The organism is Lelliottia sp. WB101 (assembly GCF_003051885.1).
Lineage (GTDB): Bacteria > Pseudomonadota > Gammaproteobacteria > Enterobacterales > Enterobacteriaceae > Enterobacter > Enterobacter nimipressuralis.
In genome coordinates this window covers 574,924-690,266 of the sequence record NZ_CP028520.1, presented here as the reverse complement: position 1 = coordinate 690,266, position 115,343 = coordinate 574,924, and the positions used below count along the sequence as shown (strand labels likewise).

Below are 115,343 nucleotides of genomic sequence, written 5' to 3'. Positions count from 1 at the left end.
CTGGGTTACGCATTTTCCCGCTTTCGCCCGTTTCGGCGTCAACAGACCGGTGAAACGCAGCCCGTCCAGACCATCGTCCGCCAGCCGTTCTTTGGTGTACGCGGAGCTGCGGTCGGTCAGTGATTCGCTGTCCTGGCGCGCCTCAATCCACGGCTGACGCAATTTTGCCAGCCCCTGCTGGACGTTGATGGCCACCTCCGCATCGCCATAAGGGCCAGAGGTGTCGTAGACCGGCACTGCTTCGTTATCTTCAAACTGGGGATTTTCTTTGCTGCCACCGATCAGTGTCGGGCTGAGCTGGATTTCACGCATCGGGACGCGGATATCGTCCTGCGAACCGGTGATGTAAATACGTCTGGAGTTCGGGAAAGCAGTGCCTTCCAGGGTATCGATGAAGTGTTGTGCTTGTGCGCGCTGTTCGCGGCGGGTCAGTTTAGTTGCAGACATAGCTCATTCCAAAAAAGTAAGGAGTGGCTTGTCAGACGACGGATGAAGCAAGAGGTGTGATCACCCAGAGAGGGTGATACGACAGCATTTTGACTCTTGTTCCCTTCGCAGGTATTAGCCTGATCAGGTTCCGCGGATCCCGAATTAACGGTCTCAGCCCGGCTTTCGCACTGGGCACTCCGACAAGAAAACGCGCCTGCAGTGCAGGTGCGGTATTTGTAAATTACTCGTTAACGCTTAAGAACTCAAGCAGGCCGCGCGATGTTGTCTTCGTTGCTGGCTTTTGGATTGCTGTCCAGCACCAGGGCGATGAGCTTGTCTTCCAGTGTGAACCGCGCTTCCATCGCTTCGCCGAGATCGGAAAGGGCCTGCTGGAAATCCAGATAATTGTCCTGGTCGATGGCGTTTTCGAGCGTGGAGTCGTAATAGTCCATGATCTGCTGAGTATTGGCTTCCAGCAGTGGATAGAGCTTCGTGGCCGCTAAATACGGGCTGGTCCCTTCCATTTCGCGAATAATACGTTCATATAGATTAAAATGACCGTCGGAAAGGTAGTCGACCAGGCTTTGACAAAAATCATCCAGCGCTTTTTCATTCAACCGCATATACGATTCTTTGCCAGGCTTAATGCCAACCAGATTGTAGTAAGCAACAAGCAAATGTTTACGCACGTGCAGCCAGCGATCGACCAGGTCATGACTTCCTCCAACGCGCTCTGTCAGGCTTTGTAGCTGGTTTAGCATGTTTGACTCCACAAGGTTAAGATGAAAAAGCTGGCCACCCGGAAATGTAAGAATATTGTTATCAACATGCCTGTGAAGCAAAGGTAGTGCAATAGATATGGATCGTATAATTGAAAAATTAGATCGCGGCTGGTGGATCGTCAGCTCCGAACAAAAATTATGGTTGCCCGGCGGAGAATTACCTTACGGCGAGGCAGGACGTTTCGATCTTGCGGGGCAGAGGGCACTCTGGCTCGGCGAATGGCAGGGCGATCCCGTGTGGTTGATTCAGCAACATCGCCATCACGAAATGGGATCGGTTCGCCAGGTGATCGATCTGGATGTCGGTCTGTTCCAGCTTGCCGGGCGTGGCGTGCAACTGGCAGAATTTTTCCGATCCCACAAGTTCTGCGGCTACTGCGGGCACACCATGCACCAGAGCAAATCCGAGTGGGCCATGCTGTGCAGCCACTGCCGGGAGCGCTACTATCCGCAAATTGCACCGTGCATCATCGTCGCCATTCGTCGGGATGACACTATTCTGCTGGCGCAACACACTCGCCATCGCAATGGCGTGCATACGGTGCTGGCCGGCTTTGTCGAAGTGGGTGAGACGCTCGAACAGGCTGTTGCTCGCGAAGTGATGGAAGAGAGCAGCATCAAGGTTAAAAACCTGCGTTACGTCACCTCCCAGCCGTGGCCCTTCCCCATGTCGCTAATGACCGCTTTTATGGCGGATTATGACAGCGGCGATATCGTGATCGACCAAAAAGAGCTGCTGGAAGCCAACTGGTATCGCTACGACGACTTACCCCTTCTTCCGCCACCGGGCACCGTGGCGCGTCGTCTGATAGAAGATACCGTCGCGATGTGTCGGGCCGACTATGAATGAATCACATGTTACACTGGCGGCATGACGCTTAAGGAACTGCAAAAATGACCGAACTGAAGAACGATCGTTATCTGCGTGCGCTGCTGCGCCAACCCGTTGATATCACCCCAGTGTGGATGATGCGCCAGGCGGGCCGTTATTTGCCGGAGTACAAAGCCACGCGCGCCGAGGCGGGCGATTTTATGTCCCTGTGCAAAAACGCTGAGCTGGCCTGCGAAGTCACGCTGCAGCCGCTGCGCCGTTTCCCGCTCGATGCGGCGATCCTTTTTTCAGATATCCTGACCATTCCGGACGCGATGGGGCTAGGTCTCTATTTCGAAACCGGCGAAGGTCCGCGTTTTACCTCACCGATTAAGAGCAAAGCTGACGTCGATAAACTGCCGATTCCAGACCCTGAACAGGAGCTGGGCTACGTCATGAACGCGGTGCGCACTATTCGCCGTGAGCTGAAAGGCGAAGTGCCGCTGATTGGTTTCTCCGGAAGCCCGTGGACCCTGGCGACGTATATGGTTGAAGGTGGCAGCAGCAAAGCCTTCACGATGATCAAAAAGATGATGTACGCCGAGCCGCTGACGCTGCATGCACTGCTCGACAAACTGGCGAAAAGCGTCACTCTGTATCTCAATGCGCAGATTAAAGCGGGTGCGCAGTCGGTCATGATTTTCGATACCTGGGGCGGAGTGCTGACCGGGCGCGATTATCAGCAGTTCTCCCTGTACTACATGCATAAAATTGTCGATGGTCTGCTGCGTGAAAACGAAGGCCGTCGCGTGCCGGTGACGCTGTTCACCAAAGGCGGCGGGCAGTGGCTGGAAGCGCTGGCCGCGACCGGCTGTGATGCGCTGGGTCTCGACTGGACGACCGATATTGCCGATGCGCGCCGTCGCGTGGGTGACAAAGTGGCGCTGCAGGGCAATATGGATCCCTCCATGCTCTACGCGCAACCGGCACGTATCGAAGAAGAAGTGGCGACTATTCTGGCCGGATTCGGTCAGGGTGAAGGGCACGTCTTTAACCTCGGCCACGGTATTCATCAGGATGTACCGCCAGAGCACGCAGGCGTATTTGTCGAGGCGGTGCACCGCCTTTCTGCCCAGTACCACCAGTAGGGAGTAATTATGGATCTCGCGTCATTACGCGCTCAGCAAATCGAACTGGCCTCCTCGGTGATCCGCGAGGATCGTCTGGATGTGAATCCCCCGGCTTTGATCGCCGGTGCCGATGTCGGGTTTGAGCAGGGCGGGGAAGTGACGCGAGCCGCGATGGTGCTGTTAACCTATCCCGCGCTGGAGCTGGTGGAGTACAAAGTGGCGCGCATCGCCACTACCATGCCCTACATTCCTGGTTTTCTCTCCTTTCGTGAATACCCCGCGCTACTGGCAGCGTGGGAGCAACTCTCGCAAAAACCCGATCTTTTGTTCGTCGATGGTCATGGGATTTCCCACCCGCGACGCCTCGGCGTGGCCAGCCATTTTGGTCTGCTGGTGGATGTTCCGACGATTGGCGTGGCGAAAAAGCGGCTGTGCGGCAAGTTCGAACCGCTTTCCGCCGAACCGGGCGCTCTCGCACCGCTGATGGACAAGGGCGAGCAGCTGGCGTGGGTCTGGCGCAGTAAAGCGCGCTGTAATCCGCTGTTTGTGGCGACGGGTCATCGCGTGAGTACCGACAGCGCACTGGCGTGGGTGCAACGCTGCATGAAAGGCTACCGTTTACCGGAGCCGACGCGCTGGGCTGACGCAGTGGCGTCCGCGCGTCCGGCATTTGTTCGTTGGCAGGAAATTCAGCGTTGATTCAGGTAAACTGCGGCTAATTTCCGATTCGAGACATCATCATGTTACAAAACCCGATTCATCTGCGCCTTGAGAAGCTGGAAAGCTGGCAGCACGTCACCTTTATGGCCTGTCTGTGCGAGCGCATGTATCCCAACTATGCCACGTTCTGCAAGCAGACTGGATTTGGTGAAGGCCAGATTTATCGTCGTATTCTCGACCTGATTTGGGAAACGCTGACGGTCAAAGACGCTAAGGTGAATTTCGATTCTCAGCTCGAAAAACTGGAAGAGGCGATCCCGTCGGCGGATGACTACGATATGTATGGCGTCTACCCGGCTATCGACGCCTGCGTAGCACTGAGTGAATTGCTTCACTCCCGTCTGAGCGGTGAAACCCTGGACCATGCCATCGAAGTCAGTAAGGCGTCAATTACCACCGTGGCGATGCTGGAAATGACCCAGGAAGGTCGCGAAATGACCGACGAAGAGCTGCGAGCGAACCCTGCGGTTGAGCAGGAGTGGGATATTCAGTGGGAAATATTCCGACTTTTGGCCGACTGCGAAGAACGCGATATTGAGCTGATAAAAGGGCTGCGCGCGGACTTACGCGAGGCGGGTGAGAGTAATATTGGTATAATTTTTAACCAATGAGACAATAAAACGTGATTTAACGCCTGTTTTGTCTCACCTCGACTCTTCCCTTCTGCCCCCCGTCTGGTCTACATTTGGGGGGCGAAAAAAAGTGGCTATCGGTGCGTGTATGCAGGAGAGTGCTTTTTTGGCATTTTCGTCGCACTCGATGCTTAGCAAGCGATAAACACATTGAAAGGATAACTTATGAACAAGACTCAACTGATTGATGTAATTGCGGACAAGGCTGATCTGTCTAAAGTGCAGGCTAAAGCTGCTCTGGAATCCACCCTGGCTGCTATTACTGAGTCTCTGAAAGAAGGCGATGCTGTACAACTGGTTGGTTTCGGTACCTTCAAAGTGAACCACCGCGCTGAGCGTACTGGCCGCAACCCGCAGACCGGTAAAGAAATCAAAATCGCCGCTGCAAACGTACCGGCATTTGTTTCTGGTAAAGCACTGAAAGACGCTGTTAAGTAAGACGGCGTGGCCGTGAACAGTTTTAACAAGGGGGCGGTTTCGCCCCTTTTGTTTTCATGGCGCCGTCCGCTCGCGCTGGCGGGCATGCTGTTGCTCACTGCCTGCAGCCATGACTCCTCTCTGCCGCCGTTTACCGCCAGCGGATACGCTGACGATCAGGGCGCGGTACGAGTCTGGCGCAAGGACTCTGGTGACGACGTTCACCTGCTCTCCGCATTTAGCCCATGGCACAACGGCAACACCTCTACGGCGGAATACCGCTGGCAAGGCGATGCGCTGTCGCTGATTGAACTCAATATCTACAGTAAAACGCCTGAACACGTCCGCGTGCGCTTTGATGACCACGGCGAGCTGAGCTTTATGCAGCGCGAGGTCAACGGCCAAAAACAACAGCTTTCCAGCGATCAAATCGCCCTGTACCGCTACCGGGCAACCCAGGTGCGCCAGACCAGCGATGCGCTGCGTCAGGGACGCGTGGTGCTACGTCAGGGGCGCTGGCATCCTGATGGCACAGTCACCACCTGTGAAGGGCAGACCGTTAAGCCCGATCTCGAAGCCTGGGCGAAAGAACATATCGAACGGCGTCAGCGACACTCTTCGATGGAAGTGAGCATTGCCTGGCTTGAAGCGCCAGAAGGGTCACAGCTGCTGCTGGTGGCAAACGAAGATTTCTGCACGTGGCAGCCGACGGAAAAGAATTTCTGATATCAGTGCCCCCTCCGGACGGAGAGGGCAAATAGTTGTTACTGTTCTTGCTCGCGGGCAATCGCACGATAACCAATATCACCGCGGCTAAAGCTGCCGTTCCAGTGAATATCCTTCATCAGCGCGTAAGCGCGTTTCTGCGCGTCGGCAACGGTGTTACCCAGCGCGGTGGCGCACAATACGCGGCCCCCGTTAGTTAACACGCGATCGTCTTCTGCCAGTTTGGTGCCAGCATGGAACACTTTACCGCCGTCGACCTCTTCCAGCGGTAAACCGTGGATCTCATCGCCATTGTTGTAGTTGCCCGGATACCCCCGGCAGCGATCACAACGCCCAAAGAGGCACGTGTATCCCACTCGGACGTTTTCTCATCCAGCTTACCTTCGCAGGCGGCCAGGCACAGTTCCACCAGATCGGATTTCATGCGCAGCATGATCGGCTGCGTTTCCGGATCGCCAAAGCGGCAGTTGAACTCAATAACTTTTGGGTTGCCCTGCTTGTCGATCATCAGCCCGGCATACAGGAAACCGGTGTACGTGTTGCCTTCTGCGGCCATGCCTTTCACGGTAGGCCAGATGATGCGATCCATCGTGCGCTGGTGGACTTCGTCAGTCACCACCGGCGCCGGAGAGTAAGCGCCCATGCCGCCGGTGTTCGGACCAGTATCGCCATCACCCACACGTTTGTGGTCCTGGCTGGTGGCCATCGGCAGGACATGCTCGCCATCGACCATCACGATAAAGCTCGCCTCTTCGCCGTCGAGGAACTCTTCGATCACGATGCGGTGCCCAGCGTCGCCGAAAGCGTTACCTGCCAGCATATCCTGAACGGCCGCTTCGGCTTCTTCGAGGGTCATCGCCACGATCACGCCTTTACCGGCAGCCAGACCGTCGGCCTTGATGACAATCGGAGCGCCTTTTTCGCGCAGATACGCCAGCGCAGGCTCCACTTCGGTGAAATTCTGATACTCACCGGTCGGGATTTTGTGACGCGCAAGGAAATCTTTGGTGAAGGCTTTAGAGCCTTCGAGCTGCGCTGCGCCTTCCGTTGGGCCGAAGATTTTCAGGCCCGCTGCGCGGAACGCATCTACCACGCCAATCACCAGCGGCGCTTCCGGGCCGACGATGGTCAGATCGATTTTCTCATTCAGGGCGAAGTTCAGCAGTGCCGGAATATCGGTCACGCCGATCGCGACGTTCTGCAGGGCCGGTTCCAGCGCGGTACCGGCATTCCCAGGTGCCACGAAGACGGTTTCAACCAGAGGCGACTGTGCCGCTTTCCACGCCAGGGCGTGTTCGCGCCCGCCGTTACCAATCACTAATACTTTCATTGTCTGCTCCGGAGATTAATGGCGGAAGTGACGCATGTCGGTGAAGATCATTGCGATACCGTGTTCGTCGGCAGCAGCAATCACTTCGTCATCGCGGATTGAGCCGCCCGGCTGAATGACACAGGTAACGCCAGCCGCCGCTGCGGCATCAATACCGTCGCGGAACGGGAAGAAGGCGTCAGAGGCCATGGCGGAGCCTTTCACTTCCAGCCCTTCATCGCTGGCTTTGATACCGGCGATTTTCGCGGAGTAAACGCGGCTCATCTGGCCTGCGCCAATTCCGATGGTCATATTCTCTTTGGAATAGACTATGGCGTTGGATTTAACGAATTTCGCCACTTTCCAGCAGAACAGCGCATCACGCAGTTCCTGCTCGGTCGGCTGGCGTTTGCTGACCACGCGCAGATCGCCAGCGGTGACCATGCCCAGATCGCGATCCTGAACCAGCAGGCCGCCGTTAACACGTTTGAAATCCAGAGCCGGTACGCGCTCAGCCCACTGGCCGCAGACCAGCACGCGGACGTTCTGCTTAGCGGCGGTGATCTTCAGGGCTTCTTCAGTCGCGGAAGGGGCAATGATCACTTCAACGAACTGGCGGGAGATGATCGCCTGCGCCGTTTCGGCATCCAGTTCGCGGTTAAAAGCAATGATGCCGCCGAAAGCGGAGGTTGGGTCGGTTTTGTATGCGCGATTGTAAGCTTCCAGAATGGAAGTACTTACGGCAACACCGCATGGGTTCGCGTGTTTGACGATCACACAGGCCGGTTCGTTAAACTCTTTCACGCACTCCAGCGCCGCGTCGGTATCGGCGATGTTGTTATAGGAAAGCGCTTTGCCCTGGACCTGCTGAGCGGTGGCAACGGAAGCTTCTTTGATCTCTTCTTCTATATAGAAGGCTGCGTTCTGATGGCTGTTCTCGCCGTAACGCATATCTTGCTTCTTAATGAAGTTCAGATTCAGGGTGCGCGGGAAGCGGCCAGCAGGCTCTTTGCTCTCACCGTGATAGGCCGGAACAAGACTACCGAAGTAGTTGGCGATCATGCTGTCGTAAGCAGCGGTGTGTTCGAACGCTTTGATGGCGAGGTCGAAACGGGTTTCCAGCGTCAGGGAGCCTTCGTTGGCATCCATCTCGTTAATGATGGTGTTGTAGTCGCTGCTCTTTACCACAATAGCTACATCTTTATGGTTCTTTGCTGCGGAGCGCACCATGGTTGGCCCGCCGATGTCGATATTCTCGACCGCATCTTCCAGAGAGCAGTTTTCGCGGGTAACGGTCTGGGCGAAAGGATAGAGGTTAACAACCACCATATCGATCGGCGCAATCCCGTGTTGATCCATGATGCCGTCATCCTGACCGCGACGACCAAGAATGCCGCCATGCACTTTTGGATGCAGGGTCTTTACACGTCCATCCATCATTTCCGGGAAACCGGTGTAATCGGACACTTCGGTTACCGGCAGACCTTTATCTGCTAACAGGCGAGCGGTTCCGCCAGTGGACAGCAGCTCTACACCGCGTGCAGAAAGTGCCTGAGCGAATTCGACGATACCGGCTTTATCAGAAACACTGAGCAGAGCGCGGCGGACTGGACGACGTTGTTGCATGGTAAATCCCCTGGATTTCACGATTACAGAGAGCGTTAGATGAATTTTCCTTTAAAAAACTCATCTAACACACCTGACAGGGCATCCTTGCATGGCGCGTGCATTTTAACGAAAACGTTTGCGCAACGCTCGCGAATTTTCAAATTTTCGTTGGGTTGTGGATAAGTCTGTGTGCAAAAGGGTATAAGGCGGGGTTTTGCTGTGGAATGCAGCAGTCAGTCATTTTTCTGTCATTTAGCGGTTGCGGGCTGACGATAACTCCCTATAATGCGCCTCCATCGACACGGCAGATGTGAATCACTTCACACAAACAGCCGGTTCGGTTGAAGAGAAAAAATCCTGAAATTCAGGGTTGACTCTGAAAGAGGAAAGCGTAATATACGCCACCTCGCAACGGTGAGCGAAAGCCGCGTTGCACTGCTCTTTAACAATTTATCAGACAATCTGTGTGGGCACTCAAAGTGACATGGATTCTAAACGTCGCAAGACGCTAAATGAATACCAAAGTCTCTGAGTGAACATACGTAATTCATTACGAAGTTTAATTCACGAGCATCAAACTTAAATTGAAGAGTTTGATCATGGCTCAGATTGAACGCTGGCGGCAGGCCTAACACATGCAAGTCGAGCGGTAGCACAGAGAGCTTGCTCTCGGGTGACGAGCGGCGGACGGGTGAGTAATGTCTGGGAAACTGCCTGATGGAGGGGGATAACTACTGGAAACGGTAGCTAATACCGCATAACGTCGCAAGACCAAAGAGGGGGACCTTCGGGCCTCTTGCCATCAGATGTGCCCAGATGGGATTAGCTAGTAGGTGGGGTAATGGCTCACCTAGGCGACGATCCCTAGCTGGTCTGAGAGGATGACCAGCCACACTGGAACTGAGACACGGTCCAGACTCCTACGGGAGGCAGCAGTGGGGAATATTGCACAATGGGCGCAAGCCTGATGCAGCCATGCCGCGTGTATGAAGAAGGCCTTCGGGTTGTAAAGTACTTTCAGCGAGGAGGAAGGCATTGTGGTTAATAACCGCAGTGATTGACGTTACTCGCAGAAGAAGCACCGGCTAACTCCGTGCCAGCAGCCGCGGTAATACGGAGGGTGCAAGCGTTAATCGGAATTACTGGGCGTAAAGCGCACGCAGGCGGTCTGTCAAGTCGGATGTGAAATCCCCGGGCTCAACCTGGGAACTGCATTCGAAACTGGCAGGCTAGAGTCTTGTAGAGGGGGGTAGAATTCCAGGTGTAGCGGTGAAATGCGTAGAGATCTGGAGGAATACCGGTGGCGAAGGCGGCCCCCTGGACAAAGACTGACGCTCAGGTGCGAAAGCGTGGGGAGCAAACAGGATTAGATACCCTGGTAGTCCACGCCGTAAACGATGTCGACTTGGAGGTTGTTCCCTTGAGGAGTGGCTTCCGGAGCTAACGCGTTAAGTCGACCGCCTGGGGAGTACGGCCGCAAGGTTAAAACTCAAATGAATTGACGGGGGCCCGCACAAGCGGTGGAGCATGTGGTTTAATTCGATGCAACGCGAAGAACCTTACCTACTCTTGACATCCACGGAATTTAGCAGAGATGCTTTAGTGCCTTCGGGAACCGTGAGACAGGTGCTGCATGGCTGTCGTCAGCTCGTGTTGTGAAATGTTGGGTTAAGTCCCGCAACGAGCGCAACCCTTATCCTTTGTTGCCAGCGGTCCGGCCGGGAACTCAAAGGAGACTGCCAGTGATAAACTGGAGGAAGGTGGGGATGACGTCAAGTCATCATGGCCCTTACGAGTAGGGCTACACACGTGCTACAATGGCGTATACAAAGAGAAGCGACCTCGCGAGAGCAAGCGGACCTCATAAAGTACGTCGTAGTCCGGATTGGAGTCTGCAACTCGACTCCATGAAGTCGGAATCGCTAGTAATCGTAGATCAGAATGCTACGGTGAATACGTTCCCGGGCCTTGTACACACCGCCCGTCACACCATGGGAGTGGGTTGCAAAAGAAGTAGGTAGCTTAACCTTCGGGAGGGCGCTTACCACTTTGTGATTCATGACTGGGGTGAAGTCGTAACAAGGTAACCGTAGGGGAACCTGCGGTTGGATCACCTCCTTACCTGAAAGAACCTGCCTTTGTAGTGTCCACACAGATTGTCTGATGAAAAGTAAATAGCAAGGCGTCTTGCGATTGAGACTTCAGTGTCCCCTTCGTCTAGAGGCCCAGGACACCGCCCTTTCACGGCGGTAACAGGGGTTCGAATCCCCTAGGGGACGCCACTTGCTGGTTTGTGAGTGAAAGTCACCTGCCTTAATATCTCAAAACTGATTCTCAGGAATCATGTTTGAGATATTTGCTCTTTAAAAATCTGGATCAAGCTGAAAATTGAAACGACACGCTGCGTCTGTTCTCCGTAATAAGAACAGGATGACGGTGTGTTCGAGTCTCTCAAATTTTCGCGACACGACGATGTTTTACGAAACATCTTCGGGTTGTGAGGTTAAGCGACTAAGCGTACACGGTGGATGCCCTGGCAGTCAGAGGCGATGAAGGGCGTGCTAATCTGCGATAAGCGTCGGCGAGGTGATATGAACCTTTGACCCGGCGATACCCGAATGGGGAAACCCAGTGTGTTCCGACACACTATCATGTCATGAATACATAGTGGCATGAGGCGAACCGGGGGAACTGAAACATCTAAGTACCCCGAGGAAAAGAAATCAACCGAGATTCCCCCAGTAGCGGCGAGCGAACGGGGAGGAGCCCAGAGTCTGAATCAGCGCGTGTGTTAGTGGAAGCGTCTGGAAAGTCGCACGATACAGGGTGAAAGTCCCGTACACAAAAATGCACACGTTGTGAACTCGAAGAGTAGGGCGGGACACGTGGTATCCTGTCTGAATATGGGGGGACCATCCTCCAAGGCTAAATACTCCTGACTGACCGATAGTGAACCAGTACCGTGAGGGAAAGGCGAAAAGAACCCCGGCGAGGGGAGTGAAAAAGAACCTGAAACCGTGTACGTACAAGCAGTGGGAGCCTCTTTATGGGGTGACTGCGTACCTTTTGTATAATGGGTCAGCGACTTATATTCTGTAGCAAGGTTAACCGTATAGGGGAGCCGAAGGGAAACCGAGTCTTAACTGGGCGTTAAGTTGCAGGGTATAGACCCGAAACCCGGTGATCTAGCCATGGGCAGGTTGAAGGTTGGGTAACACTAACTGGAGGACCGAACCGACTAATGTTGAAAAATTAGCGGATGACTTGTGGCTGGGGGTGAAAGGCCAATCAAACCGGGAGATAGCTGGTTCTCCCCGAAAGCTATTTAGGTAGCGCCTCGTGAACTCATCTTCGGGGTAGAGCACTGTTTCGGCTAGGGGGCCATCCCGGCTTACCAACCCGATGCAAACTACGAATACCGAAGAATGTTATCACGGGAGACACACGGCGGGTGCTAACGTCCGTCGTGAAGAGGGAAACAACCCAGACCGCCAGCTAAGGTCCCAAAGTCATGGTTAAGTGGGAAACGATGTGGGAAGGCACAGACAGCCAGGATGTTGGCTTAGAAGCAGCCATCATTTAAAGAAAGCGTAATAGCTCACTGGTCGAGTCGGCCTGCGCGGAAGATGTAACGGGGCTAAACCATGCACCGAAGCTGCGGCAGCAACGCTTATGCGTTGTTGGGTAGGGGAGCGTTCTGTAAGCCGTTGAAGGTGTGCTGTGAGGCATGCTGGAGGTATCAGAAGTGCGAATGCTGACATAAGTAACGATAAAGCGGGTGAAAAGCCCGCTCGCCGGAAGACCAAGGGTTCCTGTCCAACGTTAATCGGGGCAGGGTGAGTCGACCCCTAAGGCGAGGCCGAAAGGCGTAGTCGATGGGAAACAGGTTAATATTCCTGTACTTGGTGTTACTGCGAAGGGGGGACGGAGAAGGCTATGTTAGCCGGGCGACGGTTGTCCCGGTTTAAGCATGTAGGCGGAGGTTCCAGGTAAATCCGGTACCTTTTTAACGCTGAGGTGTGATGACGAGGCACTACGGTGCTGAAGTAACAAATGCCCTGCTTCCAGGAAAAGCCTCTAAGCATCAGGTAACATCAAATCGTACCCCAAACCGACACAGGTGGTCAGGTAGAGAATACCAAGGCGCTTGAGAGAACTCGGGTGAAGGAACTAGGCAAAATGGTGCCGTAACTTCGGGAGAAGGCACGCTGGTGTGTAGGTGAAGTCCCTGCGGATGGAGCTGAAACCAGTCGAAGATACCAGCTGGCTGCAACTGTTTATTAAAAACACAGCACTGTGCAAACACGAAAGTGGACGTATACGGTGTGACGCCTGCCCGGTGCCGGAAGGTTAATTGATGGGGTTAGCGGCAACGCGAAGCTCTTGATCGAAGCCCCGGTAAACGGCGGCCGTAACTATAACGGTCCTAAGGTAGCGAAATTCCTTGTCGGGTAAGTTCCGACCTGCACGAATGGCGTAATGATGGCCAGGCTGTCTCCACCCGAGACTCAGTGAAATTGAACTCGCTGTGAAGATGCAGTGTACCCGCGGCAAGACGGAAAGACCCCGTGAACCTTTACTATAGCTTGACACTGAACACTGGTCCTTGATGTGTAGGATAGGTGGGAGGCTTTGAAGCGTGGACGCCAGTCTGCGTGGAGCCAACCTTGAAATACCACCCTTTAATGGCTGGTGTTCTAACGTAGACCCGTAATCCGGGTTGCGGACAGTGTCTGGTGGGTAGTTTGACTGGGGCGGTCTCCTCCTAAAGAGTAACGGAGGAGCACGAAGGTTAGCTAATCCTGGTCGGACATCAGGAGGTTAGTGCAATGGCATAAGCTAGCTTGACTGCGAGAGTGACGGCTCGAGCAGGTGCGAAAGCAGGTCATAGTGATCCGGTGGTTCTGAATGGAAGGGCCATCGCTCAACGGATAAAAGGTACTCCGGGGATAACAGGCTGATACCGCCCAAGAGTTCATATCGACGGCGGTGTTTGGCACCTCGATGTCGGCTCATCACATCCTGGGGCTGAAGTAGGTCCCAAGGGTACGGCTGTTCGCCGTTTAAAGTGGTACGCGAGCTGGGTTTAGAACGTCGTGAGACAGTTCGGTCCCTATCTGCCGTGGGCGCTGGAGAATTGAGGGGGGCTGCTCCTAGTACGAGAGGACCGGAGTGGACGCATCACTGGTGTTCGGGTTGTCATGCCAATGGCATTGCCCGGTAGCTAAATGCGGAAAAGATAAGTGCTGAAAGCATCTAAGCACGAAACTTGCCCCGAGATGAGTTCTCCCTGACTCCTTGAGAGTCCTGAAGGAACGTTGAAGACTACGACGTTGATAGGCTGGGTGTGTAAGTGCAGCGATGTATTGAGCTAACCAGTACTAATGAACCGTGAGGCTTAACCTTACAACGCCGAAGATGTTTTGGCGAAGCAGAGACAGACGATTTTCAGCTGATACAGATTAATTAATGCGCAGAGATGCGTGTTGATACAGAATTTGCCTGGCGGCTTTAGCGCGGTGGTCCCACCTGACCCCATGCCGAACTCAGAAGTGAAACGCCGTAGCGCCGATGGTAGTGTGGGGTCTCCCCATGTGAGAGTAGGGAACTGCCAGGCATCAATTAAGTGAAGAGGCCATCCGCAAGGATGGCCTTTTTGCGTTTTTGTCCTTTCTTGTTTATTCCTCTGTTTCCCTCCGTGAAACTTTCTCACCTTCCTCTTACAGACTCGACATTCGCACGATTCCTGGGTATTGTCAGCTATCTGGATGTCTAAACGTTTATACGTATGCTGTGAGGATATAAGGTTATGCCGATTAGGGTGCAGGACGAGCTGCCAGCCGTTAATTTCTTGCGTGAAGAGAATGTCTTCGTGATGAAGGCCTCGCGCGCGACAGGTCAGGAAATTCGTCCACTTAAGGTTCTCATCCTCAACCTGATGCCCAAAAAGATTGAGACTGAGAATCAGTTCCTGCGCTTGCTCTCCAACTCCCCGCTGCAGGTAGACATCCAGCTGCTGCGCGTCGATGCCCGTGAATCGCGCAACACACCGTCCGAGCATTTGAATAACTTCTACTGCAACTTCGAAGATATCCGCAACGATAACTTCGATGGTCTGATCGTCACGGGTGCACCGCTGGGCCTGGTTGAGTTCAACGATGTGGCCTACTGGCCGCAGATCAAGCAGGTACTTGAGTGGGCCAAAGATCACGTCACCTCAACGCTCTTTGTCTGTTGGGCGGTACAAGCGGCACTGAATATTCTCTACGGCATCCCGAAGCAAACCCGCACGGAAAAGCTGTCTGGCGTCTACGAACACCACATTCTCCATCCTCATGCGTTGCTGACGCGCGGTTTTGACGACTCTTTCCTCGCACCTCACTCGCGCTACGCAGATTTCCCGGCCGCGCTGATTCGTGATTACACGGATCTCGAGATCCTGGCCGAAACGGAAGATGGCGACGCCTATCTGTTCGCCAGTAAAGACAAACGTATCGCCTTTGTGACGGGACATCCGGAATACGATGCGCACACCCTGGCGAGCGAATTTTTCCGCGATGTGGAAGCGGGGTTAACCCCGGAAGTGCCGTACAACTATTTCCCGAAAAACGATCCGCAAAACACGCCAAGAGCAACCTGGCGCAGCCATGGCAATTTGCTGTTTACTAACTGGCTCAACTATTACGTCTATCAGATCACGCCATACGATCTGCGCCACATGAATCCGACGTTAGATTAATCCTCTGCGCAGAACGATCCTAAAGCGTTTCAGCATTCCAGATCAGGCACCTTCGGGTGCCTTTTTTATTTCCGAAACACCACTCATCCGTTAAATGATATTTAATCTCTTCCTAATCAATAAGATAAGAATAATATTTAATTAAAATGGAAATTGTTTTTGATTTTAGAAAAATAATGGATAGTCTTAAATCTGCTGAGCGAAAACCACACAACGATCTTTCGCTCGCAGTGGGGGACGTTTTTTTGGATCTTTGATGAGGAGCAGAGAAATGAATCAACAGGCAACGACCACCGATGAACTGACGTTTAACCAACCCTATGGTGAGCTGGAACAGCAGGTTCTGACACCAGATGCCGTCGAGTTTCTGGCTGAGCTGGTGACACGCTTTGCACCGAAGCGCAATAAACTGCTGGCGGCTCGTATTCAGCAACAGCAGGACATCGATAACGGTAAGCTTCCAGACTTCATTTCGGAAACTGCTTCCATTCGTAACTCAGGCTGGAAAATCCGTGGTATTCCGCAGGATTTACAGGATCGTCGGGTCGAAATCACCGGCCCGGTTGAGCGTAAAATGGTGATTAACGCTATGAATGCCAATGTAAAAGTGTTCATGGCAGACTTCGAAGATTCACTGGCGCCAGACTGGCGTAAAGTGATCGAGGGGCAAATTAACCTGCGCGATGCGGTCAATGGCACTATCAGCTACACCAATGAAGCCGGAAAAATCTATCAGCTGAAACCCAATCCTGCCGTCCTGATTTGCCGTGTGCGCGGCCTGCATCTGCCTGAAAAACACGTCACATGGCGCAACGAAGCCATTCCCGGAAGCCTGTTTGATTTTGCGCTCTACTTCTTCCACAACCATAAAAGCCTGCTGGCAAAAGGGAGTGGCCCTTATTTCTACCTGCCAAAAACGCAGTCATGGCAGGAAGCGGCCTGGTGGAGCGAGGTATTCAGCTACGCGGAAGATCGCTTCAATCTGCCGCGCGGCACCATCAAAGCCACCCTGCTGATCGAAACGCTGCCGGCAGTGTTCCAGATGGATGAAATCCTGCACGCCCTGCGCGACCACATCGTCGGCCTGAATTGTGGACGCTGGGATTACATCTTCAGCTACATCAAAACTCTGAAAAACCATCCAGACCGCGTGCTGCCCGATCGCCAGGCGGTCACTATGGACAAGCCTTTCCTGAGTGCCTACTCACGCCTGCTGATTAAGACCTGCCATAAACGCGGTGCGTTCGCGATGGGGGGGATGGCGGCCTTTATTCCGAGCAAAGACGCCGAGCGCAATAATCAGGTGCTGACCAAAGTGAAGGCGGATAAAGAGCTTGAAGCCCGCAACGGCCACGATGGCACCTGGGTTGCCCATCCGGGCCTGGCGGACACGGCGATGGAGGTTTTCAACAGCGTACTGGGTGAGAACAAAAATCAGCTTTTCGTCACCCGCGAAGACGACGCACCTGTCTCAGCTGAAGAACTGCTGATGCCGTGCGAGGGCGAGCGAACTGAAGCAGGCATGCGCGCCAATATTCGCGTTGCGGCCCAGTACATCGAAGCATGGATCTCAGGCAATGGCTGCGTCCCGATTTACGGCCTGATGGAAGATGCCGCCACGGCGGAGATCTCCCGAACCTCCATCTGGCAGTGGATCCACCACCAGAAAACGCTCAATAACGGCAAACCGGTCACTAAATCCCTGTTCCGCCAGATGCTTGCCGAAGAGATGCGGGTGATTCAGGACGAGCTGGGCGAACACCGCTTCAGCAGTGGCCGTTTTGACGATGCCGCGCGTTTGATGGAGCAAATCACGACGTCTGAAGAATTAATCGACTTCCTTACTTTGCCCGGCTATCGCCTGCTGGCCTAACTACCCAGGCTATTTTGTTCGCCATTTTGGCCCAGGCAGTGCTCTGAATCCCTTTGGTTCTAGCGCTGGCCGTGACCAAACTGCCTTCACCAATAACGCCTGGGAAGCCAGGACGATAATATGGAGCATCTGCACATGAAAACCCGTACCCAACAAATCGAAGAATTACAAAAAGAGTGGACTCAACCGCGCTGGGAAGGCATCAACCGCCCGTACAGCGCAGAGGAAGTGGTGAAACTGCGCGGTTCGGTCAATCCGGAATGCACGTTGGCGCAGCTCGGTGCCGCAAAAATGTGGCGTCTGCTGCACGGCGAATCGAAAAAAGGGTATATCAACAGCCTCGGTGCGTTGACCGGTGGCCAGGCGTTGCAGCAGGCGAAAGCGGGGATTGAAGCGGTCTATCTCTCCGGCTGGCAGGTGGCGGCCGACGCTAACCTGGCCTCCAGCATGTATCCGGATCAGTCGCTCTATCCGGCCAACTCCGTACCCTCGGTGGTCGATCGGATCAACAACACCTTCCGTCGTGCGGATCAGATCCAGTGGGCGTCCGGCATTGAGCCAAACGATCCGCGCTTCGTGGATTACTTCCTGCCTATCGTGGCAGATGCCGAAGCAGGTTTTGGCGGCGTACTGAATGCGTTTGAGCTGATGAAATCAATGATTGAAGCCGGTGCAGCGGCGGTTCACTTTGAAGATCAGCTGGCGTCCGTGAAGAAGTGCGGCCATATGGGCGGCAAAGTGCTGGTGCCGACGCAAGAAGCGATCCAGAAACTGGTCGCCGCGCGTCTGGCGGCAGATGTACTGGGTGTGCCGACCCTGGTTATCGCCCGTACCGATGCGGATGCGGCGGATCTGATTACCTCTGACTGCGACCCTTACGACAGCGAATTCATTACCGGTGAGCGCACCAGCGAAGGGTTCTACCGTACGCATGCGGGTATCGAGCAGGCTATCAGCCGCGGTCTGGCCTACGCCCCGTATGCCGACCTGGTGTGGTGCGAAACCTCCACGCCGGATCTGGCGCTGGCAAAACGCTTTGCCGATGCGATCCATGCTAAATATCCAGGCAAACTGCTGGCGTACAACTGCTCGCCGTCGTTCAACTGGCAGAAGAATCTGGATGATAAAACCATCGCCAGCTTCCAGCAGCAGCTCTCTGAGATGGGCTACAAATACCAGTTCATCACCCTCGCGGGTATCCACAGCATGTGGTTCAACATGTTCGATCTGGCCCACGCCTACGCGCAGGGTGAGGGCATGAAGCACTACGTGGAAAAAGTGCAGCAGCCAGAGTTTGCGGCCAGCAAAGAGGGCTACACCTTTGCTTCTCACCAGCAGGAAGTGGGCACAGGCTATTTCGACAACGTCACGACGATCATTCAGGGCGGCGCCTCATCGGTTACGGCGTTGACCGGTTCGACTGAAGAATCACAGTTCTGATGTTTTCTCCCTCTCCCCTCGGGGAGAGGGCCGGGATGAGGGGAGCCTATGTCGCGTGGCCTGGAGTTACTGATTGCACAAACCATCCTGCAGGGCTTCGACGCGCAGTATGGCCGTTTTCTGGAAGTGACTTCAGGCGCGCAGCAGCGCTTCGAACACGCCGACTGGCACGCCGTACAGCAGGCGATGAAACAGCGTATCCATCTTTACGATCATCACGTGGGCCTGGTGGTCGAGCAGTTGCGCTGCATCACCGATGGTAAAAGCCCCGACGCCGATTTTCTGCTCCGCGTAAAAGAGCACTACACCCATCTGTTGCCGGATTACCCGCGCTTCGAGATTGCGGAGAGCTTTTTCAACTCCGTCTATTGCCGGTTATTTGACCACCGCTCGTTATCTCCTGAGCGGTTATTTATTTTCAGCTCTCAGCCTGAGCGTCGCTTTCGCACTATCCCGCGCCCGCTGGCGAAGGATTTCTTCCCCGAACACGGCTGGGAAAGTCTGTTGAGCAAAGTGCTCTCGGATTTACCGCTGCGTTTGCCATGGCAAAACAAAACGCGCGACGTGGGCTATATCGTCGCGCATCTGACGGACGCCTTCGGCACCGACGTTTTACAACGCAGCCATTTACAGGTGGCTAACGAACTGTTTTTCCGCAATAAAGCCGCCTGGCTGGTCGGGAAGTTGCTCACCCCCACGGCCACTATTCCCTTTCTGCTGCCGATCCATCGTACGGATGATGGCGAGCTTTTTGTCGACGCCTGCCTGACAACCAGCGCCGAGGCGAGCATTGTCTTCGGCTTCGCCCGCTCCTATTTCATGGTTTATGCGCCACACCCCGCCGCGTTGGTGGAGTGGCTGCGCGAGCTGCTCCCCGTCAAAACCACCGCTGAGCTGTATATGGCGATTGGCTGTCAAAAACACGCGAAAACTGAGAGCTATCGCGAATACCTGCACTACATCAGCAGTAGCGACGAGCAGTTCATCGAAGCGCCCGGAATCCGCGGGATGGTGATGCTGGTCTTCACGCTGCCGGGTTTTGATCGTGTGTTTAAGGTCATCAAAGATAAATTCGCGCCGCAGAAAGAGATGACGGCGGCGCACGTCCGCGCCTGCTATCAGCTGGTCAAAGAGCACGACCGCGTGGGGCGCATGGCCGACACCCAGGAGTTCGAAAACTTTGTGCTGGATAAACGGCAGATCGCGCCAGCGCTAATGACCCTGCTGATGCAGGAAGCGCCGGGCAAAATCACCGATCTGGGCGATAAGATTGCCATCAGCCATCTTTACATCGAACGCCGAATGGTTCCGCTCAATATCTGGCTGGAGCAGGTGGACGGCCAGGCGCTGCGTGATGCGATTGAAGAGTACGGTAATGCAATCCGCCAGCTGGCAGCGGCCAATATTTTTCCCGGCGATATGCTGTTTAAAAACTTTGGCGTGACGCGCCACGGGCGGGTGGTGTTCTACGATTACGATGAAATCTGCTACATGACCGAGGTGAATTTCCGCGATATCCCGGCTGCGCGCTATCCGGAAGATGAGCTGGCCAGCGAGCCGTGGTACAGCGTCTCGCCGGGCGACGTCTTCCCGGAGGAGTTTCGCCACTGGCTCTGCGCCGACCCGCGCATCGGGCCGTTGTTTGCAGAGATGCACGAGGATCTGTTCCACGCCGACTACTGGCGAGGTCTGCAAACGCGCATCAAAAATGGTTACGTTGAAGATGTGTACGCCTACCGCAGGCGGCAGCGTTTTAGCGTGCGGTGGTCAATGTAGTGTTTCCCCTCTCTTTAAGGGAGAGGGGATCAGGCCGCATACAAGGTTAGCGAATCCCACCATACGCCAGCGTCACTTCCTTCGCCGCTTTGATGACCAGCGCGCCCAGCTCGGTGACGCGGTCATCGGTCACGCGCGAGATCGGCCCAGAAATGGAGATCGCGGCGAAGGGTTCGCGGTGCTCATCAAAAATACACGCCGCGATACAGCGCAGACCCAGCGCATGTTCTTCATCATCGAACGAATAGCCGCGCTTGCGCGTCTGGGCCAAATCATCTTTCAGATGCAGCGGGGAAACCAGCGTGGCATGCGTATAGGCATGCAGCCCTTTGCGGTGCAGCAGGCCAGTGACTTGCTCCTCGCTGAGCTGCGACAGAAAGGCTTTCCCCGCCCCCGACGCATGCATCGGCAGCTTACCGCCAATGGGTGCGGACATCCGCATCAGCTGCGTACACTGCACCTGGTCAATAATAATCGCCTGATGGTCGCTCTGATCGAGCACCGCCAGGTTGACCGTCTCGCCAGAATCTTCCATCAGTTTGCGCAGGATCGGATGCACAATCGCCAGCAGATTACGGCTCTGCAAAAAGCTGCTGCCAACGATAAACGCATGAGCACCGACGGACCAGTGGCCCAGTTCACCCACCTGACGGACAAAGCCCAACTGCTGCATGGTGCTTAACAGACGGTGCGTGGTGGAGTTCGGCAGGCCTGCCTGTTGCGCCAGCTCGGTCAGGGCCACGCTGCTGTGGGATTCCGCGATCCATTCCAGCAGCTTTAATCCGCGTGTGAGCGACTGAACTTGTCCGCCTGGCGGCGCGGTGGTGGCAGCAGGTTTTCTGCCGCGTTTTGCGGGAACGGTAGCGACCATGACGGAATCCTTTTTCTGTATCGTGGAAATCATTTTCGTTTTATTTGGTGAATTTGCAACCGTTATCCTGACTGATCGGAGGAGTGATAGTGAACATGTCTCATGTTAACGCTGCGTGACTTCTCCACCCTGCGAGATTATGCCAGTATGGACTGCTGGCCTTTTGGCCTTGTTGAGCGTTGTCGGGAGCGAGTGTGAGCAGCAAAGTAGATCAACTGCGTGCGCAGTTAAATGAACGAATTCTGGTGCTGGACGGCGGCATGGGCACCATGATCCAGAGCTATCGTCTGAGTGAAGACGATTTTCGCGGCGAGCGTTTCGCCGACTGGCCTTGCGACCTGAAAGGCAATAATGACCTGCTGGTGCTGAGTAAACCGGATGTCATCGCGGCCATCCATAACGCCTATTTTGAGGCGGGCGCGGACATCGTCGAAACCAATACCTTCAACTCGACAACCATCGCCATGGCGGATTACCAGATGGAATCCCTGTCGGCAGAAATCAATTTTGAGGCCGCCAGGCTGGCGCGCGCCTGCGCTGATGCATGGACGGCCCGCACGCCCGACAAACCGCGCTACGTCGCCGGGGTGCTTGGCCCCACCAACCGTACCGCCTCTATTTCACCGGACGTGAACGATCCGGCCTTCCGTAACGTGACCTTTGATCAGCTGGTCGAGGCCTATCGTGAATCCACCAAAGCGCTGGTGGAAGGGGGCTGCGATCTGATCATGATCGAAACGGTGTTCGACACTCTCAACGCGAAAGCTGCGATCTTTGCGGTGAAGGAAGAGATGGAAGCGCTGGGCGTCGATCTGCCGATTATGGTCTCGGGCACCATTACGGATGCCTCCGGGCGCACCCTTTCCGGTCAGACGACGGAAGCGTTTTACAACTCCCTGCGCCACGCGGATGCCCTCACATTTGGCCTCAACTGCGCCCTCGGCCCGGATGAACTGCGCCAGTACGTGCAGGAACTCTCCCGCATCGCCGAGTGCTACGTCACGGCGCACCCGAACGCCGGCCTGCCAAATGCCTTTGGCGAATACGATCTCGATGCAACGACGATGGCCGCGCAAATTCGGGAGTGGGCAGAGTCAGGTTTCCTGAACATCGTCGGCGGCTGCTGCGGCACCACGCCGGAACATATCGCTGCCATGAGCAATGCCGTCGCAGGCTTGCCGCCGCGCCCGTTACCGACGCTGCCGGTGGCTTGTCGTCTGGCAGGCCTTGAGCCACTGACCATCGCCGATGACAGCCTGTTTGTGAATGTCGGTGAACGTACTAACGTCACCGGTTCCGCTAAGTTCAAGCGGTTAATCAAAGAAGAAAAATACAGCGAAGCGCTGGACGTTGCCCGCCAGCAGGTGGAAAGCGGCGCGCAGATCATCGATATCAACATGGATGAAGGGATGCTCGACGCCGAAGCGGCGATGGTGCGTTTCCTGAATCTGATTGCCGGTGAGCCGGACATTGCCCGCGTGCCGATCATGATTGACTCCTCAAAGTGGGACGTCATCGAAAAAGGGCTGAAGTGCATTCAGGGCAAAGGCATCGTCAACTCTATCTCGATGAAAGAGGGGGTGGAGCCGTTTATTCATCACGCAAAACGGGTGCGCCGCTATGGCGCGGCCGTGGTGGTGATGGCGTTTGACGAAGTCGGCCAGGCCGATACCCGCGAACGCAAGATTGAGATTTGCCGCCGCGCGTACAAGATCCTGACGGAAGAGGTCGGTTTCCCGCCAGAAGACATCATTTTCGACCCCAATATCTTTGCCGTCGCGACGGGTATCGAAGAGCATAACAACTACGCCCAGGACTTTATCGGCGCCTGCGAGGATATCAAACGCGAGCTGCCGCATGCGCTGATCTCCGGCGGTGTCTCCAACGTTTCATTCTCGTTCCGCGGTAACGATCCGGTTCGTGAAGCCATTCACGCCGTGTTCCTCTACTACGCCATCCGTAACGGCATGGACATGGGGATCGTCAACGCCGGACAGCTGGCAATTTATGACGACCTGCCCGCCGAGCTGCGCGACGCCGTGGAAGACGTGATCCTCAACCGCCGCGACGACTCCACTGAACGGATGCTGGAGCTGGCGGAGAAATATCGCGGCAGTAAAAGCGACGAAAGCGCCCAGGTTCAGCAGGCCGAGTGGCGCTCGTGGGACGTGAAAAAGCGTCTGGAATACTCGCTGGTCAAAGGCATTACTGAATTTATCGAGCTGGATACCGAAGAGGCCCGCCAGCTCTCCGCTCGCCCGATTGAGGTGATCGAAGGGCCGCTGATGGACGGGATGAACGTGGTCGGCGACCTGTTTGGCGAGGGCAAAATGTTCCTGCCGCAGGTGGTCAAATCCGCGCGCGTTATGAAACAGGCGGTGGCCTATCTCGAACCCTACATTGAGGCCAGCAAAGAAAAAGGGCAGACCAACGGCAAGATGGTGATCGCCACCGTCAAAGGCGATGTCCACGATATCGGCAAAAATATCGTCGGCGTGGTGCTGCAGTGCAATAACTACGAAATCATCGACCTCGGTGTGATGGTTCCGGCAGACAAAATTCTCAAAACCGCGCGCGAAGTGAATGCGGATTTGATCGGACTTTCCGGGCTTATCACGCCGTCGCTGGACGAAATGGTCAACGTGGCGAAGGAGATGGAGCGCCAGGGCTTTACCATTCCGCTGCTGATTGGCGGTGCGACGACCTCAAAAGCGCACACTGCGGTGAAAATCGAGCAGAACTACAGCGGGCCGACGGTCTACGTACAGAACGCCTCACGCACCGTGGGGGTGGTGTCGGCCTTGCTCTCTGCGACCCAGCGTGATGATTTTGTCGCGAAAACCCGCAAAGAGTACGACACCGTTCGTATTCAGCATGGCCGCAAAAAACCGCGCACTCCGCCAGTGACGCTGGCCGCCGCGCGGGAAAACGATCTGGCCTTCGACTGGGCAAGTTACACGCCGCCGGTGGCGCATCGCCTGGGCGTGCAGGCGGTCACGGCGAACATCGAAACCCTGCGTAATTACATCGACTGGACGCCGTTCTTCATGACCTGGTCGCTGGCGGGAAAATACCCGCGCATTCTTGAAGATGAGGTCGTCGGTGAAGAGGCGCAGCGCCTGTTTAAAGACGCCAACGATCTTCTCGACCAGCTCAGCGCTGAAAAGAGCCTCAATCCGCGCGGCGTCGTGGGGCTGTTCCCGGCGAACCGCGTCGGGGATGACATCGAAATTTATCGCGATGAAACCCGCACTAACGTGCTGGCGGTGAGCCGTCATCTGCGCCAGCAAACCGAGAAAGTCGGGTTTGCCAACTACTGCCTGGCCGATTTCGTTGCACCAAAACTCAGCGGCAAAGCGGACTACATCGGCGCGTTCGCCGTTACCGGCGGGCTGGAAGAGGATGCTCTCGCCGAGGCCTACGAAGCGCAGCACGATGACTACAACAAAATCATGGTGAAAGCGATTGCTGACCGCCTGGCAGAAGCCTTCGCTGAATACCTGCATGAGCGGGTGCGTAAAGTCCACTGGGGTTACGCGGCAAATGAAAACCTCAGCAACGAGGAGCTGATTCGCGAGAACTACCAGGGGATTCGTCCGGCACCGGGCTATCCGGCCTGTCCGGAGCACACGGAAAAGGGCACCATCTGGCAGTTGCTGGATGTGGAAACCCATACGGGCATGAAGCTCACCGAATCCTACGCCATGTGGCCGGGCGCGTCCGTCTCGGGCTGGTATTTCAGCCACCCTGACAGCAAATACTACGCGGTGGCGCAAATCCAGCGCGACCAGGTGGAAGACTATGCCCTGCGCAAAGGGATGAGTGTCTCAGAAGTAGAGCGCTGGCTGGCCCCGAATCTGGGCTACGACGCTGATTAACGTCACTTTTCCTTACAACTAACAGGGCGCTCATCGGGCGCCCTGTCTCTTTATTGCGTTTAAACCCTTATACTTAAGCAAGCTCAGGCTCATCGTAGGCTGGATAAGCTACGCGCTATCCGGCGTTTCAGGCATGGGCTTCAGGAATCGATAACAATAAGGAGAACCCACTTCCGTGCTGACGTTGTTACACCTGCTATCGGCCGTCGCCCTGCTGGTCTGGGGCACGCACATTGTTCGTACCGGCGTGATGCGCGTCTTTGGCGCGCGCTTACGCACCGTCCTCAGCCGCAGCGTTGAGAAGAAGCCGCTCGCCTTCTGCGCGGGGATCGGCGTCACCGCCCTCGTGCAAAGCAGTAACGCCACCACCATGCTCGTCACATCGTTTGTGGCGCAAGATTTGGTGGCGCTGACGCCGGCGCTGGTGATTGTACTGGGTGCCGACGTCGGGACCGCGCTGATGGCGCGTATCCTGACCTTCGATCTCTCCTGGCTTTCACCGCTGCTGATTTTCATCGGCGTCATCTTCTTCCTTGGCCGCAAACAGACCCGCGAAGGACAGCTGGGGCGCGTAGGGATTGGTCTCGGGCTGATTCTGCTGGCGCTGGAGCTGATCGTGCAGGCGGTTACGCCGATCACCCAGGCTAACGGAGTGCAGGTGATTTTCGCCTCGCTGACGGGCGACATCATGCTCGACGCGCTGATTGGCGCGGTGTTTGCCATCATCAGTTACTCCAGTCTGGCGGCCGTGCTGTTGACCGCCACCCTGACCACCGCAGGAGCAATCTCCTTCCCGGTGGCGCTGTGCCTGGTGATCGGCGCGAACCTTGGCTCGGGTCTGCTGGCGATGCTCAACAACAGCGGCGCAAATGCTGCGGCCCGTCGCGTGGCGCTGGGGAGTTTGCTCTTTAAGCTGGTGGGCAGCCTGATAATCCTGCCGTTTGTTCACCCGCTGGCGAATCTGATGGATAACCTGCCGCTGCCGAAAGCTGAGCTGGTGATCTACTTCCACGTCTTCTACAACCTGGTGCGCTGTCTGGCGATGGTGCCGTTCGCCGGGCCAATGGCGCGGTTCTGCAAGCGCATGATCCGCGATGAGCCCGAGCTGGACGCCCGCCTGAAGCCGAAGCATCTCGACACTTCAGCGCTGGATACCCCGGCGCTGGCGCTGGCCAATGCCGCCCGCGAAACCCTGCGTATGGGCGACGCGATGGAAACCATGCTGGATGGACTGAAGAAAGTGATGCACGGCGAGCCTCGCGAGGAGAAAGAGCTGCGCAAACTGGCCGATGATATCAACGTGCTCTACACCGCGATCAAACTCTATCTCGCGCGTATGCCGCAAGACGAGCTGGCGGAAGAGGAATCCCGCCGCTGGGCCGAGATCATTGAGATGTCCCTCAACCTTGAGCAGGCATCCGATATTGTCGAGCGTATGGGCAGTGAAATCGCCGACAAATCGCTGGCCGCGCGTCGGGCGTTTTCGCTGGAAGGGGTTGCTGAACTGGATGCGCTGCACGATCAATTACTCAGTAACCTGCAGCTAGCCATGTCGGTCTTCTTTTCTGGCGACGTGCCCAGCGCCCGCCGTTTGCGCCGCAACAAGCATCGCTTCCGCATCCTCAACCGCCGATACTCCCACGCACACGTTGACCGTCTGCATCAGCAAAACGTGCAAAGTATCGAAACCAGTTCCCTGCACCTGGGGCTGCTTGGCGACATGAAACGTCTCAACTCCCTGTTCTGCTCGGTGGCCTACAGCGTGATGGAACAGCCGGATGAAGATGATGAAAGGGATGAGTATTAATCGTGCGCACTTTTAATCGTTAAAGAGAGACCCAGCGCTTGCATGACCGTTAACGTGGTTTTGAGCGTTGGGTTGCCTTTCTCGTTAAAAGAGCGGTATTGCAGCATCATCTGTCTTTACTGCATTTTGGGGCGTATCTTGTCGATTCATTCATGTTTTTAAAACACATCTTGCGTTGAACCTTTGAATAAAAATGAGAAGAAAATCGTCATCCGATAAATGGGCGAAACGCAGATCCTGAAGCCGCCTCGCAAGGCGGAAAAGGGAAAGTCAGTTTTTACCGGCTAATCTTTTTACCAGCCCAAACCTAAGGTATATTTCGCCCATTAAGGAGAAATTATGCTGCCCACCCAATCAACCCGATTAAACAAATACATTAGCGAGAGCGGAATCTGCTCGCGTCGCGAGGCTGATCGTTACATCGAGCAAGGTAACGTTTTCCTTAACGGTAAACGCGCCACCATTGGCGATCAGGTGGTGCCTGGCGACGTGGTAAAAGTGAATGGTCAGCTGATCGAACCAAGAGACGAAGAAGATCTGGTCTTTATCGCGTTGAACAAACCGGTGGGTATTGTTAGCACTACGGAAGATGGCGAGCGGGATAACATCGTTGATTTCGTCAACCACAGCAGCCGCATCTTCCCGATTGGGCGTCTGGACAAAGACTCGCAGGGGCTGATTTTTCTCACCAACCATGGCGATCTGGTGAACAAAATCCTGCGCGCCGGTAACGATCATGAGAAAGAGTATCTGGTCACGGTCAACAAGCCGGTTACGGATGATTTTATTCGCGGTATGGGCGCGGGCGTGCCGATTCTCGGTACCGTCACGAAGAAGTGCAAAGTCAAAAAAGAGGCACCGTTCACCTTCCGCATTACCCTGGTGCAGGGGCTAAACCGTCAAATCCGTCGTATGTGTGAGCACTTTGGTTTTGAGGTCACGAAACTGGAGCGAACGCGCATCATGAACGTTAGCCTCTCCGGAATTCCGCAGGGCGAATGGCGCGATCTGACAGGCGATGAGCTGATTGAGCTGTTTAAGCTGATAGAAGGTTCGTCTTCCGAGGCGAAGCCGAAAGCCAAAGCAAAACCGAAAACGCAGGGGATTAAACGGCCTGTCGTCAGTGCGCCAAAATCCGCAGAAAAAGAGCGCAACAAGCCTGCCGGGAAGCGTTTCGTGCAGCCGGGCCGTAAAAAGAAAGGGCGCTAAATTAGCGCCTTCCACGGGGTGAGGTGTTTGCAGACCACGAGAACGTGGATTCCGTATCCGGTTTATAAGCCTGCGCTTTTTTAAGTTTGCGGGCTTTTTTTGCTTCGACTTCACGCTGGGCCATCAGTTTGTCGATGTACTCTTTTTTCACCTGATTGGTTTCAGCGTTTGTCAGAGTACGACCATGTGCAATCCGTGCGCGATCGAGCAGGGTTTTCAGCTCGCGCTGCTCGCTTTCCGTCATGTCTTTCTGGGTCAATCTCGGTGTGGACATACCTGAAGCCTCTTGAGAGTAGAGGCTTCAGTGTAAAGCAAGCCGGGGTTTGCGCGAAGTGAATTAGTTTTCTTTCACCACTTCTTTTTTCGCTGGCTCTGCAATCGGTTTTCCTGACCAGTAGCCCGCCAGCAGCGAGCCGGACAGGTTATGCCATACGGAGAACAGTGCGCCAGGCAGGGCCGCGAGCGGAGAGAAGTAGATCTTACCGAGCGCTGCCGCGAGGCCTGAGTTCTGCATCCCCACTTCAATCGCCAGCGTGCGGCAGGTCGATTCATCAAAGCCAAACAGTTTCCCGCCCCAGTATCCGCCCAGCAGACCAATGGTGTTGTGCAGGATCACCGCGATAATCACCACAAAACCGACCGAGGCAATATGCGAGGCAGAACCGGCGACCACAGCGCTGATGATCGCCAGGATGCAGACCATCGAAAAAGCAGGCAGGTAAGGTTCCACGGCTTTGACGACGCGAGGGAAGAGGTGGTGAATGACAAGACCGAGCGCAATCGGAATCACCACGATTTGCAGGATGGAGAGCAGCATCCCCATCACATCCACCTGAATATGCGCATCCACATACAAACGCGTCAGCAGCGGTGTGGCGATAACGCCCACCAGCGTCGAGACGGATGAGATGGTCACCGACAGCGCCACGTCGCCTTTGGCCAGATAGATCATCACATTCGAAGCCGTACCGCTGGCGACGCTTCCCACCAGCACCATACCGGCGGACAAATCCGGTGGCATCTTGAAAGCCAGCGCCAGCAGCCAGGCGGCCAGCGGCATCACCAGATAGTGCAGGAAAATCCCCGCTGCGACCGGTGCCGGGCGCGACAACACGCGCTTAAAGTCGTCGATTTTCAGATGCACACCCATGCCGAGCATGATCAGCATCAGCAGCGTCGTAACCCACGGGCCGACAGGGGTAAAAGTCGATGGCGTGTAATAGGCGAGAACAGAGAGCAGCAGTGCCCATAACGGGAACAGCCGCGTGATAGCGGATAACATAGTGAATTCCTTGCGATGACGTTGTGTTATTTAGTTATAAAAAAGCCGGGTTCGAGCCCGGCTATAGGTAATGTTTATCGTGCTAAGGAATATTATTCAAACAAATTATGATGAAGTTTCTGCACGACCTGCTCGGCTTCATGACCTGGTACCAGGAAGCAGAGGTTATAGCTCGATGCGCCGTAGCAAATCATGCGGATATTGAACGGATCCAGCACGCCAAAGACCTCTTTGCCCACGCCGCAGGCGCGTGACAGCTGGTTGCCGATAATCGCGACCAGCGCCAGATCTTCTTCGACTTCAACGCGGCACAGGGCGGAAAGCTCCATTAGCAGCGATTGCGTCAGCAGAGTATCGCCCGTCGACGTCGAGCCAGTGGTGTCCAGCGTCAGCGCAATGCTCACTTCGGAAGTGGTGATCAGATCCACCGAGATATTGTGGCGCGCCAGAATCCCAAACACTTCCGCCAGGAAACCGCGAGAGTGCAGCATATTGAGGCTATGCAGCGTTACCAGCGTTTGCTTGCGGCGCAGCGCCAGGGCGCGGAACAGCGGTGGATTCTCAGTGCTTTTACACACCAGCGTCCCGCCTGCTTTAGGATCTTTGCTCGACCCGACAAACACCGGAATATCGCTGCGTACGGCAGGCAGCAGGGTGGCCGGGTGCAGCACTTTCGCGCCGAAGGTCGCCATTTCGGCAGCCTCTTCAAAGGCGATAACATCAATACGTTTTGCGGCAGGCACCACGCGCGGGTCGGTGGTATAGATGCCTGGGACGTCGGTCCAGATATCCACGCGGGAAGCGTACAGCGCTTCGCCGAGCAGCGCAGCCGTGTAGTCGCTGCCGCCACGGCCCAGAGTGGTGGTGCGGCCTTTGGCTTCGCTCCCGATAAAGCCCTGGGTAATGACAATTCCTTCGGCCAGTCGCGGCGCCAGCTGTTGTTTAGACAGCTCGGAAAGGGTCGCGACGTCCGGTTCGGCACGGCCAAAGCGGTCACTGGTACGCATCACTTTGCGCACGTCAAACCACTGCGCCAGCACGTCGCGCTCACGCAGGATCTCAACGAACAGCAGGGTGGACATCAGCTCGCCGTGGCTCACCAGTTCGTCGGTCAGCGCGGTCGATGTTGCCAGAGAGGCGGCTTCCGCCAGAGTGGTGATATTTTCGAGCAGGCGTTCGACTTCCTCGCGAATCACCTGAGGGTTCTTCATACGTTCGAGAATATCGAACTGAATTTTGCGCAGCGCATCGAGCTTCACAAAGCGCTCGGTCGCTTCCAGTCCTTCTGACAGGGCCACCAGCAAATTCGTCACGCCAGCCGATGCAGAAAGCACCACCAGGCGGGTCGTCGGATCGGCCAGCACCACGTCGGCGCTGCGGTTCATGGCGTCGTAATCGGCCACACTGGTACCGCCAAATTTGGCGACAACAAAACTCGTCATAACATCCTCGTGTCAGGGAAAGAATAAAGCGACCATGGCACAAGAACGAAACGATGACAGGTGCAGGCGCAAATACCGCCCTATAAATAAAATGTGGGGAGAGTCCTGTCAACGCTGGGATTATGCGGATTTTTCATGGGGGGTACCCCTCAGTAACAGGACTAATAACAAGCCATTATTTTATCCCTCGTTTTACGGCGATCCGGAGGACATTCCACCGCGATAGGGCTGGCTATAGCGACTATACTTTTGGGACTTTTCACGCCCGTTTGATGCAGACCAGGGCAATGGCATAAAAACCATCACAATTTCCGCGCGCAGGCGCTACAATCGACCGCAGTCACAATTCTCAAATCACAAGAGTATTGCTAATGAAAAATATCAATCCAACGCAGACAACTGCCTGGCAGGCACTACAAAAACACTTCGACGAAATGAAAGACGTCACCATCGCGGACCTGTTCGCGAAAGACGGCGACCGTTTCAGCAAATTCTCCGCAACCTTCGACGATCTGATGCTGGTGGATTTCTCCAAAAACCGCATCACCGAAGAGACGCTGGCAAAACTGCAGGATCTGGCGAAAGAGACCGATCTGGCAGGGGCGATCAAGTCCATGTTCTCCGGCGAGAAGATTAACCGCACCGAAGACCGTGCTGTTCTGCATGTTGCCCTGCGCAACCGTAGCAATACCCCGATTATCGTTGACGGCAAAGATGTGATGCCGGAAGTGAACGCCGTGCTTGAGAAGATGAAAACCTTCTCTGAAGCCATTATCTCTGGCAGCTGGAAAGGCTACACCGGCAAAGCGATCACCGACGTGGTCAACATCGGTATCGGCGGCTCTGACCTCGGCCCCTTCATGGTGACCGAAGCGCTGCGTCCGTACAAAAACCATCTGAACATGCACTTCGTCTCCAACGTCGATGGTACCCACATCGCCGAAGTGCTGAAAAAAGTGAATCCAGAAACCACCTTGTTCCTGGTTGCGTCTAAAACCTTCACCACGCAAGAAACCATGACCAACGCCCACAGCGCGCGCGACTGGTTCCTGGCAACGGCTGGCGATAACAAACACGTGGCGAAACACTTCGCGGCGCTCTCCACCAACGGCAAAGCCGTGGGCGAGTTCGGCATCGATACCGCGAACATGTTTGAGTTCTGGGACTGGGTCGGCGGCCGTTACTCCCTGTGGTCAGCGATTGGTCTGTCGATCATCCTGTCCGTGGGCTACGACAACTTTGTTGAGCTGCTCTCCGGCGCCCACGCGATGGACAAGCACTTCTCCACCACCCCGGCTGAGAAAAACCTGCCGGTGTTGCTGGCGCTGATCGGCATCTGGTACAACAACTTCTTCGGCGCTGAAACCGAAGCGATCCTGCCGTACGATCAGTACATGCACCGCTTCGCGGCGTACTTCCAGCAGGGCAACATGGAATCCAACGGCAAATACGTTGACCGTAACGGCAACGCCGTGGATTACCAGACTGGCCCAATCATCTGGGGTGAGCCGGGCACTAACGGTCAGCATGCGTTTTACCAGCTGATTCACCAGGGCACCAAAATGGTCCCATGTGATTTCATCGCGCCAGCGGTGACCCACAACGCGCTCTCAGACCATCATCAGAAGCTGCTGTCTAACTTCTTCGCCCAGACCGAAGCGCTGGCGTTTGGTAAAGCGCGCAACGTGGTTGAGCAGGAATATCGCGATCAGGGTAAAGATCCGGCGACGCTGGACCACGTGGTGCCGTTCAAAGTCTTCGAAGGCAACCGCCCAACCAACTCCATTCTGCTGCGCGAAATCACTCCGTTCAGCCTGGGTGCGTTGATTGCGCTGTATGAGCACAAAATCTTCACGCAGGGCGCGATCCTGAATATCTTCACCTTCGATCAGTGGGGCGTTGAGCTGGGCAAACAGCTGGCTAACCGCATTCTGCCAGAGCTGGGTGATGACAAAGATATTAACAGCCATGACAGTTCAACGAATGGTCTGATTAATCGTTATAAATCCTGGCGCGGATAATTAATATTCCCATATCAATGCCGGCGAAATGCCGGCATTTTTTTATCGGATAATTCCGGTTGTCCGTTACCTGGCGCAAATTTCTATTCTGAGTTTAATCCGAAAAGGTCGATTACCCCGCTAATCACTGGGTGTTATTTTAGGAATATACGGAGCCTTTGTGTTTTCGTGTATATTATAACTTGTTGATTTAATATGTTTTTATAAATAGTAAATAGCCGATGCTATTTCCTTTCATCCATTTATCCTAAAACCATCCCCCTATTTCCCCGTTCGGCAATCCCTCTGCTTTAGTTGTGTATACTCGAATCCGCCTGAATTTCTTTTTGGGCAAATCTCCATTCATTCATTGAAGGGAAATTGTTATGAAGAAAGTACTGTATGGCATTTTTGCCATATCTGCGCTTGCGGCGACGTCTGCCTATGCGGCTCCGGTTCAGGTCGGGGAAGCAGCAGGTTCGGCGGCAACGTCTGCGTCTGCGGGGAGTTCTACCGCAACCGCGACCAGCACCGTAGGCTCGGCCGTGGGTGTCGCTCTGGCGGCAACCGGTGGCGGTGATGGCTCCAATACCGGAACCACGACCACCACGACAACAAGCACTCAGTAATAACGGGTGTATTACCATAACCACACTTCGGTGTGGTTATTTCACCCCTTCGGAGAAGAGTCGTGAAGCGACCTGCAATCATTCTGATTTGCCTGCTGTTGCAGGCGTGCTCAGCCACCACCAAAGGGCTGGGAAACTCACTGTGGGACAGCCTGTTCGGCACGCCGGGCGTGCATCTGACGGATGACGATATCCAGAATATGCCTTACGCCAGCCAGTACATGCAGTTAAACGACGGGCCACAGCTGTTTGTGGTGCTCGCTTTCGCCGAAAACGGGCAGCAGAAATGGGTGACGCAGGACCAGGCCACACTCGTAACACAGCATGGGCGACTGGTGAAAACCCTGCTCGGCGGCGACAACCTGCTTGAGGTGAACAACCTCGCAGAAGATCCGCTTATCAAACCGAATCAGATCGTCGATGGCGCAAGCTGGACGCGCACCATGGGCTGGACGGAGCACAAACAGGTGCGCTACGCCACGGCGCGATCCCAGTTCCGCTGGGATGGCACTGATACCGTGACCGTGGGCAGCGACCAAACTCAGGTGCGTATCCTTGATGAAGAGGTCACGACCGACCAGGCTCGCTGGCACAACCGCTTCTGGGTGGATGACGAAGGGCAGATTCGCCAGTCTCTGCAATACCTTGGCGCGAATTTCTTCCCGGTGAAAGCCACCCTGATCAAGGCGGCGAAACAATGAAAATCATCACATCTGCTGCGCTGCTCCTGACACTGACCGCACCGCTGGCGTGGTCGGCGGGCACCGTCAAGGTCTTTACCCCCGGCAGTAAAGAGCCGAAAACACTTTCGAACGCTGAACATCTGATTGATCTGGTCGGCCAGCCGCGTCTGGCGAATAGCTGGTGGCCGGGGGCGGTGATCAGCGAGCGTCAGGCCAGCACGGTTGCCGATCAACAACACAAGGCGCTGCTGGCCCGGCTGACGGGTCTGGCAGGGCAAGAAACGGGCGACACGGCTGCCGCGATTAACGCCGTGCGCCAGCAGCTGCAGGCGATAAGCGTAACGGGGCGCCAGCTGATTAATCTCGATCCCGACGAAGTGCGCGTGGCGGAGAAAGGCAATCCGACCCTGGAAGGGGAATACACCCTGTGGATCACACCGCAGCCGACCACCGTGACGGTGATGGGGCTGGTCAGCGCTCCTGGCAAAAAGCCGTTTACGCCGGGGCGCGATCTCGCGAGTTACCTGGATGACCAGAGCCTGCTGGAAGGTGCGGATCGCAGCTATGCGTGGGTGGTTTATCCCGATGGTCGCACGCAAAAAGCCCCGGTAGCGTACTGGAACAAACGCCATATCGAGCCGATGCCGGGCAGCGTGATTTTTGTCGGCTTTGCCGATCACTTCTGGACGAAGGCGTATGACGGACTGAACACCGACATCCTTCACTCCCTGACGCATCGGATACCGGATTAATGAAAAGAACTTATCTCTACAGCATGCTGGCGCTTTGCGTCAGCGCCGCCTGCCACGCTGAAACCTTTCCCGCGCCCGTCGGGCCGTCGCAGTCAGATTTCGGCGGCGTCGGCTTGCTGCAAACGCCAACGGCACGTATGGCGCGCGAGGGCGAAATCAGCCTTAACTACCGCGATAACGATCAGTACCGCTACTATTCCGCATCGGTACAGCTCTTCCCGTGGCTGGAAACCACCCTGCGTTACACCGATGTGCGTACCAAACAGTACAGCAGCGTCGAAGCGTTCTCGGGCAACCAGACTTACAAAGACAAAGCCTTCGACGTCAAACTGCGCCTGTGGGAAGAGAGCTACTGGATGCCGCAGGTCTCCGTCGGCGCGCGCGATATCGGCGGTACGGGTCTGTTTGATGCGGAGTACATCGTCGCCAACAAAGCCTGGGGACCGTTCGATTTCTCCCTCGGGATGGGCTGGGGATATCTTGGCACCAGCGGCAACGTGAAAAACCCGTTCTGCTCCTACAGCGACAAATATTGCTATCGCGACAACAGCTATCAGAAAGCCGGTTCGGTCAACGGCGATCAGATGTTCCACGGCCCGGCGTCGCTGTTTGGCGGCGTGGAGTATCAGACGCCATGGCAGCCGCTGCGCCTGAAGCTGGAGTACGAAGGCAACAACTACACGGAAGATTTTGCAGGCAAGATCGAGCAGAAGAGCAAGTTTAACGTCGGCGCCATTTACCGTGTTACCGATTGGGCCGACGTTAACCTCAGCTACGAGCGCGGCAACACCTTCATGTTTGGTGTCACGCTGCGAACCAACTTTAACGATATGCGTCCGTCCTACAACGACAACTCCCGCCCGGCCTACCGACCGCAGCCGCAGGATGCGATCATGCAGCACTCGGTGGTGGCGAATCAGCTGACTCTGCTGAAATACAACGCGGGTCTGGCCGATCCGAAAATCCAGACCAAAGGTGACACGCTGTATGTCACGGGCGAGCAGGTGAAGTATCGCGACTCCCACGAAGGGATCGAACGGGCGAACCGGATCGTGATGAACGATCTGCCGGATGGGATCCGCACGATCCGCGTGACGGAAAACCGACTCAACATGCCGCAGGTGACCACGGAAACGGATGTCGCCAGCCTGAAGCGTCATCTCGAAGGCGAACCGCTGGGCCACGAAACGGAGCTGGTGCAAAAACGTATCGAACCGGTCGTGCCAGAAACCACCGAGCAGGGCTGGTATATCGACAAATCGCGCTTCGATTTCCATATCGACCCGATCCTCAACCAGTCCGTCGGCGGCCCGGAAAACTTCTACATGTATCAGCTGGGCGTGATGGCCACGGCGGATCTGTGGATGACGGATCACCTGCTGACCACCGGCAGCGTGTTTGGCAACATCGCCAACAACTACGACAAATTTAACTACACCAATCCGCCGAGCGACTCGAAGCTGCCGCGCGTGCGTACCCGCGTGCGTGAATATGTGCAGAACGATGTGTATGTGAATAACCTGCAGGCCAACTATTTCCAGTATCTCGGAAATGGCTTCTACGGCCAGGTGTATGGCGGTTATCTGGAAACCATGTACGGCGGCGCGGGGGCAGAAGTGCTCTATCGTCCGGTAGACAGCAACTGGGCGTTCGGCCTGGATGCCAACTACGTGAAACAGCGTGACTGGCGCAGTGCGCAGGACATGATGAAATTCACCGACTACAGCGTCAAAACCGGTCATTTGACCGCCTACTGGACGCCGTCGTTTGCCCAGGACGTGCTGGTGAAAGCCAGCATCGGGCAATATCTGGCGGGGATAAGGGCGGTACGCTGGAGATTGCGAAGCGCTTCGACAGCGGCGTGGTCGTGGGCGGTTATGCGACGATCACTAACGTGTCGCCGGACGAGTACGGGGAAGGGGACTTCACCAAAGGGGTATATGTTTCCATCCCGCTGGATCTCTTCTCGTCAGGCCCGACCCGCAGCCGCGCAGCGATTGGCTGGACGCCGCTGACGCGTGACGGTGGACAGCAGCTTGGACGTAAGTTCCAGCTGTACGACATGACCAGCGACCGTTCCGTTAACTTCCGTTAATACTGTTTTGCCTGATGGCGCTGCGCGTTTCCGGCCAACGATTTTGTCGGCCCGGTAAGCGTCGCGCCACCGGGCGATTCCTCTGGTTTGCTCCAAACATAAACAAAAAATATAGATCTCTGTCACATTTTTGAGTTATACAGGATCTTCGCTCCAGAGAATGAGGTGCTGTATGACATCCCTGACTCGTCCGCGCGTTGAGTTTATCTCAATGGTCCTCCAGACCGTGCTGAGCCTCGGTCTGTTGAGCCTTGGCCTGATACTGGTCGTCTTTCTCGGCAAAGAGACGGTGCATCTGGCGGATGTGCTGTTCGCCCCTGAACAAACCAGCAAATATGAGCTGGTTGAAGGACTGGTGGTCTACTTTCTCTACTTCGAATTTATCGCCCTGATTGTGAAGTACTTTCAGTCTGGCTTTCACTTCCCGCTGCGTTACTTCGTCTATATCGGGATCACCGCGATTGTGCGGCTGATCATCGTCGATCATAAATCCCCCCTTGATGTGCTGATCTACTCGGCGGCGATCCTGCTGTTAGTGATTACCCTCTGGCTGTGCAACTCTAAGCGGCTGAAACGTGAATAAAAAAATGGCGGCCTGAAGGCCGCCAAACAACAGTCACAAGTTTACTCTTCATATTTTACGCTGCTGATGCGTTGGCTGCGTTCGCTCACCCCAGTCACTTACTTTAGTAAGCTCCTGGGATTCACTCACTTGCCGCCTTCCAGCACCGCAAAATATTTTGAGTATTGGGTCAATACAATACGTCTAAAGTTGAGGGTTGCAGTGGCATAACACAATGAAGCTTAACCTTTCACACCGCCCGCTGTGAGGCCGTTGACCAGCCAGCGCTGAGCCAGCAGGAACACCACGGTAATCGGGATGGCGGAGAGCACAGCGGCTGCGGCAAAGTCGCCCCACAGGTAGTTTTGCGGGTTGAGATATTGCTGCATACCTACGGCCAGCGTGTAGCTATTCACATCACGCAGCAGCAGTGACGCGACCGGGACTTCGGTAATGGCCGCGATGAACGACAGAATAAAGACCACCGCCAGAATCGGCACCGACAGCGGCAGCAGCACGAGGCGGAAAGCCTGCCACGGTGTTGCCCCATCCAGGGCCGCCGCTTCTTCAAGCGATCCGTCGATGGTTTCGAAATAGCCCTTAATCGTCCAGACGTGCAGCGCGATACCGCCCATGTAGGCGAAAATCACGCCGCCGTGAGTGTTCAGACCGATAAAAGGAACGTACTGACCGAGACGGTCAAACAACGCATACAACGCCACCAGTGAAAGCACTGCCGGGAACATCTGGAAAATCAGCATGCTTTTCAGCAGCGTCGCTTTGCCGGGGAAACGCATACGGGCAAAGGCGTAAGCGCAGGTGGTGGAGAGCGCCACAATCCCGATGGCGGTAATGCCGGCCACTTTGATGGAGTTCCACAGCCACAGCAGCACCGGGAACGGCGGCGGCGTCACGCGGCCATCGGCGTGTTCGACGCTGAAGCCCAGCGCCAGCTTCCAGTGCTCCCAGGAGATCTGATCCGGGATCAGGCTGCCGGTGGCGAAGTTCCCTTCACGCAGGGAGATGGCGATAACCATCAGCAGCGGGAACATGATTGCTGCGATAAAAATCAGTAGCCCTAAGTGCGTCGCCAGGAGGCGCAGTTTCTGAGATTTGGGTTGTACCATAGCCATAATGTGTGCCCTCCTTAGTCGAATTTCATGCGTGTGGCTTTCAGATTCACAATCGCCAGTGCGCCTACCAGCAGGAAGATCAGGGTGGTGATGGCGGCTGCCAGCCCGAAGTCCTGACCGCCGCCGCCTTCAAAGGCGATGCGGTAGGTGTAGCTCACTAACAGGTCCGTGTAGCCTGCTGGCGTGGTGGTTCCGAGCCTGTCCGGGCTGCCGTTGGTCAGAAGCTGAATCAGTACGAAGTTGTTAAAGTTAAAGGCGAAGCTGGCAATCATCAGCGGCGTCAGCGGCTTGATCAGCAGCGGGAACGTAATCTTAAAGAAGTTCTGGAACGGGCCTGCGCCGTCCATCGCCGAGGCTTCGTACAGATCGTCCGGAATCGCTTTCAGCAGCCCCATGCACAGGATCATCATGTACGGATAACCGAGCCAGGTATTGACGATGATAATCATGCTGCGGGCGGTGGTCGGGTCGCTGAACCAGGCCGGTTTGATGCCAAAGAGCGCGCCCAGCATCATGTTGATTTCACCGAAGCTCTGGTTGAACAGCCCTTTGAAAATCAGAATCGAGATAAACGACGGAACCGCATACGGCAGAATCAGCAGCACGCGATAGATGGCTTTGCCCTTGAGGGATTCCCACTGCACCACGCACGCCAGCACCATGCCGACCGCCACGGTCAGGATCACCGTCAGGACCGAGAAGACGACTGTCCAGACGAAGATGGCGAAGAACGGCTTCTGGATGCCTTCGTCGGTGAAGACGCGGGTAAAGTTGTCCCAGCCGATGGTGACGGTATAGCCCGGGCTGAGTTTTTCGTCGCCCCAGTTGCCGTCGGCATTCACCGACTGATAGAAGCCGATCTCGTTGTTCGGACGGTATTTCACGCCGCTCTGGTTGTTGGTCAGAGTGCCGTCATCGGCTTTGGTATAGAGCGGCTGCGTGCCGGAGAACTGGCGCAGCGAGCTCATGATGACTTTGCTTTCGTCTGGCAGGATGGCCGTCAGCTGGGTCAGCGCCTGGCGGTTCTGGGTGATGACACGCAGATTCGCGCGCTCGCCTTCCGGCAGGGCATCGGCTTCTTTCAGGGTGAGTTTCTGTTCGCCGCCAAATTTAAAGGCGTCGGAGACATAGTTTTTACCGGTCCCTTCGTCGGTCAGGGCCAGCTTCCATTCGTCACCCGCCGGGTATAAACCAAAGTTAAAGGTCTTTCCGGCCTGATAAGAACGGTCCATCAGCACCTGCTGGGCGCGTTCCTGCGCGAGCTGGTTGGTGCTGCTGTAGTTAGTAAATGCGATAGCGATGGTACAGATCAGCGGGAACAGGACGAACAGCCCCATCCCGGCCACGCCCGGATAGACATAACGCCAGGCATAGGCTTTACGATTGGCGAAAATATACAGGCCAACAGAGCTTAAAATCAGCGTCATGATGGCGAACAGGTACTCCCCCTGCACATACATTAAAACAACAAGGTAACCCACCAGTAAGCCCAGCAGACCTATCACTGACCATTTCAGCGTGTCGCTTTGCCACCAGTGTTTCTTTTTAATGATATCCATGGGGAATCTTCCTCTACAGCGATGAAAACTTATTGTCAGGCGGCGCATCGCTGACCTGACCTACGGTTTGAGCCGTAGTAGTAGGGCGGGATCGCTACGCTCACCCGCCATAGTGCTTACTTGGTGATACGACCTTGCGCGTCTTTCAGCGCGGCATCGACAGTCTGACGACCGCTAGCTGCGTTGATCACCGCCGTACGAGTGGCATACCAGAACGCCGCCATTTGCGGGATGTTCGGCATGATTTCACCTTTCTGGGCGTTATCCATCGTGGCCGCAATGCGTGGGTCTTTCGCGAGGGTATCCTGGAAGGACTTCAGCGCGACGGCACCCAGCGGTTTGTCCTTGTTCACTTCGTCCAGACCCTGATCGGTCAGCAGATAGTTTTCGAGGAACTCTTTCGCCAGCTCTTTGTTCGGGCTGGCGGCGTTGATGCCTGCGCTCAGCACGCCAACGAACGGTTTAGACGGTTTGCCTTTGAAGGTTGGCAGCAGCGTGACGCCGTAGTTGATTTTGCTCTTGTCGGTGTTAGACCAGGCCCAAGGACCGTTGATGGTCATCGCGGTTTCGCCCTTGTTGAACGCAGCTTCCGCGATGGAGTAATCGGTATCCGCGTTCATGTGTTTGTTCTTGATAAGATCAACCAGGAAAGTCAGACCGGCTTTCGCGCCAGCGCTGTCCACACCCACGTCTTTCACGTCGTATTTGCCGTTTTCAAACTTGAAGGCATACCCGCCGTCGGCTGCGATCAGCGGCCAGGTGAAGTACGGTTCTTGCAGGTTGAACATCAGCGCGCTCTTACCCTTCGCCTTCAGCTCTTTATCCAGAGCTGGGATCTCTTCCCAGGATTTCGGCGGGTTCGGTACGAGGTCTTTGTTGTAAATCAGGGAGAGGGCTTCAACCGCCACCGGATAGGCGATCAGCTTGCCGTTGTAACGCACGGCGTCCCAGGTGAACGGGAACAGTTTGTCCTGGAACGCTTTATCAGGAGAGACTTCAGCCAGCAGGCCAGACTGCGCGTAGCCACCGAAACGGTCATGCGCCCAGAAGATGATGTCCGGGCCATCGCCCGTTGCCGCGACCTGCGGGAATTTCTCTTCCAGTTTGTCAGGGTGTTCAACGGTGACTTTGATGCCGGTGTCTTTTTCGAATTTCTTACCCACTTCGGCCAGGCCGTTATAGCCTTTGTCGCCGTTAATCCAGATAACCAGCTTACCTTCTTCAATTTTGGCGAGAGCCGGTGCGGAAATCATCATTGCTGCCAGGGCGGACAATGCGAAAACGCGTGCGCCAGTCTTGATCTTCATATCTGCCATCCTTTTTGGTGATGTGCTCGTGGATACACTGAGGTGGTTCAACGTGAGCCAGTTTCCTTATATGACATCCTCTTTCCATCCTCCTTAGGTCTACGCCCCACCCCCGCTTTGTGTGATCTGCGTTGCATAAATTTAAGTTATGAGTCATGGCGCACATAAAAACCCACTGAATTTTGCCGCCTGCATCACGAATTTACCCAGACCACGCCCGGCGCGGTGGCAGAACCGGTTCTCTCATCCTCCCGCCTCCTCCCCCATGAAAAAGGCAGGGGGTGGAGGATTTGCAGAACTTATGGATACCCCATAGTGAACTTATGTTGAATGTTTCTGTCGGTGACAGGTTGTAACGAAGGGAGAAGGGCATGGCGAGCGTACAGCTGCGGAATGTAACGAAAGCCTGGGGCGACGTAGTGGTGTCAAAAGACATCAATCTCGACATCCACGAAGGTGAATTCGTGGTGTTTGTTGGCCCATCAGGCTGCGGTAAGTCAACACTGCTGCGTATGATTGCTGGACTTGAAACGATCACCAGTGGCGATCTGTTTATCGGTGAAACCCGCATGAACGATATCCCCCCGCCGAACGCGGTGTCGGCATGGTTTTCCAGTCGTATGCGCTTTATCCCCATCTCTCCGTTGCCGAAAACATGTCCTTTGGCCTGAAGCTGGCCGGAGCGAAAAAAGATGTCATCAATCAGCGCGTCACCCAGGTGGCGGAAGTGCTGCAGCTGGCACACCTGCTGGAGCGTAAACCGAAAGCGCTCTCCGGCGGACAACGTCAGCGCGTGGCGATTGGCCGTACGCTGGTGGCGGAACCGCGCGTGTTCCTGCTTGATGAACCCCTTTCTAACCTGGACGCCGCCCTGCGCGTTCAGATGCGTATTGAAATTTCCCGCCTGCACAAACGCCTTGGCCGCACGATGGTGTACGTCACCCACGATCAGGTCGAAGCGATGACGCTCGCCGACAAAATCGTGGTGCTGGACGCCGGTCGCGTCGCGCAAGTGGGAAAACCGCTGGAGCTGTATCACTACCCGGCAGATCGCTTCGTTGCGGGCTTCATTGGCTCGCCGAAGATGAACTTCCTGCCGGTCAAAGTGACCGCAACGGCGATCGAACAGGTACAGGTGGAACTGCCGAACCGTCAGCAGATTTGGCTGCCAGTGGACAGCGCTAACGTACAGGTCGGGGCAAACATGTCCCTGGGTATTCGTCCTGAACATTTACTGCCAAGTCAGATCGCCGATGTGACGCTGGAAGGGGAAGTTCAGGTCGTCGAACAACTTGGTCACGAAACACAGATTCATATCCAGATCCCCGCCATCCGTCAGAACCTGGTTTACCGCCAGAACGACGTGGTGTTGGTAGAAGAGGGTGCCACATTCGCTATCGGTTTGCCGCCAGAGCGTTGCCATCTGTTCCGAGAGGATGGCACTGCATGTCGTCGGCTGCATAAAGAGCCAGGCGTTTAAGCATTCCAACAAAACTACACGTCATCCTTCGCGCTGCAGCCAACGAAGAGGCAGCCCGAAGAGTGAAGTGTAATAAGAAAAGCAATGATCTCAGGAGATAGAATAATGATTACTCTGCGCAAACTTCCACTGGCAATCGCCGTGACTGCAGGCATTTTGTCTGCTCACGCGGGCGCCGTCGATTTTAAAGGTTACGCCCGTTCGGGTATCGGCTGGACCGGTAGCGGCGGCGCGCAACAGTGCTTCCAGGCAACGGGTGCACAAAGTAAATATCGTCTTGGTAACGAATGTGAAACTTACGCTGAGCTGAAACTGGGCCAGGAAGTGTGGAAAGAAGGCGATAAGAGCTTCTACTTCGACACCAACGTCGCGTACTCCGTTGCACAGCAGAACGACTGGGAAGCTACTGATCCCGCGTTCCGTGAAGCCAACGTGCAGGGTAAAAACCTGATTGAATGGCTGCCAGGTTCCACCATGTGGGCGGGTAAGCGCTTCTATCAGCGTCATGACGTTCACATGATCGACTTCTACTACTGGGATATCTCCGGCCCGGGTGCAGGTCTGGAAAACGTGGATCTCGGCTTTGGTAAACTCTCCATGGCAGTGACCCGTTCGACTGAAGCGGGCGGCTCCTCTACCTTCGCCAGCAACAACATTCGTGATTACACCACTGATACCGCTAACGACGTCTTCGACGTGCGTTTAGCGCAGATGGAAATCAACCCAGGCGGTACGCTGGAACTGGGCGTTGACTACGGTCACACCAACGTAAATGACGATTACTATCTGCAGCCGAACGCCTCCAAAGATGGCTGGATGTTCACCGCAGAACATACCCAAAGCATGCTGAAAGGCTTTAACAAGTTCGTCGTTCAGTACGCAACAGACTCCATGACCTCTCAGGGTAAAGGCCTGAACCAGGGTGCTGGCATCGGTCTGGGTAATGACGATTCCGATGGCAAACTGTATGCCTACGGCATCAACAACAACGGCCACCTGCTGCGCGTTCTCGACCACGGTGCAATTTCCCTGGGCGACAGCTGGGACCTGATGTACGTCGGTATGTACCAGGACATCGACTGGGATAACGGCAACGGCACCAAATGGTACACCGTGGGTGTGCGCCCAATGTACAAATGGACGCCAATCATGAGCACCTTGCTGGAAGTGGGCTACGACAACGTCAAATCCCAGAACACCGGCGACAAAAACAACCAGTACAAAGTCACCCTGGCGCAACAATGGCAGGCTGGCGACAGCATCTGGTCCCGTCCGGCAATCCGCGTCTTCGCAACCTATGCGAAGTGGGATGAGAAATGGGGTTACGACACTTCGGGTAGCCCGATCACTACCAGCGGTAACTACAACTCCAACTTCGGTATGCAGACTGCAGGCCTTGGCCGCGGCGATAACGACGAGTGGAGCTTCGGTGCCCAGATGGAAATCTGGTGGTAATCCGCAGTTAATCTCACGTAATGGCTAAACAAAGGAGGGGCGCAAGCCCCTCTGATTTAAGCGTCGCGCGCTATTGCCTGGCCACCGCTGCGCTGAATATCTGAGGTGATAACAATGAAAATGAATAAAAGTCTCGTCGCCCTCTGCCTTTCCGCTGGTCTGCTGGCAAGCGTTCCGGCAGTCAGTTTTGCCGAGGTTAATTTCGTTCCGCAGAACACCACGGCGGCTCCCGCCATCCCGGCTTCTGCGCTGCAACAACTGGTCTGGACGCCTGTCGACCAGTCTAAAACCCAAAGCACCGATCTTGCGAGCGGCGGCCAGCAGCTGAATGTGCCTGGTATTTCCGGCCCGGTCGCGGCCTGGAGCGTCCCGGCAAACATTGGTGAGCTGAACCTGACGCTGACCAGTATTGTCGACAAGCAAACACACGTCTTTGCGCCGAACGTGCTGATTCTGGATCAGAACATGACGCCATCGGCGTTCTTCCCGAGCAGCTATTTTACCTATCAGGAACCGGGCGTGATGAGCGCCGATCGCCTGGAAGGGGTGATGCGCCTGACGCCTGCGCTGGGTCAGCAGAAAATTTATGTGCTGGTCTTCACGACGCCGCAGGATCTCGCCCAGACAACTACCCTGGTTGACCCGGCCAAAGCCTACGCCAAAGGCACGGGCAATGCGGTCCCGGATATTCCGGATCCAAAAGCGCGCCACACCACCGACGGCACGCTGAAACTGAAGGTCAGCACCTCTTCTGCCTCCAGCGTGCTGGTTGGCCCACTGTTTGGCTCCGCTGGCCCTGGCCCTGTGACCGTGGGTAACACCGCCGCACCAGCTTATGCCACGCCTGTCGCCGCTGCCCCTGCCGCTGCGCCGACACCAGCACCAGCTCCGGCGAAGAAAGCCGAGCCGATGCTGAATGACACCGAAAGTTACTTCAATCGCGCCATCAAAGAAGCAGTTGATCGCGGCGATGTAGACAAAGCGCTGAAGCTGCTGGATGAAGCTGAGCGTTTAGGTTCGACCACTGCCCGTTCCACCTTTATCAGCAGTGTAAAAGGCAAGGGGTGACCGTCTCCCCGCAGTGCTGATGTTGTCAGTAGTTTAGTGCGCCTGAGTGGGCGCACTTTTTTTTGGGCGGCGCAGGCTGTTGCACTCCTGTTGCGATAATGATCGTTAAACCGCGTTTGGCCGCCCCCAATCTGCTTTTCTGCGATACAATAGCCAGACGTTATGTATCGGAGAGTCTGGCATGTCACACCCTGCGCTAACGCAACTGCGTGCGCTGCGCTATTTTGAAAACATTCCCGCGCTTGACCCGGAGCAACTGGACTGGTTGCTGCTGGAAGATTCCATGACGAAACGCTTTGAGCAGCAGGGGAAAAAAGTCACGGTAACGCTGATTCAGGAAGGGTTCGTCTCGCCTGATGACGTCGCCAGTGAACTGCCGCTGCTGCCAAAAGAAGATCGTTACTGGCTGCGTGAAATTTTACTCTGCGCCGATGGTGAACCCTGGCTTGCCGGGCGGACCGTGGTCCCTGAATCTACCCTGTGCGGCCCGGAGCTGGCGCTGCAACAGCTGGGTAAAACCCCGCTGGGACGCTATCTTTTTACGTCGTCTGAGCTTACCCGTGATTTTATTGAAATTGGTCGCAATGCAGACCTGTGGGGACGCCGTTCCCGCCTGCGCTTAAGCGGCAAGCCGCTCATGCTGACAGAACTCTTTTTGCCTGCATCGCCGTTGTACTAAGAGGATATGAAAATGGAGTGGAGTCTGACGCAGGATAAGCTGCTGGCTTTTCACCGCTTGATGCGTACCGATAAACCCATCGGCACCTTTTTGTTGCTGTGGCCGACGCTATGGGCGCTGTGGGTTGCCACCCCAGGTTTACCGCCGCTGTGGATCCTGGCAGTGTTTGTCGCAGGCGTCTGGCTGATGCGTGCCGCGGGCTGCGTGGTTAACGATTATGCCGACCGCAAGTTTGACGGCCACGTGAAACGCACCGCCAACCGCCCGATGCCGAGCGGTCAGGTGTCGGAAAAAGAGGCCCGCACCCTGTTTGTGGTGCTGGTGCTCCTCGCGTTTCTGCTGGTTTTAACGCTCAACACGATGACGATTTTACTCTCGGTTGCGGCACTGGCGCTGGCGTGGGTGTATCCGTTTATGAAGCGCTATACCCATCTGCCGCAGGTGGTGCTGGGCGCGGCCTTTGGCTGGTCGATTCCGATGGCGTTTGCCGCCGTCAGTGAATCTGTACCCCTGAGCTGCTGGCTGATGTTCCTCGCTAACATTCTGTGGGCGGTGGCGTACGACACCCAGTATGCGATGGTCGACCGCGATGACGATCTGAAAATCGGCATCAAATCGACGGCGATTCTTTTTGGCCGCCACGACAAGCTGATCATCGGGGTATTGCAGGTCGCGGTGTTAGGGCTGATGGTACTGATTGGTTATCTGAATGCTCTGAACTGGGAATTTTACTGGTCCGTACTGGTGGCGGGGATGCTGTTTGCATATCAGCAAAAGCTGATTGCGAATCGCGAGCGTGAAGCCTGTTTCAAAGCGTTTTTGAACAACAACTATGTTGGGCTGGTGCTGTTTTTAGGGCTGGCGATGAGCTATTTTTCCTGAAAAAAATGCCCGGCAGCGCTAACGCTCACCGGGCATAAATCTGATGCATATTTGTAAGCCGGGAAAGGCGAAACCGCCTCCCGGCTTTTTTATGTCACTCGTCCTGCGTTGCGCTTTCAATGGTCAAACGCACGTCCGACGTTATCAGCTCGGCCAGCATCTGATAAACCTTCATCGTCTCTTCAGGTTCCGCATCGCCGGTATCGCTGATATAGCCTTCATCGCGCAGCGTCAGTACCAGTGAGCTAAACACCGCTTTATCGAAGAACTCTGGCGCGTTAATGCCGTGCAGCACAGACAAACGCTGAGCCAGCGTGCGGCTCTCTTTTTCCAGGGTACCACGGTTGATGGACGGGTTCGCGCTCAACAGCCAGAAGGTGATCGCGTAGCGCTGCAATGTTTCACGCGCACCGGCCGCCAGCAGTTGCAGCGTGCGGGAACGTGACGGGTTGATATGCAGCTCGTCATCTTTGACGGTCAACAGACCCTGACGCAACAGCTCAGCGGTCAGTTTTTCCAGCTCAACGGCCACTTCATCTTTGCTCCAGCTCAGGAACAGCTCTTCTTTCAGCATCGGATAGAGCGTCTCAACATGGCGCAGCAGTTCCTGACGGGAAATGCGGCGATGCTGAGTGATGATGGCTGCCATCAGCGACGGCAACATCAGCATATGCGTGATGTTGTTACGATAGTAGGTCATCAGCACCGCCTGCTCGCGCGGCAGAATGATGATGTCCCCGATGGTGTCCTTCTCAACTTCGAACTTGTTCATCTGCAGCGCGTGGTCGATCAGCTGACTGGCGGTGGCAGACGGAACGGTGGAATCCGCTGAGTACGGGACATTACGCATAATATCCAGATAGCAATCGAGCTGTTCGGTCAGCTGTTCACGCGTCAGTGAGCGCTGGCGTGAGGCTAACAGTGCCGTGACGCACAGGTTCATGGCGTTCGCCGCCCCGGCGTTGTTAATACGCACCATCAGATCGGCCGCGATATTATTCACCGTTGGCGTCAGCCATGCAGGGCGAATCGCTTCGATTGGGTCGATAGATTCGCGCCACTCCGGCACGTGCTGGTTCAGATAGGTCATCAGCGGCAGCGGTTCGCCAAAGTTCACGTAACCCTGGCCGAGATTGCGCAGCTTGCTCAGGCCTTTCAGCATCTGAGGCAGGCTCTCTTTCTCTTTGGTCGCACCGCGCAGCTCTTTGGCGTAAGTGCCCACTTCCATGACGTGCTCGTAACCGATGTAAATCGGCACCAGCGTAATCGGACGCGTACCGCCGCGCAGCATCGCCTGAATGGTCATCGACAGAGTACCGGTTTTCGGGTCCAGAAGACGGCCCGTACGGGAACGCCCCCCTTCGACGAAATACTCAACGGAATAGCCACGGCTAAACAGCTCGCCCAGATATTCGCGGAACACCGTGGAGTAGAGCTTGTTGCCTTTGAAGGTACGACGAATAAAGAACGCACCCAGACGGCGGAAAATCGGGCCAGCTGGCCAGAAATTCAGGTTGATACCGGCCGCGATGTGCGGTGGTACCAGCCCCTGGTGATACAGCACGTATGACAGCAGCAGGTAGTCCATGTGGCTGCGGTGGCAAGGCACATAGACGATTTCGTGGCCGTCGTGGGCAAGCTGACGCACGCGCTCGGCGTTATGGACGTTAATCCCCTGATACAGACGGTTCCAGGTGAAGCTCAGGATACGGTCGGAGAGGCGGATCATCTCGTAGGAGAAGTTGGCCGCAATCTCTTCCATCAGAGCGATGGCGTTTTGCTGGGCTTTCTCGTGAGAGATTTTCTTGCTGCGCGCTTCGTCTTCAACCGCGCGGGCAATGGCTTTAGATGCCAGCAATTTGTTGAACAGGTCCTGGCGTGCAGGCAGGCGCGGGCCAACGGCAGCCAGACGCTGACGGGCAAAGTGCATACGCGCGACGCGAGCCAGTTTCTGGGCGATGATTTTATCCGTCCCGTGCTCATCCGCCATGCGGCGCAGGGAGACGGAAGGGGAGAAACGCACAAAGCTGTCGCGGCCTAACCATGAGACGGCAAAGAACTTCTGGATGCCGTTCAGCATACGCAGTGGTGGGTTTTCCTCGCCTTTCTGACGGCCAGGACGACGACCAAACATCACCGACACCGGCACCATCTGGACATCCAGACTGGGGTTGCTGCGGTGCAGATCGAGGTAGTCGTGGAACAGCTTGATGGACTCCTCTTTTGGCGTGTAATAGGTGAACACGCGCGGCCCGCCGTGAATAAACACGTAGCGCGGCAGCAGAGTCCCGTCGACCTCAAGGGGTTCGAGCGGATCGGGCAAGTCATGCGCCAGACATTGGGCGCGGAGCGTCAGTAAGTCTGCCTTCGAGTTGTAAGGCAAAACGTACATAATAGGGCGCGAGGTATCGAGCCCTAATTCCAGCGCAGGTTCCGCCGGGATAGACTTACTTTTTACCAGGACGCTTAATGGTAAATTAAGTAATTTGTAGTAAATTCGTGGCCAGCCGGACATAAACGATGTAAAGCCTCTGGTTAATAATGCAATTGCGGCGCAAGGATAACAGAAAGCGCGCAAAATTTCTGTTGTTACCGGTCATACTTCAGGCTGTATTGCTACGCGCTACAGCTATAGTTACTGACGCTAAATCTAAGAAAAGGTTCTTTTAATGGCCAATAATACCACTGGGTTAACCCGAATCATCAAAGCTGCCGGATATTCATGGAAAGGTTTCCGCGCCGCATGGATCAATGAGGCCGCTTTCCGTCAGGAAGGGGTTGCTGCGGTTGTTGCGGTGATCATCGCCTGTTTTCTGGATGTCGACCCGATAACCCGCGTATTGCTCATTGGTTCAGTCCTTCTGGTGATGATAGTGGAAATTCTCAACAGCGCTATTGAAGCGGTGGTGGATCGCATCGGTTCTGATTTCCATGAGCTGTCGGGCCGTGCGAAGGACATGGGTTCTGCCGCTGTGCTGCTGGCGATTATCATCGCAGCCATCACCTGGGGCATGCTTCTTTGGTCACATTTTCGATAAGGCTTCAGGAATCCAATAAGTCTCTGGTTTTTTGTGCAGTTTTTGATTCCAAAATCACCTTTGACTGTATATACTCACAGCATAACTGTATATACACCCAGGGGGCGGAATGAAAGCGTTAACGGCCAGACAGCAAGAGGTGTTTGATCTCATTCGAGATCATATCAGCCAGACGGGAATGCCACCGACGCGTGCGGAAATCGCGCAGCGCCTGGGCTTCCGTTCTCCAAATGCCGCTGAAGAGCATCTCAAAGCGCTGGCGCGTAAAGGCGTTCTTGAGATTGTCTCTGGTGCGTCACGCGGAATTCGCCTGCTGGTGGAAGAAGAAGAAGGTCTGCCACTTGTGGGGCGCGTCGCGGCGGGTGAGCCTTTGCTGGCACAGCAACATATTGAAGGTCACTATCAGGTCGATCCGGCCATGTTCAAGCCAAGTGCCGATTTCCTGCTGCGCGTCAGTGGGATGTCCATGAAAGACATCGGTATTCTGGACGGCGATCTGCTGGCGGTTCATAAAACGCAGGATGTGCGCAACGGGCAGGTTGTGGTTGCGCGTATCGACGACGAAGTGACCGTTAAGCGCCTGAAAAAACAGGGCAACACGGTTCAGCTGTTGCCAGAAAACAGCGAGTTTTCCCCGATTGTGGTGGATCTCCGCGAACAGGCTTTCTCTATTGAAGGTCTGGCTGTTGGTGTTATCCGCAACGGCGAATGGCTGTAATCTCTTACTGACAGGCTGTGGTCGCACCGCAGCCTGACTGTCTACTCTCAATTCCCGGTACTTTCTCATGTCTCTGCTGACAACCTCAGACAAGGCATTGTGGCGTCTTGCGCTGCCGATGATTTTCTCCAATATCACCGTTCCCCTGTTAGGGCTGGTGGATACGGCGGTGATTGGTCATCTGGATTCCCCTGTTTACCTCGGCGGCGTGGCCATTGGCGCGACGGCGACCAGTTTCCTCTTTATGCTGCTGCTCTTTTTACGCATGAGCACCACCGGGCTGACTGCCCAGGCGTTTGGTGCCAAAGATCCCGTTCGACTTGCCCGTGCGCTGGTGCAGCCGCTGATCCTCGCCCTTGGCGCAGGGCTGCTGATTGTTTTGCTGCGCACGCCGCTCATCGATCTGGCTCTGCATGTCGTGGGCGGTAGTGAGGCGGTGCTGGAACAGGCGCGGCGCTTCCTCGAAATCCGCTGGCTCAGCGCACCGGCATCGCTGGCAAATCTGGTTCTGCTTGGCTGGTTGCTGGGCGTGCAGTACGCGCGTGCGCCGGTGATCCTGCTGGTGGTGGGCAATTTACTCAATATCGTGCTCGATCTGTGGCTGGTGATGGGTCTGCACATGAACGTGCAGGGGGCGGCGCTGGCAACGGTGGTCGCCGAGTACGGCACTTTCTTCATTGGCCTATGGATGGTGAAACGCGTGCTGGCCATGCGGGGAATCTCTCTCGCGATGCTCAAAACAGCGTGGCATGGCAACATCCGTAAACTGCTGGCGCTTAACCGCGACATCATGCTTCGCTCGCTACTGCTGCAACTTTGCTTTGGCGCCCTGACGGTGTTCGGCGCGCGCCTGGGGCCAGAGATCGTGGCCGTAAACGCGGTGCTGATGACGCTGCTGACGTTCACCGCCTATGCGCTGGACGGTTTTGCCTATGCGGTGGAAGCCCATTCAGGCCAGGCCTATGGTGCCCGTGAGGCGGGGCAGTTGCAGGAGGTCTGGCGCGCGGCCTGCCGTCAGTCTGGGCTGGTGGCGCTGGTCTTCGCACTGATCTATGCCTTATTTGGCGGGCAGATTGTGGCGCTATTGACCTCGCTGCCTGAACTGAGAGAACTGGCTAATCACTACATCATCTGGCAGGTCGTGTTACCGGTGGTGGGGGTGTGGTGTTATCTGCTGGACGGTATGTTTATCGGCGCAACGCGCGGGGCGGAAATGCGCAACAGCATGGCAGTCGCGGCGGCCGGTTTCGCCCTGACGCTCTTCACGCTGCCCTGGCTCGGCAACCACGGTTTGTGGCTGGCGCTGGCGGTATTCCTCGCCTTGCGTGGCCTGTCATTAGCGCTGATTTGGCGGCGCCACTGGCGCAATAACAGCTGGTTTAGCGGATAGCGTGATTTGACGAAACGGTTAAAGATTCTGAATCTCAACACGCATGCCGAATCCTTATCTACAATTATTATCACGTCCAGCAGAAATGAACGTAACGGACGACTCGAATTTACGTGATAACCGAACGATGAGGAATTGATTATGAATAAAGACGAAATCGGCGGTAACTGGAAACAGTTCAAAGGTAAAGCGAAAGAACAATGGGGTAAACTGACCGACGATGACGTGACCGTCATTGAAGGTAAACGCGAACAGCTGGTAGGTAAGATTCAGGAACGCTACGGCTACGCGAAAGACCAAGCGGAAAAAGAGGTTGTTGACTGGGAAAAACGCAACGACTACCGCTGGTAACAGAGTTCTACCCGTTGTACACGGAAGTACAATCCCTGAGGGCGGCCTAATGGCCGCCCGCTTCGTTTTTAGCGCGGTTTTTTCTTCACCAGAATGGAGTGATCGTGCTGACATTCACCCTGATGACGGCAGGCTTCCACTTCGACACAGGCAGAACACAACCCGTGTGCTTCAATCACGTTATGGCGCAGGGCAAAGCCCATTTTAGCCGCCAGTGAATGCATAATATCTTCCACACCTTCCGCCCCTTCTTCTTTAACCGCGCCGCAGCGATCGCAGATAAACATGGCCGAGGTATGTGTTGGCTGATCGAACAGATGGCACAGCACATAGCTGTTAGTCGACTCCACCTTATGCACAAAGCCTTGCTCCAGCAGGAAATCCAGCGCGCGATAAACGGTGGGCGGTTTCGCCTGCGGCTCGCTTTCACGCAGCAGATCGAGCAGATCGTAGGCGCTGATGGCACCGCGTTGCAGGCTCATCAGACGTAACACTTCAAGGCGCTGCGGGGTCAGGCGCACATTGCGTTGCGCACAGAGCTTTTCAGCTTGCGCTAACAGATCTTGCATCGTGGTCTTATCCATATCGCACCTCGAATTATGGAGTCTGGAAAACCCTCACTTTACCATGTTCTGCTGAAAACGCCGAGATCCGCCACAGTTGTGCTATACCTGACCCATCGCCACACGGGAAAAATACAATGAAAAGACCTGATTGCATCCGGCACTGGCGCGACGTCGAAGGTGCCGACGACTCCACTTATCCAGACAGCGACGAACTTTTTGCTATCGGCGCGCCGCTGGCCCGCAAACTGGGGCTTGGGCGGATCGGTATCCACCATGAGCGCCTGCCGCCGGGCCGTCGCACTTCGTATCCGCACGCTGAAAGCGACGAAGAGGAGTTTATCTTTGTTATTGAAGGGTATCCCCAGGCGTGGATTAACGGATATTTATGGAAACTAGAGCCGGGCGACAGCGTCGGTTTTCCGGCCGGAACTGGCGTGTGCCACACCTTTATTAATAACACCGACGAAGAGGTGCGGCTGTTGGTGGTGGGCGAGGCGAACAAAAAACACAATCGCATCTATTACCCGCTCAACCCGGTCTACGCCGCCACCCGCGAGGACCGCTGGGTGGACCATCCGCCGCAATTTTTTGGTCCTCACGACGGAAAACCTGGGCGAAAATAATATCCTCTTCTATAAATATTGAGGGCCGTCACAAATTACAACAGGCCTCGCGGAAGATTTAACTTAGGGAACAGGCGTGTCTTTTTGATGTTATTCACAGCAATAGTTCGTCCCTGTATGGGTGATAACTGACAGGGGTTGTTTAATAACAGACTATAAAACGAGCATACTGTGAAAAAACATTTTAAATTTTCGGTGGTTAGCATCGCTGTCTCCCTGTTTATGGCAAACGAGGCGGGAGCAGCCAATACCTGGACAGAAGCGCGTAGCGACGCGATGGGCGGTACTGGCGTTGCATCAGGCAATTACGGTAGCGGAGCGTTTATTAACCCGGCACTGCTGGCAAAGGCAAAACCGGATGACGACATTACCGTTATTTTGCCTTCGGTCGGCGCACAGATTACTGACAAAGATAATCTGCAGGATCAGATCGACGATATCAGCGATAAAGTCGATTACTACGACGATGTGGTTAACAGCCTGACAGCGGCTGAGATCATCGCCAATCCTTTGGGATCCGTTAACCAGTTTCAGAGTGCCGCGAAAGATCTCGCTGACGAGCTGGACGATCTGAAAGGTAAAACCGCTCGCGCCACCGCCGGTGCCGGGATTGCGGTCAGCATTCCAAATAACGTGCTGGCGGTCGCCTTTGTGGCGAAAGGCAACGCTCACGCGCGGGTAAGCTCCTCTATCGACCAGCAGGATATCGATTATCTGCGCAGCATCCAGAACAGCAAACTGGTGGCGGGCAGCGTCGCGCTTGATGCCGCCCTTAACGGTTCGGATGAGATCACCAAAAACCTCAACTCCACGGCCTCAGGCCGGGCGGCGATTGTCTCTGACTATGGCGTCGCGGTGGCCCGTCAGTTTGATATTGGCGATGTGCCGGTCTCCGTCGGTATTACGCCAAAACTGCAAAAAACCTGGCTCTACAACTACACCACCTCCATTTACACCTACGACAGCAGCGACTGGAACAGCAGCCGCTATCGCACGGACGATACTGGCTTCAACGTGGATGCCGGTGTGGCCGCCGATTTTGGCGAGAACTGGACGGTGGGCTTGAGCGGGCAGAACCTGATGTCGCGCGATATCGATACCAAAGATATCCGTATCCGCAATGGCCGCACGGGTGACGTGGTGAGCTACAAAGATACCTACCAGATCCGTCCGCTGGTGACTGCGGGCGTGGCATGGCATAACGATCTGGTAACCCTCACCGCCGATGGCGATCTGACCGAAACCAAAGGCTTCAAGAGCGAAGATAACTCTCAGTACGTCGGCGTCGGCGCCGAGGTCACTCCGCTCAGCTGGCTGGCGGTGCGCGCTGGTTATCGCGCGGACGTGAAGGACAACGACAGCAACGTCTTCACCGGCGGTGTTGGCTTTGCGCCGTTCAACGCGGTCCATGTGGATCTGATGGGTCTGTACGGCGAGGACAAAACCTGGGGTGCAGGCGCGCAGCTGAGCGTCACCTTCTAAGACGACCGGAGGCCATGCGCCTCCGGCTTTTCTTTGTGCTATAGTAGCGCCCCTTTTCCACCACATGCTTAAAACTTCGCCATGCCGTCAGAACTACAGTCCGATTTCCCTGCACACCGTTTTTCCATCGCGCCGATGCTCGACTGGACCGACAGACACTGCCGCTATTTCCTGCGTCAGCTCTCTCGCCACACGCTGCTGTACACCGAAATGGTTACCACCGGGGCGATCATTCACGGAAAGGGCGACTATCTGGCCTATAGCGAAGAAGAGCATCCGGTTGCGTTGCAGCTTGGTGGCAGCGATCCGGCGGCGCTGGCGCAATGTGCGAAACTGGCGCAAGAGCGTGGGTACGACGAAATTAATCTCAACGTCGGCTGCCCGTCCGATCGTGTGCAGAACGGCATGTTCGGCGCGTGCCTGATGGGGAATGCCCAACTGGTGGCGGATTGCGTCAAAGCGATGCGCGATGTGGTGTCGATTCCGGTGACGGTCAAAACCCGTATCGGCATCGACGATCAGGACAGCTACGAATTCCTGTGCGATTTCATCGACACTGTATCCGGGAAGGGCGAGTGCGAGATGTTTATTATCCACGCGCGTAAAGCCTGGTTGTCCGGTCTCAGTCCAAAAGAGAACCGTGAAATTCCGCCGCTGGACTACCCGCGCGTGTATCAGCTAAAGCGTGATTTCCCGCATCTGACAATGTCGATTAACGGCGGTATTAAGTCTCTTGACGAAGCCAAAGCCCATTTAGAACATATGGATGGCGTCATGGTAGGCCGCGAGGCGTATCAAAATCCGGGCATTCTGGCCTCGGTGGATCGCGAGATCTTTGGCATTGAGCGCGCCGATAACGATCCGGTGGCCGTGGTGCGTGCCATGTACCCGTACATCGAACGTGAGCTGAGCAATGGCACCTATCTGGGCCACGTGACGCGTCATATGCTCGGGTTGTTCCAGGGCATTCCAGGGGCGCGTCAGTGGCGTCGCTACCTGAGTGAAAACGCGCATAAAGCCGGGGCGGATATCGAAGTCCTGGAGCAGGCCCTGCGTCTGGTCGCTGACAAGCGATAATTTTCACTAAAAGTTCGTCAAATTCACCACGCCCTGCGAATGTTCGCGGGGCGTTTTGTTTTGAATTCAATAAGTTAAATTTGGCACGTTTCTTGTAATAGTCACTACATCTTTATGGTATTGACGTGGGAGAGAGCCATGCTGGAATTGCTGTTTGTGATTGGATTTTTTGTCATGCTGATGGCGACCGGAATTTCGCTGCTTGGCATTCTGGCGGCACTGGTTGCGGCGACGGTAGTGATGTTTATCGGTGGGCTGTTTGCACTGATGCTAAAACTGCTGCCGTGGTTGCTGTTGGCGGTGGCCGTGGTGTGGGTGATTCGGGCGATAAAAGCGCCAAAAGTCCCACAGTATCAGCGCAATAACCGCTTTCGTTACTAAGGTATTGAGGTCTTCGTCACATACCTGCAACTTTTCCGGCAGCGATGCTTAGAACAGAATAGGATTTACTTATCGAATCTGTCACTATTGCCGCCGTTAAAGAATTCATCGAGCTGTACCCTACATACAGCCGAACTAAAAAAAGAAAGGGCTTCCTACGGGAAGCCCTAATTCTTTTTAAGGGATCAGCAAACTCGATCCCTGAGTCACACGACTCTCCAGCACCTCATGCGCGCGCTGTGCATCGCTCAGCGGATATTTCTGCGCCTCAGCCACGTCCACTTTAATCACGCCGCTGGCGATCAGCGAAAATAGCTCATTGCTGGCTTCTGTCAGTTCGTCACGGGTGGTGATGTAACCTTGCAGGGAAGGGCGCGTCACGTACAGCGAGCCTTTCTGATTCAGAATACCCAGATTCACCCCGGTGACCGCGCCCGAGGCGTTGCCGAAGCTCACCATCAAACCCCGACGCTGCAGGCAGTCCAGCGACGCTTCCCAGGTGTCTTTCCCCACCGAGTCATACACCACGCGCAGTTTCTTGCCGCCGGTGATCTCTTTCACCCGCTCGGCGATGCTCTCTTCACGATAGTTAATCACCTGCCACGCGCCAGCCTGTAACGCCCGCTGCGCTTTTTGCGCGCTGCCGACGGTACCGATCAGTTTTGCGCCCAGCGCTTTTGCCCACTGGCAGGCGATAAGCCCAACGCCACCCGCTGCGGCGTGGAACAGGAACTGCTCGTCAGGTTTGATTTCGTAGGTTTTGCGCAGCAGATAATAGACCGTCAGCCCTTTCAGGAAGGAGGCGGCGGCCTGTTCGAATGAGATCGCGTTCGGCAGAATGGCGGCCTTATCGGCGGGCACGTTGTGAATCGAACTGTACGCGCCCAACGGCGACTGGGCGTACACCACGCGATCGCCTTCTTTAATATGCTTCACGCCGCTGCCGATTTTCACCACGACACCTGCGGCCTCGGTCCCCAGACCGCTCGGCAGGGCTGGCGGTGGATAAAGCCCGCCGCGAATATAGGTGTCGATATAGTTGATACCGATGGCCTTGTTTTCGACCTGGATTTCATTTTCCCCTGGCGGCGTGGGGGTAAACTCCACGGCCTTGAGGACTTCTGGACCACCATGCTTGTGAAATTCGATACGAGTTGCCACGTTGAACTCCTTTGTCGATTCATTTGCAGACGGTTATACTTCCCCGTCTCTCAATTTATGGTAATCCATTCACTATGGCAGGAAATAAACCCTTCAACAAACAGACTGAGCCTCGCGAGCGCGATTTGCAGGTCGCCGGACTCAAAGTCCCGCCGCACTCGATTGAAGCGGAACAGTCGGTGTTGGGCGGTTTAATGCTGGACAACGAGCGCTGGGACGATGTCGCCGAGCGCGTGGTATCCGACGATTTTTATACCCGTCCACACCGCCATATCTTTACCGAAATGGCGCGCCTGCAGGAAGCCGGTAGCCCGATTGATCTGATTACACTGGCTGAATCGCTGGAGCGTCAGGGGCAGCTGGATTCAGTCGGTGGATTTGCCTATCTGGCAGAGTTATCGAAAAACACGCCAAGTGCGGCGAACATCAGCGCTTATGCGGATATCGTGCGCGAACGTGCCGTTGTGCGCGAGATGATCGCCGTTGCGAACGAGATCGCCGAAGCGGGCTTTGATCCGCAGGGCCGCACCAGCGAAGATTTGCTGGACCTCGCCGAATCCCGCGTCTTCAAGATCGCCGAAAGCCGTGCGAATAAAGACGAAGGTCCGCGAAATATCGCCGACGTGCTCGACTCTACCGTTGCGCGTATCGAACAGCTTTTCCAGCAGCCGCATGACGGCGTGACCGGCGTAAACACCGGTTACGACGATCTGAACAAAAAAACCGCCGGTTTGCAGCCGTCGGATCTGATTATCGTCGCGGCGCGTCCGTCGATGGGTAAAACCACATTTGCGATGAACCTCGTCGAAAACGCGGCGATGTTGCAGGATAAACCGGTGCTTATCTTCAGTCTGGAGATGCCATCGGACCAGATTATGATGCGTTCCCTGGCGTCCCTGTCGCGCGTGGATCAGACCCGTATTCGTACCGGTCAGCTTGACGATGAAGACTGGGCGCGCATTTCAGGCACCATGGGCATTCTGCTGGAAAAACGGAACATCTATATCGATGACTCCTCCGGCCTGACGCCGACGGAAGTGCGCTCCCGTGCGCGCCGTATCGCCCGCGAACACGGCGGTATCGGCCTTATCATGATTGACTACCTGCAGCTGATGCGCGTACCGTCGCTCTCCGATAACCGTACTCTGGAAATCGCAGAAATTTCTCGCTCACTCAAGGCGTTAGCCAAAGAGTTGCAGGTGCCCGTCGTGGCGCTGTCACAGCTTAACCGCTCCCTGGAACAACGTGCTGATAAGCGCCCGGTCAACTCCGACCTGCGTGAATCTGGCTCCATCGAGCAGGATGCCGACTTGATCATGTTCATCTACCGTGACGAGGTCTATCACGAGAACAGCGACATGAAAGGCATCGCGGAAATTATTATTGGTAAGCAGCGTAACGGCCCGATCGGGACGGTGCGTCTGACGTTTAACGGTCAGTGGTCGCGTTTTGATAATTATGCGGGGCCGCAGTACGACGACGAATAAATCCTCGTCATCCTTCGCGTCACAGCCACCGCCGCTGGAACGCAAATGATTTAGAGGATTGGATTTATTTCATTAAGGCAAGGAATTCGAATGCAAGCGGCAACTGTAGTCATTAACCGCCGCGCTCTGCGACACAACCTGCAACGTCTGCGTGAACTGGCGCCCGCCAGTAAGCTCGTTGCAGTCGTGAAAGCGAACGCTTACGGACACGGTCTTCTTGAGACCGCGCGAACGCTCCCTGATGCCGATGCCTTTGGCGTCGCCCGTCTCGAAGAAGCCCTGCACCTGCGCGCGGGCGGCATCACCCAACCGATTCTGTTACTCGAAGGCTTTTTCGAAGCCGACGATCTGACGACGATTGCCGATCAGCGTCTCCACACTGCCGTGCATAACGAAGAGCAGCTGGCCGCACTAGAATCTGCGACCCTCAGCGAGCCGGTCACCGTGTGGATGAAACTCGACACTGGCATGCATCGCCTGGGCGTGCGCCCGGAGCAGGCAGAGGCGTTTTATCAGCGCCTGAGCCAGTGCAAAAACGTGCGTCAGCCGGTGAATATCGTCAGCCACTTTGCCCGTGCCGATGAGCCTGAATGCGGCGCCACGGAGCAGCAGCTCGACATCTTTAACACCTTCTGCGAAGGCAAGGCGGGAATGCGCTCTATCGCGGCGTCCGGCGGTATTTTGCTCTGGCCGCAGTCGCACTTCGACTGGGCACGTCCGGGCATTATTCTCTACGGGGTTTCGCCGCTGGAGAGCAAACCCTGGGGGCCTGATTTTGGCTTCCAGCCGGTGATGTCGCTGGTCTCCAGCCTGATTGCCGTGCGTGAGCATCAGGCGGGTGAACCGGTTGGCTACGGCGGCACCTGGGTGAGCGAGCGCGATACGCGTCTCGGCGTGGTGGCGATGGGCTACGGCGACGGTTATCCGCGCGCGGCACCGTCCGGTACGCCCGTGCTGGTGAATGGCCGTGAGGTGAAGCTTGTCGGGCGTGTCGCGATGGACATGATTTGCGTCGATCTCGGGCCTGATGCCGCCGACAAAGCGGGCGATCCGGTCGTGATGTGGGGCGAAGGTTTACCCGTTGAACGCATTGCTGAAATTACGAAAGTGAGTGCTTACGAACTTATCACGCGCCTGACGTCGCGGGTGGCGATGAAGTACGTCGATTAACGCCCATTGAGTGCCGGGTAGCGGCTTCGCCTCACCCGGCATGCACCTTGTGATGAACATCCCCTCGATCTTCTCGCGCTTCCGGTTTATTGTTGAAATCCCTGCCTGACAGATATCCGGAGATACATCGCGTGTTCCAGAAAGTTGACGCCTACGCCGGCGACCCCATCCTCTCCTTAATGGAGCGTTTCAAAGAAGATTCACGCAGCGACAAAGTGAACCTCAGCATCGGTCTTTACTACAATGAAGACGGCATCATTCCTCAGCTGCAGGCGGTGGCCGAAGCCGAAGCGCGTCTCAACGCGGTGCCGCACGGCGCCTCGCTCTATCTGCCGATGGAAGGGCTGAATACCTACCGCAACACCATTGCGCCGCTGCTGTTTGGTGCCGATCATCCGGTATTAACGCAAAAACGCGTCGCAACTATTCAGACGCTGGGCGGTTCCGGTGCGCTGAAAGTGGGCGCCGATTTTTTGAAAAAGTACTTCCCCGATTCAGGCGTATGGGTCAGCGATCCGACCTGGGAAAACCACGTCGCGATTTTTGAAGGCGCGGGCTTTGCCGTCAGCACCTATCCGTGGTTCGACAACGACACCAAAGGTGTATGCGTTGAAGCGCTGCTGGAAAAACTGCACACCTTGCCGGAGCGCAGCATCGTCCTGCTGCACCCATGCTGCCACAACCCAACCGGTTCGGATCTGACCAACAGCCAGTGGGATGCGGTCATTGAGGTGCTGAAAGCGCGCAACCTGATCCCGTTCCTCGACATCGCCTATCAGGGCTTTGGCGCAGGCATGGAAGAGGACGCCTACGCGATCCGCGCGATTGCCAGCGCCGGGCTGCCAGCACTGGTGAGCAACTCCTTCTCGAAGATTTTCTCCCTGTACGGCGAGCGTGTCGGCGGGTTGTCGGTGGTCTGCGAAGACGAACAGGCAGCAGGCCGCGTGCTCGGCCAGCTAAAAGCCACCGTGCGTCGTATCTACTCCAGCCCGCCGGCTTTCGGTGCACAGGTTGTGGCGACGGTTCTGGGCGATGAGGGCCTGAAAGCGACCTGGCTTGCTGAAGTGGAAGCGATGCGTACGCGTATTCTGGCGATGCGTCAGGCGCTGGTTAACGCCCTGAAAAGCGCGTTACCGGAGCATAACTTCGATTATCTGCTCAAGCAGCGCGGGATGTTCAGCTACACCGGGCTGAGCGCGCAGCAGGTCGATCGTCTGCGTGAAGAGTTTGGCGTCTATCTGATTGCCAGCGGCCGCATGTGTGTCGCAGGCCTGAATGCGCATAACGTTCAGCGCGTTGCACAGGCGTTTGCGGCTGTGATGTAAGCACTCACTTACTCTTTTGGGTTCGTACCCATTAACGCCCGGTGGCGCTGTGCGTACCGGGCCAACAACGGCGACCACGACCTGAATCGCAGGCCGGGTAAGGCGCAATGGCCACCCGGCTTTTTTGTTTTTCCCGCTTTGTGATATCCCTCCATTTACCAGGGACAATCTGAAAAATTTCCTTTCCTTCGCCTGGCTCAGGGGTTAAGGTCTGATAGATTTTTGACCATTCGCTCAATTTAAAACGATAACAAACTGAATATTCAGGGGAATACATGCGCAAGATCACACTGGCGCTCAGCGCCGCCTGCTTATTGTTCTCGCTTAATAGTGCAGTCGGTGCCCGAGCCTCCGCACCAACGCCGCTTTACACCGGAACCACCGCCGCCATTCTGGCTGAACAAGCCCCCATTCACTGGGTCTCCGTGGCGCAAATTGAAAATAGCCTGATGGGCCGCGCGCCAATGGCTGTCGGTTTTGACATCGACGATACCGTCCTCTTTTCCAGCCCTGGCTTCTGGCGAGGCAAAAAAACCTTCTCGCCTGAGAGCGAGGAGTATCTGAAGAACCCGGAATTCTGGGAAAAAATGAACAACGGCTGGGATGAATTCAGTATCCCGAAAGAGGTGGGTCGCGCACTGATTGCGATGCACGTAAAACGTGGCGACAGCATCTATTTCATCACCGGTCGCAGCCAGACCAAAACGGAAACCGTCAGCAAAACCCTTCAGGGCGATTTTTCCATTCCGCCAGCGAATATGAATCCGGTGATTTTTGCCGGGGACAAGCACGGGCAAAACACCAAGACCCAGTGGCTGGAACAGAAAAATATCAAAGTGTTCTACGGCGATTCGGATAACGATATCTCTGCTGCGCGTGATGTCGGTGCCCGTGGCATCCGCGTTCTGCGCGCCTCCAACTCGACGTACCGCCCGCTGCCCATGGCCGGCTCTTTTGGCGAAGAGGTGATTGTTAATTCTGAATACTGATAATCGATGATTATTTGTGCAAATCGGGCCTGCCCGGGTTTACCTTTTGTCGTCTTGCTGCACACTTAAAGAGGCAAGTCCTCAGGTCGCACTCAACCCACTCACAGGGGAGCAAAGATGACAATTTCGGAGATACTGCAATATTGCATGAATAAACCGGGCGCCGGGCAAAGTGTCCACAGCGACTGGAAAGCCACGCAGATCAAAGTGGCAGACGTGCTGTTTGCGATGGTAAAAGAGGTAGAAGGGCGTCCGGCGGCATCGTTAAAAACCAGCCCGGAACTGGCGGACTTGTTGCGTCAGCAGCACAGCGATGTGCGCCCAAGCAAGCATCTGAATAAAGCGCACTGGAGCACCGTCTATCTCGACGGCTCGCTGCCCGATTCGCAGATTTACTATTTGGTGGATGCCTCTTACAAGCAGGCCTTTGAGCTGCTGCCGGAAAATACCCGACAGCAGCTTTCAGACTGAGGATTACAGCAGAGGTTTAAGGAAGCGCGCGGTGTGCGAGGCTTCGCACTCGGCAACTGTCTCTGGCGTACCGGAGACGAGAATTTCACCGCCGCCGCTGCCGCCTTCCGGACCGAGATCCACAATCCAGTCTGCGGTTTTGATGACATCCAGATTGTGCTCAATGACCACAATGGTGTTGCCCTGATCGCGCAGCTGATGCAGCACTTCAAGCAATTGCTGGATATCGGCAAAGTGCAGGCCGGTGGTTGGCTCATCCAGAATATACAGCGTCTGTCCTGTGCCGCGTTTCGACAGTTCACGCGCCAGCTTCACGCGCTGGGCTTCACCGCCGGAGAGCGTTGTCGCTGACTGCCCGAGACGAATGTAGGTCAGCCCCACGTCCATCAGCGTTTGCAGCTTACGCGCCAGCGCAGGCACCGCATCGAAGAACTCACGCGCCTCTTCAATGGTCATATCCAGCACTTCGTGGATCGTTTTGCCTTTGTACTTAATCTCCAGCGTTTCGCGGTTATAGCGCTTGCCTTTGCACTGATCGCACGGCACGTAGATATCCGGCAGGAAGTGCATTTCAACTTTGATCACACCGTCGCCCTGACAGGCTTCACAGCGGCCACCGCGCACGTTAAAGCTGAAACGTCCTGGCGTATACCCACGCGAGCGTGATTCAGGAACGCCGGCAAACAGTTCACGTACAGGTGTAAAGACGCCCGTATACGTAGCCGGGTTTGAACGCGGCGTACGGCCAATCGGGCTTTGGTCGATATCGATCACTTTATCGAAATGTTCCAGGCCCTGAATGTCGCGATACGGCGCTGGCTCGGCAAGCGTTGCGCCGTTCAACTGAGTCTGTGCAATCGGGAACAAGGTATCGTTAATCAGCGTCGATTTACCGGACCCCGACACCCCGGTGACACAGGTGAACAGCCCGACTGGCAGCGTCAGCGTGACGTCTTTCAGGTTGTTGCCGCGCGCGCCAGTCAGCTTCAGCACTTTCTCTGGGTTGGCCGCAACGCGCTGCTTCGGCACGTCGATTTTGCGTTTGCCGCTCATGAACTGCCCGGTCAATGACTCCGGAACGGCCATGATGTCGGCCAGCGTCCCTTCGGCGACCACCTGGCCGCCATGCACACCCGCGCCAGGGCCGATATCGATGACGTGGTCTGCGGCGCGGATTGCGTCTTCGTCATGCTCGACCACAATCACCGTGTTACCCAAATTACGCAGGTGGATCAGCGTGCCGAGCAGGCGTTCGTTATCGCGCTGGTGCAGGCCGATGGACGGCTCATCCAGCACGTACATTACGCCGACTAAGCCCGCGCCAATCTGGCTTGCCAAACGGATACGCTGCGCTTCGCCGCCGGAGAGGGTCTCCGCTGAGCGAGAAAGTGACAGATAGTTCAGGCCGACGTTCACGAGGAACTTCAGGCGATCGCCAATCTCTTTCAGCACTTTCTCCGCAATCTGCGCGCGCTGGCCGGAGAGCTTAAGATTAGTGAAGAAGTCCATCGCGTGGCCGATGCTCATGTCTGAGATGGTCGGCAGCGCCGTGTTCTCGACAAAGACATGGCGAGCCTCGCGGCGCAGACGCGTCCCTTCACAGGTGGTGCAGGAGCGGTTGCTGATAAACTTCGCCAGCTCCTCGCGCACTGCGCTGGACTCGGTCTCTTTGTAGCGGCGTTCCATGTTATGCAGCACGCCTTCGAACGGATGGCGGCGCACGGAAGTATCGCCGCGATCGTTCATGTACTTGAACTCGATGTTCTCTTTGCCGGAGCCTGACAGCACCACTTTATGAACATTTGGGCTTAAGCTCGCCCACGGCGCTTCGATGTCGAACTTATAATGTTCGGCCAGGGATTTCAGCATCTGGAAGTAGTAGAAATTACGGCGATCCCAGCCGCGAATCGCGCCACCCGCCAGCGAAAGCTCCGGATTCTGAATGATGCGATCCGGATCGAAATATTGCTGCACGCCAAGACCATCACAGGTAGGGCACGCGCCAGCCGGGTTGTTAAACGAGAACAAACGCGGTTCAAGTTCCCGCATGCTGTAGCCGCAAATCGGACAGGCAAAGTTCGCGGAGAAGAGCAGCTCTTCGGCTTTCGCATCGTCCATATCCGCGACGATAGCGGAACCACCCGACAGCTCCAGCGCCGTTTCGAACGATTCGGCCAGACGCTGCGTGAGATCGTCGCGCACTTTAAAGCGGTCAATCACCACTTCAATGGTGTGTTTCTTTTGCAGTTCCAGCTTCGGCGGATCGGAAAGGTCACACACTTCCCCGTCGATACGCGCGCGGATGTAGCCCTGGCTTGCCAGGTTTTCCAGCGTTTTGGTGTGCTCGCCTTTCCTGTCTTTAATGATAGGCGCCAGCAGCATCAGGCGCTTGCCTTCAGGCTGCGCCAGCACGTTATCCACCATCTGACTGACGGTTTGCGCGGCCAGCGGCACGTCATGATCCGGGCAGCGCGGCTCGCCCACGCGGGCAAACAGCAGACGCAGATAGTCATGAATTTCAGTAATCGTACCGACCGTAGAACGCGGGTTGTGGGACGTTGATTTCTGCTCAATGGAAATGGCAGGCGACAACCCTTCGATATGGTCGACGTCCGGCTTTTCCATCAGTGACAGGAACTGACGCGCATAGGCGGAGAGCGATTCAACGTAACGACGCTGTCCTTCGGCATACAAGGTGTCGAAAGCCAGAGATGACTTGCCAGAACCCGATAGCCCGGTCACGACAATCAGCTTGTCGCGAGGGATTATGAGGTTGATATTCTTGAGATTATGGGTGCGGGCGCCCCGTACTTCGATCTTATCCATTCACCTTTCCCGGTAGAGACTCGGATGCCTGGTTTGTTTGAAGGACAAACGGCAGAAACGGCTAATTATGACACAATCTGACCTGTTTTAATATACAGTATTGGAAAGCAGGTTCCGATTTAATGTGCAACAATGTTTAGGTAGCGTGAGTTCTGTGGAATCGCGGTCGCAGCTATCAAATTGCACCGTGGAAATGGTACACTCGCGCGTTTACACTATTAAGAAACGTATTCAGGAGACACAATCATGGCCAGCAGAGGCGTAAACAAGGTGATTCTCGTCGGTAATCTGGGCCAGGACCCGGAAGTACGCTACATGCCGAGTGGTGGCGCAGTTGCCAACATTACGCTGGCTACTTCCGAATCCTGGCGTGATAAAGCGACCGGTGAGATGAAAGAGCAGACTGAATGGCACCGCGTTGTGCTGTTCGGCAAACTGGCAGAAGTAGCTGGTGAATATCTGCGTAAAGGTTCTCAGGTGTATATCGAAGGTCAGCTTCGTACCCGTAAATGGACCGATCAGTCCGGTGCAGAAAAGTACACCACTGAAGTTGTGGTAAACGTCGGCGGCACCATGCAGATGCTGGGAGGCCGTCAGGGCGGTGGCGCACCTGCAGGCGGCGGTCAGCAGCAGCAGGGTAGCTGGGGTCAGCCTCAGCAGCCACAGGGCGGCAATCAGTTCAGCGGCGGCGCGCAGTCTCGTCCGCAGCAGCAGTCTGCTCCAGCACCGTCTAATGAACCACCAATGGATTTCGACGACGATATCCCGTTCTAAGACTCAGACCGTGCTGTCGCCTGGCGGCACGCTGTTTGCACTGGCCTGCTCATCATTTTGCAGGCCAGAGAAGCGCAGCGCCGCCCGGTGATAAAACGCAAAAGCCCCTTTTTGGGGCTTTTTGTTTTTTATCTCTCCAGGGAAAATGGCTAGCGTTCGGGCTGCATATACTCCTGGTGAAAATGCTCTTTACTGATCGGGCGGGAGAAGAGAAAACCCTGTCCGTATTTCACACCGTGGCGCAGCATCGCGGAGACGTGCGTGTAATTTTCCACGCCTTCAATAATGACATCGATATCAATCTCATTGATATAATCCAGCATTAAAAACGTCTTTTCTATATTTCCGGCAGTCAGACAACTTCTGTCGAGCTTAATATAGTCTGTCGTCCAGATAGCGAGCCGTGATTTCAATGTTTCCAGGCTGTCAATACCATCCCAGGCGAGCTGAATGCCGGCTTCGCTCAGCTGGTCGAGATTTTGGCAGACAGATTCTTCCGGCGTATCGATGATATCCGTAATTTCAAAAATAAAGTTTCGCGGTGAAAGATTATTTTGCTGCATCATGTCTAACGCGCGCGCCGAAAATTCGGCATCGTTCAACTGTACCTGAGAAATATTCAGGGTAAAAAGCGGATTTTCCCGCAACGCCTGCGGCTGTCTGGCGATGAATTTAAATGCCTGGGCCATAACATAATCACCCATTGGCAAAATTCCGCCCGTCTCTTCCAGCTGGCTGATAAAACAATTCGGCGGCACGATATTGCGCCGATGGGTGCCGCGCACCAGAACTTCACCGCCTATACAGGCGAAGCGCGAAAGATCGAAAATGGGTTGAATAACAAAATCGATACCAGCATCGAGCTTGTTTTTTTCGACACACTGAACAACAAAATGTGTACTTTTTTCCATGCCAGCCTCATCACCATAACGTTACCCGTTCAAAGCGACACACTCTGCGCCAGACTTAAACAGGAAGGGCAACAATGTGGCGCTGCGGTATGAGCCAGTGTATTACAGAATTCTGAAGGAAGGATAAATACGGAAAAGCATTTAAAAATGGAAAGAATAATATTATGGGAAATTTTATTGTTTTACATCTGGAAATGAAATTTCCCATAGGGTGAATAACAATAACGTCATTCGTTCTTTAAATCATATTCGATAAGTTTCCAGGTGACGGGGTAGCCATTTTGCCAGGGCATCGTTTCACCCTTTATAACATTTACCACATTGGTCACCGCAGGGTTATCTATTCGCCAGTAACCGCTTTGTGGACATGCATTTCCACTGGAGCGTTTTATACCTAAGGGACTGCGCGAGGATTCTGTTTGCGATCCGTAGGCGGCTACGGTTGCCATGGTCAAATTACTACTGTCAATTTTCATTATTAAGTATCCATAATTTAATCATCCCATTTTTAATATTGCGACAAAATACCAACAAAACTTAACACCTCATTCTCATTAATTATAAATATAGATACCCTGAATGGGTTTATATTGCAAAGTGGGGAGGCATTCGCCACAATAGAGCTATTATTGGATGAAAGTTGAGCAATTATGATCTCTCGCCGCATTCTGTTTTGCCTCATGCTAATGTTGAGCAGCAGCGCCATGGCGGTGAACTGCCAAAGAGCCGTCACGCCGCTGGAAAATACGATTTGTAATAACGACAACTTGCACTGGCTCGATAGCACCCTGTCGGTGGTTTATCAGCAGGCGATTCATCAGGATGGTCTGGCGGCAAACGATAAAGAGTATCTCCACTGGGAAAAGCTGCTGGAAAAATGCACAACTGCCGTCTGCATTGAACGTGCGTACTACGCCGGGATCAGTGGGATTTCCAACGTTAACCGCGATTTTAAGTGGGAAGGCAAATGGTGGAACATGCTGGCGCCCAATATGAGCGGCGGGGTGATCCAGTTCAGTCGCAGTGCCCAGTGGAGCGAGACGCTGGATATTCGTGCCTGGGCGGGGCTAAACAAAGATGAATTCACCGCCGAGGCGCGCAAACTCTACGGGATGCTGGTGGTCGAGAAAGTGGTGGACACCAATAACTGCAAACTGCTGCTGATCCCCAAACACGACGGTTCTCTCCAGGTTTACAGTAACTCCGACTGGGGCTGCCGCATGTCGATGCCAGCCGGGGTATTCCTCGATGGCGCTTATCAGATGGCGGAACACGATCCGCGCCCCAAAGCGACGCTGCTCACCCTCGGGATCTTTCAGGATGCCGCCCTCGACGACAAATTCCGCACGCTGGTCGGCGACGATTACCAGAACTTCGTCAACAGCGCGAACGTCTATATTTATCAGAATGATATCGACAACATCGGTGCCCGCGTGATCTCCATGTGGGTGCAAGGTGCGGCAAACAAACACACGGCTATCGTGATGTACACGCCAAAAGGGGAAATCTGGGCCGGGCTGATTTCGCCAGCGAAGGGGGGTGGCCTGATGTTTAGCTATTACAGCACCGACGGTAGCGATCAGCGTCATATGCCGCGCACCCTCGCCGGATGGAAACTGCGTTTTTTGGATGATTAACTGGCAGGAAATGCCGGGTAACGCAGCGCTTGCCCGGCTGACAACACCACTCACGCAGTGCCGCCGGGCATTCATCACGGACTACGACAGCGTCCCCACAATCGTCAAATCACTGTCATCCGGCACCTCGTTATACGACAGCACATTCAAATTGCTGGCAAACAGACGTCCATAGCGTGAAATCAGTGGTCGCAACTGCGGGGTCACCAGCAGCAGCGGTGGCATCCCTTTCGCTTTCATCTGCTCCTGAATAATCGGCATCGTGTTCTGCAGCTGCGTCAGAATGTTTGGGTCGACCGGGAAGCTATCCAGCGCCACTTTTCCACTCTGTTGAGACTGATTTAGCGCGCCCAGCAGCATATTCTCCAGCGCGTTATCAATGGTGTAGGCCGCCAGCTTCTGCCGGTCACCATTGATATTATGAATAATGGCGCGACGCAGGGCGTAACGCACGTCGGAGGTCAGCAGGATCGGATCTTTGGTCACTGCCGAGCTTTCCAGCAGCGTCGAGGCGATGGTGACGATATCTTTCAGTGACACCTGCTCCAGCAGCAGCTGGCGATAAATCCGCAGCAGCAGGCTAAAGTTGAGGGCGTTCGACAGATCCTCCGCCAGCTTCGGCGCCTGTTGCGCCAGACGGGCGTGCAGATGGGTAATATCGTCGTAATTAAACAGCTCCGGCAGATGCTCGCGGGCGACTTTATTGACGTGCGTCGCGACCACGCTGGCGCAGTCCACCACCTGATAACCCAGATTCAGCGCATTGGCTTTCTGCTCCGGATCGATCCAGACGATCGCCATGCCGTACGCCGGATCCGTATCCAGCACGCCGTCGATTTCGCCGTACAGTTCCGCCCCTGGAATCGCCATCAGTTTTTCAGCGTACACCTCCGCCAGCGCAGTGCGGATGCCGTTGATATGAATTGCATATTGCGCAGGCTTGAGGCGGAAATTCTCCCGGATGCGAATCTCCGGCAGCAGCACACCACACTGTTCAGACACCACCTGGCGCACCCCGCGAATACGCTGCGACAGCGGGCTGCCCTTTGCCGAGTCAATCAGCGTCACCAGTTTGTACCCCAGATTCAGGCCAATCGGCTCCACCAGCGGAATGCTTTCCCAGTTGATAGCAGGCGCGACATCCTGGCCCAGTGCGTCGGTGATCGCTTCGTAATCCGTCTCTTCTTCGGCGGGTTTAACCACTTTGCTCTGCCGCCAGGCGGCAAACAGCAGTAAACCGGTGAAGCACAGAAACGCGATGTGTGGCATACCGGGGACAATCGCCAGAATAAACATGACGAAGGCGGCGGTGTAAAGCACATGCGGTTTGGCCAGCAGCTGGGTTTTGATCTCATCGCTGACGTCATCGCCGTCGCTGACGCGTGTCACGATAATCGCTGCGGCGGTCGCCAGCAGCAGGGAAGGGATCTGCGCCGCCAGGCCGTCACCAATGGTCAGCAGAACGTACTGCTGGAACGCGTGGCTGGCATCAAGATCGTATTTGAAGATACCGATACAGATCCCGCCGATGACGTTAATCACCAGCACCATGATCCCGGCGATGGCGTCACCACGGACAAACTTCGAGGCCCCGTCCATCGCGCCGTAGAAGTCGGCCTCTTTCGACACCTCTTTACGCCGATCGCGCGCCTGTTTCTGGTTAATCAGTCCCGCATTCAGGTCGGCGTCGATCGCCATCTGTTTACCGGGCAGGGCATCAAGGGTAAAACGCGCCGACACTTCGGAAATACGCTCTGCCCCTTTGGTGACCACCACAAAGTTGATGATCATCAGGATGATGAATACGACAAAGCCGACAACGAAATCGCCGCCGATCACCACCTGTCCGAAGGCCTCGATCACCTTACCGGCTGCACCTTCCCCTTCGTGGCCGTGGAGTAATACCACACGCGTGGAGGCGACGTTCAGGGTCAGTCGCATCAGGGTGGTGATCAGCAGGAGCGTCGGGAACACGGCAAAATCGAGCGGACGCTGCATGTTTACCGCCACCAGCATGACCGTCACGGCCAGCACGATGTTGAAGGTAAACAAAATATCCAGCATCAGCGGAGACAACGGCAACATCACCATCGCCAGCACGCTGAGCAGTAATATCGGTACGCCGATGCGGCCCTGACGGAGAATGGCAAGCATTTGCTGTGACTTACTGTTCGCCATGGGTTTTTAATACCTCTTTAGGAATGTTGATCTGTTTGTTCAGGCTCGGTTTGGCCTCAAGCTGGCCGGTGCGCCAGGATTTGAGCTGCATGACGTAGGTCAGCACATGCGCAATGGCGCGAAAAAGCTGGGCCGGAATTTGCTGGTTAACGCGCGTGGAGTGGTAAACCGCTCGCGCCAGCGGCGGAAACTCCACCACTTCAATCTGGTGCTGGCTTGCCACTTCACGGATGTAGAGGGCGATATCATCGACCCCTTTCGCCACGATGTACGGGGCTTCTGCTTTGTTCGGATCGTATTTCAGCGCCACCGCGAAATGGGTCGGGTTGGTGATGATCACGTCTGCTTCCGGTACGGTGCGGTTAATCTGCCCCATCGCCATCTGGCGCTGGAGCTGGCGGATACGCCCCTTGATCTGCGGGTTCCCGTCGTTATTTTTGTGCTCTTCCTTCACCTCTTGCTTGGTCATGCGCATCTTTTTGGTGAACATGAATTTGGTCAGCGGCACGTCGAGCAGAGCAAAAATCACAATCACTGAAATGAAGTAGATCAGCACATGGTGAAAAATGCCAAAACCGGCGTGGATCGCCTGGTTGAGGTTCAGGCGCTGCAGATGCAGCAGCGGATTCAGGGAGCTGTGAACCATCGAATACAGCACCGCCAGAATTACCCCGCACTTGAGCATCATCTTGCCCACTTCCACATAATGGCTGGCGGCGAACATGCGCTTTACGCCGCTGATCGGGCTGATTTTTTTGAAATCGGGCTTCAGCTTCGACAGCGTAAAAATCCAGCCGCCGGGGATCAGGCTCGCCACAATACAGGCCAGTGGAATCGGCGCGAGGGTGGCGATAAAGCGCAAGATCACCGAGACGTTGAGCATCAGAAACTGGCTCAGCGCGCCGCTATCGTCCAGCCGCCCGGCCATCATTCCCACCGAGGTAAAAGATTCCGTAATCAGCTGCTGGTAATAGGGGAAAAAGCTGCTCAAGGTAATAAACGAGGTCAGCAGCCCCACCGCCATGGTCAGGTCTTTCGAGCGCGGCAGATCGCCCTTTTCCCGCGCTTTGCGCAGTTTCTGGGGGTGGGTTTTTCGCTCTTATCTCCGCCCTGGGCCATCAGTGGCTCCTTACGGCTTCGAGCCTGGCCAGAATTTCATTGGTCAGGTTGAGATAATGGTCGGGAATATTGGTCATCATCATCGAAATACAGAGCAGGCCGAACAGCATGCTGATGGGAAAGCCCAGCGAGAACAGGTTCAGGGTCGGAGAGATGCGGTTCAGCAGGCCAAACCCCCCTTGCACAATCAGCATCACAAAGGTGGTGGGCAGGGCGATTAATGTCGCCGCAGACATTATCCAGCCCAGGCTTTGTACGATTAATAATAATGTCGGTTTATTAATCGCCTGACCGATGGGCCACCAGACAAAACCTTTAAACAGAATTGTCACCACCAGCAGATGCCCGTCCATAATGAAAAACAGCAGGGCGCAAAAGGTGTAAATAATCTGCGAAATCACGGTGGTCGAGCTGCCGTTGACCGGGTCGTTCATCATCGCCATCCCGAGGCCCATATTCATTGAAAGAATATGTCCGGCGGTCTGCAGGGCGACAAACACCAGATGCATTGCCATGCCAAACAGCATGCCCCACAGCATCTGCTCGCCGATGAGCAGAAGGGTACGCACCGACATCAGCCCGGTGAGCAGCACTTTTTCCGGCAGCATCGGGGTGATAATCACCGACAGCGCCAGCGCGAGCGCCGCTTTGATGCGTTTGCTGAAAGCGCGGTTATCCAGCACCGGGCAAAAATGGATAAATGCCAGAATGCGCACAAACGGCAGAACGAGCGCCATCAGCGGGTTTATCAGAGTGAGAATATCGATGCCCATGGCCGTCAGCCCACCAGCGCCGCCGCCTGGTGAAAGAGGTTGACGGTAAAGTCGACTAACTGGGTCAGCATCCATTTGCCGCCAATGATCAACACCGCCAGCGTCACCAGCAGACGCGGCAAAAAGCTCAGGGTCTGTTCGTTAATTTGCGTTGTCGCCTGAAAAATACTGACGCACAGGCCGACGATCAGGCTCGGCACAATCGCCACCGCCGAGATAATCAGCACCAGCTTGATGCCGCTCGCCATGATGTCACCGGCAATATCCATCGTGACCATGGCTATACCCCTTGCACGCTGGAGGTGAGGGTGCCGACAATCAGCGTCCAGCCGTCACAGAGCACAAACAGCATCAGCTTGAACGGCAGCGATACAATCAGCGGCGACAGCATCATCATCCCCATCGCCATCAGAATACTGGCGACAATCAGGTCGATAACCAGGAACGGAATGTAGATCATGAAGCCAATCTGGAAGGCGGTTTTCAGCTCGCTCAGCAGGTACGCGGGGGTAACCACCGTCAGATCCTGCTCGCGCGGATCGCCCGTCACTTTGGCGATATCCATCATCTGCGCCATCGCTTTATTGCTGGTTTGCGCCAGCATGTAGTTCTTCAGCGGCGTCTCCGCTTTGCCAAACGCCTGTTTCATGGTGATTTCATCATTCTGAAACGGCACGATGGCCTCATCGTAAATCGTCGTCCAGACCGGGCGCATCACCAGCAGCGTCAGGGCCAGCGCGATGCCGGTGAGGATTTTGTTCGGCGGGCTTTGCTGCAGCCCGAGCGCCTGGCGCAAAATCGCCAGCACGATGATAAAACGCGTAAAGCAGGTCATCATCAGCACCATCACCGGCAGTAACCCCAGCAGGGTCATCAGGATCAGGATTTCAATTTTGACGTTGTAATCCTGGCCGCCGTCGGTGGTGGCCGAGCTAAAGAGCGTAATATCGCCGTTCGCCGCAAACAGCTGCGGTGAGAAGAGCAGCCCGGCAAACAGCAGCGCGGGCGCCACGGCGCGAAGCAGCGGTTTCATCGCGTCAGTTCACCCAGTTCTTTGCTGTTGAACTCCAGAATGCGCAGGCCGTATTTATCGTTCAACACCACCGCTTCGGCTTTACCGAACAGAATGCCGTTCACTTTGATGTCCAGCGCTTCACCGGCCATTTTATCCAGCTCAATCACCGAGTCATGGTTGACGGTCATCAGGTCGGCCAGCGAAATCTCCACCGACGCCACTTCCAGGGTCAGGGTGACCGGAATGCGGCTGAACAGCGCCATTTTGCGCAGGTCGTCGATGCCGCTCGCCGTCTCAGGTTGTTCCTGAATATCCAGGCGGATATTGCCTTCAACCGTCTCTTCGCGCGGCATATCGCCGAGGTTGAGATCGCTGAAATCCAGGGACTGGCTCAATTCTTGTTGCAGATCACTCATAAGGCTTCTCGATGGTTCTGTCGTTAAATCCACAGAGGAATAACTTGCTGTGGTCTTCGGCGATGTTGGCGTCAAAAATCTGCTCTTTCCCGATATACACAGGAACGGGATCGTTGATGCTCATAGGGATGATGTCGCCCGGCTTGATTTTGGCCAGTTGGGCGACGGTTAAATTCAGGCTGGCGACTTTGCCGCTCAGTTTTAACGGCAGGCTGTAAAACAGACGTTCGATCTGCGAACGGTCCGGCGTGGGTTTAGGGCCAGCGTGGCTGTCCGTCAGCGGGTCGCGTAAATTCATCAACATGTGATCGACGTGCTGATTATCAAATAACAGCGTAAAACTGCCGTGCTCATACCCTTCGAGACTAAAAGTGACGCACCACGCCCACTGATTAATAATGGTGGTGTTATCGCTTTTAATGTCCAGGTCCTGGCCAAAGGTCTCTTTATCAATGAGCAAACGGGTGAGATCCAGCCCGATTTTTGTTTTCAGACGATCTTCTGTTTTGGTTACCGGTTGGCTGGTGTCCGGTGAAATATTACCGCTCTCTTTCCCCAGGCCATAATAGTCATGAAGAATGTGCAGGAGTAATGAACGCTCGATGCTAAAGGCAATGGAACCGAGCGGCGTGGAAAAAAGTTGGGTGTTTTTATGCGTCTGGTCAATCGCAAACGTCATCGATTCCAGTGCGACATTTACCCGCAATTTTTTAAGAAAATAAATGCTCAGGCGCGAATCATAGATATCGAAGCTGTCATTCATTAACTTGGGTAATTTATGCCATGGGCGACCGAGCTTGCTCACATCGAGCTTCACCATGTCGGGAATCGCCTGACGTGGGTAGATTCTGATTCGCTGAGGAGCTGCTTGCATAGTTCTTCCGCATAAAAAGAGTGATAAGCGTAAAGCGTCAGAGATAAAACAAAAAACGCTAATCGGTTCTAAAATAATTTAAGTTTCTTAAAACAGTGCCGCTTTATCTATTCAGGAGAGATAACCTGCCAGAGATAAAACCAGACGCGCACAGTTTATTAAGGACAAGAATTAGACTCTTTTTAGACGATCGGCACAAGATTGTCCGGGTTATTAATTCCTTATTTTACAGGCGCTTATCAAGATTAATAACTTTTGTAACTCTATGATATTTATAGATTAATATTTTAATACCCATTAAAAACAAGACATCTCACCCCGCACCGATATACTGCGCTTCAGTCATGAATTCCGATGCTTCACTGTATCCGGTGACTTTCGTAACCCATATCGAAATTATGCATTTATAAATATCCGCGCCAGGCGGCGGAATATCTGTGCAGCAGTTTCAGGTTAATGAATTGATTAAATTGTTGGTGAGTTGTTATGAGTATTGTTATTGAACATGAAGCCCAAAATGAAAATGGATTTGTTGCCAGCGCACCAGAAAGCGTCAATGTATTTTCATTAGCGCGTCGCGTGGCTAAATATAATGTATCGGTACTTATTACTGGCGAGACCGGAACAGGAAAAGAGTGTATCTCCCGCTATATTCATGAGAATGCATTAGGTGCCGATGCGCCTTATGTTGGCGTGAACTGTGCGGCCATTCCGGAAAGCATGCTTGAGGCAATTTTATTCGGCTACGAAAAAGGTGCTTTTACCGGAGCGGTCACAGGCGTTGCCGGTAAATTCGAACAGGCGAATGGCGGAACCTTATTGCTCGATGAAATCGGTGATATGCCGTTAGCCCTGCAGGCGAAATTATTGCGCGTCTTGCAGGAGCAGGAAGTCGAGCGTCTCGGCAGCCATAAACGTATTCCTCTGGATATTCGCCTGGTCGCCTCCACCAATAAAGATTTACAGCAGGAAATTGCCGAAGGGCGTTTTCGTCAGGATCTCTTTTACCGTATTTCCGTCGTACCCATTCATATCACCCCGCTGCGTGAACGCCGCCAGGACATTATTCCTTTAGCGCTGCGTTTTATTTCCAAATATAAAGCCTTCCATAAAGGAAATATTCGTCTGAGCGACGAAGCGCGTCACGCGCTGCTGGCTTACGAATGGCCGGGCAACGTGCGTGAGCTGGAGAACGTTATTCAGCGCGGCATGATTCTGAGCAACGGCGAAGAGATCACGGCGGTGGATTTTGGCCTGCCGGTGATGATTCCCACCGTCGAAATGCCCGACCTCGACGTCATGCCTGCCTACCGCGAGCAGCAGAGCGCGGCCAGCGCGATGAGCAACGTGAAGCTTCATGGCCGGATGGCGGAGTTCCAGTACATCCTCGAACTGTTAAAACGTCACAACGGCAACAAATCTAAAACGGCGGCTTTTTTGGGTATCACCCCGCGCGCGCTGCGCTATCGACTGGCGTCAATGCGTGAAGAAGGCATTGATGCCGGTTGCTACTCGTAACCGCATAAGGGACTTAACCAATGGACAAAATTACCGCTATCGGTCTTCACGCCAGCCAACAGGCGATGCTGGACAAAATGCACAATACGGCCGCGATGGCGGCGTCTGGCGCGGTGAATCAGGGGCAGATGATTGCCCCCGGTGCGTCGTTTCCCGACGTGGCGGGCGCAGGCAATCTCTCCTTTTCCCAGGTGCTGAATAACGCGATCGATAATGTCGATGCGGTCCAGCACTCTGCCGGAGCAAAGCAAAAAGCGATTGAAATGGGACAGAGCGACGATCTGGCTGGTGCGATGATCGAATCGCAGAAGGCGAGCGTGGCCTTCTCCGCCATGATGCAGGTTCGCAACAAACTCACCACTGCGCTCGACGAAGTGATGAATACTCCGCTCTAAGGTCTCCTCCGTGCTGAATAAGTTAAAAGAAAAACTCTCCGCTTTACCCTTGCCTGCCGGGCGGCTGAAACCCCAGTGGCTGATTACCGCAGGCGGCTTGCTGCTGGTGGGGGCGATCGTCTTCTCCCTGTGGCGCAGCAATCAGGGCTATGTGGCCCTGTATGGCAGCCAGGAAAATATTCCCGTGGCGCAGGTGGTGGAAGTTCTGGGCGCAGAGGCGATTGCCTACCGCATAAACCCCGACAACGGCCAGATCCTGATCCCGGAAAACAAACTCCCGCGTGCGCGCATGGCGCTGGCGGCGAAAGGGATTACGGCGGTGATGCCGGAAGGCTACGAGCTGATGGACAAAGAGGAGATGCTCGGCAGCAGCCAGTTTGTGCAGAACGTTCGCTACAAACGCAGCCTCGAAGGGGAACTGGCGCGCAGCATTATGGCGCTCGACCCGGTGGAAAGCGCCCGCGTGCATCTCGGCCTGAGCGAATCCAGCTCCTTTGTGATGACCAACAAACCGCAGAGCAGCGCCTCGGTGATGTTGCAGTTGCGCTACGGCAAACATCTGGATGAGCAGCAGGTCGCCGCGATTGTCCAGTTGGTCGCCGGCAGCGTGCCGGGCATGCAGGCAAACAGTGTGCGGGTGGTGGATCAGGCGGGCAATCTGCTGTCAGAGAACGGCCAGCAGGGCACCACCAATATGGCCAGCATCCGCCAGGGGCGCGATGTGATTGAGCGTATCAAACACGAAACCACCAGTAATATCGCCGGGCTGCTGACACCGCTGTTTGGTAGCGAAAACTACCGCATCAGCGTGACGCCGTCCGTGGACATGAGCAGCGTCGAAGAGACTCAGGAGCGCCTGGGCAAAGAGCCGCTGGTGAGCGACGAGAATATCTCTCGCGAAAACACCACCAACGAGCTGGCAATGGGCATTCCTGGCTCGCTCAGTAACCGTCCGGTGACGCCACCGGCAGCCGCCACGGCACCTGACGCGCAGCAGCAGACCACGCAAACCCAGACCAGCGATCCGCGCTCCCTCACCAACCGCACCCAGGAGCAGCGTAAGTTTGCCTTCGATCGCGATATCCGCCATATCCGTCATCCCGGCTACAAGCTGGAGAAACTCCGCGTGGCGGTGGCCCTGAATCAGGCCGCGCCGTCTCTCGCCTCGATGACGCCGGAACAGCTCGCCACGCTGACGCGGCTGGTCGAGGACGCCGCTGGCATCGAAAAAGATCGCGGTGACTCTCTGACCCTCGACCGTCTGACCTTTGTTGATATCACGGGCGACGGCCTGCCGGTGCTGAAATGGTGGCAAGACCCGTCCATTCAATACTGGGGACAAATGGGCGGTATCGGCCTGCTGGCGCTATTAACCCTGCTGTTTGGCGTGCGTCCTCTGGCTCAGCGCCTGGCGCGCCGCGATGCGCCTGCCATCGATGCCATTGAAGCGAAAGGGCTGGACGACGCACCGGAAAATGAGCTGGTCACCACCGAAAACGGCCTGACCGGATTGCCAGGCCCGGCATTCAATCAGGATACCGACTTGCCGCCACTCAGTTCTGGCCTTGAAACCAAGGTGGAATACCTGCAGATGCTGGCGGAAAACGAAACCGAACGTATGGCTGAAGTACTGAAACAATGGATCAACAGCAATGAGCGAACACCTAATAAACAAGAGCAGTAAAGGTAGCGTCAAAAGTGGACGCAGCCGCCTGGAGCAGGCCGCCATTCTGTTGCTCAGTGTGGGCGAAGAAGCCGCCGCAAAGCTGATGCAGAAGATGAACCGTGATGAAGTGATTTTACTCAGCGACACCATGGCGCGGCTGCACGGCGTGAAGGTGGACCACGCGCGCTATGCGATGAACAACTTTTTTGACGACTACCGCGAGCAGAGCGGTATCAACGGCGCCTCGCGCAGCTATCTGCGCAGCATTCTGGAGAAAGCGCTGGGCGGCGAAATCGCTAGCAGCGTGATCAACGGTATCTACGGCGACGAGATCCGTCACCGCATGGCGCGTCTGCAGTGGGTCGACGTGCCGCAACTGGCGGCGCTGATTGAGCAGGAGCACCTCCAGTTACAGGCGGTATTCCTCGCTTTCCTGCCGCCGGACGTGGCCGCTAGCGTGCTCAGCGCCCTGTCGCAGGAGCGTCAGGACGAAATCGTCTGGCGTATCGCGCGTCTCGATGACGTTAACCGCGACGTGATTGACGAACTGGATCGCCTGATCGAACGCGGCGTGGCGGTGCTGTCCGAGCACGGCTCGAAAGTGGTCGGCATCAAACATGCAGCCAATATCGTCAACCGTATTCCGTCCAACCAGCAGCAACTGCTCGATCAGCTGCGCGAACGGGATGCGGGCGTGGTGGAGGAGCTGGAAGAGGAGATGTACGAGTTCTTCATCCTGAGTCGCCAGACGCCAGCCACGCTGCAGCGTCTGATGGAGGAGATCTCTATCGAAGAGTGGGCGGTTGCCCTGAAAGGCACCGAGCCGGTACTGCGCCAGACCATTTTCAACGTCATGCCGAAACGCCAGGTTACCCTGCTGCAATCCACCACTACGCGTCTGGGTCCGGTTCCTGTGAGCCGCGTGGATCATGTGCGTAAAGAGATCATGGCCACCGTCCGTCAACTGGCGGAAGAGGGTGAGATTCAGGTGCAACTGTTTGCCGAACAGACCATGGAGTAACCATGTTTAAAAAGCACAGCTTACCCTTAAGCGCCCTGACCCCGACCCGACAGGCGGTGATCAAACCGCGCCTGTACAAATTCCCGCCGCTGCGTAAACGCCGCCCGGCACACAGCGTGGCGGATGATATTCCCGCTGCGGCTGACGGCGCGGCGATACAGGAGCAGCTTCAGCAGGGATTTCAGGACGGCCTGAACCGTGGATTTGCCCAGGGTATGGAAGAGGGCAAAGAAGAGGGATATCAGGAGGGGCTGCGCCTCGGTTTTGACGAAGGCGTGCGGAAAGGGCGATCCGAAGGGAAAACCCAGGCGCGCCAGCAGTTTCTCGACGCGGCCCATCCGCTGGATGAGATCATTCAGTCGATGGAAACCTTCATGGCGAACTACGAACAGCGTCGCCGCGAGGAGTTATTACAGCTGGTGGAGAAAGTGACCCGGCAGGTGATCCGCTGTGAACTGACCCTGCATCCCACGCAGATTTTGACGCTGGTGGAGGAAGCGCTGAGCGCATTGCCCCAGCAACCCGAGCAGATCAACGTCATGCTCAACAGCGAAGAACATCGCCGCATCAGCGAAGCCGAGCCGGAAAAAGTGGCCCAGTGGGGGCTAATGGCGGACCCCGATCTGGCCCCCGGTGAATGCCGCGTGGTGACCAACACCACTGAAATGGACGTGGGCTGCCAGCACCGACTGGACCAGTGCATGGACGTGCTGAAAGAGACGCTGCTGCCGGAATCCCGCGATGAGTAACACCGATTTCGCGCAGGTTTTGCGCTCCATCGACAACATCAACCTCGCCCGCGTGGCCGGGCGCCTGGTGCGCGTGGCGGGCATTTTGCTGGAGTGCGTCGGGTGCCGTCTCGCCGTCGGCCAGCTGTGCCAGGTCGAAAGCGCTGAAGGGGAGTTTATCGAGGCGCAGGTGGTCGGGTTCGATCGCGACGTAACCTTTTTAATGCCCTTCAAACAGCCCTCCGGCCTGATGGCGGGCGCGCGCGTTTACCCTGCCGATAAACAGCAGGGGGTGTTGATTGGCGATCAGTGGCTCGGGCGGGTGGTGAACGGCCTCGGCGAGCCGATTGACGACAAAGGCAAACTCTCCGGCGACACGGTACTGCCGCAGCAACTCCCGCAGGTGCATCCTCTGCGACGTCAGCCGGTGGCCGCGCCACTTGACGTGGGCGTGCGGGCGATTAACGGCCTGTTGACCATCGGTAAAGGCCAGCGAGTGGGGTTAATGGCGGGGAGCGGCGTTGGCAAAAGCGTGCTCCTCGGCATGATCACCCGCTATACCCAGGCCGACGTGGTGGTGGTGGGGCTGATCGGCGAGCGCGGGCGCGAAGTGAAAGAGTTTATCGAACATTCGCTGGGGGAAGAGGGGCGGCGCAAATCCGTGATCGTCGCCGCACCAGCCGACGAATCGCCGCTGATGCGTATCAAAGCCACGGAGCTGTGCCACACCATCGCCAGCTACTACCGCGACAAGGGTAAAGACGTTCTGTTGCTGGTGGACTCGTTAACCCGCTACGCCATGGCGCAGCGTGAAATCGCCCTTTCGTTGGGCGAACCGCCCGCCACGAAAGGCTATCCGCCATCGGCATTCGGCATGATCCCGAGACTGGTTGAAAGCGCGGGCAACAGCGAAAGCCACGGCTCAATGACCGCAATCTACACGGTGCTGGCAGAAGGCGATGACCAGCAGGACCCGATAGTCGACTGCGCCCGTGCGGTGCTGGACGGGCACATCGTCCTGTCGCGCCATCTGGCGGAAGCGGGCCACTACCCGGCCATCGACATCGGGCAATCCATCAGCCGCTGTATGAGCCAGGTGACGGAGCGCGAACACCAGCTTTCGGCGCGCACCCTCAAGCAGCTGTACGCCGAATACCAGAGCATCAAGCCGCTCATCCCGCTGGGCGGATACGTGGCGGGCGCCGATCCGATGGCCGATAAAGCGGTCAATCTCGCCCCGGCGATCACCCGGTTCCTGCAGCAGGAAGTGCAGGATGCGGCGCTGCTCGACAAAACCATCTCCGATCTCAACGTACTGGCGAAAGCAGGATAATCGACGATGAGTAAACTGATTCAGACCCTCGAACAACTCCATGTGCTGCGCAACCGCGCGGTAAAAGATCTCAGCAGTAAACTCGCCACTCAGCAGCAGCTGTGCCAGCGCCTGGAGAAGAACATTCACGCCCTGTCGAACCTCGTCAACCACAGCACGCCGGAGATGCAGGGCAGCGCGACCATGCTTCACAACCAGTCGTTCTACAAACGCAATATCCAGCGAGTGATCGACTGGCAGCGGCAGGAGCAGGCGCTCGCGACAGTCGAAGCGCAAAAATTGCAGGGGAATTTGCTGGCGGAATCGCGCCGGGAAAAGAGCCTCGAACTGGTGCTCGATGGCCGTCGACAGGACCTGCGCCAGGCGCAGGAGCGCCGCGAGCAAAAAGTCACTGACGCCGTCTCTGCGCAGTGTTGGTTAAGACAACAACAGGCCCAGCGGCAGCGATAAGATGGCTACTAATTTGATGCAGTCGCTGCTCAAACGCCAGCAGCAGAAAAAAATCACCGAATTCCCGTTTGTCAGCGTGATCTGTCCGACGTGGGAGCGCCGGGCGTTCCTGCCCTATCTGCTCTATCTCTTTCAGTATCAGGACTATCCGGCCGATAAACGCGAGCTGGTGATCCTCGACGATTCCGCGCAAAGCAACAAAGATCTGATCGCCATGATGGTCGATGCGCGCGTGGACAATGTGCGTTATATCCACAGCCCGGAGCGGCTGGATCTCGGTGAAAAGCGCAACAAACTCAACGAGCTGGCCAAAGGGGAGTACATCGTCTGCTTTGACGATGACGACTACTACCCGCCGAACAAAATCAGCGCGCAAGTGGGCGAGATGCAGCGCAACAATGCCCTCTTTTCCGGCAGCGACACCATTTACATCTGGTATAGCCATCTCGATAAAATCTATCGCACCCATTCGTTTGGCACCCACCACGCCCTGAACGGCACCTTTGCCTATCACCGCCACTTCCTGAAAAACCATCGCTATGAAGACTCCGCGATGCTGGCGGAAGAGCAGGCGTTTCTGAACAACTACACCGCGCCGGTACTGCAAATCGATCCCCGCGAGGCGATTTTGTGCATTTCGCACAGTGCTAACACCTACGACAAAGATTTCGTGCTCGGCTCCAGCCAGCCGACGGCGCTGACGCTGGAAGATTTCGTCTCCGATCGCAATCTGCTGAACCACTATCGCCGCCTGAGCCACGCGCCGCTCAGCACCTCCGTGCAGTGGTCGGCCTTCGCTAAGGTGGCGGTGCTGTATGACCAGCCCGATGAGCTTGAACATCAGCGTCAGGCGCTGGTCGCGCTTGGACTCGATGCGCAACAGCTGGTGCCTTTTGCCCGCGACGGGCAGGACGAGCTGACGTCCCACTGCCAGGTGCTGGACACGGCAATGCGCGAGCAGTGGCAAAGCGTGGTGCTGGTGGATGCGTCGGTGAAATACGTGCGCAAAGAGATGTCGATAAAAACGGTAAACCAGCTCCTTTCCCGCCTGGCTCATATCGACTGGCAGGTGGTGGTGCTGGGGGCGCGCTATCAGCGTATTTCACCTCTCAAGGCATTGCCGGGTGTGGCCCGCATCGCGCGCGCTGACTGCGGCTGCGCGTATGCCGTCAACGGCGAATACATCCCCGAGCTACTGGCGTGCTACCGCCAGGCCATCGCGCAACAGCTCACTCTTGATGAATGCTGGCCTGCGCTCATGCAGGCCCGCTGCTGGCTTGGTCTGCAGCCGAGCTTTGCTTTTTTACCCGAGATATCCGACCGCGAAAGCGGGAAGCGTATCGATTGCACCCACTGGTTTTTTCGCAAAAACTTTCAATGAAGAAGGGCCGCCACTCCAGCGGCCGGAGTACCCTATGGAACTGATTGAGCACTACCAACCCGAATATGTCGTCCGCTTTGCCGAGCGGATACGGCCCTGCGAATGCCCTGCCTGTCAGGGGCGTACGGACGACTGGCCCGTCACTCACGTGAAGCTGAAAAACCAGCAGCGCGACAGCCTCGACGCGGGCTGCGAGACTGCGGCCCGCGAGATCCTGCTCAACCCGCAGGCCTTTGTTCTGCATACCTCAACGACCCGGCCGCAGAGCGAGCAGGGGCTGAGCGCCTGGGACGAAACCCTGAACCAGATGTGCATCAACCTGGCGGTCCATCCGGCGCTGACGCTGGAGAGCAGCCTGTACGCCATCGGCGTGTTGCTCAGTAAAGCGCAGCGTTATCTCGACAGCGATCAGTGCGAGCCACACCAGCTGCTGGAGATGGGCGAGCAGCTTTCGGCGCTGGCGGAGCGCGGCATCCTCGACGAACAGCTGCGCCTTCTGCCGCCGATTGAGGTGAATCGCGTGGAAGCGCTGGAGCAGATGGGCGCGATGCGTCTGACCCTCAATCTGCCCGCAATGCAGAAAATGAGCATGATGCTGAAACTCAGCGAGCTGGCGGTGATGCAGCCTGCCCGTCTGCAGGATCGCTTACGCGAGCTGGAAGCCGGTGCCGCGCGCAACGCCCTGCTGAACGAACAGCCGCATATCCTACGCAACGCCCTGATCTATAAACTGTATGGCGAATGTCTGCCAGGTCCCGACGCCGACAACTACGGTGATGTGCTGATGTCCCTGACCCGCATGATGTTCCAGCTGAAAATGCTGTGCGCCATGTGGCTCGAGGACAAAGCTCAGCTCACCCACAACGATGTGGTGGCGCTGTTTAGCGCGTGGTTTAACTGGCAGAGCGGAAATGTGTGGAAGGGCGCGAATTCGGCCGATTACACGTTGCTGTGTGGGCTGTCGTTGATTTGATGTACCAGGCCGTCACTATTAACGTTAGCCATTCAGCCTTTTAATTTAAATAGACATCAAAACCATGAAGATAGCGTTTTGATGTCTATGTTTTTTCTCTTTCTCTACAGAGGGTTTCGGTCGCAGTGAGTCTGCATTGGAACCTGTCTGGCACCCGGTCTGCGGAACTTACTGTTCTTCAATACGACGGAAAATATAGAAATCTGCAAAGGACGTATTGTCTTGATTGCGAACATCAAACGGATATCTATTCGGAACCCAATCCTCTAGCACCCATTCCGCGGTCATATTTTTAACAATCCAGTCAGTGAATTTGCGATGGCGAACGTGTTTAACATGCCCGCCCAGTAGCGCATTCAGCTCCTCGTTATTCGACGCATAGATAATGACAAACCGCTCGGCTGCGCTGAACAACGTGGTCATATAGTGTGTGAAAACTTCATCTTCAATTAAGTGATAAATCACATCCAGCGAGAGCGCGAGTTCAGCTGTCTGACCGTTCCAGTCGTTGACCGGATAAAAGTGCTTTGTTGGATCGTTGGCGAATCGGCTCTGGCAGCGCTCAAGGGCATGCGCAGAAACATCAAAACCGGTATAGCGCGGGTAGCGCGCAAGTGAGAGCTGATTTCCATCGCCACAGCCGAACTCCATGACTGACGATATGCTTTCCTTTTCAACAAACCGATTCAGTACCTCAGCTTTAAAATCAGCCAGGCAACCGTAAGATCCTGCGCCTGAATTACCTTCAAGGCGGTAACGGTCGTCCCAGTATTGTGCTGAGTGTTGAAACGCTAACGTATTGTTTGGCTGTGACATGTCTAATCCTGATGCTTTAAAGAGGTAAACGATGCAGGCCTGTTGCTACAGGGCTGTCGTGCAAAAGTGCGTGCTTGAGATCGGCTATCGTTAGTGGATGTATTTGCATGCCGGGTTCGGTCGTAAAGAGTCGGCAATAGCGCTGCGGGAAGGTTTCACTAACGTACTGGCGCAGAATAGTAGGCTCGGGCGAATCGGCAATCAGCACGGGCAGGCTGGCAAATGGCAGTGCTTTATCTGAAACAACTAACAGATGGAATTGCTTATCCTGTTGAGCGCCCAGGAGCTGGATTTGCTCTATTAACGTGTCAACGGAGACCGTCGTGGCGTCCAGCACAATGATTATGTATTCAAGATCGCAGGCGGCGATTAAAGCCTCGCGCCGTGTCTGCACAAACGCGTCGATCTCCTGGCGGCTTTTGCCAGGAAACAACTCTGTCGACCGGTAACGTTTAAGAATGGCTTCAAAGATACGATATTCATAGGTAGCATCAATTGGTTTGCCCATTCCGGTCAGATTGTCGTCATGCAGGCGATAAGCGACATTGCACTGTGCGGTAAAAGCAATACGGGCTACGCCGACAGCGCGGGACCAGAATTCGTAGTCATGAGCACGCAGGTATGCCGGGTTATAGTCCCCGACTCGGGTGTAGAGCGAACGACGAACGCAGCAACCAGGATTAGTAATGAAACTGCCATGGACTATCTGATGTAACCAGTTGGCAGGTGCATGGTTGAACAGAGAAAAAAACTTCTTTTCACCTGCTAAGGTTTCCATTGCACAGGAGATCACGTCGGTCTGCGGGTTGCGCTGTAGCAGGGTGCGGTAATGGGTTAACGCATTGGCATGGAGGTGGTCATCACTATCCAGCCAGACCAGATATTCTCCCTTCGCCTCTTCAATACAGCGATTTCGGGTATCCGGGGCATTGCTGTGTGCTTTGCGAACGATGCGCAAGCGCGGATCGTTCAGGTCTTCGATTGTCGCAAGGCTCCCGTCTGTAGAGCCATCGTCAACCACCACCACCTCAAAATGCGAATCCCTTTGATTCAGCGCAGAATAAACTGCCGGAAGTAAATAGCGCTCACGGTTATAGCAGGGGATGAGAATCGAAAAAAGCGGCGTGGTACTGCCGACCGGCTGCCAGAGAGCCTGATAACCCTCCGGCAATTCCTGCTGGCGCAAAAGGGTTTGTGCTTCCTGTGTATAGTGTTCAGGAGAGGGATTACCTTCAAGCACGCGGGCCACGGCGTCTTCAAGCGAAGTGAATAAATAATGCTTGGGTAGATATTCACTCAATCCTCCAGCAGCATGAAATGCAACAGGTTTTAAGCCGGCAAGCATCGCCTCAAATACGCCCATGCCCTGAGATTCGTTATAGCTGGTGGAGAGCAAAAAGGATTTATCCGCGTACCAGCTCGCCATTTCCTCGGCGGCAATTGTTCCGCATATGACCACATTGCGGGATAAACCATAGATGGCGACAAGCTGAGTAAAACTGTCGAAGAGACATTGATCCTCTACGCGTCCGGCAATAAACAGCTTATAGCGCGAATTCTGTTTCACTAAGGCCTGCAGGATGGGCAGAAGCATGATCAGATTTTTTTGCGGCGCAAAGCGGGCCACGCAGGCAATATGAAACGGATTTCGACGAATGGCACTCTGCGTGACAGGAACATGTTCGGTCAAATTGGCGAGAACAGTGACCTTCAAATGGACGGGTAATTTCTTGCCCATCAGGGAAATAAAGCGTTTTTTCATCGCCTGACTGACAAGAACAACTTCGTCAATATTGTCCCAGTTGGCCTGTAAAAATGCCTCCCCATAGAGTTCGTAACGATGGATACGGCAGACCATGCGGCAAAACTTCGGCAACTGACTCGCCGCAATAATCGCGCCGTCGCCCCACTCAAACCAGGCGACATCGCAATGGCGAAGGGCATTGAGCAGGGACTGCTGGGTGAGGGATTTGCCGCTAAGCTTCTGTACATGATGGCCTTGCTCTTGCATCAGCCCCATGACGGGAAGCAAAAAATGGAAATTATCGTTGGTCGCTGTCACCACAATCCGCTGTTTTCCAGCCTCGAGCGCAACAAATTGATACGCAAGCGGTTGGTCTGTTTGCCCGATGCACTGATAGCCGCAGCGACTCAGATAGCCGCTGATTTCTGCGAATTTGTCAGGGGTTGCACCTTCCAGCGAGACGGGTGAATGGGCTGTTGCTGCTTCCTGAATAGCGGCCAGCAAATATTCCTGAGGCAGGTCAGCCGCCAGGATTTTTTGAGTTGTCATGCTGCGGTCCTTCGGGGGAAAAAGAGATTCAGCGGGGGAGGTCACACCTGCCGATAAAGCCAGTTCTCCGGCTCGCCTACGTTAAACAGGTTTTGCAGAACCTCCTGCTGCATCGCCAGCACCATGCCGTTGCTGTCGTTCAGCGTTTTACATTCTGCGGCTGCCTGCTCCAGCGAATCCCAGAGCGTGTTGAGCTGCGACTGATTGGCGGCGGGCAGGCGGGTGAAGAGCGTGCGCAGGCCGTGCGCACCGGCGGGGATACCGAGCCGGGTCAGGAGCTGATAGCGCTGTTTGCTGTTTTCCAGAAGCTGTTCATACACCGTGAAAATGCTGGCGTTCAGCGTCTCCAGTGCCTGCGCGTTACGCGCGATCAGGAACTGGCGCTGATCCGTCAGCAAGGTCTTTAGCTGGTTGTAATGGTTGCGATCGTCGACCATGCCCTGAATCAGCGTTCTGACGCTCTGTGCGGCGTTACTCATTTTTACCTCTGATAGTATTGCTCTATCGCGCTGGTTAGAGCATCGAGATCGACGCTGATTTTCCCGCTGGCGATAGCCTCTTTCATACTGGCGACGCGCGCCATATCCACTTCTGGCAGGTTTGCCAGCTGCGTATGCGCATCACCGAGAACCGGATCAATCGCGGTGGTGCGTGCGACTTTCATCTCCTCAGCACCTGCGGTGCGAGTCTGTGCCGTCGCACTGGACTGATTAATCGCGCTCGTCATGGCGTACTGGGGGGATGTCACTTTCATCGCTTACTCCATCTTCTTGGTTGTGCAGGTTGCGTCAGCTGTTCAGCGGGCGGAAAAAACGTTTCCGATCTCCATACCCCTGTAAAGCGACGCACTCAGGGCGAAACTTAAGCCTTGCGTAAAGTTTTTTAATTTTTCGCGCTCAGGCTGGTTCTGACCACGCCCATCTCGCTGACGATGGCGGTCACTTCCCGCTCGCTGCTCTCATTCTTCACTTTGATCATCTCGCCTTTGCGCCCTTTTTTGCTGGCGATCCCCATGGTGCGGGCCTCGACGCCATCCTGATCGGCAATCATCAGTACCCGCTGACCGCGCTCAACCATCACCGGCGAATCGAGCTGGCTCATGCTTAAAGGCTGGAGTTCCCGCACGCGGCGCTTGAGCGTCAGGCCAACCACATCATCCGGATGGGTGACGTAACCGCTGCGCAGGTTGCTGATATTGAACTTCTTCAGGGTGATATCGGACGGGCCGAGCACGTGCCCGCGCTCCAGGGTGTTTTTGGCCATCAATACGGCGAGATAGATGTCCGGTTTGACCGTCACCGCCACTTCCCAGCCGCCCGCGCTTTCGCAACGTACGTCAAAACGCAGCCTGCGCAGATCGAGGCGTTCGCCCGTCGGCGTGCTGACGGTGAGCGGGGCGGCGCAGGGGCGTACTGCGAGATTTCAGAAGGAATAAACAGATTGAGCTTTGCCTGGTAATCCTCCCAGCGGCTGCGCTGGGCTTCCTGACGAATCGCCTCGGAGGCCGCCTGCTGGACGCGGGAATGCACCTGCTTACGGGCGCTGGTGGGCTGGGGCGGCGCGGCGGCGGAAGCCGCGGAAAAGCAGAGTATGGCTGTGGTCAATGAGGAGCGGAAAAAGCCCTTCCCATTGCGCGGTGAAAACAGTGATAAAACGCTATTAATCATGATGTTATGAACCTGGCACGATAGTTGCTTTAAAGATTGCAGCAACACGGACTATCGGCACTGTCCACCATCACGAAGGAGTGAGTTGTGAGTATTAGTTTTGATAAGGCATTGGGCGTTCATCCGCAAGCTGTAGCACTTCGACTTTCCAGGGCGGAACTGCTTTCAGCAAACCTGGCTAACGTCGATACACCCAATTTCCAGGCTAAAGATATTGATTTTGCCGCGGAGATGCAACGTTCGCAGCGGGATTTCTTTCCCGGCTCGACGGCGCAACAGATGTATCGCGTGCCCTATCAGCCCTCCTCGGACGGCAACACCGTTGCGCTGGATGTGGAACAAACAGAGTTTGCCAAAAACGTTCAGGACTACCAGATGAGCCTGGCGTTTTTGAATATGAAATTCACTGGTCTGAAGAAGGCCATTGAAGGTAAGTAATTGAATCAGGTAACGATAAATGGCTTTTACCGATATCTACCGAGTGTCAGGCTCGGCCATGACGGCACAGACCGTCCGCCTGAATACCGTCGCCAGTAACCTCGCCAACGCCGATACCGCGGCGACGGCAGAAGCGGGCGTGTACAAAGCGCGCCGCCCGGTGTTCGCGGCGGTGTATCAGAACGACGAGCTGATGAACAACAACGGTTTGTCCGGTGCCCGCGTGCAGGTGATGGACGTCGTGGAATCCGGCAACGCGGTGCAGCGGTACGAACCGCATCACCCGATGGCGAACCCGGACGGCTACGTCTGGTATCCGGACATCAACGTGGTGGAAGAGATGGCCGACATGATGTCTGCGTCGCGCAACTTCGAAACCAATGTCGATGTTCTTAACAATGTAAAAAGCATGCAGCAGAGCCTGCTGCGTCTGGGCGAGGCGTAATAGATGAGCGTGAATGGCGTTTCCACTCAATCCGGTACTACCCCTTACGACAGTGGTGTATCCGCCAATGACAACAGCGCGGCAGGGATGAACAACCTGTTTATGCAGCTGCTGGTGGCACAAATCCAGAATCAGGACCCGCTGAACCCGACCGATGGCACGGAATACGTCGGCCAGCTGGCGCAGCTGACTCAGGTGCAGTCGATGGAGACCATGTCGCAATTAATGGCCAACAACGCGGTGCTGATGGACAACCTGCAAACCCTGTCGACAGGCAATCTGGTCGGGCAGAAGGTGATGGTTCAGACCGATACCCTCCAGAGTGATGGCAGCACCAACATCGAAGGTCGCCTGACGCTGGATCATGCCGCCAACACCGTCACGGTGATCGTCAAAGACGAAAGCGGCAACGAGACCAAAATCGAGCTGGGCAAACAGGAAGCGGGTTCCGTGGACTTCACCCTCAACCCGCAAGAGCTGGGGCTGAAAGAGGGAAAATACACCATGACCGTCATGACGGACAACGAACCGGCCAAAGTGCCGATTGAAGTCGGCGGCGTGGTGAACAACGTGCGGATCCCGCTCGATGGCACTGCGACCATGCTCAACATCAGCGGCATCGGTGAAGTGGCGTACCACAACATCACTCAGTTCGGCCAGTCGAACGACAAAAACCCGAAGGGATTAACGAGTTAATCAGGAATTATTATGAGTTTTGATATTGCAGTTTCTGGCCTGAATGCCATCAACCAACAGCTCGGCGCGATCTCCAACAACATCGCTAACTCCGGCACCGTGGGCTTTAAATCCGGGCGCGCGGAGTTCGCATCCCTGTATGCCGAAGGTCAGCCGCTGGGCGTGGGCGTGACCGCCGTTGCGCAGAGTATTTCCAAAAGCGGAGCCATTTTTGCCTCTGCCAACAGCCTCGATTTGGCCATTAATGGCGACGGCTTCTTTATGATGCGCGACAGCACCGGCACCACCGCCTACACCCGCGCAGGCTATATGGCCACCGACAATAACGGTAATCTGGTTAACAACCTCGGCATGTACCTGCAGGGCTATCCGGTGGATGCCAACGGCGTGGTGCAGACCGGGACCATCGGCAATCTGACCATCAGCAGCGGCTCTATCCCGGCGAAAGCGACCAGCACTCTCGACTTCACCGCCAACCTGAATGCCAACGAAAAGCTGCCGGAAAACCCCGATTTCGATCCGACCGACGAGAAATCCTACAACCACACTTACGCCACTCAGGTGTATGACTCTCTGGGCCGCGAACACACCATGAAGCAGTACTTCGTTAAAACCACCGACAACGAGTGGGAAGTGCACTACTACATGGACGATCAGGATCTTGGCACTACCGAGAAAATGACCTTCACCGAGCAGGGCGTGCTGCAGACGCCGACCGGCCCGGTCACCATCAACGCCAGTATTCCGGGCGCAGACGGCATCGAACTGACCCTGAGCTACAGCGGCACCACTCAGTTTGGCTCCGATTTCTCGGTCAGCAAAAACTCCGGTAACGGCTACGCCTCCGGGGAACGTACCGGGCAAATGATCGACAAAGACGGCAGCGTCTACGCCACCTTCTCCAACGGTGAGCGCCTGCTGCAGGGCCAGCTGGTGCTGGCGAGCTTCTCCAATCCGAACGGTCTCTCTTCGCAGGATGGCACCACCTGGTCGCAAACCGCCAGCTCCGGTACGCCGCTGACGGGCGCGCCAGGCACCGGGCTGCTGGGGTCGATCAGCTCCAATACTCTGGAAGGCTCTAACGTCGATCTCACCGCCGAACTGGTCGGGCTGATGACGGCGCAGCGTAACTACCAGGCCAACACCAAAGTGATCAGCACCAACGACAACATGATGTCGGCGCTGTTCCAGGCACTGTAATGGACCACTTAATTTATACCGCCGTGAGCGGAGCGTCCCGCAGCCTCGCGCAGCAGCAGATCCACGCGAACAACCTGGCGAACGTCAACACCCAGGGGTTTCGTCACGATCTGGACAGCGCGATGTCGCAGCAAATTCAGGGGGAGGGTTACGCCTCCCGTTTCTTGGTGCAACAGCAGCAGGGCGGCGTCGATCTGACGCCAGGGGCAACGCGTGAGACGGGGCGCGATCTCGATGTCGCCGTCAAAGGCAGCGGCCTGATTGCGCTGGTCAGCGGCAACCGCGAGGTCTATACCCGCAACGGCCAGATTGAAGTCGGCCCGGAGGGCGATCTGACCATCGACGGCCTGCCGGTCTCCGGCGACAACGGCCCGATCGTGCTGCCGCCGTTTTCGTCCGTCAGCATCGCCGACGACGGGGTCATCACCATCGTGGCGGATGACGGCGACATCGCCGCACCGATGGACGTCGACCGTATCAAGCTGGTGGATATCGCCGCCAGCGAGCTGAGCAAAAACAGCGCCGGTTTTCTGGTGACCAACGCCAACGTCAATCCGCGTACCGAAGAGGTCGAGGTGGTTGCCGGGCACCTGGAAACCTCTAACGTCTCGGCGATTAACGAAATGGTCTCCAGCATCGCGCTTAACCGTCAGTTCGAAGCCCAAATCAAAATGATGAAGGCGGCAGAAGATCTGGCGACGGCGGGCAATCGCCTGCTGCGTAACGCCTGATTTTCGCCCGTTTAGCCAAAAGGAATAACGATGAATCCCGCTTTATGGATCAGTAAAACCGGTCTTGCCGCGCAAGACGCGAAGATGAGCGCCATCTCCAACAACCTGGCGAACGTTAACACCACCGGGTTTAAGCGCGATCGCGTGATGTTCGCCGATCTGTTCTATCAAAATCAGCGCACGCCGGGCGGTCAGCTAGACCAGAACAACATCTCGCCGACGGGCATTCAGTTTGGTACCGGCGTCAAAATTGTCGGCACCCAAAAAGAGTTCACCACCGGCAATATCCAGAACACCGGACAGTCGCTGGACGTCGCCATCACCGGACAGGGCTTTTTCCAGGTTGAAACCAGCGACGGCGATATCGCCTATACCCGCTCCGGTAACTTCCAGAAAAACCCGGACGGTCTGCTGACTAACGCTCAGGGGCTGCCGCTGGTGCCGCAGATTGAACTGCCGGATAACGTTAAAGATCTGCAAATCGGCAAAGACGGCACCGTCACGGCCACGGTCGCGGGCGAAGCTGATCCGGTCGAGCTTGGGCAGATCACGCTGGTGAACTTCGTCAATCCGGCCGGACTGGAAGCCCTCGGCGGCAACCTGTATCGCGAAACGGCGGCCAGCGGCGAAGCGGTAGAAGGCGTGGCGGGCGAAGAGGCTTTCGGGCAGCTCGAACAAGGCTCGCTGGAAGGCTCCAATGTGCAGGTCGTGGAGGAGATGGTCGATATGATCACCGTTCAGCGCGCCTATGAGATGAACGCCAAAATGGTCTCGGCGGCGGATGACATGCTCAAATTTGTCACGCAGTCGATGTAACGCGTGAAGTGAAAAAGAAATGAAAAAGCAGTTAGTTATTGGATGTATTGCACTGCTGCTGGCCGGGTGTGAAAGCCCGGCGCTGTTAGTGCAAAAAGATGACGCGGCCTACGCGCCGCCAGAAGATTTCTCCATGCCGACCACCAAAGTGCAGGGCGGCGGGCTGTATAACGGCAACTACAACTGGTCCCTGACGCAGGATCGCCGCGCTTACCGCGTGGGCGACATCCTGACCGTCAAACTGGACGAATCCACCCAGGCCAGCAAACAGGCGCGGACCAACTTCGGCAAGAAAAATGACGTCTCGATTGGCGTGCCGGAAGCCTTTGGTCACTCCGTGGATAAGCTTTCCGGCTCCATCGACGGCAGCCGCAACTTCAACGGCAACGCCACTTCCCAGCAGCAAAACAGCCTGCGCGGAGCCATCACCGTGGCGGTCTACAAAGTGCTGCCCAACGGCGTGCTCGCCGTGCGCGGTGAAAAATGGCTGACCCTTAATCAGGGCGATGAATACATGCGTGTGACCGGGCTGGTACGCGCGGAAGACGTTGAGCGCGACAACTCAGTCTCCTCCCAGCGGATCGCCAACGCGCGTATCTCCTACGCCGGACGTGGAGCGCTCAGCGACTCCAACTCCGCAGGCTGGCTGACGCGCTTCTTTAACCATCCGCTGTTCCCGATTTAATGGAGTCTGCCATGCGTAAAGCGATGCTATTTCTGATGCTGCTGTGGACGACGGCGGCAACCGCAGAACGACTGGGAAATGTGGTCGATATTCAGGGCGTGCGCGGTAACCAGCTGGTGGGATACAGCCTGGTGGTCGGCCTCGACGGCACGGGCGATAAAAATCAGGTGAAGTTCACCAGCCAGTCGGTGACCAACATGCTGCGCCAGTTTGGCGTCCAGCTGCCGACCAAAATCGATCCAAAAGTGAAAAACGTCGCTGCCGTGGCGATCAGCGCCACGCTGCCGCCGGGCTACGCGCGCGGGCAGAGTATCGACATTACCGTCTCGTCCATCGGTGACGCCAAAAGCCTGCGCGGCGGCACCTTGCTGCTGACGCAGCTGCGCGGAGCCGACGGCGAAGTCTACGCTCTGGCGCAGGGGAACGTGGTGGTCGGCGGTGTGAAAGCCGAAGGCAACAGCGGGTCGAGCGTCACCATCAACACCCCGACCGTGGGCCGCGTGCCGAACGGAGGGTCCGTTGAGCGCGAAGTGCCGTCCGATTTTCAGCAGAACAACCAGGTGATTCTCAACCTTAAGCGCCCAAGTTTTAAAACCGCCAACAGCGTGGCGGTGGCGCTGAACAGCGCCTTTGGCTCCGGCACGGCGACGGCGCAGAGCGCCACTAACGTGGTGGTCAACGCTCCGCTGCCGGCGGGCGAGCGCGTGGCGTTTATGTCGATGCTGGAAGATGTGCAGATCAACGCCGGTAAACAGCCGCCGCGCGTGGTGTTTAACGCCCGCACCGGCACCGTGGTGATTGGCGATGGCGTGGTGGTTCGCGCGGCGGCGGTGTCGCACGGCAACCTGACCGTCACCATTCGTGAATCGTCGAACGTTAGCCAGCCGGGCGCGTTCAGCCAGGGTCAGACGGTGGTCACACCGCAAAGCGACGTCGATGTGAATCGCGGCAGCGGCCAGATGGTGACCATTGCAGCAGGCACCAGCCTGCGCAGCATCGTGAATACCATTAACAGCCTCGGCGCGTCGCCGGACGACACTATGGCGATCCTGCAGGCCCTGCATGAAGCAGGCGCGCTGGATGCCGAACTGGTTGTGATTTAAGGAGAGACAATGCTACAGGCGATCAAATCCCAGACCAGCGTTTTGCCCGGCGATTTTACCGGCCAGGTAAAACCGCAGAATCTGGAACAGGCAGCGGAGCAGTTCGAAGGTATTTTCCTGCGTTCGATGCTCCAGCAAATGCGAAAAGCCTCCGAAGCGCTGGTGGACAACAACCCGTTCGACAGCAAGCAGCAGCGCATGATGCGCGACTTTTACGATGACAAACTGGCGTCAGAGCTGGCTTCCCAGCGCAGCACGGGCATCGCCCAGATGATCATCACCCAGCTCGGCCCGCAGGAGAGCGCGCCGCTTAAGAATTCGCAGGGAATGGTCGCTTTACAGGAACATCCAAAGACATTAACGCCCCCCGTCGTCCCGGTAATACGTCGCGGGCAGGAGTAATCCATGAACATGATTAACATTGCCTTTAGCGGCTTGCAGGCCGCGCAGTTTGGGATGAGCGTGACCTCGATGAACATCTCCAACGTGCTGACGCCGGGCTACAGCCGTCAGGGCATTATCCAAAGCTCCGTGACGACGATGGGGCCGGGCGGTATGTCCGCCGGGGCGGGTGTGCAGGTGGACAGCATCCGCCGGATTTCCGATCAATACCTGACGGGCCAGGTGTGGCAGAGCAACAGCAAAGCTAACTACTACGGCATTAACAACCAGTATCTCAGCTCGCTGGAAAAGGTGATTGGCACGGATTCCACCAGTCTCGGCACCGGGCTGGACGATTTCTTCTCGGCCCTCGGCGCCTTAACTGCCGGGCCAGAAAGTGAAGCCAACCGCCAGCAGTTACTGAACCAGGCGCAGTCCCTGGCGACCCGTTTCAACAACATGAACGACTTCATCAATAGCCAGAAAACCTCGGTCGGTAATCAGCGCAACACCATTGTCGAGCAGATGAACACCCTGACCACCGGGATCGCTGACTACAACAAAAAAATCATGGAGATGGACTCGACGGGCGGCAACAGCAACGTGCTGCGCGATCAGCGTGACGAGCTGGTGAAACAGCTCAGCACCTACAGCGACGTGAAAGTGGCGGAAGACAGCAACGGCAGCTACTCCGTATCGATGAAAAACGGCCAGCCGCTGGTGAGCGGCAAAGTGGCCGGACAGCTCAGCGCCAGCACCGATGCCAACGGTAACTCTGTCTTAACGCTGACGTTTTCTGGCAGCGATTTCTCGTTAAACCCGTCGACGGGCGGCCAGCTTGGCGCGCTGTACGATTACGAAACCGGTGAACTGGCGAACATGCAGGCCTCGGTCCAGGGGATGGCAGAAACCGTCGCCACGCTGTTTAACGATCAGCTGGCGCAGGGTTTTGACAAAAACGGTAATCCGGGCAAACCGCTGTTCAGTTTCGATCTCACCAATCCGGCGGGTATTTTGCAGGTCAACGATTTGAAACCCGACGAACTGGCGCTCTCCGGCAAGCCTGACGAGCAGGGGAATGGCGACAACCTTGAGGCACTGATCGATCTGAAAAATAAAAAGGTCGATATCGGCGGGATGGGCAACATGAGCCTGAACGAAGGGGCGGCGGCGATCATCTCCAACATCGGTATTGCCAGTAAACAGTCGCAAAGCGAGCTGGAAGCGGCGCAGGCGGTGTTTGACCAGGCGCAGCTGCAGCGCAACAACCTGAGTGCCGTCAACCAGGACGAAGAGGCGATAAACCTGCAGGTTTATATGCAGGCGTATCAGTCCAACGTCAAAGTGATCGCCACCGGCAACCAGATTTTTACTGACCTGTTAGGCATGTTTTAACCGGCGTTAAGGAACGAATTTATGCGAATCAGTAGTCTTTATAATTCCGACGCCATGCTGGCGCAGCTTGGCGTTAACGGCACGCGCATGAGCAAGCTGATGGAACAGATGGCGACCCAGAAACGAATCAACGTCCCGTCGGACGATCCGGTTGCCGCCACGCGTCTGGTGCAGCTGAACCGCGAGCAGTCGGCCATTAAGCAGTATCAGAGCAACATCTCGCGCCTCAGCGGATCGCTCGCGAGCCAGGAAGCGCACGTCAGCGCGATGAGCAATCAGCTGTTGTCCCTCAACGATAAACTGCTGGCGGCGGCCAACGGCACCCACAGCAGCGAAGATATGAACGGTTTTGGCACTGAACTGTCGTCGATGCTGGACTCGCTGGTGGCGTCGATTAACGCCCAGAATGAGAGCGGCAGCTATCTCTTCTCCGGCACCAAAACCGACGCCAAACCGGTGGTCTGGGACGAGGCGCAGGGGAAATATGTTTATCAGGGCAACGACGGCTCGCGAGAAACCACGGTGGCAAACGGGGTGAGCGTGACGGAAAACACCAACGTGGTGCAGGCGTTTGGTAACGGCAGCGATCTGGAGATGCTGAACAAGCTGAAAGCCCTGAGCGAGAAGATGCAGGACCCAGACATTCCGGTCAGCGATTATCAGGATGAGATGCAGGAGATGCTGACGCTCTCCTCTGACACGCGCGACAAAGTGGCGGCGATGTTTACCGATCTGGGTGGGCGTCAGAATCGCCTGACGATGCTTGGCGATGCTCATACGGACGTCAGCACCGCCAATGATCAGGTGGTGCGCGACCTGTCGGACACCGACTGGGCAACCACCAGTATCAACCTTCAGCTGTACACCAACTCCGTGCAGGTCACTAACAAAGCGTACAGCATGATCAGTCAGCTTTCGCTCTTCAGCATGTTGTAATGGTTATGCAGGTAGGATTAAAAACCACCACCGCCTCCAGCACTGCGTCCGCCGTTCGGACGTTGCCGGGGGCACCGGCCCATATTGCCCGAACAGAACGCGTCGCCACCCCGAATCGTGCGACGCCGCCCTTTCCTGAAGCGGCGCTGCTGTCGCGCCGTCCGCTGCGCTATAACGTGCAGCTTAATCAGCAGCTGACGGCGGTTCAGCAGGCGGATAATTATCTGTCCGAAACCGAAACCCAGCTGCTGGTGCTGCGCCATCAGAACGGCTCTGCGCCGTCGGGGCTGAACACGCTGCTGAATCAGCGCGGAAAGCTGTCGGGCGGTACGATCGATCGGAACTTCAACATCACGCTCCAGCAAAAAAGCCAGGTCACGTTCACCCTGCCGGGCGTGGAAAAACTGCTGGAGCAGCCGCAGGGTGAGACGCTGGTATTTCAGCTCGGCGGCGGCCAGCGTGAACTCACCGCCGTGGCGCTGCCCGAGCAGGCGTCTCCGCGTCAGATCCTGGCCCATCTCAATGTGGGATTGGGTCGCCTGGGAATCAACGCGACGCTCGCCCCTGAGGGGAAAGTTGCTTTTCAGGTCGACGAAGCGCGCTGGTCGCGCGTCAGCCAGCATCTCAGCGTGCGCGGCGAAGGGCAACACTTCCCGGCGGATGCCTTTACCCTGCTGGCTCCGCAGGCAGAAACCAGCCGCGCAGACGAAATCAGCCAGTTGGCCCTCCGCTGGGAGCGCGGCGACAGTAAAAAGCTGCAGCAGACGCTGGATCAAATCACCCGCGAGCGCAGTAAATTGCATTTTCACCAGGATCGCGTTTCGACGCGGATTCAGGATATGTCGACGGTTTACACCCCAGGCGAGGCGCTCGAAACGGCGCGCGCGCTGGGAGTTGCCCTGGCGGGGAGCGGTAAGCAGTTTGGCCTGCTAACGCAAGCGCTGGCGGCGCAAGGGAACGTTCATCAGGTGACGGTGAAGAATTTGTTAGGCTAGCCCTGCGCGGTCATCTCCTCTCCTTGCGGGGAGGAGATGACCCACGACTCAGGTTTTATACCCTCTCTGTATTTTATTTATTCCGGCCACATAGCATTCCTTCATTTTCGTTTTACTTTCCATTTTCATGATCTCAGCTGCGATATTGTAAAAATAAAAAAGACTACACTGCTGTCCAGCATAATTAATGATTGCAATATATTTTGTTGGAAAATGATAAGGACATCATTAAGTGAGCAACGTTATCTATTTAACGCTGACGGGTGAGCGTCAGGGGGAAATATCCGCAGGCTGTGGAACAGAAAAATCTATTGGTAATCGCTTTCAGTACCGCCATGAAAACGAAATTCTGGTTTATCAGCTCTCCTCCAGCAGCGTCAGCACCGCGGGCGGCGTTCATCACCAGGGCCTGCGCTTCACCAAACCGACCGACAAAAGCTCGCCACTCCTGACCACCGCCATTAATGAGAATGAAAAACTGCGGCTCAGTTTTGATTATTACCGTACTAACCGCTTCGGCCGTCAGGAAAAATATTATCATATCGAACTGCGCGGGGCGTCGATTCAGGGGATAACCAGTTCGCATAAGAAAGACAGTCTGGATACGGAAAGTATCACTGTGAGTTATGAATATATTCGCAGTAAACATCTTATTGCGAATACAGAGTTCAGCAATCTGCTCCTGCCCGACGCCTATAACCAACTGTTTCCACCCGATGAAATAAAACAACCTGAAAAACGCAATATTGCTCTGACCCTCGGTGTGTTTTTTGATGGAACCGGTAATAACGCCGTGAACACGCAAAACATGCTCGCCGCCTGTACCGCCGCGCACTTTGACATTTCTGACCCGGATGCAGAAAGCATTCTTGCCCGCATGGCGCAGGAGCAGATGGGCGTCTCTGGTACAGGGGCCACCAGCTATACCGGCGGGTATACCAATATTCACTGGTTAAATACGTTGTACAAAACGGATCTCCCGATTGAATCAGGACAGGCGCAGGCGGCCATTTATGTAGAGGGGATTGGCACCGAAGCCGGCAGACCGGACAGCATGATTGGCCTGAGTTTAGGCGTGGCCGATACGGGGGTGATCGCGAAGACGGACCTTGCGGTGAAGCAGATTGCCGGGACACTTAAAAAGTTTTTTGATGATATGAGGGAGTTTGCATCCGTCCCCTCTTTGAAAGTGACTGAATTCCAGTTCGATATCTTCGGTTTTAGTCGCGGCGCAGCAGCGGCACGCCACTTTGCCAATCGCATTCAGACGGAAGATCGGGCCATTATCAATGCGATTCGCTACGGAATGAATGATGTCGAATACGCTGGCGCACCGGCCGGGAAAACGCGTTTTATCGGTATTTTCGATACCGTCGCCGCCATTGGGACACCGCAAAATGGTCTCAACCCGCACACAGCTAATACCGGTGACGTGAATATCGTGTTGCGTCCCGGTGTGGCGGAGAAAGTCTTCCATATCACGGCGCAGCACGAGTGCCGCTTTAACTTCGCCCTGAACAGCGTGCAACCCGCGTGGCCGGAGCTGGCTCTGCCCGGCGCGCATTCCGATATTGGCGGCGGCTACCTGCCTGCGACACGGGAAAACATCTACCTGACCCGACCGGAAGCAGTAACCGTGCCGCTGGATACCCCGCTGGCGGATACGCGAACTTACAGACATGCCATGGAACAGCTATCGATACTCGAATCCTCCGCGGTCGCGGCACCGCTCATTCGCACTAATGACATTACAGCTGACGCCTGGGAGGACACGAGAATACCTTCCCATCCAAGAGACGGGATGCAGAAGCGCGCATTTGCTGCTCTGACGATGAAAAAACGGATCGTGAAGAACGACTGGTCGAAGGTGGTGCTGCGGGTAATGATCGATGCTGCGAAGGATGCGGGTGTGGTGTTTAAGCCGATAAAAAAGGAAGACAAAGCGCTCATCATCTCTGCCGATCTTACATCGCTCTGCTCAAAGGTGGTGGAATCGGCAGCTGCATTCCGTTCAGGTTTAACACCGACTCAACTTGCCCCTTCGGAAATTGACCTTCTTGCCAAGGACTATATCCATTGCTCGGCAAACTGGAACAGCATTGTTTTTGATAGTACCAGAAAGCCCTACGGTGGCACCTCCGTGTCGGAGATTCTTAGTTTCGTAAACCGGCCAGATGAAAACTGGCAGCGCACAACTTACAACATGGACGGAAATAAAAAATGAGATATGGGAAAATATTCTTCTTCACAATGATGCTTACGACAACAGGCTGCCATTCCAATATCCCTACTTCTCCCGAAGAAACCGGGGAAATGCCGTATGGACTTTGGGAATTCGCCTTCTTTACGCCGAAAGATCTTCCGGCATTTGTAAACTACGTAGGTATTATTGATGACAAAAAGGTCGTCTACTCTTTCAGATCTCTCGACAGTGTAGATGATAGCTGGGCAACCGTAGGTACATGGAATAATAAAGTAAGACGGCATGCGCAGTTCAATAAAGCCCGCCATCCACCAGTCACTATGCTTTTCTGCTGGGACTCAATTATCGATAAAAAAACGTATGAAACGCGGATAACCTTCCCAGAGTCCCTTGGAGACCAAATGAGTGTTTCAACCGGATTAGATCATTATGGTGATAAGGCGTGGAATAACACTCTGCTCTTTGGGCTTGCTCCTGGAGGCAAGGTGAGGATCTGGCTTCAAAATTCTTCAGGAGGTAATGGGAGCATACCTGTGGAGCCGAAAAGAATAACAACTGTGTATGGGGATAAACTGGAGGGATGTAAGGGGATAAGCAACCTTGATATGTCTTATGAAATCCCTGATGGCTACGACCAAAATATAAAAGACTTTATCAAAGGCAAAACCTATCCGTACGGCGAATGGTGAGATTCAGGCAAGTAACAGTTTAAGCATGGACGGAGTTAGAAATGAATTACGGAAGACGGTCTTTGCTCATAATGCTGCTTGTTTTATCAGGCTGTCATACTGGCGAACCCGCAAGACCAGAAGAAACTGGTGCAATGCCATATGGAATGTGGGAGTTTGCTTTTTTCACTCCTAAAGCACTTCCCGCTCGAGTGACCTATGTCGGTATCATTGATGATAAAAAGATCCTTTATTCCTTCAGAACGCTCGACAGTACTGAGGATAGCTATCTTACAGTCGATAAATGGAATAATAAGGTTGGAAGACATGCACAGTTTAATAAAGCCCGGCATCCCCCTGTTGCGATGCTTTTTTGTTGGGATTCAATCATTGATAAAAAAACCTACGAGACACGAATAACGTTTCAGGCATCGTTGCGAGAGACAATGAACAAGTCTACAGGGACAGACAGGCTAGGGGAAAAAGCATGGTATAACAGCCTCCTGTTTGGCCTGGCGCCTGAAGGGAAGGTCAGAGTCTGGCTACAAAATAGTGGCGGCGGAGACAACTTGCCCGTAGAACCAAAAAAAATCACCACGCTTTCCGGCGATAAACTGGAGGGGTGTAAAGGCATTACTCTCGCCAATTTCGATTACAGCATCCCTGATGGCTACGACCAAAATATAAAAGACTTTATCAAAGGCAAAACCTATCCGTACGGCGAATGGTGAGGTTCTGGCGAGTTACGGAACAAACATGGACGGAGTTAGAAATGAATTATGGAAAACAGTCTTTACTCGCTTTTGTACTGGTTTTATTAGGTTGCCAATCCGGTCAAATGATAACACCTGAAGAAACAGGTGAAATGCCCTATGGGATGATTGAGTTCACGTTTTTTACGCCAAAGGCATTGCCCGCTGATGTTACCTATGTTGCCATTATTGATGACATGAAAATAGTTTACTCATTCAAAAGCCTGGATAGCATTGAGGATAATTGGGCAACAGTAGGTACATGGAATAATAAAGTCAGACGACACGCACAGTTCAATAAAATCAGGCACCCGCCCGTTACAATGCTGTTTTGTTGGGACTCTGTTATTGATAAAAAGACTTACGAAACATATGTGATTTTTCCTGAATCCGTCAGGCAGAAGATGAGTGTATCAACAGGGATAGACAATCATGGTGAAAAAGCTTGGTTTAATACCTTACTGTTTGGTTTAGCTCCTGAGGGTAAAGTAAAAATTTGGCTCCAGAACACTGCCAGCGGAAATGGTAGCAGCCCGGTAGAACCCGTAAAGATAACGACATTTTCTGGCGATAAATTGGAGGGTTGTAAAGGGATAACTCAGCATTCGCAAGGTTACGAATATTCCAAAGAGACTGAAAAATTTATTAATGGGAAAGTTTACCCTTATGGTAAGTGGTGAAATTTCTACGGGTAACGTATTAAACATGGACGGAGTTAGAAATGAATTATGGAAAACGGTCTTTACTCACAATGCTGCTTGTTTTATCAGGCTGTCATACTGGCGAACCCGCATTGCCAGAAGATACTGGTTCAATGCCATATGGGATGTGGGGGTTTGTTTTTTTCACGCCTAAGGAACTCCCCGCTTTCGTCAATTATGTTGGCATTATCGACGAAAAGAACATCCTCTATTCATTCAGGAATCTGGATAGTACAGATGAGGATGACTCAAGCGTTTCTTCGTGGGATAAGCAGTACATGCGTTTTGCAACGTTTAACAAAGCACGTCATCCCCCTGTAAATATGCTGTTTTGCTGGGATTCCATTATTGATAAACAAACCTACGAAACGAGAATCACATTTCCGGGTTCTGTGCGGACGCGAATGAGTTTGTCGACAGGGGTAGATATGTTCGGAGAAAAGGCATGGTATAGCACGATGTTGTTTGGCCTGGCGCCTGGGGGAAAGGTCCGAGTCTGGCTTCAAAATAGTGGCGGTGGTGACAACCTCCCTGTGGAACCCCTAAAAATATCCACGCTCTCAGGTGGAAAACTCGAAGGCTGTAAGGGGATAAGCAACCTTGAAATGTCTTATGAAATTCCTGATGGATACGACCAGAGCATAAAAGACTTTATCAAAGGCAAAACCTATCCGTACGGCGAATGGTGAAGCGGGTGGCGGCTGCCACCCTGCTTACTTCTTCAACGGATACAAAAATATTGCCCCACTTTGCCCCACCACCAGCTGCTGATTGCCGACAAACAGCGGCTGCATCCAGATATCAATGTGCAGCAGCATATCCACCAGACCATCAATCATCAGCCCTTTTTGCGCGGTGCTGTAGTAGATGGGGGTGTAGGCGAAAAACTGTCTGCCGTTCTGTTCGTTGATGCCGGTGAACTTTCCTTTCAGCACGAAACGGTTGTCGTTCGGGCTGGTGATGGTCGTTAAAATCGAACCATTCACCGTCTGCATGTGCGAATCGTAAATCTCTTTTCGCATCGACATCAAATCGTAGAATCCCAGCTGTAAAAAACCCTCGACGTTAGACTGCGGGACGTTTGCGGTTTGCATAACTCGCAGCCCCGCAAAAGCGAGCGCCACAAGCAGAAAGCAGGACAGGGCCAGTTTCCAGTTAAGCGCAGGTTTCCATCTCACTGATTTTTCTCCTCGTCTCACGCAGTATCAGGTTGTTCAGTTGGGTTGGGTCGATGCGCCAGTGATAGATGGCCATCACCAGCTGTTTTTTGTCGCAGCGGCTATTCAACGCAAAGGTGTAGTTCAGCGTTTGATCGATACTCTGGTAATAGACCGTCATGGTCATGGACTGGGTTTTGATCTGCTGGTTAATGGTATACAGCGTGTCTTTGATTTTGCTGTAAAAATCTTCTTTGCTCATCTCCAGGCGGTTGGACTCGGACAGCTCGTAAATATGAATGTTGCTGTAAACCGCGACTTCCTGCTCTGCAGCGACGATTTTTGGCCCCTGATTACCGGCATAGTGCCAGCCAAAGATCGCGCCAATCATGACGGTGACCAGCAGGGCCGCCAGGGTGATGAGCGGATGCTGAAACCGGGATTTGGCCGGTACAATAACGGGGCGTTCAGCGGGAACCGCGATCTCAATGGAGGGCGTTTCAATTACCTTAACGGGTTCAGAAACGATGTCCGGCTCGTCGGCAGCGTTGTGCTCAACGGTTGGGCTGAGCGTGGGCAACACAAAGCCATCGATCTCCGTGTCCGGCAGATCAATCTCTTCACTCTCTTTCTCAACGAAACGGCACCATGCCTGCTCAAGCAAATACCCCTTTTTGGGGATTGTTTTGATAATTTTTTGTTGTTTGCCGTCGTCTTCTAAAGCGGAGCGTAAAGCATGGATGGCATTGGGCAGACTATTATTACCAATAACCCGACGCTCCCAGACCAGCGTCGTCAATTCTTCGCGAGTGAGAATTTTTCCTGCATTTTCAAGAAGTACATCTAATAGTTTTAATTGATATTCCCCCAGGCGTTTTCTTTCGCCCGTGACCATGCTTATGAGAGACCCGGAGGGTAGATCAACTAACCAGTTATTAACGGTGGAATATTTTTTTCTCATGGCGACAGGTGACAAAAAGCCACTCCTGAATCAATTATTCATCTCCGCACCGAGCGAAAAAGTCGCGCAATGCTTAATGTAAATTAATCATTAATTCCGTTTAAAATTCATTTGAGAATTGCCGCGTGCCTGCGGAGATTATGCAAAAACGAGCGGTTTTACGACGTAAACAGGGATTTCGCTCTGCGGAACGGCATGTGCTTGCCGGTCATTTTCCGCCTTTTCCAGTATGAGATTAGGAAGTTTCTCTTCCTTGACACATTTTTACGCGATAAAACTGTGATGTGCAACAAATTATTAAGTTAATTCTCTAAACAACCATTAATGAGAATCGTTAAACGTTAATAGTGATCTGTGGATGTATTTTATATTAATAGATTGTTCTTTTATGTGAATTTGGTGTTTTATTTTTTCCCGTCGATAAAATATTGTTACATTTGGATAAATGAATACATTAAATATTTTTAAGTTGCGTTTAAGTTAAGGATAGAGTGTGTCGCATTGGTTTTTAATTTACCTTTCGCAATTTATGCGGTTATTACTCAGACCAGGCTTTTTCTTATAGACGTAATTTTTAATTTTTTTTCATCGCCGATTTAATTCTCCCTTTCAGTGTGTCGTTTTACTTGAGTACCAGAGAGAAGAGCCTGACAGACAGGTTCACAAGGAGATTACTAACATGGCACTTTCTATTTTCACTAACGCGTCTTCCATGGCTTCTACTAACGCACTGAATAAATCCAACAGCATGCTGTCTACTGCAATGGAACGTCTGGGTACCGGTAAACGTATCAACTCCGCAGCGGACGATGCAGCTGGCCTGCAAATCGCAACCCGCCTGCAGGGTCAGAGCAATGGTATGGCTGTTGCACAGCGCAACATCTCTGACGCGACTGCGCTGCTGCAGACCGCAGAAGGTGCTTTTGATGAAGTGAGCAACATCATGTACCGCATGAAAGACCTCGCAACACAGGCAGCGAACGACACGAACGGTACTGAAGATCGCGCTGCGCTGCAGTCTGAAATGGACGAACTGAACGCTGAACTGACCAACATTATGGACAACACCAAATACGCAGGCGAAAACCTGTTCGGTACCACTGGCAAATTCAGCAAAGAGATGAACTTCCAGATTGGTGCTTCAGAGGGTGAAAACCTGAAAGTTGACGTGAAAACTGAGCTGGATAATGTGACCGGTTCCGGCGGTATGGGTGCTCTTACTGGCTCTGGCGCGACGCTGACCACTGTTTCTGGCGCACAGGCGATGATCTCTAACGTTGAAAATGCCATCTCTGAAGTAGGTACCCTGCGTTCTAAACTGGGTGCAAACATCAACCGTCTGGGCCACACCGCGGCTAACCTGGCGAACATGAAAGACAACACCGACCTGGCGCTGGGTAACATCCGTGATGCTGACTTCGCGTCTGAAGCCTCCAGCATGACCCGTAACCAGATGCTGGCCCAAACCAGCATGTCCATGCTGAAGCAGTCCAACAGCATGTCCGGAATGGTGATGTCCCTGCTGGGCTAATCCCAATCCGTTCGATGAAAACACCGCTGTAAGGCGGTGTTTTTGTTTGCGGCCTTTCCCCTTCCTGTCTTTTCCCATTCGGGGAAAGTTGCCTTCCCGGTAAATCGTAACTAACTGAATTAACTAAATTTAAAAACTGGCACGATGGTTGCATTAACTGAGCATGGTTTAGCAACAGGTGCGAATGGAGACAACTACTATGGCAGATTTCAGCAGCATAGATCCGACGACGCTGGCGCAGTCGCTGGCGTCCTACGACATTATGTCGATCCAGAATCAGCTGAAGACCAAAACAGCCACGATGACGTCGCAGAAAAAAGCGCTGGACGCGCTTCGCACCGCATTAACCGATTTTCGCAGCGCCATTAAAGGGCTGAACAGCACCAATGACGGGATGTTGCAAAACAGCGCCACCGTCAACCGCGAAGGGATTGCGACCGTTACGGCCAACTCCTCGGCGCAGAAGGGCACATACAACATCGAAGTCGATCAGCTGGCGTCTGCCCATCAGATCGGTTTCGGCGATCTGACGGATGATGCCATCAAAGATGCCACCGGCATGATGGAGATCACCCTCGGCGAAGGGGCGGATGCGAAAACCATCAACGTTGATATGGACAGTATCAACAGTCTGAGCGATCTCACCAAAGCCATTAATGGCGATGAAAATAACCCCGGCGTCACCGCTTCGCTGATCCGCACCGACGGCAAAGTGACGCTGATGCTGAGCAGCGACGAAAGCGGCGCAGCCAATAAGGTAACCGTCGGCGGAACGGCAGGTTTTGACTCGGCTAACGCCAAAGAGATCTCGAAAGCGCAAGACGCCAAATTCCGCATGGGCGAAATGGAATTTTCCAACAGCAGCAACACGCTGGATAAGCTCATCGACGGCGTGACCATCGAACTGACGTCGAAGACCGAAGCCGACAAGCCGCTGACCATCACCATCGGCACAGATACAGCGGCCACCAAAGAGCAGCTGCAGACCTTCATTACCTCATACAACACCCTGCAGGACACGCTGCAAAAGCTGACCAAAAGCGGCAGCGGCGACGGTGAAGAGCGCGGCGCGTTTGCGGGCGATGCCACGATGGCCTCCCTCGATCGCGAGCTGAACGACGTGCTGCGCACCCAGTTTGGCGGCAAGCGGATGTCCGATTTCGGCATCACAGCGGATAAAGACGGCAAGCTGGAGATCGACAGCAAAAAGCTCGACGCCGCGCTGACCGCCGATCCGCAGGCGCTGACGGGCCTGTTCAACGGCAAAGACGGGCTGATCGCGGCGGTGGATAAATCCCTCGACCGTTACCTCAATTCGACCACCGGCCTGCTGAAAGGTCGCCAGGAAGTGCTCGACCGCCAGCAGAGCGATATCGACACCAAAACCGAAGCCATGAATTCGCGTTATGACTCCTCGTATAACCGCTATCTGAAGCAATTTACTCAGTTGCAGCAGGCCATGGCCCAGATGGAAAACACCAAGAGTATGTTTGGTTTAGAGTAAGGAAAACAGAGCTTTTATGTACGGGAACGAACAGCAGGGCTTCGGCCATTACCAGCAGTCCGACTTAGCAATTCAGGCGGCGGCAGCGAATCCGCATCAACTGGTTTTGATGCTGTTTAACGGCCTGATGGATGAACTGGTGCGGGCAAAAAGCCACATCGCGGCGCGTCGCTATGACCGTAAAGTCCAGAGCATTAACAAATGCATCGACATTCTGAATGCGCTGACCAGCTCGCTGGATTTCGACAAAGGGGGCGAGCTGGCGCTGAGCCTGGCGAACCTCTACGACTACTGCGTTTATCGTCTGTATGACGCCAGCCATAAGCTCTCCGTTGAGCACGTTGAAGAGGTGGAAGTGATCCTCCGCAACCTGCAGGACGGCTGGGAAAAAATGGGGCAGCAGAATGGATGATCTACAGGTTATGCGTTTTCTGGCGCGTTCCCTGGAGCAGGCGGCCAGTCAGCACGACTGGCCGAAAATGCAGGAGGTCGACGCGCAGATCGCCGGGCTGTTGATCTCCCTGCAAGGGCAGACGCTGACAGCGGAAAAACGTGAGGCGCTGACGGCACTGCGCACGGTGCATCAGCAGGTGAGCCAGTATAGCCAGCAGCAAAGCGATGAGCTGGCGCAGCAGATGGCCCGCGCGCGTCGCAACCGTGAAGGCGCAAGCGCCTACGCGCAGTTTGCCGATGTGGGAGAGAGAGGCTGATGAATCTGCTGCTCACGCCACTGACGTTAACGCCTGCCACCCCGGAGCCGGGAGCCATTGCCCCGGCGCTGCCCGCGACGGAGACAGCGTCGGCGATGCTGCCGGGTACGCCTGTCGGCGAGCCCGCGCCTGCGGCGTTCAACGACGCGCTGCTCAATATCATCAATAACCTGTTGGGCGGTGAGAAAACGCGCGACACCACCATGGTGCTGGCGGGGCTTAAGACGGATGACGAAGACGACGACGTGACGACGGACACCGCCGACCGCGCACAACCGGCGCCGGATACGCTAACGCCACCGCAGGCGCTGCTGGACACCTTGCTGATGGCAAGCCAGATGCCGGTCAAAACGCTGAATGCCGCCCCGGCCGCACCGCAAAGTGGCGAAGCGCTAAAAATGCAGACGCTGTCGGCGGGGCTTATGCCGCAGGCCCACGCGTCACAACCGACGCCTTTGCCCGCACCATTACCTGTGGCGCAGGCGCAGGCAGTCGAGCATACCAAACCGCTCGCCGCCGAGGTGGTGAAAACCCTGGCTGACGTGCTGCCTGCCGCAGGGCAACCGGTCGCCAGCGGGCAGACATTCTCGACGGCGATGGAGAAGCAAACCGTGCATTTGCCGCCGGTCAAACTGGACGCAGACGAAACCAAATGGGCGCAGCAGTTGCACAGCGCGCTTAACGATCGGCTGCAGATCCAGGTCAAAAACCAGGTGCAGCACGCCACCATCCGTCTCGATCCGCCAGAGATGGGCAAAGTGGATATCTCGCTGCAGATCGAAAATGGTCGAATGCAGGTGCACATCAGCGCCAGCAACAGCGAGACGGCGCGCGCGCTCCAGCAGATCAGCAATGAACTGCGCCAGAGCCTGACAGAGCAAAACGTTGTCCAGGTGAACGTGCAGGTATCTACCCAGTCCGGACAGCAGCAAGGACGCGGACAGCAACTGCCATCCCAGGCAGACAGGCCTGAAGCAGGGGCAGAGATAGCCGCAGAGGACGCACACTCCACTGACGGTACAGACGATTCAGTATTACTTACGGTTTAACTTATGACTTTGAAGACTTTTTCTTTAGGGCTGGTGATTGCCCTGATAGCAGCCACTTTTGCCGCCGTACTGACCGTCATGGGCACGCATTTGCTCAGCCAGGACGAGCATAAACGCTCCATCATTTCTGATTTCTTCAGCTCGTCGAAAGAGAGCGTGGTGGAGTTTGTCGAAATCAAAAACGTGGTCGTGACCTTAAAAAGCCCCGGCGATTCCGAGCGCTATCTGCTGCTGGAACTGGCCCTGACCACTGATTCCGCCGCCGACACCAGCCGCGCGGAGGAGATGTCTCCGGCCATTCGCGGCGCGACGGTCAATGCCCTCTCGGCGATGGACTACGACGCGGTGCGTGAAATGAGCGTGGAAGCCCTGCGCGATAAGCTGATGAATGCCTACACGGCACGCTTTGAGAGCCTCAATACGCGTATGCCGTTTAAAGACGTCATCATCAGCAAAATGGTTTTCCAGTAAGAAACGGTAGTCGACTGACATGATGGATTTTATTGCGGATGACGCGCTGACCCCAGCTGACGAAGCGAAGTACATCAACGCGTACTTACCGCTTGTGCACCGGGTGGTGAAGCAGCTCTCCTGGCAAACCAGCAGCGTAATGGACAAAGAGGACATGGAGCAGATCGCCCTGATGGGTCTGTTGACCTCCCTGCGTCGCTACGGCCACCCCGATGAGCAGTTTGGCGCTTACGCGGCTGCGCGCGTGCGTGGCGCGGTGCTGGATGAGCTGCGCGAGCTGGACTGGCGTCCGCGTCGGCTTCGACAGAAGAGCCACAAGATCAACGATGCGATCCGCGATATCACGCGCAAGCTGGGGCGCACGCCGACGTTTGAGGATCTCAGCGAGCACCTCTCCATCACCGCTGACGAATACCACGAGTATTTACTGCTGGATTGCGCCAGAACGCTGGAAAGTCTCGATGAATTATTAGGTGAGGATGCGCTGCACGGCACCCTCAACACCCGCTCGCTGGAGGACGAAATGGTCACCAGCGGCACGTTAAAGGCTGCGCTGGCGAGCCTTGATGAGCGTGAACAACTGATTCTGACGCTCTATTACCAGCAGGAAATGAGTCTGAAAGAAATCGCGCTGGTTCTCGATCTGACCGAGGCGCGCGTCTGCCAGCTTAATAAAAAGATCGCTCAAAAGATCCAGTGTTTTTTCCAGAAGTGAAAGGTATATGCAAAAGTTTCTCGGTATTTTCATTATTTTTGCCTGCGTTGTCGGCGGGTTTCTGATGTCCGGCGGCCGTCTCGCCTCGTTCTGGCAGCCCGGTGAAATCATCATCATTTTAGGGGCCGGTCTGGGGGCGATGGTGCTCGCGAATCCGCGTCCGGTTCTGGCGGAAATGTATCGTCAGTTTCGCGGCATTATGCGCAAAAACGAGTACACGGATGAGTATCAACGCCAGCTGCTGATGCTGCTGTTTGAACTGCTGGAGCTGGTGCAGGACGGTGGTCTGAAGGTGCTGGATGCACACATCGAAGTGCCGGAAAGCAGCCCGCTGTTCCAGAAATATCCGCTGATCCTGCAGAACAAAGCGCTGATCACCTTTATCTCTGACAACTTCCGCCTGATGGCGATGGGCAAGATCAACGAGCATGAGCTGGAAGGGATTCTGGAGCAAGAGCTGGTGGCGATGGAAGAGAACCTGCTGCAGCCGTCCCGCTCGCTGCAACGTACCGCAGAAGCGATGCCGGGCTTCGGTATCTGTGCGGCGGTACTGGGGATCATTATCACCATGCAATCCATCGACGGCTCCATTGCGGTGATCGGCGTGAAAGTGGCGGCGGCGCTGGTCGGGACCTTCCTCGGCGTCTTCTTCTGCTACTGCCTGATGGACCCGGTGGCGAATGCCATGGAGCAGAACACCAAAAAACAGCTCGCGGTGATCGAGTGCGTGCGTACCGTGCTGGTGAATCACGTGGCGGGCAAGCCGACGCTGCTGGCGGTGGATGCCGGACGTAAAATGCTGCCGCTCGATTCGAAACCGACCTTCGCCACGCTCGACGGCTGGGTGAACCAGATGACGGGTGAATCCTGATGCGCGGCACACGCGGAAAAGAACATACCACTATCATCAAACGCTCCTCGCGCAAAAGCCACGACACCTTTCATGGCGGGGCGTGGAAGGTGGCCTTCGCCGACTTTACCCTCGCGATGATGGCGCTGTTTATGGTGCTATGGATCATGGGCTCGGTGACGGAAGAGGAGCGCAAAGAGATCGTCTCTCAGCTCAACGGCGAGTCGATTTTTGAGGGCAACTCCCTGACGCCAATCACCCAGCCGCACGGCAGCGGCGGTAAAATTGCGGTCACGGAAAAACGCGATCGCGAAGCGAAAAAATCATCCGCAGAAAAACCGATGACTATTCAGGCTGGATTGAAAGGCGAAAGTCTGGAGGACGTGAATAAGCGTTCTCAAAGGGAGATCGAAGATCTGGCGCGGATCATCATGAAGATCACCTCGGCCTATGATGCCCAGTCGAACCTGAAAATGGAGATCGTTCCGCAGGGGCTGCGGATCCTGATCACCGACGATCAGAAGCGCGAGATGTTCCAGCGCAGCAGCGCGATCCTGACGCCGTTCTTCACCCGTCTGCTGACGGAGTTCTCCCCGGCGCTCAACAAGATCGACAACAAAATCATTATCACCGGCCACACGGATGCTACCCGTTTCCGCGATCAGGATCTCTACAACAACTGGAATCTGTCCGGCGAGCGCGCCATGCAGGCGCGTAAAGTCCTGACCAGAGCCGGGTTAGCGCCAGGGAAAATTTTGCAGGTGAGTGGAATGGCCGATCAGATGCTGCTCGACCCGGAAAATCCGCTCAGTTCCTCGAACCGCCGCATTGAAATTATGGTGCTGACCCACTCGGCGAGCGAGTCGCTATACCAGTTCTTTGGTCAGCACGGCGAGAAAGTGATCAAGCCGATCATTGATAAACTCTCGCAGAAACAATAGACGATTGAGTGATGTTGACCTTTATCCCTTTCCCGATCCTGCGCTGTATGGCGCTGGCTGCCGCGCTGATGGTGGCCGGGACTGTTCATGCCGACGCCGCGCCGCGTCGTGAGACGGTCTCCGAAGAAGAGGCCGCCGCCAAAACGCGGATGCGCAATCGCGCGGCGCTGCTGAAAAAAGCCCGCACCCGCATCGCCGTGGTGCCGGTGACGCCGGAGCAAAAGCGCAAGCTGAGCGAGGCAAAACGCCTTGAGCGCGTACAAAACCGCGAACAGCTGGCGATGCATAAACGCTGGCAGCCCGGAAAACTCTCTACGGACATGATCTGGGAGCCGCTCCCCGGCGAGAAGATGAGCCCGCGCCTGCAGGCGTCGCTGAAAAAAGTGATTCATTTGCTGCAAGAGCAGATTGGCAAACCCTACGTCTGGGGCGGCCAGACGCCGGAGCAGGGCTTTGATTGCAGCGGCCTGGTGTTCTACGCGTTCACGCCGGTGCTGAGCCGCAATCTGCCGCGCACCGCCAACGGTATGTATCAGGACCGCACGCTGCGCCAGATAAAACAGGACAAATTGCGACGCGGCGATCTGGTGTTCTTCAACATCAACCAGCGCCCCGGCGCGGATCACGTCGGCGTCTACCTCGGGGACGGCAAATTTATCGAAGCCCCGCGCACCGGCCTGAATATTCGCATCAGCCAGCTTTCCGATAACTTCTGGCAGGACCACTATCTCGGTGCCCGCCGCATTTTAACTGACGAGGCTGTGCTCTGACGCGGCCCCCTTTTTCAGAACGATTGAGACATTTTCCATGACCCAGACTTGCAAAAAATTCGCCATCGACGACGGTTCCACTAACGTCAAAATCAGCTGGATTGAAAACGGCACCCTGAAGACCGTGGTCTCGCCGAACTCCTTCCGCAAAGACTGGAAGAGCGCGGCGCTGCTGCGCGGCCAGGCGGTGCACAACTACACCATCGGCACCACCAAATACACCTACGATGCCACGTCCGATAAGGCGCTCTCCACTACCCATATCGACTATCAGTACGACGATTTAAACCTGCTGGCGGTGCATCACGCCCTGCTACAGACCGGGGTAACGCCGTGCGACGTAGAGGTGATTGTGACCTTACCGATCACCCAGTTCTACAA

The 115,343-nt window shown here is 55.2% G+C and carries 102 protein-coding genes, 1 tRNA gene, 3 rRNA genes, 7 pseudogenes and 1 riboswitch (2 of these 114 only partly in view); of the genes and pseudogenes, 80 read left to right on the top strand and 33 right to left on the bottom strand.

All coding sequences use genetic code 11. The features are described 5' to 3' along the window. Both thiC and rsd read right to left on the bottom strand, forming a co-directional pair. Positions 1-447, bottom strand: the beginning of a protein-coding gene (gene thiC / locus DAI21_RS03265) for a phosphomethylpyrimidine synthase ThiC (protein WP_107702478.1). Its footprint begins 1,449 nt before the window's first position; 447 of the gene's 1,896 nt are visible here — the first part of the coding sequence; it begins with the start codon at positions 445-447; the stop codon falls past the left edge of the window. Between the two features lie 83 nt (positions 448-530). Continuing rightward, a riboswitch (TPP riboswitch) is annotated at positions 531-639 on the bottom strand. Between the two features lie 53 nt (positions 640-692). Beyond that, positions 693-1,190 carry a sigma D regulator gene (gene rsd, locus DAI21_RS03260; RefSeq protein WP_100778097.1) on the bottom strand — a complete coding sequence of 166 codons (498 nt, stop codon included), beginning with the start codon at positions 1,188-1,190 and terminating at the stop codon, positions 693-695. A 97-nt stretch (positions 1,191-1,287) separates the two neighbouring features. Between rsd and nudC the strand changes: the two genes are divergently transcribed. The 6 genes from nudC to DAI21_RS03230 all read left to right on the top strand — a co-directional run bounded on the left by nudC (position 1,288) and on the right by DAI21_RS03230 (position 5,647). Further along, positions 1,288-2,061, top strand: coding sequence for an NAD(+) diphosphatase (gene nudC / locus DAI21_RS03255; RefSeq protein ID WP_107702477.1), 774 nt, complete (start codon positions 1,288-1,290; stop codon positions 2,059-2,061). A 44-nt stretch (positions 2,062-2,105) separates the two neighbouring features. Beyond that, positions 2,106-3,170, top strand: coding sequence for a uroporphyrinogen decarboxylase (hemE, locus tag DAI21_RS03250; RefSeq protein WP_107702476.1), 1,065 nt, complete (start codon positions 2,106-2,108; stop codon positions 3,168-3,170). A 9-nt stretch (positions 3,171-3,179) separates the two neighbouring features. Continuing rightward, entirely contained in the window at positions 3,180-3,851 is a 672-nt protein-coding gene (nfi, locus tag DAI21_RS03245; RefSeq protein WP_102105768.1) for a deoxyribonuclease V, read from the top strand. A 41-nt stretch (positions 3,852-3,892) separates the two neighbouring features. Next, complete coding sequence (locus DAI21_RS03240; protein ID WP_100778093.1) at positions 3,893-4,483, top strand: YjaG family protein; 591 nt, start codon at positions 3,893-3,895, stop codon at positions 4,481-4,483. Between the two features lie 186 nt (positions 4,484-4,669). Next, on the top strand, positions 4,670-4,942 hold the full coding sequence (gene hupA / locus DAI21_RS03235) for a nucleoid-associated protein HU-alpha (RefSeq protein WP_002445246.1): 273 nt from the start codon (positions 4,670-4,672) through the stop codon (positions 4,940-4,942). A 12-nt stretch (positions 4,943-4,954) separates the two neighbouring features. After that, positions 4,955-5,647, top strand: a complete 693-nt coding sequence (locus DAI21_RS03230; RefSeq protein ID WP_100780783.1) for a DUF1481 domain-containing protein — start codon at positions 4,955-4,957, stop codon at positions 5,645-5,647. Positions 5,648-5,685: 38 nt separating this feature from the next. On the opposite strand, the pseudogene purD reads toward DAI21_RS03230, so the two are convergent. Further along, positions 5,686-6,977, bottom strand: a pseudogene (purD, locus tag DAI21_RS03225) (phosphoribosylamine--glycine ligase). Positions 6,978-6,992: 15 nt separating this feature from the next. Beyond that, the gene (purH, locus tag DAI21_RS03220) at positions 6,993-8,582 is read right to left on the bottom strand and encodes a bifunctional phosphoribosylaminoimidazolecarboxamide formyltransferase/IMP cyclohydrolase (RefSeq protein WP_107702475.1); all 1,590 of its coding nucleotides are present in this window, start codon (positions 8,580-8,582) and stop codon (positions 6,993-6,995) included. A 563-nt stretch (positions 8,583-9,145) separates the two neighbouring features. Here purH and DAI21_RS03210 point away from each other — a divergent pair. The 8 genes from DAI21_RS03210 (at position 9,146) to aceK (ending at position 20,392) form a co-directional block, all read left to right on the top strand. Next, a 16S ribosomal RNA gene (locus DAI21_RS03210) occupies positions 9,146-10,685 on the top strand. Between the two features lie 85 nt (positions 10,686-10,770). Next, positions 10,771-10,846 (top strand) — tRNA-Glu (locus DAI21_RS03205). Positions 10,847-11,065: 219 nt separating this feature from the next. After that, a 23S ribosomal RNA gene (locus DAI21_RS03200) occupies positions 11,066-13,970 on the top strand. Between the two features lie 95 nt (positions 13,971-14,065). After that, a 5S ribosomal RNA gene (gene rrf / locus DAI21_RS03195) occupies positions 14,066-14,181 on the top strand. The 16S, 23S and 5S rRNA genes sit together here with 1 tRNA gene alongside, the layout of an rRNA operon. A 192-nt stretch (positions 14,182-14,373) precedes the next feature. Further along, positions 14,374-15,303, top strand: a complete 930-nt coding sequence (metA, locus tag DAI21_RS03190) for a homoserine O-succinyltransferase (RefSeq protein WP_100778090.1) — start codon at positions 14,374-14,376, stop codon at positions 15,301-15,303. 271 nt (positions 15,304-15,574) lie between these two features. Beyond that, the gene (gene aceB / locus DAI21_RS03185) at positions 15,575-17,176 is read left to right on the top strand and encodes a malate synthase A (RefSeq protein WP_107702474.1); all 1,602 of its coding nucleotides are present in this window, start codon (positions 15,575-15,577) and stop codon (positions 17,174-17,176) included. A 135-nt stretch (positions 17,177-17,311) separates the two neighbouring features. Beyond that, on the top strand, positions 17,312-18,616 hold the full coding sequence (aceA, locus tag DAI21_RS03180; protein ID WP_100780782.1) for an isocitrate lyase: 1,305 nt from the start codon (positions 17,312-17,314) through the stop codon (positions 18,614-18,616). 48 nt (positions 18,617-18,664) lie between these two features. Next, positions 18,665-20,392: a bifunctional isocitrate dehydrogenase kinase/phosphatase gene (gene aceK, locus DAI21_RS03175; RefSeq protein ID WP_107702473.1), complete on the top strand. Its 1,728-nt coding sequence runs from the start codon at positions 18,665-18,667 to the stop codon at positions 20,390-20,392. Between the two features lie 46 nt (positions 20,393-20,438). Here aceK and iclR read toward each other — a convergent pair whose 3' ends face one another. Continuing rightward, entirely contained in the window at positions 20,439-21,263 is an 825-nt protein-coding gene (gene iclR, locus DAI21_RS03170; protein ID WP_123429852.1) for a glyoxylate bypass operon transcriptional repressor IclR, read from the bottom strand. Between the two features lie 194 nt (positions 21,264-21,457). Here iclR and metH point away from each other — a divergent pair, with 194 nt between their 5' ends. Together metH and DAI21_RS03160 are read left to right on the top strand one after the other, a co-directional pair. After that, positions 21,458-25,141, top strand: coding sequence for a methionine synthase (gene metH, locus DAI21_RS03165; RefSeq protein WP_107702472.1), 3,684 nt, complete (start codon positions 21,458-21,460; stop codon positions 25,139-25,141). A gap of 175 nt (positions 25,142-25,316) precedes the next feature. Continuing rightward, positions 25,317-26,948 (top strand): Na/Pi cotransporter family protein, encoded by a 1,632-nt coding sequence (locus DAI21_RS03160; RefSeq protein WP_100778085.1) that lies wholly within the window; start codon positions 25,317-25,319, stop codon positions 26,946-26,948. Here DAI21_RS03160 and DAI21_RS23165 read toward each other — a convergent pair. Beyond that, positions 26,945-27,046 (bottom strand): annotated as a pseudogene (locus tag DAI21_RS23165) (transcriptional regulator); the annotation flags it as partial. The gene DAI21_RS03160 and the pseudogene DAI21_RS23165 overlap by 4 nt on opposite strands. Positions 27,047-27,287: 241 nt before the next feature. Between DAI21_RS23165 and rluF the strand changes: the two are divergent. Continuing rightward, on the top strand, positions 27,288-28,157 hold the full coding sequence (rluF, locus tag DAI21_RS03150; RefSeq protein WP_100778082.1) for a 23S rRNA pseudouridine(2604) synthase RluF: 870 nt from the start codon (positions 27,288-27,290) through the stop codon (positions 28,155-28,157). Between the two features lies 1 nt (position 28,158). Here the strand turns inward: rluF and DAI21_RS03145 are convergent, their stop codons facing one another. From DAI21_RS03145 to lysC, 3 genes are all read right to left on the bottom strand, one after another. Continuing rightward, positions 28,159-28,431 carry a DUF3811 domain-containing protein gene (locus DAI21_RS03145; protein ID WP_100778081.1) on the bottom strand — a complete coding sequence of 91 codons (273 nt, stop codon included), beginning with the start codon at positions 28,429-28,431 and terminating at the stop codon, positions 28,159-28,161. A gap of 63 nt (positions 28,432-28,494) precedes the next feature. Further along, on the bottom strand, positions 28,495-29,439 hold the full coding sequence (gene panS, locus DAI21_RS03140) for a ketopantoate/pantoate/pantothenate transporter PanS (protein ID WP_100778080.1): 945 nt from the start codon (positions 29,437-29,439) through the stop codon (positions 28,495-28,497). A gap of 92 nt (positions 29,440-29,531) precedes the next feature. Then, positions 29,532-30,881, bottom strand: a complete 1,350-nt coding sequence (gene lysC, locus DAI21_RS03135) for a lysine-sensitive aspartokinase 3 (protein ID WP_100778079.1) — start codon at positions 30,879-30,881, stop codon at positions 29,532-29,534. A 371-nt stretch (positions 30,882-31,252) separates the two neighbouring features. Here lysC and pgi point away from each other — a divergent pair, with 371 nt between their 5' ends. The 6 genes and pseudogenes from pgi (at position 31,253) to psiE (ending at position 37,623) form a co-directional block, all read left to right on the top strand. Continuing rightward, a complete protein-coding gene (gene pgi, locus DAI21_RS03130) occupies positions 31,253-32,902 on the top strand; it encodes a glucose-6-phosphate isomerase (RefSeq protein WP_107702471.1) in 1,650 nt (549 codons plus the stop codon). 365 nt (positions 32,903-33,267) lie between these two features. Further along, on the top strand, positions 33,268-33,510 hold the full coding sequence (yjbE, locus tag DAI21_RS03125) for an exopolysaccharide production protein YjbE (protein WP_100778077.1): 243 nt from the start codon (positions 33,268-33,270) through the stop codon (positions 33,508-33,510). 62 nt (positions 33,511-33,572) lie between these two features. Next, on the top strand, positions 33,573-34,211 hold the full coding sequence (locus DAI21_RS03120; protein WP_107702470.1) for a YjbF family lipoprotein: 639 nt from the start codon (positions 33,573-33,575) through the stop codon (positions 34,209-34,211). Next, a complete protein-coding gene (locus tag DAI21_RS03115; protein WP_107702469.1) occupies positions 34,208-34,945 on the top strand; it encodes a capsule biosynthesis GfcC D2 domain-containing protein in 738 nt (245 codons plus the stop codon). Before DAI21_RS03120 ends, DAI21_RS03115 begins: the two co-directional genes overlap by 4 nt. After that, positions 34,945-37,040 (top strand): annotated as a pseudogene (locus tag DAI21_RS03110) (YjbH domain-containing protein). Before DAI21_RS03115 ends, DAI21_RS03110 begins: the two are co-directional and overlap by 1 nt. A 172-nt stretch (positions 37,041-37,212) precedes the next feature. After that, positions 37,213-37,623 (top strand): phosphate-starvation-inducible protein PsiE, encoded by a 411-nt coding sequence (psiE, locus tag DAI21_RS03105; protein WP_095280319.1) that lies wholly within the window; start codon positions 37,213-37,215, stop codon positions 37,621-37,623. Positions 37,624-37,844: 221 nt separating this feature from the next. Here the strand turns inward: psiE and malG are convergent, their stop codons facing one another. The 3 genes from malG to malE all read right to left on the bottom strand — a co-directional run bounded on the left by malG (position 37,845) and on the right by malE (position 41,601). Then, positions 37,845-38,735, bottom strand: a complete 891-nt coding sequence (malG, locus tag DAI21_RS03095; protein WP_100778072.1) for a maltose ABC transporter permease MalG — start codon at positions 38,733-38,735, stop codon at positions 37,845-37,847. Between the two features lie 14 nt (positions 38,736-38,749). Continuing rightward, positions 38,750-40,294 carry a maltose ABC transporter permease MalF gene (gene malF, locus DAI21_RS03090; RefSeq protein ID WP_107702468.1) on the bottom strand — a complete coding sequence of 515 codons (1,545 nt, stop codon included), beginning with the start codon at positions 40,292-40,294 and terminating at the stop codon, positions 38,750-38,752. A gap of 116 nt (positions 40,295-40,410) precedes the next feature. After that, positions 40,411-41,601 (bottom strand): maltose/maltodextrin ABC transporter substrate-binding protein MalE, encoded by a 1,191-nt coding sequence (gene malE, locus DAI21_RS03085; protein ID WP_107702467.1) that lies wholly within the window; start codon positions 41,599-41,601, stop codon positions 40,411-40,413. 371 nt (positions 41,602-41,972) lie between these two features. Here malE and malK point away from each other — a divergent pair. The 5 genes and pseudogenes from malK to ubiA all read left to right on the top strand — a co-directional run bounded on the left by malK (position 41,973) and on the right by ubiA (position 47,165). Next, positions 41,973-43,081, top strand: a pseudogene (gene malK / locus DAI21_RS03075) (maltose/maltodextrin ABC transporter ATP-binding protein MalK). A gap of 102 nt (positions 43,082-43,183) precedes the next feature. Next, the gene (locus tag DAI21_RS03070) at positions 43,184-44,536 is read left to right on the top strand and encodes a maltoporin (protein ID WP_100780781.1); all 1,353 of its coding nucleotides are present in this window, start codon (positions 43,184-43,186) and stop codon (positions 44,534-44,536) included. Between the two features lie 114 nt (positions 44,537-44,650). Continuing rightward, entirely contained in the window at positions 44,651-45,604 is a 954-nt protein-coding gene (malM, locus tag DAI21_RS03065; RefSeq protein WP_107702466.1) for a maltose operon protein MalM, read from the top strand. Positions 45,605-45,785: 181 nt separating this feature from the next. After that, positions 45,786-46,283, top strand: coding sequence for a chorismate lyase (gene ubiC, locus DAI21_RS03060; RefSeq protein WP_100778067.1), 498 nt, complete (start codon positions 45,786-45,788; stop codon positions 46,281-46,283). Positions 46,284-46,295: 12 nt separating this feature from the next. Then, complete coding sequence (ubiA, locus tag DAI21_RS03055) at positions 46,296-47,165, top strand: 4-hydroxybenzoate octaprenyltransferase (protein ID WP_107702465.1); 870 nt, start codon at positions 46,296-46,298, stop codon at positions 47,163-47,165. Positions 47,166-47,259: 94 nt separating this feature from the next. Here the strand turns inward: ubiA and plsB are convergent, their stop codons facing one another. Beyond that, complete coding sequence (gene plsB, locus DAI21_RS03050; RefSeq protein ID WP_100778065.1) at positions 47,260-49,680, bottom strand: glycerol-3-phosphate 1-O-acyltransferase PlsB; 2,421 nt, start codon at positions 49,678-49,680, stop codon at positions 47,260-47,262. Between the two features lie 154 nt (positions 49,681-49,834). Here plsB and DAI21_RS03045 point away from each other — a divergent pair, with 154 nt between their 5' ends. The 4 genes from DAI21_RS03045 (at position 49,835) to DAI21_RS03030 (ending at position 52,662) form a co-directional block, all read left to right on the top strand. Then, complete coding sequence (locus DAI21_RS03045) at positions 49,835-50,203, top strand: diacylglycerol kinase (protein ID WP_107702464.1); 369 nt, start codon at positions 49,835-49,837, stop codon at positions 50,201-50,203. A 109-nt stretch (positions 50,204-50,312) separates the two neighbouring features. Further along, on the top strand, positions 50,313-50,921 hold the full coding sequence (gene lexA, locus DAI21_RS03040; RefSeq protein ID WP_100778063.1) for a transcriptional repressor LexA: 609 nt from the start codon (positions 50,313-50,315) through the stop codon (positions 50,919-50,921). 67 nt (positions 50,922-50,988) lie between these two features. Continuing rightward, complete coding sequence (dinF, locus tag DAI21_RS03035; RefSeq protein WP_107702463.1) at positions 50,989-52,311, top strand: MATE family efflux transporter DinF; 1,323 nt, start codon at positions 50,989-50,991, stop codon at positions 52,309-52,311. A 141-nt stretch (positions 52,312-52,452) separates the two neighbouring features. Next, on the top strand, positions 52,453-52,662 hold the full coding sequence (locus DAI21_RS03030) for a CsbD family protein (protein WP_095280331.1): 210 nt from the start codon (positions 52,453-52,455) through the stop codon (positions 52,660-52,662). 68 nt (positions 52,663-52,730) lie between these two features. Here the strand turns inward: DAI21_RS03030 and zur are convergent, their stop codons facing one another. Then, the gene (zur, locus tag DAI21_RS03025) at positions 52,731-53,246 is read right to left on the bottom strand and encodes a zinc uptake transcriptional repressor Zur (RefSeq protein ID WP_100778061.1); all 516 of its coding nucleotides are present in this window, start codon (positions 53,244-53,246) and stop codon (positions 52,731-52,733) included. Positions 53,247-53,362: 116 nt separating this feature from the next. Here zur and DAI21_RS03020 point away from each other — a divergent pair, with 116 nt between their 5' ends. The 4 genes from DAI21_RS03020 (at position 53,363) to pspG (ending at position 56,791) form a co-directional block, all read left to right on the top strand. After that, complete coding sequence (locus DAI21_RS03020) at positions 53,363-53,851, top strand: cupin domain-containing protein (protein ID WP_100778060.1); 489 nt, start codon at positions 53,363-53,365, stop codon at positions 53,849-53,851. Between the two features lie 222 nt (positions 53,852-54,073). Further along, positions 54,074-55,333: a conjugal transfer protein TraF gene (gene traF / locus DAI21_RS03015; RefSeq protein ID WP_228483554.1), complete on the top strand. Its 1,260-nt coding sequence runs from the start codon at positions 54,074-54,076 to the stop codon at positions 55,331-55,333. Positions 55,334-55,414: 81 nt separating this feature from the next. After that, positions 55,415-56,410: a tRNA dihydrouridine(20/20a) synthase DusA gene (dusA, locus tag DAI21_RS03010; RefSeq protein WP_107702462.1), complete on the top strand. Its 996-nt coding sequence runs from the start codon at positions 55,415-55,417 to the stop codon at positions 56,408-56,410. A 138-nt stretch (positions 56,411-56,548) separates the two neighbouring features. Next, a complete protein-coding gene (gene pspG / locus DAI21_RS03005; RefSeq protein WP_107702461.1) occupies positions 56,549-56,791 on the top strand; it encodes an envelope stress response protein PspG in 243 nt (80 codons plus the stop codon). 177 nt (positions 56,792-56,968) lie between these two features. Here pspG and DAI21_RS03000 read toward each other — a convergent pair whose 3' ends face one another. After that, complete coding sequence (locus DAI21_RS03000; RefSeq protein WP_100778056.1) at positions 56,969-57,952, bottom strand: quinone oxidoreductase; 984 nt, start codon at positions 57,950-57,952, stop codon at positions 56,969-56,971. Between the two features lie 74 nt (positions 57,953-58,026). Between DAI21_RS03000 and dnaB the strand changes: the two genes are divergently transcribed. From dnaB to DAI21_RS02975, 5 genes are all read left to right on the top strand, one after another. Beyond that, a complete protein-coding gene (dnaB, locus tag DAI21_RS02995) occupies positions 58,027-59,439 on the top strand; it encodes a replicative DNA helicase (protein ID WP_100778055.1) in 1,413 nt (470 codons plus the stop codon). 90 nt (positions 59,440-59,529) lie between these two features. Continuing rightward, entirely contained in the window at positions 59,530-60,609 is a 1,080-nt protein-coding gene (gene alr, locus DAI21_RS02990) for an alanine racemase (RefSeq protein ID WP_107702460.1), read from the top strand. A 131-nt stretch (positions 60,610-60,740) separates the two neighbouring features. Then, entirely contained in the window at positions 60,741-61,934 is a 1,194-nt protein-coding gene (tyrB, locus tag DAI21_RS02985; RefSeq protein WP_107702459.1) for an aromatic amino acid transaminase, read from the top strand. Positions 61,935-62,209: 275 nt separating this feature from the next. Then, the gene (aphA, locus tag DAI21_RS02980; RefSeq protein ID WP_107702458.1) at positions 62,210-62,923 is read left to right on the top strand and encodes an acid phosphatase AphA; all 714 of its coding nucleotides are present in this window, start codon (positions 62,210-62,212) and stop codon (positions 62,921-62,923) included. A 117-nt stretch (positions 62,924-63,040) separates the two neighbouring features. Then, positions 63,041-63,394 (top strand): MmcQ/YjbR family DNA-binding protein, encoded by a 354-nt coding sequence (locus DAI21_RS02975; RefSeq protein WP_100778051.1) that lies wholly within the window; start codon positions 63,041-63,043, stop codon positions 63,392-63,394. 3 nt (positions 63,395-63,397) lie between these two features. On the opposite strand, the gene uvrA is transcribed toward DAI21_RS02975, so the two are convergent. Continuing rightward, complete coding sequence (uvrA, locus tag DAI21_RS02970; protein ID WP_100778050.1) at positions 63,398-66,220, bottom strand: excinuclease ABC subunit UvrA; 2,823 nt, start codon at positions 66,218-66,220, stop codon at positions 63,398-63,400. Positions 66,221-66,466: 246 nt separating this feature from the next. Between uvrA and ssb1 the strand changes: the two genes are divergently transcribed. Further along, complete coding sequence (ssb1, locus tag DAI21_RS02960) at positions 66,467-66,994, top strand: single-stranded DNA-binding protein SSB1 (RefSeq protein WP_100778048.1); 528 nt, start codon at positions 66,467-66,469, stop codon at positions 66,992-66,994. A gap of 149 nt (positions 66,995-67,143) precedes the next feature. Here ssb1 and DAI21_RS02955 read toward each other — a convergent pair whose 3' ends face one another. Together DAI21_RS02955 and DAI21_RS02950 are read right to left on the bottom strand one after the other, a co-directional pair. After that, positions 67,144-67,905, bottom strand: coding sequence for an EAL domain-containing protein (locus DAI21_RS02955; protein ID WP_102105614.1), 762 nt, complete (start codon positions 67,903-67,905; stop codon positions 67,144-67,146). A 227-nt stretch (positions 67,906-68,132) separates the two neighbouring features. Continuing rightward, complete coding sequence (locus DAI21_RS02950; RefSeq protein WP_107702457.1) at positions 68,133-68,381, bottom strand: hypothetical protein; 249 nt, start codon at positions 68,379-68,381, stop codon at positions 68,133-68,135. Positions 68,382-68,555: 174 nt separating this feature from the next. Between DAI21_RS02950 and DAI21_RS02945 the strand changes: the two genes are divergently transcribed. After that, positions 68,556-69,542, top strand: coding sequence for a lysozyme inhibitor LprI family protein (locus DAI21_RS02945; RefSeq protein ID WP_100778045.1), 987 nt, complete (start codon positions 68,556-68,558; stop codon positions 69,540-69,542). Between the two features lie 81 nt (positions 69,543-69,623). On the opposite strand, the gene DAI21_RS02940 is transcribed toward DAI21_RS02945, so the two are convergent. The 7 genes and pseudogenes from DAI21_RS02940 to DAI21_RS02910 all read right to left on the bottom strand — a co-directional run bounded on the left by DAI21_RS02940 (position 69,624) and on the right by DAI21_RS02910 (position 75,917). After that, positions 69,624-71,720, bottom strand: a complete 2,097-nt coding sequence (locus tag DAI21_RS02940; protein ID WP_107702456.1) for a flagellar biosynthesis protein FlhA — start codon at positions 71,718-71,720, stop codon at positions 69,624-69,626. Next, positions 71,707-72,842, bottom strand: a pseudogene (gene flhB, locus DAI21_RS02935) (flagellar biosynthesis protein FlhB). Before flhB ends, DAI21_RS02940 begins: the two are co-directional and overlap by 14 nt. Beyond that, a complete protein-coding gene (fliR, locus tag DAI21_RS02930) occupies positions 72,839-73,612 on the bottom strand; it encodes a flagellar biosynthetic protein FliR (protein WP_107702455.1) in 774 nt (257 codons plus the stop codon). Before fliR ends, flhB begins: the two are co-directional and overlap by 4 nt. A 5-nt stretch (positions 73,613-73,617) precedes the next feature. Next, a complete protein-coding gene (gene fliQ / locus DAI21_RS02925; RefSeq protein ID WP_100778041.1) occupies positions 73,618-73,890 on the bottom strand; it encodes a flagellar biosynthesis protein FliQ in 273 nt (90 codons plus the stop codon). A 2-nt stretch (positions 73,891-73,892) separates the two neighbouring features. Further along, positions 73,893-74,645 (bottom strand): flagellar type III secretion system pore protein FliP, encoded by a 753-nt coding sequence (gene fliP / locus DAI21_RS02920; RefSeq protein WP_100778040.1) that lies wholly within the window; start codon positions 74,643-74,645, stop codon positions 73,893-73,895. Then, a complete protein-coding gene (locus DAI21_RS02915) occupies positions 74,642-75,043 on the bottom strand; it encodes a FliM/FliN family flagellar motor switch protein (RefSeq protein WP_100778039.1) in 402 nt (133 codons plus the stop codon). The genes fliP and DAI21_RS02915 overlap by 4 nt, the downstream gene beginning before the upstream one ends. Continuing rightward, positions 75,036-75,917: a FliM/FliN family flagellar motor switch protein gene (locus DAI21_RS02910; RefSeq protein WP_107702454.1), complete on the bottom strand. Its 882-nt coding sequence runs from the start codon at positions 75,915-75,917 to the stop codon at positions 75,036-75,038. The genes DAI21_RS02915 and DAI21_RS02910 overlap by 8 nt, the downstream gene beginning before the upstream one ends. A gap of 486 nt (positions 75,918-76,403) precedes the next feature. Here DAI21_RS02910 and DAI21_RS02905 point away from each other — a divergent pair, with 486 nt between their 5' ends. From DAI21_RS02905 to DAI21_RS02865, 9 genes are read left to right on the top strand one after another with little or no spacing between them, the layout of a single operon-like run. Next, entirely contained in the window at positions 76,404-77,435 is a 1,032-nt protein-coding gene (locus DAI21_RS02905) for a sigma-54-dependent Fis family transcriptional regulator (protein WP_107702453.1), read from the top strand. 20 nt (positions 77,436-77,455) lie between these two features. Next, positions 77,456-77,830 carry a flagellar hook-basal body complex protein FliE gene (fliE, locus tag DAI21_RS02900; protein WP_100778036.1) on the top strand — a complete coding sequence of 125 codons (375 nt, stop codon included), beginning with the start codon at positions 77,456-77,458 and terminating at the stop codon, positions 77,828-77,830. Positions 77,831-77,840: 10 nt separating this feature from the next. After that, complete coding sequence (gene fliF, locus DAI21_RS02895; RefSeq protein WP_100778035.1) at positions 77,841-79,514, top strand: flagellar basal-body MS-ring/collar protein FliF; 1,674 nt, start codon at positions 77,841-77,843, stop codon at positions 79,512-79,514. Continuing rightward, a complete protein-coding gene (locus tag DAI21_RS02890; protein ID WP_100778034.1) occupies positions 79,483-80,517 on the top strand; it encodes a flagellar motor switch protein FliG in 1,035 nt (344 codons plus the stop codon). Before fliF ends, DAI21_RS02890 begins: the two co-directional genes overlap by 32 nt. A gap of 2 nt (positions 80,518-80,519) precedes the next feature. After that, on the top strand, positions 80,520-81,266 hold the full coding sequence (gene fliH, locus DAI21_RS02885; RefSeq protein WP_102105612.1) for a flagellar assembly protein FliH: 747 nt from the start codon (positions 80,520-80,522) through the stop codon (positions 81,264-81,266). Beyond that, a complete protein-coding gene (gene fliI / locus DAI21_RS02880; RefSeq protein WP_100778032.1) occupies positions 81,259-82,578 on the top strand; it encodes a flagellar protein export ATPase FliI in 1,320 nt (439 codons plus the stop codon). Before fliH ends, fliI begins: the two co-directional genes overlap by 8 nt. Before the next feature lie 6 nt (positions 82,579-82,584). Next, positions 82,585-83,028 (top strand): flagellar export protein FliJ, encoded by a 444-nt coding sequence (gene fliJ / locus DAI21_RS02875; protein WP_100778031.1) that lies wholly within the window; start codon positions 82,585-82,587, stop codon positions 83,026-83,028. A 1-nt stretch (position 83,029) separates the two neighbouring features. After that, a complete protein-coding gene (locus DAI21_RS02870; protein ID WP_234419513.1) occupies positions 83,030-84,409 on the top strand; it encodes a glycosyltransferase family 2 protein in 1,380 nt (459 codons plus the stop codon). Positions 84,410-84,443: 34 nt separating this feature from the next. Then, entirely contained in the window at positions 84,444-85,382 is a 939-nt protein-coding gene (locus DAI21_RS02865) for a hypothetical protein (RefSeq protein ID WP_107702451.1), read from the top strand. Between the two features lie 168 nt (positions 85,383-85,550). Here the strand turns inward: DAI21_RS02865 and DAI21_RS02860 are convergent, their stop codons facing one another. From DAI21_RS02860 to flgA, 5 genes and pseudogenes are all read right to left on the bottom strand, one after another. After that, positions 85,551-86,198 carry a methyltransferase domain-containing protein gene (locus tag DAI21_RS02860; RefSeq protein ID WP_107702450.1) on the bottom strand — a complete coding sequence of 216 codons (648 nt, stop codon included), beginning with the start codon at positions 86,196-86,198 and terminating at the stop codon, positions 85,551-85,553. Positions 86,199-86,214: 16 nt separating this feature from the next. Then, positions 86,215-88,491: a glycosyltransferase gene (locus tag DAI21_RS02855; protein WP_107702449.1), complete on the bottom strand. Its 2,277-nt coding sequence runs from the start codon at positions 88,489-88,491 to the stop codon at positions 86,215-86,217. Positions 88,492-88,532: 41 nt separating this feature from the next. Continuing rightward, positions 88,533-88,970 (bottom strand): flagella synthesis protein FlgN, encoded by a 438-nt coding sequence (locus DAI21_RS02850; RefSeq protein WP_100778026.1) that lies wholly within the window; start codon positions 88,968-88,970, stop codon positions 88,533-88,535. Positions 88,971-88,972: 2 nt separating this feature from the next. Beyond that, positions 88,973-89,245 carry a flagellar biosynthesis anti-sigma factor FlgM gene (gene flgM / locus DAI21_RS02845; protein ID WP_107702448.1) on the bottom strand — a complete coding sequence of 91 codons (273 nt, stop codon included), beginning with the start codon at positions 89,243-89,245 and terminating at the stop codon, positions 88,973-88,975. 128 nt (positions 89,246-89,373) lie between these two features. Next, positions 89,374-90,158 (bottom strand): annotated as a pseudogene (gene flgA / locus DAI21_RS02840) (flagellar basal body P-ring formation chaperone FlgA). 87 nt (positions 90,159-90,245) lie between these two features. On the opposite strand from flgA, the gene flgB reads away from it, so the two are divergent. The 17 genes from flgB to DAI21_RS02755 all read left to right on the top strand — a co-directional run bounded on the left by flgB (position 90,246) and on the right by DAI21_RS02755 (position 104,992). Beyond that, complete coding sequence (gene flgB, locus DAI21_RS02835; RefSeq protein WP_107702447.1) at positions 90,246-90,596, top strand: flagellar basal body rod protein FlgB; 351 nt, start codon at positions 90,246-90,248, stop codon at positions 90,594-90,596. 19 nt (positions 90,597-90,615) lie between these two features. Further along, positions 90,616-91,041 carry a flagellar basal body rod protein FlgC gene (gene flgC, locus DAI21_RS02830; RefSeq protein WP_100778022.1) on the top strand — a complete coding sequence of 142 codons (426 nt, stop codon included), beginning with the start codon at positions 90,616-90,618 and terminating at the stop codon, positions 91,039-91,041. A 3-nt stretch (positions 91,042-91,044) separates the two neighbouring features. Beyond that, positions 91,045-91,737 carry a flagellar hook assembly protein FlgD gene (flgD, locus tag DAI21_RS02825; protein WP_100778021.1) on the top strand — a complete coding sequence of 231 codons (693 nt, stop codon included), beginning with the start codon at positions 91,045-91,047 and terminating at the stop codon, positions 91,735-91,737. A gap of 12 nt (positions 91,738-91,749) precedes the next feature. Beyond that, positions 91,750-92,937, top strand: coding sequence for a flagellar hook protein FlgE (gene flgE / locus DAI21_RS02820; protein ID WP_100778020.1), 1,188 nt, complete (start codon positions 91,750-91,752; stop codon positions 92,935-92,937). Continuing rightward, positions 92,937-93,668 (top strand): flagellar basal body rod protein FlgF, encoded by a 732-nt coding sequence (locus DAI21_RS02815; RefSeq protein ID WP_100778019.1) that lies wholly within the window; start codon positions 92,937-92,939, stop codon positions 93,666-93,668. The genes flgE and DAI21_RS02815 overlap by 1 nt, the downstream gene beginning before the upstream one ends. Positions 93,669-93,698: 30 nt before the next feature. After that, positions 93,699-94,484: a flagellar basal-body rod protein FlgG gene (flgG, locus tag DAI21_RS02810; RefSeq protein ID WP_100778018.1), complete on the top strand. Its 786-nt coding sequence runs from the start codon at positions 93,699-93,701 to the stop codon at positions 94,482-94,484. Positions 94,485-94,503: 19 nt separating this feature from the next. After that, the gene (flgH, locus tag DAI21_RS02805) at positions 94,504-95,169 is read left to right on the top strand and encodes a flagellar basal body L-ring protein FlgH (RefSeq protein WP_100778017.1); all 666 of its coding nucleotides are present in this window, start codon (positions 94,504-94,506) and stop codon (positions 95,167-95,169) included. An 11-nt stretch (positions 95,170-95,180) separates the two neighbouring features. Further along, the gene (locus tag DAI21_RS02800) at positions 95,181-96,272 is read left to right on the top strand and encodes a flagellar basal body P-ring protein FlgI (RefSeq protein WP_181827182.1); all 1,092 of its coding nucleotides are present in this window, start codon (positions 95,181-95,183) and stop codon (positions 96,270-96,272) included. A 9-nt stretch (positions 96,273-96,281) separates the two neighbouring features. Beyond that, positions 96,282-96,674 carry a rod-binding protein gene (locus DAI21_RS02795; protein WP_107702446.1) on the top strand — a complete coding sequence of 131 codons (393 nt, stop codon included), beginning with the start codon at positions 96,282-96,284 and terminating at the stop codon, positions 96,672-96,674. Between the two features lie 3 nt (positions 96,675-96,677). Beyond that, on the top strand, positions 96,678-98,048 hold the full coding sequence (flgK, locus tag DAI21_RS02790) for a flagellar hook-associated protein FlgK (RefSeq protein ID WP_107702445.1): 1,371 nt from the start codon (positions 96,678-96,680) through the stop codon (positions 98,046-98,048). Positions 98,049-98,069: 21 nt separating this feature from the next. Further along, positions 98,070-98,984: a flagellar hook-associated protein FlgL gene (gene flgL, locus DAI21_RS02785; protein ID WP_100778013.1), complete on the top strand. Its 915-nt coding sequence runs from the start codon at positions 98,070-98,072 to the stop codon at positions 98,982-98,984. Beyond that, positions 98,984-99,979 carry a hypothetical protein gene (locus tag DAI21_RS02780; RefSeq protein ID WP_107702444.1) on the top strand — a complete coding sequence of 332 codons (996 nt, stop codon included), beginning with the start codon at positions 98,984-98,986 and terminating at the stop codon, positions 99,977-99,979. Before flgL ends, DAI21_RS02780 begins: the two co-directional genes overlap by 1 nt. 232 nt (positions 99,980-100,211) lie before the next feature. Continuing rightward, positions 100,212-102,203 carry a type VI secretion system tube protein TssD gene (gene tssD, locus DAI21_RS02775; protein WP_107702443.1) on the top strand — a complete coding sequence of 664 codons (1,992 nt, stop codon included), beginning with the start codon at positions 100,212-100,214 and terminating at the stop codon, positions 102,201-102,203. Next, positions 102,200-102,871: a DUF2931 family protein gene (locus DAI21_RS02770; RefSeq protein WP_107702442.1), complete on the top strand. Its 672-nt coding sequence runs from the start codon at positions 102,200-102,202 to the stop codon at positions 102,869-102,871. Before tssD ends, DAI21_RS02770 begins: the two co-directional genes overlap by 4 nt. Positions 102,872-102,912: 41 nt before the next feature. Next, entirely contained in the window at positions 102,913-103,581 is a 669-nt protein-coding gene (locus DAI21_RS02765; RefSeq protein WP_107702441.1) for a DUF2931 family protein, read from the top strand. Positions 103,582-103,622: 41 nt separating this feature from the next. Continuing rightward, positions 103,623-104,282 carry a DUF2931 family protein gene (locus DAI21_RS02760; RefSeq protein WP_107704211.1) on the top strand — a complete coding sequence of 220 codons (660 nt, stop codon included), beginning with the start codon at positions 103,623-103,625 and terminating at the stop codon, positions 104,280-104,282. Positions 104,283-104,323: 41 nt separating this feature from the next. Continuing rightward, entirely contained in the window at positions 104,324-104,992 is a 669-nt protein-coding gene (locus tag DAI21_RS02755) for a DUF2931 family protein (protein WP_107702440.1), read from the top strand. A gap of 24 nt (positions 104,993-105,016) precedes the next feature. Here the strand turns inward: DAI21_RS02755 and DAI21_RS02750 are convergent, their stop codons facing one another. The 3 genes and pseudogenes from DAI21_RS02750 to DAI21_RS23160 all read right to left on the bottom strand — a co-directional run. Continuing rightward, positions 105,017-105,481 (bottom strand): hypothetical protein, encoded by a 465-nt coding sequence (locus DAI21_RS02750; protein WP_102105714.1) that lies wholly within the window; start codon positions 105,479-105,481, stop codon positions 105,017-105,019. Next, entirely contained in the window at positions 105,459-106,124 is a 666-nt protein-coding gene (locus DAI21_RS02745; RefSeq protein ID WP_234419536.1) for a hypothetical protein, read from the bottom strand. The genes DAI21_RS02750 and DAI21_RS02745 overlap by 23 nt, the downstream gene beginning before the upstream one ends. Positions 106,125-106,178: 54 nt before the next feature. Beyond that, positions 106,179-106,355 (bottom strand): annotated as a pseudogene (locus DAI21_RS23160) (transcriptional regulator); the annotation flags it as partial. A gap of 745 nt (positions 106,356-107,100) precedes the next feature. Here DAI21_RS23160 and DAI21_RS02740 point away from each other — a divergent pair. The 11 genes from DAI21_RS02740 to parM form a co-directional block, all read left to right on the top strand. Continuing rightward, positions 107,101-107,952: a flagellin gene (locus DAI21_RS02740; protein ID WP_107702438.1), complete on the top strand. Its 852-nt coding sequence runs from the start codon at positions 107,101-107,103 to the stop codon at positions 107,950-107,952. 184 nt (positions 107,953-108,136) lie between these two features. Next, a complete protein-coding gene (fliD, locus tag DAI21_RS02735) occupies positions 108,137-109,456 on the top strand; it encodes a flagellar filament capping protein FliD (RefSeq protein WP_234419512.1) in 1,320 nt (439 codons plus the stop codon). 16 nt (positions 109,457-109,472) lie between these two features. Continuing rightward, complete coding sequence (gene fliS, locus DAI21_RS02730) at positions 109,473-109,868, top strand: flagellar export chaperone FliS (protein WP_100778003.1); 396 nt, start codon at positions 109,473-109,475, stop codon at positions 109,866-109,868. After that, positions 109,861-110,166 carry a hypothetical protein gene (locus DAI21_RS02725; protein WP_100778002.1) on the top strand — a complete coding sequence of 102 codons (306 nt, stop codon included), beginning with the start codon at positions 109,861-109,863 and terminating at the stop codon, positions 110,164-110,166. The genes fliS and DAI21_RS02725 overlap by 8 nt, the downstream gene beginning before the upstream one ends. Further along, a complete protein-coding gene (locus DAI21_RS02720) occupies positions 110,166-111,215 on the top strand; it encodes a flagellar hook-length control protein FliK (protein ID WP_234419511.1) in 1,050 nt (349 codons plus the stop codon). Before DAI21_RS02725 ends, DAI21_RS02720 begins: the two co-directional genes overlap by 1 nt. Before the next feature lie 3 nt (positions 111,216-111,218). After that, complete coding sequence (fliL, locus tag DAI21_RS02715) at positions 111,219-111,686, top strand: flagellar basal body-associated protein FliL (RefSeq protein WP_100778001.1); 468 nt, start codon at positions 111,219-111,221, stop codon at positions 111,684-111,686. A 22-nt stretch (positions 111,687-111,708) separates the two neighbouring features. Further along, on the top strand, positions 111,709-112,401 hold the full coding sequence (locus DAI21_RS02710) for a FliA/WhiG family RNA polymerase sigma factor (RefSeq protein WP_164971819.1): 693 nt from the start codon (positions 111,709-111,711) through the stop codon (positions 112,399-112,401). 7 nt (positions 112,402-112,408) lie between these two features. Further along, entirely contained in the window at positions 112,409-113,272 is an 864-nt protein-coding gene (motA, locus tag DAI21_RS02705) for a flagellar motor stator protein MotA (protein WP_100777999.1), read from the top strand. After that, positions 113,272-114,192 (top strand): putative lateral flagellar export/assembly protein LafU, encoded by a 921-nt coding sequence (lafU, locus tag DAI21_RS02700; protein ID WP_102105717.1) that lies wholly within the window; start codon positions 113,272-113,274, stop codon positions 114,190-114,192. Before motA ends, lafU begins: the two co-directional genes overlap by 1 nt. A gap of 11 nt (positions 114,193-114,203) precedes the next feature. Then, entirely contained in the window at positions 114,204-114,962 is a 759-nt protein-coding gene (locus DAI21_RS02695) for a C40 family peptidase (protein WP_107702436.1), read from the top strand. A gap of 37 nt (positions 114,963-114,999) precedes the next feature. Beyond that, a protein-coding gene (gene parM, locus DAI21_RS02690) for a plasmid segregation protein ParM domain-containing protein (RefSeq protein ID WP_107702435.1) crosses the window boundary here: on the top strand, positions 115,000-115,343 show its beginning. The gene runs 706 nt beyond the window's last position; the window shows 344 of its 1,050 coding nt (coding positions 1-344); its start codon is at positions 115,000-115,002; its stop codon lies beyond the right edge, outside the window.

Excerpts from the sequence above, each read along its gene's own strand:
- rsd (WP_100778097.1), bottom strand. The coding sequence starts at position 1,190 with ATGCTAAACCAGCTACAAAGCCTGACAGAGCGCGTTGGAGGAAGTCAT.
- nudC (WP_107702477.1), top strand. The coding sequence starts at position 1,288 with ATGGATCGTATAATTGAAAAATTAGATCGCGGCTGGTGGATCGTCAGC.
- hemE (WP_107702476.1), top strand. The coding sequence starts at position 2,106 with ATGACCGAACTGAAGAACGATCGTTATCTGCGTGCGCTGCTGCGCCAA.
- nfi (WP_102105768.1), top strand. The coding sequence starts at position 3,180 with ATGGATCTCGCGTCATTACGCGCTCAGCAAATCGAACTGGCCTCCTCG.
- DAI21_RS03240 (WP_100778093.1), top strand. The coding sequence starts at position 3,893 with ATGTTACAAAACCCGATTCATCTGCGCCTTGAGAAGCTGGAAAGCTGG.
- hupA (WP_002445246.1), top strand. The coding sequence starts at position 4,670 with ATGAACAAGACTCAACTGATTGATGTAATTGCGGACAAGGCTGATCTG.
- purH (WP_107702475.1), bottom strand. The coding sequence starts at position 8,582 with ATGCAACAACGTCGTCCAGTCCGCCGCGCTCTGCTCAGTGTTTCTGAT.
- metA (WP_100778090.1), top strand. The coding sequence starts at position 14,374 with ATGCCGATTAGGGTGCAGGACGAGCTGCCAGCCGTTAATTTCTTGCGT.
- aceB (WP_107702474.1), top strand. The coding sequence starts at position 15,575 with ATGAATCAACAGGCAACGACCACCGATGAACTGACGTTTAACCAACCC.
- aceA (WP_100780782.1), top strand. The coding sequence starts at position 17,312 with ATGAAAACCCGTACCCAACAAATCGAAGAATTACAAAAAGAGTGGACT.
- aceK (WP_107702473.1), top strand. The coding sequence starts at position 18,665 with ATGTCGCGTGGCCTGGAGTTACTGATTGCACAAACCATCCTGCAGGGC.
- iclR (WP_123429852.1), bottom strand. The coding sequence starts at position 21,263 with ATGGTCGCTACCGTTCCCGCAAAACGCGGCAGAAAACCTGCTGCCACC.
- rluF (WP_100778082.1), top strand. The coding sequence starts at position 27,288 with ATGCTGCCCACCCAATCAACCCGATTAAACAAATACATTAGCGAGAGC.
- DAI21_RS03145 (WP_100778081.1), bottom strand. The coding sequence starts at position 28,431 with ATGTCCACACCGAGATTGACCCAGAAAGACATGACGGAAAGCGAGCAG.
- panS (WP_100778080.1), bottom strand. The coding sequence starts at position 29,439 with ATGTTATCCGCTATCACGCGGCTGTTCCCGTTATGGGCACTGCTGCTC.
- lysC (WP_100778079.1), bottom strand. The coding sequence starts at position 30,881 with ATGACGAGTTTTGTTGTCGCCAAATTTGGCGGTACCAGTGTGGCCGAT.
- pgi (WP_107702471.1), top strand. The coding sequence starts at position 31,253 with ATGAAAAATATCAATCCAACGCAGACAACTGCCTGGCAGGCACTACAA.
- yjbE (WP_100778077.1), top strand. The coding sequence starts at position 33,268 with ATGAAGAAAGTACTGTATGGCATTTTTGCCATATCTGCGCTTGCGGCG.
- DAI21_RS03115 (WP_107702469.1), top strand. The coding sequence starts at position 34,208 with ATGAAAATCATCACATCTGCTGCGCTGCTCCTGACACTGACCGCACCG.
- psiE (WP_095280319.1), top strand. The coding sequence starts at position 37,213 with ATGACATCCCTGACTCGTCCGCGCGTTGAGTTTATCTCAATGGTCCTC.
- malG (WP_100778072.1), bottom strand. The coding sequence starts at position 38,735 with ATGGCTATGGTACAACCCAAATCTCAGAAACTGCGCCTCCTGGCGACG.
- malF (WP_107702468.1), bottom strand. The coding sequence starts at position 40,294 with ATGGATATCATTAAAAAGAAACACTGGTGGCAAAGCGACACGCTGAAA.
- malE (WP_107702467.1), bottom strand. The coding sequence starts at position 41,601 with ATGAAGATCAAGACTGGCGCACGCGTTTTCGCATTGTCCGCCCTGGCA.
- malM (WP_107702466.1), top strand. The coding sequence starts at position 44,651 with ATGAAAATGAATAAAAGTCTCGTCGCCCTCTGCCTTTCCGCTGGTCTG.
- ubiC (WP_100778067.1), top strand. The coding sequence starts at position 45,786 with ATGTCACACCCTGCGCTAACGCAACTGCGTGCGCTGCGCTATTTTGAA.
- ubiA (WP_107702465.1), top strand. The coding sequence starts at position 46,296 with ATGGAGTGGAGTCTGACGCAGGATAAGCTGCTGGCTTTTCACCGCTTG.
- plsB (WP_100778065.1), bottom strand. The coding sequence starts at position 49,680 with ATGTCCGGCTGGCCACGAATTTACTACAAATTACTTAATTTACCATTA.
- DAI21_RS03045 (WP_107702464.1), top strand. The coding sequence starts at position 49,835 with ATGGCCAATAATACCACTGGGTTAACCCGAATCATCAAAGCTGCCGGA.
- lexA (WP_100778063.1), top strand. The coding sequence starts at position 50,313 with ATGAAAGCGTTAACGGCCAGACAGCAAGAGGTGTTTGATCTCATTCGA.
- dinF (WP_107702463.1), top strand. The coding sequence starts at position 50,989 with ATGTCTCTGCTGACAACCTCAGACAAGGCATTGTGGCGTCTTGCGCTG.
- DAI21_RS03030 (WP_095280331.1), top strand. The coding sequence starts at position 52,453 with ATGAATAAAGACGAAATCGGCGGTAACTGGAAACAGTTCAAAGGTAAA.
- zur (WP_100778061.1), bottom strand. The coding sequence starts at position 53,246 with ATGGATAAGACCACGATGCAAGATCTGTTAGCGCAAGCTGAAAAGCTC.
- DAI21_RS03020 (WP_100778060.1), top strand. The coding sequence starts at position 53,363 with ATGAAAAGACCTGATTGCATCCGGCACTGGCGCGACGTCGAAGGTGCC.
- traF (WP_228483554.1), top strand. The coding sequence starts at position 54,074 with ATGGCAAACGAGGCGGGAGCAGCCAATACCTGGACAGAAGCGCGTAGC.
- dusA (WP_107702462.1), top strand. The coding sequence starts at position 55,415 with ATGCCGTCAGAACTACAGTCCGATTTCCCTGCACACCGTTTTTCCATC.
- pspG (WP_107702461.1), top strand. The coding sequence starts at position 56,549 with ATGCTGGAATTGCTGTTTGTGATTGGATTTTTTGTCATGCTGATGGCG.
- dnaB (WP_100778055.1), top strand. The coding sequence starts at position 58,027 with ATGGCAGGAAATAAACCCTTCAACAAACAGACTGAGCCTCGCGAGCGC.
- alr (WP_107702460.1), top strand. The coding sequence starts at position 59,530 with ATGCAAGCGGCAACTGTAGTCATTAACCGCCGCGCTCTGCGACACAAC.
- aphA (WP_107702458.1), top strand. The coding sequence starts at position 62,210 with ATGCGCAAGATCACACTGGCGCTCAGCGCCGCCTGCTTATTGTTCTCG.
- DAI21_RS02975 (WP_100778051.1), top strand. The coding sequence starts at position 63,041 with ATGACAATTTCGGAGATACTGCAATATTGCATGAATAAACCGGGCGCC.
- uvrA (WP_100778050.1), bottom strand. The coding sequence starts at position 66,220 with ATGGATAAGATCGAAGTACGGGGCGCCCGCACCCATAATCTCAAGAAT.
- ssb1 (WP_100778048.1), top strand. The coding sequence starts at position 66,467 with ATGGCCAGCAGAGGCGTAAACAAGGTGATTCTCGTCGGTAATCTGGGC.
- DAI21_RS02955 (WP_102105614.1), bottom strand. The coding sequence starts at position 67,905 with ATGGAAAAAAGTACACATTTTGTTGTTCAGTGTGTCGAAAAAAACAAG.
- DAI21_RS02950 (WP_107702457.1), bottom strand. The coding sequence starts at position 68,381 with ATGAAAATTGACAGTAGTAATTTGACCATGGCAACCGTAGCCGCCTAC.
- DAI21_RS02945 (WP_100778045.1), top strand. The coding sequence starts at position 68,556 with ATGATCTCTCGCCGCATTCTGTTTTGCCTCATGCTAATGTTGAGCAGC.
- DAI21_RS02940 (WP_107702456.1), bottom strand. The coding sequence starts at position 71,720 with ATGGCGAACAGTAAGTCACAGCAAATGCTTGCCATTCTCCGTCAGGGC.
- fliR (WP_107702455.1), bottom strand. The coding sequence starts at position 73,612 with ATGGGCATCGATATTCTCACTCTGATAAACCCGCTGATGGCGCTCGTT.
- fliQ (WP_100778041.1), bottom strand. The coding sequence starts at position 73,890 with ATGGTCACGATGGATATTGCCGGTGACATCATGGCGAGCGGCATCAAG.
- fliP (WP_100778040.1), bottom strand. The coding sequence starts at position 74,645 with ATGAAACCGCTGCTTCGCGCCGTGGCGCCCGCGCTGCTGTTTGCCGGG.
- DAI21_RS02915 (WP_100778039.1), bottom strand. The coding sequence starts at position 75,043 with ATGAGTGATCTGCAACAAGAATTGAGCCAGTCCCTGGATTTCAGCGAT.
- DAI21_RS02910 (WP_107702454.1), bottom strand. The coding sequence starts at position 75,917 with ATGCAAGCAGCTCCTCAGCGAATCAGAATCTACCCACGTCAGGCGATT.
- DAI21_RS02905 (WP_107702453.1), top strand. The coding sequence starts at position 76,404 with ATGAGTATTGTTATTGAACATGAAGCCCAAAATGAAAATGGATTTGTT.
- fliE (WP_100778036.1), top strand. The coding sequence starts at position 77,456 with ATGGACAAAATTACCGCTATCGGTCTTCACGCCAGCCAACAGGCGATG.
- DAI21_RS02890 (WP_100778034.1), top strand. The coding sequence starts at position 79,483 with ATGAGCGAACACCTAATAAACAAGAGCAGTAAAGGTAGCGTCAAAAGT.
- fliH (WP_102105612.1), top strand. The coding sequence starts at position 80,520 with ATGTTTAAAAAGCACAGCTTACCCTTAAGCGCCCTGACCCCGACCCGA.
- fliI (WP_100778032.1), top strand. The coding sequence starts at position 81,259 with ATGAGTAACACCGATTTCGCGCAGGTTTTGCGCTCCATCGACAACATC.
- fliJ (WP_100778031.1), top strand. The coding sequence starts at position 82,585 with ATGAGTAAACTGATTCAGACCCTCGAACAACTCCATGTGCTGCGCAAC.
- DAI21_RS02870 (WP_234419513.1), top strand. The coding sequence starts at position 83,030 with ATGGCTACTAATTTGATGCAGTCGCTGCTCAAACGCCAGCAGCAGAAA.
- DAI21_RS02865 (WP_107702451.1), top strand. The coding sequence starts at position 84,444 with ATGGAACTGATTGAGCACTACCAACCCGAATATGTCGTCCGCTTTGCC.
- DAI21_RS02860 (WP_107702450.1), bottom strand. The coding sequence starts at position 86,198 with ATGTCACAGCCAAACAATACGTTAGCGTTTCAACACTCAGCACAATAC.
- DAI21_RS02855 (WP_107702449.1), bottom strand. The coding sequence starts at position 88,491 with ATGACAACTCAAAAAATCCTGGCGGCTGACCTGCCTCAGGAATATTTG.
- DAI21_RS02850 (WP_100778026.1), bottom strand. The coding sequence starts at position 88,970 with ATGAGTAACGCCGCACAGAGCGTCAGAACGCTGATTCAGGGCATGGTC.
- flgM (WP_107702448.1), bottom strand. The coding sequence starts at position 89,245 with ATGAAAGTGACATCCCCCCAGTACGCCATGACGAGCGCGATTAATCAG.
- flgC (WP_100778022.1), top strand. The coding sequence starts at position 90,616 with ATGGCTTTTACCGATATCTACCGAGTGTCAGGCTCGGCCATGACGGCA.
- flgD (WP_100778021.1), top strand. The coding sequence starts at position 91,045 with ATGAGCGTGAATGGCGTTTCCACTCAATCCGGTACTACCCCTTACGAC.
- flgE (WP_100778020.1), top strand. The coding sequence starts at position 91,750 with ATGAGTTTTGATATTGCAGTTTCTGGCCTGAATGCCATCAACCAACAG.
- DAI21_RS02815 (WP_100778019.1), top strand. The coding sequence starts at position 92,937 with ATGGACCACTTAATTTATACCGCCGTGAGCGGAGCGTCCCGCAGCCTC.
- flgG (WP_100778018.1), top strand. The coding sequence starts at position 93,699 with ATGAATCCCGCTTTATGGATCAGTAAAACCGGTCTTGCCGCGCAAGAC.
- flgH (WP_100778017.1), top strand. The coding sequence starts at position 94,504 with ATGAAAAAGCAGTTAGTTATTGGATGTATTGCACTGCTGCTGGCCGGG.
- DAI21_RS02800 (WP_181827182.1), top strand. The coding sequence starts at position 95,181 with ATGCGTAAAGCGATGCTATTTCTGATGCTGCTGTGGACGACGGCGGCA.
- DAI21_RS02795 (WP_107702446.1), top strand. The coding sequence starts at position 96,282 with ATGCTACAGGCGATCAAATCCCAGACCAGCGTTTTGCCCGGCGATTTT.
- flgK (WP_107702445.1), top strand. The coding sequence starts at position 96,678 with ATGAACATGATTAACATTGCCTTTAGCGGCTTGCAGGCCGCGCAGTTT.
- flgL (WP_100778013.1), top strand. The coding sequence starts at position 98,070 with ATGCGAATCAGTAGTCTTTATAATTCCGACGCCATGCTGGCGCAGCTT.
- DAI21_RS02780 (WP_107702444.1), top strand. The coding sequence starts at position 98,984 with ATGGTTATGCAGGTAGGATTAAAAACCACCACCGCCTCCAGCACTGCG.
- DAI21_RS02770 (WP_107702442.1), top strand. The coding sequence starts at position 102,200 with ATGAGATATGGGAAAATATTCTTCTTCACAATGATGCTTACGACAACA.
- DAI21_RS02765 (WP_107702441.1), top strand. The coding sequence starts at position 102,913 with ATGAATTACGGAAGACGGTCTTTGCTCATAATGCTGCTTGTTTTATCA.
- DAI21_RS02760 (WP_107704211.1), top strand. The coding sequence starts at position 103,623 with ATGAATTATGGAAAACAGTCTTTACTCGCTTTTGTACTGGTTTTATTA.
- DAI21_RS02755 (WP_107702440.1), top strand. The coding sequence starts at position 104,324 with ATGAATTATGGAAAACGGTCTTTACTCACAATGCTGCTTGTTTTATCA.
- DAI21_RS02740 (WP_107702438.1), top strand. The coding sequence starts at position 107,101 with ATGGCACTTTCTATTTTCACTAACGCGTCTTCCATGGCTTCTACTAAC.
- fliD (WP_234419512.1), top strand. The coding sequence starts at position 108,137 with ATGGAGACAACTACTATGGCAGATTTCAGCAGCATAGATCCGACGACG.
- fliS (WP_100778003.1), top strand. The coding sequence starts at position 109,473 with ATGTACGGGAACGAACAGCAGGGCTTCGGCCATTACCAGCAGTCCGAC.
- DAI21_RS02725 (WP_100778002.1), top strand. The coding sequence starts at position 109,861 with ATGGATGATCTACAGGTTATGCGTTTTCTGGCGCGTTCCCTGGAGCAG.
- DAI21_RS02720 (WP_234419511.1), top strand. The coding sequence starts at position 110,166 with ATGAATCTGCTGCTCACGCCACTGACGTTAACGCCTGCCACCCCGGAG.
- fliL (WP_100778001.1), top strand. The coding sequence starts at position 111,219 with ATGACTTTGAAGACTTTTTCTTTAGGGCTGGTGATTGCCCTGATAGCA.
- DAI21_RS02710 (WP_164971819.1), top strand. The coding sequence starts at position 111,709 with ATGGATTTTATTGCGGATGACGCGCTGACCCCAGCTGACGAAGCGAAG.
- motA (WP_100777999.1), top strand. The coding sequence starts at position 112,409 with ATGCAAAAGTTTCTCGGTATTTTCATTATTTTTGCCTGCGTTGTCGGC.
- lafU (WP_102105717.1), top strand. The coding sequence starts at position 113,272 with ATGCGCGGCACACGCGGAAAAGAACATACCACTATCATCAAACGCTCC.
- DAI21_RS02695 (WP_107702436.1), top strand. The coding sequence starts at position 114,204 with ATGTTGACCTTTATCCCTTTCCCGATCCTGCGCTGTATGGCGCTGGCT.